The following is a 115,343-nucleotide window of genomic DNA, read 5'->3' as shown; positions in this document are numbered from 1 at the left end:
GTACCTGTGCACAGCGCTCGGCCCGTGTTCCGCCAGCGCCGCGTCGTGCACCGGCGTGCAGTAGCCCTTGTGCTCAGCGAAGCGGTACTGCGGGTACTCGGCGTCGAGCCCCACCATGATCCGGTCCCGGGTGACCTTCGCGAGCACCGACGCCGCCGCCACGCACGCCGCGACCTGGTCGCCCTTCGGCACGGCCAGTGCCGGGCGGCCGAACCCGCGCACCGCGAAGCCGTCGGTCAGGACGTACCCCGGCGGTACCTGCAGACCGGCGACGGCGCGGCGCATCCCCTCGATGTTGGCGACGTGCACCCCGCGCCGGTCGACCTCCGCGGACGGGATGACGACGACGGCGTGGTCCAGAGCCCGCCGCCGGATCAGCGCGTAGTACTCCTCACGCGCCGTCGCGGTGAGCAACTTGGAGTCGGTGAGCCCGTCGAGCGCCCGCGCGTCGCCGGGACGCAGGACGCATGCGGCGACGACGAGCGGGCCCGCGCAGGCCCCGCGGCCGGCCTCGTCGACCCCCGCGACGGGACCGAGCCCGTGTCGGTGCAGCGTCGACTGGAGCGTCCAGCTGCCTGCGGAGCGCCGCACGACCGCGCGAGCGGGGCGCAGCTCGGCGGGCAGCAGGATCCGCGGGCGGCGGTGGCGAACAGGCACGTGCGCTCCGGTCAGGGCAGGGCTGTGGTCAGGCCAGGACGGGGGTCAGGCCAGGACGGGGTCAGGGCAGGACGGGGTCAGGGCAGGACGGGGTCGCCGCGGTCCGCCCGGCGGCGGCGCCAGACGGCCAGCGGGAGCGTACCGAGCAGGCCCATGGCGAGCGGCGTACCGGCGCCGTTGAAGACGCCCATGCCGACGGCCTGCGTCTGGGGGTCGATCGCGTCGATCCAGCCGAAGCGGCCGAACGGCAGGACGATCAGCCGCGCCTGGCCGATGACGTTCTCCACCGGCACCGCCCCGTGCCCGTTGGCCCGGGAGTCCGACGAGTTGTTGCGGCTGTCGCCCATCATCCAGAGCTGGCCCTCGGGCACCGTGACCGGGTCGAACCGCTGCTCACGCGCCGGTCCGGCCTCGGGAAGGAAGTAGACATAGGGCTCGTCGAGGGGGTCGCCGTCGACGATGAGTCGGTCGCGGCTGTCGCAGCACTGCACGGTCTGCCCGCCCACCGCGATGACGCGCTTGACGAAGTCCTTCTCGTCCGGAGGCGCGAGCCCGATCAGCGACCCGAACTGCTGCAAGCCGTTGACCAGTGCGTTGTCCGACTGCGGCGCCGAGAACTCGGTGTTGATCCAGCCGTCGGGACCGCGGAAGACCACGACGTCGCCGGGGGCGGGATCGGTGAACCGGTAGGTGACCTTGTCGACGAGCACCCGGTCGTTGTTGCAGCCGGTGCAGCCGTGCAACGTGGTCTCCATCGACCCGGACGGGATCACGTAGACCTTCGCGAGGAACGTCTGGATCGTGAACGTGAGCACCAGCGCGACGACGATCAGCAGCGGCAGCTCACGCCAGAAGTTCTCCCGGCGCCGACGGCCGGGCCGGACCTTCTTGCCCCCGCGTGCGGCGGCCGCCTGGGCCTTGTACTCGGCGGCGGGGCGGGAGGTGGGCGACGCCCCGGCCCGGCGGCGGTGTCGGCCGGGGAACTCGGTGGCGGCGGCGGGCGGGGCTTCGGGCTGGTCGTCGGAGAGGGCCTCGTCGACGTCGGGGGCCTCGACGGCGGACGCGAGGTCGTCGTGCACCACGGTGGGCTCGTCGTCGGCGGGGGTGCGCTGCGGCCGGGTCGGCGGCCGGGTGCCGCGGACGGGCGGGGGCACGGCGCCGTAGCGACCGCCCCGCGGGCCCTCTGCGGGGCCGGACCCGTTGCGGCCGGCGGCCCCGTCGCCCGGGGCGGTGCGCCCCGAGCCGTTCGCCGGGCCCGGGCGGTCGCCGTTGACGGCACCGCCGCGACGGGCGCCGTCGGCCGGGGCGGCTCCGCGCGGTGAGCCGTTCACCGGCGGGTGTCCGACGACGGGCGCGACACGGTTCGCAGCCCTGTTCGCCGGCCCAGCCCCGTTCGCCGGGGCCGCCCCGCCGGCTCGGCGCGACCCGTTCGCCGGGGACGACCCGTTCGCGGGAGGAGCGCCGTTCACGCGACCGTTCGAGCGACGCGGCGGCGGGCCCACGACGGGCATCCGACGCACGGGCGGCGTGCCGTTGACGGGCCGCGGAAGGTCCTCGTCGTCGGCCGGGCCCTGCGTGGCCGGCTGCCCCCCGGGCGGCGTGCGCACCGCGTGCCGCGACCCGGGCGGACCGGCCGGCGAGAAGCGCTGCGGTCGGGCCCGCCGGTCGTCGGGGAGCTCGGGTAGGGCCACGACCACGAGGCTACGGCAACGGGTCCGGGTCGGTCAGGACGCGGACGTCGTCTCGCGCTTCTCCTTGATCTTCGCGGCCTTGCCGCGCAGGTCACGGAGGTAGTAGAGCTTCGCGCGGCGCACGTCGCCCCGGGTGAAGATCTCGATCTTGTCGAGGTTCGGGGAGTGCACCGGGAAGGTGCGCTCGACGCCGACCCCGAACGAGACCTTGCGGACCGTGAAGGTCTCGCGGGCGCCCGCGCCGTGGCGGCGGATGACGACACCCTGGAAGATCTGCACCCGGGAGCGCGTGCCCTCGATGACCTTCACGTGCACCTTGAGCGTGTCGCCCGGCCGGAAGGCGGGGATGTCGGAGCGCAGCATCTGTGCGTCCAGTGCGTCCAGGGTGTTCATCGCGAAGATCCGTCCTCGGTTCGAATAGCAGTCATGCGAAGCGCGCATCGGGGCGCGGGCAGGCGCCTGCGGGGCGCGGCAGCTCGGCTCCATAGTGCCAGACGCGTCCCGGCGGGCCGAATTCACCCGTCCAGACCGGCCAGGAACGCCCGGTCCGCGCGGTCGAGGGCGTCGGCGGGCAGGTCGGCGAGCAGGTCGGGCCGACGGGCCGCGGTGCGCTCCAGCGCCCGGTCGCGTCGCCACCGGGCGATCGCGGCGTGGTTGCCGCTGCGCAGGACGTCCGGTACGTCGAGCCCGCGCCAGGACACCGGCCGCGTGTATGCCGGACCCTCCAGCAGGCCGTCGGAGAAGGAGTCCTCCTGCGCCGAGACCGGGTTGCCGAGGACACCGGGCAGCAGCCGCACGACCGCCTCGACCATCACCATGACCGCCACCTCGCCCCCGACGAGCACGTAGTCGCCGATGCTCACCTCGTCGACGGGCATGCGGTCGGCGTAGGCGTCGACGACGCGCTGGTCGATCCCCTCGTAGCGCCCGCACGCGAACACCAGCCGCTCCTCCGACGCCCAGGCCTGCGCGGTCGCCTGGGTGAACGGCCGCCCGGCCGGGGTGGGCACGACCAGCCGGGCCGGGGAGTCCACGACCGCGTCGAGCGCCTCGCCCCACACCTGCGGACGCATGACCATGCCGGGCCCGCCGCCGTACGGCGAGTCGTCGACGGCCTGGTGGACGTCGTGGGTCCAGTCGCGCAGGTCGTGCACCCCGAGGTCGACCAGACCGGCCTCGATCGCCCGCCCGAGCAGCGCCTCCCGCAGGGGGGCCAGGTACCCGGGGAAGATGGTGACGACGTCGATCCGCACGCCCGGATGCTCCCAGGCCCCGGGTGTCAGCCCGCCCGCCGCCCCCGGAGCAGTTCCTCGACGATGACGCGGGCGGAGTCCAGGCGGGCGCCACGCGCGAGCAGGATCGCCTGCGCCGCGCCGTCGGAACGCAGGAGGCCGAGCAGCACGTGCTCGCAGCCGATGTAGTTGTGCCTGCTTCTCAGCGCCTCGCGCAGCGCGAGCTCCAGCGCCTTCTTCGCGTCGCGGTCGAACGGGATGTGCCCGGAGAACCAGCGCCTTCCCCTCGAGCGCGGTCGGTCGAGCGCCCCGGGCCCGAACGCGTCCTCGACCTGGCGGCGCACCTCGTCGAGGTCGATCCCCAGCGTCGAGAGCGCCTCCGCGTCGGCCGGGCCGAGCCCGCCGCGCAGCGCGTCGACGTCCGAGCGCACGTCCTGCGCGTCGACGGAGTGCGCCTCCAGCACGGTCAGCGCGAGGTTGCCGGGCACGCCGTACAGCGCTGCCAGCAGGTGCTCGGACCGGATGCTGTCGGCCCGCCGCTCGCGCGCCTCCTCCTGCGCCAGCACGACGACCTGCCGGGCCTTCTCGGTGAACCTCTCGAACATCGTCGAACCCCTCTCAGAACCCGAACCGGCGGTACTTCTTGTGGACGGCCTGGCGGCTCACCCGCAGGACCTCGGCGATCTGCTGCCAGGACCAGCCCTGGTCCCGCGCGTTGCCCACCTGCAGCTCCTCCAGCGACTCCAGCAGCCCCCGCAGGGAGGCCACCGCAGCCAGACCGACGGACGGGTCCCTACTGGAGGCCGCCGCCGCGACCTTCGTGGCATCACTCATGGCCGTCAACCTACGTTGACAGATTGCGCGATGTCAACCCACGTTGACACTGTCGTTCAGGCCGTGGGCGGCGTCCGGATCCGGCTGTCCGCCCCGAGCGCCGCGGACGGACCTCGCCACCCGCACCGGCACCGACACCCGGTACCTGACGGAGTGGCTGCGCGGGCAGGCCGCGAGCGGGTACCCCACCTACGACGCGGAGGCCGACACATTCTCGATGACGCCGGAGCAGGCGTTCGCGTTCTCCGACCCGAACGGTCCGGTGCACCTGCCCGGCGCGTTCGTCCTCGCGCTCGGGGCCCGGCGCGCGGAGCCCCGGATCGCCGAGGCGTTCCGCACCGGGGAGGGGGTGGGCTGGCACGAGCAGCACGAGGACGTGTTCACCGGCTGCGAGCTGTTCTTCCGGCCCGGCTACCTGATGAACCTGGTCCCGAGCTGGATCCCGGCGCTGGACGGCGTCGAGGACAAGCTGCGGGCCGGCGCCCGGGTCGCCGACATCGGCTGCGGGCTCGGGGCGTCGACGGCGCTGCTGGCTGCGGCGTACCCGAACTCGCGGTTCAGCGGCTCGGACTACCACGCCGGGTCCGTCGAGCCGGCGCGCAAGCGGGCGGCCGAGGCCGGGGTGGCGGCCCGGGTATCGTTCGAGGTCGCGTCGGCGCAGGACTTCACCGGCACCGGTGACGACCTCGCCGCCACCTTCGACTGCCTGCACGACATGGGCGACCCGCTGGGCGCCGCCCGCCACGTGCGCGGGGCGCTGGCCGACGACGGCACGTGGCTGATCGTCGAGCCCGTCGCCGCCGACGCCGTGGCCGACAACCTGAACCCGGTGGGCCGGGTGTACTACTCGGCGTCCACGCTGCTGTGCGTGCCGAACGCGAAGTCGCAGGCCGGGGGGTACGCCCTCGGTGCGCAGGCGGGCGAGTCGGCGATCCGCGACGTGGTGACCGAGGCCGGGTTCACGCGGTTCCGGCGGGCCGCGGAGTCGCCGTTCAACCTGGTCTACGAGGCCCGGCCGTGAGGCCCGCGCCTACTCGGCGTCGAGCAGGCCATCGGGCGGGGTGAGCAGCACGCGGCCGCCGTCGAGGTCGACGGTGGGCACGATGGCGTGCACGAACGGCACGAGCACGTCGGGGCCGCCGCCCGCGCGGGTGAGCACCAGCAGGTCACCCGCCGGGCCGTGCAGGACCTCGCGGACGGTGCCGACGACCGTGCCGTCCTCCAGCTCGGCCGCGAGGCCCTCGAGCTGGTGGTCGTGGAACTCCTCGGGGTCCTCGGGGGGCGTCAGCTCGGAGGTGCGCACGAGCAGGCGGGTGCCGCGCAGCGGTTCGGCTGCGGTGCGGTCGGGGGTCTCGACGAAGCGGACGAGCAGCTTCCCGGAGTGCCAACGGATGGACTCGACGGTCAGCGTGGCGTCCGGCGCCCCGGCCCGGCGCCCGAGCAGTGCGGCCCCGGGGGCGAAGCGCTCGTCGGGCGAATCGGTGCGGACCTCCACGCCGAGTTCGCCGCGGAGGCCGTGCGCCCGCACCACGACGCCGACGAGCAGCTCTCCTGCTCGTCCGCGGACGGGTGCGGGCACGATCGTGCTACCGACGACTCAGCGGTCGGTGTCGACGACGTCGACGCGGACGCCTCGACCGCCGATGCCACCGACGACGGTGCGCAGCGCGGTGGCCGTGCGGCCACCGCGGCCGATGACCTTGCCCAGGTCCTCCGGGTGGACCCGCACCTCGAGGGTGCGGCCGCGGCGGCTGGTGACGAGGTCGACCTGCACCTCGTCCGGGTGATCGACGATCCCCCGGACGAGGTGCTCGAGCGCGTCGGCCAGGACGGTCACGACTCGGTGGCGGGCTTCTCGGCGGGAGCCTCGGCAGCGGCCTCGTCGGCCTTGGGAGCCTCGGCGGCGGCGTCGTCGGCCTTCGGGCGGCGGTCGGCCTTCTTCTTGGCCGTGGTGGCCTCGGTGGTGGGCTCCTCGCTCGCGGCGGCGAGAGCGGCGTTGAAGCGCGCGAGCTTGTCGACCTTCTCCGGCTGCGGCTTGAGCGTGCCCTCGGCGCCCGGCAGGCCCTTGAACTTCTGCCAGTCGCCGGTGATCTTCAGCAGGTGCTCGACGGGCTCGGTGGGCTGTGCGCCCACGCCGAGCCAGTACTGCGCACGCTCGGAGTCGACCTCGATGAGGCTCGGGTCGTTCTTCGGGTGGTACTTGCCGATGGTCTCGATGGCCCGGCCGCTGCGGCGGTTGCGGGCATCGGCGACGACGATGCGGTAGTACGGCTGACGGATCTTGCCCAGACGCATCAGCTTGATCTTGACGGCCACGCTCTTGACTGCTCCCTGAATCGGTCTTACGGCGATGAGGCCGCGCTGCTCGCGTGGGGTTACGGGCTGCACGTCGCTCGAACGTTGTGTGGCCGCGGCTGGTAGAGGGCCGGCCGCGGGGCCGACACGCCATTGTGCCAGACGCTCTACAGGACGGGGAACGCACCGGTCAGCATGAGGTAGAGCCCGATGCCCGGGATCAGGTTGTTGATCTGGTGCGCGATCACCGGTGCGAGCAGCCCGTCGCTGTAGACCCTGGCCAGCCCGAGCGGTAGGGCAACCACGAGCAGCAGCAGCGCACGCGGCCACTCGAAGTGCGCGAGCGCGAAGATGACGGTGGTGACGCCGAACGCGAGCCAACGGTTCGCCCCCAGCCTCGTCAGGCCGCCCCAGAGCAGCCCGCGGTAGAGGATCTCCTCGCACAGCGGCGCGATCAGCACCACGATCGCGACGATGAGCAGCGCGACGCCCGGACCGGCCGTGACGCCGCCGAAGATGTCGCCGACGGCCGACGAGGCGTCCTCCCCCACCAGCGACACGTAGACCAGCGACGCCGGGATCGTCAGGAACAGCCCGCCGAGGCCGAACGCGAACCCGAGGCCGACGTCGCGGGCGGTGGGGCGCAGCTGCAGGTCGACGACCGGGCCGTTGCCGCGGATCCGGGTGACGAGCAGGCCGACGAGGGCCGCGGCCACGGTCGGGACCCCCAGTGCGGCGGCGAGCGCACCCGCTCCGACCGGGTCCTGCCCGACGAGCACCAGCCCCATCAGCGCCGACACGGCCAGGAACACGGCCTCCGCGACGAGGTAGGCGCCGAGGCCCCAGCGGTGCGTCGGCGGCGGCTCCGGGACGGGCACCACGGGCTCCATGGCCAGGGTGCCGGGGGCCAGGGTGCCGGGGGCCGGGGTGCCGGGGGCCACGTGACCCGGCCACGGCGCGAGCCCCGCGGGGAGGGTGCCGGGCGGGGGTGCGTGTGTCGGGGGTGCGTGTGTCGGGGCAGCGGGTGTCGGGGCAGCGGGTGTCGGGGCAGCGGGCATGCGAACAGCGGGCGTGGGGGCCGCGAGCGTCGCGACCGGGATGCGGTCGGTGGCCTCCGCGGAGCCGTGCCCCGGCAGGCGAGGGTCGAGGCCGGGCGGGATGCGCAGGGCCGGGTCGGTGACCTCGGCCGAGCCCTCCGGGGCGACCGAGGCGGCGAGGACCGGGGCCGGGACGGCCGGGGCGGCGAGGTCCAGGGCTGCGGGCGACGCCGGGAGGCGCTCGGGCGCCGAGGTGGGGATCCCCATCGGCGGCGTGGCCGTCTCCGACGGGACCGGCGCGTCGAACCAGGCGTTGGACGGCACCTCCGCCCCGGTGACGGCCGGGACACCGGTGCGGTCGCGCCGCCACAGCACCCACCCGCCGACGACGGCCGCGGCCACCGCCAGCACCGCGCCGACGATCATCCACGGGCTACGGCCCGTCCCGGCGCCCCAGCGGGGCCGCCCACCCCTGCTGACTCCGGCAGATCGCACGATCCTGACGTTACCGGGGCGGCTGTGGGGCCCGGGTACGCGGCGGTCAGGCCGCGACGACCCGGCCGCGCAGCATGATCAGGGCGGGGCTGTCGAGCGCGGCGAGGTCGGTGCGGGGGTCGGTGCGGTAGACGACCAGGTCGGCGGGCACGCCGGGGTGCGGGGCGGGGCGGCCGAGCCAGTGCCGCGCGTTCCAGCTGGCGGCGCCGAGCGGGTCGGTGTGCCCCGCCGCGGCGAGCGCGCGGACCTCGTCGGCGATGCGGCCGTGGGCGATGCCGCCGCCCGCGTCGGTGCCCGCGAACACCGGGACCCCCGCCTCGACCGCCCTCCGGACGACGTCGTGCGCCCCGGCGTGCAGCTGCCGCATGTGCGCGGCGTACGTCGGGTACTTCGTCGCCGAGTCGGCGATCCCCGGGAACGTCTCGACGTTGATCAGCGTGGGCACCAGCGCGGTGCCGCGGGCCGCCATCTCCGCGATGAGGTCGTCGGTGAGCCCGGTGCCGTGCTCGATGCAGTCGATGCCCGCGCCGATCAGCCCGGGCAGGGCGTCGGTGCCGAACACGTGCGCGGTGACGCGGGCGCCCGCGGCGTGGGCGGCGGCGATCGCGTCGCGCAGCACGTCGTCGGGCCACAGCGGTGCGAGGTCGCCCTCGCCGCGGTCGATCCAGTCGCCGACCAGCTTGACCCAGCCGTCGCCCGCCGCCGCCTGCTCCGCCACCAGCTCGGGCAGCAGGGCGGGGTCGTCGGCGTCGATCGCGAGGCCCGGGATGTAGCGCTTGGGCCGGGCCAGGTGCCGACCGGCGCGGATGATCTCCGGGAGGTCCTCGCGGGCCCGCAGCGCCGAGGTGTCGACGGGCGAGCCGCAGTCGCGCAGCAGCAGCGCACCGGCGTCGCGGTCGCGGCGGGCCTGGGCGTCGGCCTCCTCCAGGTCGACCGGGCCGTCCGGGCCGAGGCCGACGTGGCAGTGCGCGTCGACCAGGCCGGGGACGATCCACCCGCCGTCGACGAGCGTCTCGGCGCCCGCGATGGGCTCCTGGACCAGGATCCCGTCGCCGTCGACGAACAGCTCGACGGTCTCCTCGCCCGGCAGCAGGACCCCCCGCAGGCGGTACACCTACTTGCCCTTCGGGAAGCGCAGCTTGCTCGGGTCGAAGCCCGCGGGCAGCTGGTCGAGACCGGGGGGCAGCTGCTGGAGCGTGGGCGGCAGCCCGGACAGGTCGGGCATCCCGCCGCCGGCGCGCGAGGGCGTCGGGCGGCCCTTGCCCTTCTTGTTCTTGCGCTTGCTGGCCAGCTTCTTGGTGGCGCTGCGCTGCCCGCCGCCGAAGCCGAACTGCCCGGCCATCTGCTTCATCATCTTGCGGGCCTCGAAGAAGCGGTTGACGAGGTCGTTGACGTCGCCGACCGACACGCCGGACCCGTTCGCGATGCGCAGCCGCCGCGACCCGTTGATGATCTTCGGATCGGCCCGCTCCCCCGGCGTCATGCCGCGGATGATGGCCTGCAGCTTGTCGAGGTGGCGGTCGTCGACCTGCGCCAGCGCGTCCTTCATCTGCCCCGAGTTGGCGCCGGGGAGCATGCCCAGGATGTTGCCGATCGGCCCCATCTTGCGGATGGCCATCATCTGCTCGAGGAAGTCCTCCAGCGACAGCTCGCCGCTGGCGATCTTCGCCGCGGCCTTCTCCGACTGCTCCTGGTCGAAGGCGCCCTCGGCCTGCTCGATGAGGGTGAGCAGGTCGCCCATGCCGAGGATGCGGCTGGCCATCCGGTCGGGGTGGAAGACGTCGAAGTTCTCGAGCTTCTCGCCGTCGGAGGCGAACAGGATCGGCTGCCCGGTGACCTCGCGGACGCTCAGCGCCGCACCACCGCGGGCGTCGCCGTCGAGCTTGGTGAGCACCACACCGGTGAACCCGACGCCGTCGCGGAACGCCTCGGCCGTGGCCACCGCGTCCTGACCGATCATCGCATCGACGACGAACAGCACCTCGTCGGGCGCGGTGGCCGTGCGGATGTCGGCGGCCTGGCGCATCAGCTCCTCGTCGACGCCGAGGCGGCCCGCGGTGTCGACGATGACGACGTCGAACATCTTCTCGCGGGCGTGCGCGATGCCGCGGCGGGCGACGTCGACGGGATCGCCCACCCCGTTGCCGGGCTCGGGCGCGAACGTCGTGGCGCCCGCCCGCTCGCCGACGATCTGCAGCTGGTTGACGGCGTTGGGGCGCTGCAGGTCGCACGCCACCAGCAGCGGCGCGTGCCCCTGGCTCTTCAGCCAGAACGCGAGCTTGCCCGCCAGCGTCGTCTTGCCGGAGCCCTGCAGGCCGGCGAGCATGATCACGGTCGGCGGTTCCTTGGAGAACCGCAGCCGGCGGGTCTCGCCGCCGAGCACCCCGACGAGCTCCTCGTTGACGATCTTGACGACCTGCTGGGCCGGGTTCAGCGCACCCGAGACCTCGGCGCCCTTGGCCCGCTCCTTGGTGCGCGCGACGAACCCGCGTACCACGGGCAGCGCGACGTCGGCCTCCAGCAGCGCGATGCGGATCTCGCGCGCGGTGGCGTCGATGTCGGCCTCGGAGAGACGGCCCTTGCCACGGAGGTTCGCGAGGGTGCCGGAGAGGCGCTCGGAGAGGGTGTCGAACACCCGGACAAGACTACTTGTGCGGGCGCAGGGCCCGCAGGGCGCGGTTGCGAGTGCCGCCGAGCCTCGTACGAGGCTCGCGCCGACCGGGGGCCCGCCTCAGCGCGGTCGTGCCCGCCTCGGCGGTGCACCCGCATCGAGCACGACACGTCTCGGCGGGCACGTCCCGTGCACCAGCCGGAGGCCTCCCGCGGCCGCCGTGCGGTCGAGGATCCGGACCTTCGTCCACCCCCCGGCCGGGCCGTCGCGCAGGGCGGCCGTGGTGGACGCGGCCCGTGCCGCGTGCGCGGAGAAGGAGCCGTGCGACACCACCCGGCCACGGGTCCGCTGCCCGCGACGGGCGTCGGCGGCGTCGACGTGCAGCCACAGCAGGTGGGCCGCGCGCCCGGTCAGGGCCGCGAGACGGGCGAGCACCGCGCGGGAGGTCGGGTCGGTGGCCGGCAGGTGGACGACGACGACGGCCACCGCCGAGCAGGCCGCCCGCAGCACGGCGAGGCGGTGCAGCAGGTGCACCAGCCAGCGGTAGTACCGGTACCGGACGCCCGGGAGGAGCCGACGCATCGCGGCCCGCTGGGTATCGGAGTCGAGGACGGCGACCTGCGGGTCCCGCGGCAGTGACGCGAGGAGGGTGGACTTCCCGGCCCCGGGCATGCCCGCCACCAGCACCAGAGCCCGCCCCGGCAGTACGACCCGCACACCCGGTCCCCCGTTCACGAGGGCAGAACGCGCGGTACGGGCGGTTCGTTCCACCGATCCGCCGCGGGATCCGTGACCATCACCGGTGGGATCGACACCATCGGGCTCCGGCGCTCCGGGACCCCGATCCCGTCGATCTCCCGCGCGGAACCGCTGCGTCGGACGGTCAGATCGCGTCTCCCCCGCGCTCCCCGGTCCGGACGCGGACGATCTGCTCGACCCGGGTCGTCCACACCTTGCCGTCGCCGATCTTCCCGGTCCGGGCCGCGGCGACGACCGAGTCGACCACCTTGTCCGCCACCTCGTCGTCCACGACGACCTCGATCCGGACCTTCGGCACGAAGTCGACGTTGTACTCCGCCCCCCGGTACACCTCGGTGTGCCCCTTCTGCCGGCCGTGGCCCTGCACCTCGGACACGGTCATCCCGAGCACCCCGAGCCGCTCGAGCGCGGTCTTGACGTCGCCGAGCGCGAACGGCTTGACGATGGCGGTCACCAGGATCATGGGGTCGTCCCTTCGTTGAGGCGTGCGCCCTCGTGGAGTCGGGCGGTGGTGCTCAGCGGCATGAAGTCGTAGGCGGACTCGGCGTGCTCCGCCTCGTCGATGCCCTCGGCCTCGACCTCGGCGTCCACGCGGAACCCGATCGTCGCCCGGATCAGCCGGGCCAGCAGGTACGACACGGTGAACGCGAACGCCATCGCGGCGAGCACCGCCACCGCCTGCTTGCCGAGCTGGGCGAACCCGCCGCCGTAGAACAGACCGTCGGCACCTGCGTCGTTGACGGCGGAGGTGGCGACGAACCCGAGCATCAGCATGCCGACGATCCCACCGACGCCGTGGATGGCGACCACGTCGAGCGAGTCGTCGTAGCCGAGCCGGTACTTGAGCCGGATCGCGAGCTGGCAGACCACGCCGGCGAGCAGGCCGATCGCGAGCGCGCCGAAGGTGTCGACGTAGCCGCAGGCCGGGGTGATCCCGACGAGCCCGGCGATCGCCGCGGACGCCGCCCCGAGGCTGGTCGGGCGCCCGTCGAGGCGGTGCTCCAGCGCCAGCCAGGACAGCACCGCGGCCGCCGAGGCGGTCAGCGTCGTGACGAACGCGTTCCCGGCGACGGCGCCCGCGGCCAGCGCGGAACCGGCGTTGAAGCCGAACCAGCCGAACCACAGCAGGCCCGCGCCGAGCAGCACCGACGGGAGGTTGTGCGGGCGCATCGGCTGCTGCGGCCAGCCGCGGCGGCGCCCCAGCACGATCGCCAGAGCCAGCGCCGACGCCCCGGAGTTGATCTCGACCGCGGTGCCGCCCGCGAAGTCCAGCGCGCCCAGCGTGTTGGCCATCCAGCCGCCCGCATCGGCGACGTACCCGTCGAAGGCGAAGATCCAGTGCGCGAGCGGGACGTAGACGAACACGGTCCACAGCGCGATGAACAGCGCGAACGGCCAGAACCTCGCGCGGTCGGCGACGGCGCCCGACAGCAGCGCCGCGGTGATCACCGCGAACATCAGCTGGAACATCGCGAACACCTGCAGCGGGATGCCGGTGTCGCCGCCGACGACCGTGGTGACGTCGCGCAGGCCGGCGTGGTCGAGGTTGCCGATCAGCCCGGCGGTGGAGTCGCCGAAGGCGAGCGAGAACCCGCCGAGGACCCACACGAGCCCGACGACGCCCAGGCACACGACGCTCATCATCATCATGTTGAGCACGCTCTTCGCGCGGACCATGCCCCCGTAGAACAGCGCCAGGCCCGGCGTCATGAGCATGACCAGCGCCGCGCACCCCAGGACGTACGCCGTGTTACCGACCTGCACGCCCGACAACTCCGTCACGGCGGTGATCGTCAGCGCCGGGTGTTGCCGCCATGTTTCCGGCAGGTGTCGTCGGGGTTGCCGAGGTCGCGTTCACCCGACCGCCGCGATCACCGCCTGCTCGATGCGCCGACGGTCGGCGGTGCGGATCGCGCCGTCGCCGTTCGGACCGGCCAGCGAGAAGGAGTCGACGACCGACGACCCGAGAGTCGCGACGCGCGCCCAGCGCAGCTCGGCGTCGCAGCCTTCCAGCGCGGCGGCGACGCGGTGCAGCAGCCCGATGCGGTCGGTGCCGCGGAGCTCCAGCACGACCGCACCGGTGGCCTCGTCGTCGAACCACAGGACCCGGGGCGGGGCCGGGGGCTCCGAGGAGTTCGTCGGGGCGTAGTCGCGCTCCTTGCGGGCCAGTGCGTCGGCCAGGACCAGCGTGCCGTCGACGACCCGTCCGAGGTCGGTGCGCAGCAGCGCCGGGTCGGGCAGCCCGCCGAAGCGCGGCGAGACCGTGAACCGGAAGACCGCGACCTCGCCGGTGGTCGACAGCTCCGCGGCGTGCACCTCCAGCGAGTGCAGCGCGAGCACCCCCGCGGCGGCCGACAGCGACCCCCGCGCCGCGGGCACCGCCACCACGACGGTCGCCGGGGTGTCCTCGTCGGCGAACCGCACCTGCGGGCGTTGGTCGGCCAGGACGGCCGCGGCCATCTCCTGGTCGGAGTCGTCGGGCGGGGCCGGTAGCGGCTCGCCGGCCATCAGCGCGCGGCAGCGCCGGGCGAGGTCTCCGATCAGCGTCTTCTTCCACGGGCTCCACACGCCGGGGCCGGTGGCGAGCGAGTCGGCCTCGGCGAGCGCGGTGAGCAGGTCCAGGAGCAGCCCGCCGGTGCCGGGGGCGCCGTCGTCCACGGCGTCGACGAGCGTCTCGACGACCCGCGTCACGGTGGCCGGGTCGTCGAGGTCGCGGCGGGTGGCGGTGTGCGGGAGCAGCAGGTGGTGACGGACCATCGCCCCGAGCACGACGACGTCGGGCTCGGCGAACCCGAGCCGGCGACCGACCTGAACGGCCAGGGACTCCCCCACCACCGAGTGGTCGCCGCCGCGACCCTTGCCGATGTCGTGCAACAGCGTGCCGACCAGCAGCAGGTCGGGCCGGGCGACGCGCGTCGTCAGCCGGGCCACCTGCGCGCAGGCCTCCACGAGGTGCCGGTCGACGGTCCACACGTGCGCCCGGTCGCGCGGCGGCAGGTCGCGCACCGCGCCCCACTCGGGGAACAGCCGCCCCCACAGACCGGTGCGGTCGAGCGCCTCCACGACGTCGACGAGCGGACGGCCCGTGCCCAGCAGCGACAGGAGCTCGCCGAGCGCGTCCCGGGGCCAGGGTTCGCGCAGCTCGGGGGCGGTGTCGGCCAGTCGGTGCAGCGTGCCCGCCGCGACCGGCAGCCCGGTGCGGGCCGCGGTGGCGGCGACGCGCAGGACCAGTGCGGGGTCGCGCGACGCAGCGGCGTCGCGGGCCAGCGCGACCTCCCCCGCGTGCTCGACGACTCCGGAGTCGAGCGGGCGGCGCACCGGGTTGCGGCGCAGCGCCGCGAGACCGCGCTTGGGCAGCGCCCCCTTCGCCGAGCGCAGGCTGGTCTCCGCGGAGAACGCCACCGCCCGGGCGGCCCCGGACAGGGCGCGGGCCAGCTCGAAGCGGTCGCCCAGCTCCAGCACGGCGGCGACCTCGTCGGCGTCCTGGGCGCGCAGGACGTCGCGGGCGCGACCGGCGAGCCGGTGCAGCTCCGTGCGGACGTCGAGCAGCAGGCGCTGGGCCTCCAGCACGTCACCGCCGGGGCGGTCGACGAGCTGGGCCGCGGCGAGCGCGTCGATCAGCTGGACGTCGCGCAGGCCGCCGTGGCCGTTCTTCAGGTCGGGCTCCACGCGGTGCGCGACGTCGCCGATCTTGCGCCAGCGACCCTGGGCCCCCTCGACGATCTCGTCGAAGCGGCTGCGGACGCCCGCGCGCCACGCCTGCCGCACCGACGCCCGGACCGAGTCGGAGAGGGCGGTGTCGCCCGCGATGTGCCGGATCTCCAGCAGCCCGAACGCGGCGCGCAGATCGGTGGCCGCCACCTGGACGGCCTGGCCCGGGGTGCGCACGGAGTGGTCGAGCCCGATCCCCGCGTCCCACAGCGGGTACCAGAGCTGGTCGGCGATGCGGTCGATGTCCTTGCGGCCGTCGTGCAGGAGCACCAGGTCGAGGTCCGACCACGGCGCGAGCTCGCGACGGCCCAGCGCCCCGACCGCGACGAGCGACGCCCGGTCGCTGAGCCCGATCGCGGCGCAGCGCGAAGAGAGCCAGAAGTCGTGGAGGTCGACGAGCGCGGTACGCAGCGCCTCCGGGGACAGACGTCTCTTGGCGTCGCCGGTCTGCAGCAGGACGGCCTTGGCCCGCACCAGGTCCTGGGCGTCTCCGGCGGACGACACGGTGATGGCGTCGCTCACAGCGCGTCGGCGCCCCGTTCACCGGTGCGGACCCGCACCACGGTCTCGACGGGCGTCACCCAGACCTTGCCGTCCCCGATCTTGCCCGTGCGCGCGGCGGACAGCACGGTCTCGATCACCTTCTCCACCACCACGTCGTCGACGACGACCTCGACGCGCACCTTCGGCACGAAGTCCACGTGGTAGTCGGCACCGCGGTAGACCTCGGTGTGGCCGCGCTGCCGGCCGTAGCCGGACACCTCGCTGACGGTCATCCCGGTGACGTCGAGGGTCTCCAGACCGGAGCGGACGTCGTCCAGGGCGAACGGCTTCACGATCGCCGTCACGAGCATCATTGCGGTTCTCCGATCGGTGACGAACCGGACATTCTCCGGGAAAGGGACCGGGCCCGCCGTACCTGCAGGAGGTACGGCGGGCCCGGGATCGAGACGGTGGGACTAGATCGCGTCGGTGCCGCGCTCGCCGGTGCGCACCCGGATCACGCTCTCGACCGGGGTCACCCAGACCTTGCCGTCACCGATCTTGCCGGTGCGGGCCGCCTCGACGACGGCGTCCACGACCTTCTCCGCGAGGGCGTCGTCGGCGACGACCTCCACGCGGACCTTGGGCACGAAGTCGACGGAGTACTCCGCACCGCGGTAGACCTCGGTGTGGCCCTTCTGCCGGCCGTAGCCCTGGACCTCGCTGACGGTCATGCCCAGGACGCCGATCTGCTCGAGCGCCCCCTTCACGTCCTCCAGCACGAACGGCTTGACGATCGCCGTGACCAGCTTCATCTCAGACCTCCTGACCGGCGGTGGCCGGCTCGTGGTCGCGTGCCGACTGCGTCGACGCGCCCGCGGCGGGCCGCAGGTTGCCGCCGCCCCGCAGGGTGGAGAAGTCGTAACCCGACTCCGCGTGCTCGGTCTCGTCGATGCCGGTGGCCTCGTCCTCGTCGGAGACGCGCAGGCCGATCGTGAACTTCAGCGCGAAGGCGATGATCGCGGTGACGATGCCCGAGTAGGCCAGCACCGCGAAGGCACCGACGGCCTGGCGCCACAGCTGGTCGGCGCCGCCGCCGTAGAAGAGCCCGTCGACACCGGCCGGCGAGTCGGCGGTGGCGAAGAAGCCGATCAGCAGGGTGCCGGCGAGACCACCGACGAGGTGGACGCCGACGACGTCGAGCGAGTCGTCGAAGCCGAAGCGGAACTTCAGGCCGACCGCCAGTGCGCACAGGACGCTGGCGATGGCGCCGACCGCGATGGCGCCCAGCGGCGACACCGAGGAACAGGCCGGGGTGATCGCGACCAGACCCGCGACGACACCGGACGCGGCACCGAGGCTGGTCGGGTGACCGTCGCGGAAGCGCTCCACGAGCAGCCAGGCGATCATCGCGGCCGCGGTGGCGACGATGGTGTTGAGGAACGCGAAGCCGGCGATGGCATTCGAGCCGACGGCGGAACCGGCGTTGAAGCCGAACCAGCCGAACCACAGGAGCGCGGCACCGAGCATGACCAGTGTGAGGTTGTGCGGCCGCATGGGCTCGCGCGGCCAGCCGCGGCGCTTGCCGACGACGATGGCGAGCACCAGGGCGGCGATACCGGCGTTGATGTGGACCGCGGTACCACCGGCGAAGTCGATCGCGGCCAGGTCGTTGGCGATCCAGCCGCCCGCACCCGCGGTGACGTCGTCGAAGTTGAAGACCCAGTGCGCGACCGGGAAGTAGACGATCGAGACCCAGATGCCGGCGAAGACCAGCCAGGAGCCGAACTTCATGCGGTCGGCGACCGCACCGGAGATCAGAGCCACGGTGATGATCGCGAACGTGGCCTGGAAGCCGACGAACACCAGCGAGGGGATCGTGCCGACCAGCGGGACGGCCACCTCGGTGCCGGCCTCGGCGTCAGCGAGGTACGTGCCGGCCGTCAGGCCCTGCAGCCCGGCGAACTGCAGCGGGTCGGCGACGATGCCGGCGTCGCCGACGCTCGTGCCGAACGTCATCGAATAGCCGTACAGCACCCACAGGACACCGACCAGGCCCATCGAGGCGAAGCTCATCATCATCATGTTCAGCACGCTCTTGCTGCGCACCATGCCGCCGTAGAACAGCGCGAGTCCCGGTGTCATGAGCAACACCAGGGCCGTCGCTGTCAACATCCAGGCGGTATCGCCGGTATCGGGCACTCCAGGCACGTCGACTCCTTCCCGTCTGCGCCGCGCTCCGTCCGGTATGGACGGACTCCGCGGCTGGTGCGGGAACTATCGAATCGCCGTGTTTCCGGCGTCCTCCACCGGTGTTTCGGCCAAGTGAACGAGGCCCCCCGCGGAGTTACATCCGCATGACACGTCAGGTCAGAAGGGCATCGACGTACGCAGCGGGCTCGAACGGGGCGAGATCGTCGGCGCCCTCGCCGAGGCCGACGAGCTTCACCGGGACCCCCAGCTCGCGCTGCACGCGGAACACGATCCCGCCCTTGGCCGTACCGTCGAGCTTGGTCAGGACGATGCCCGTGACCTTGACGACGTCGCTGAACACGCGGGCCTGCGTGAGCCCGTTCTGACCGGTCGTCGCGTCGAGGACGAGCAGGACCTCGTCGACCTCGGCCTGGCGGGTGACGACCCGCTTGATCTTGTCCAGCTCGTCCATCAGACCGGTCTTGGTGTGCAGGCGGCCCGCGGTGTCGAGCAGCACGACGTCGGCGCTCTCGGCGGCGCCCTGCTTGACGGCGTCGAACGCGACGCTCGCCGGGTCGGCCCCCTCGGCCCCGCGCACGACCGTGGCCCCGGCGCGCTCGCCCCAGGTGACGAGCTGCTCGGCGGCGGCGGCGCGGAACGTGTCGGCCGCACCGAGCACCACCCGGTGCCCGCCCGCGACCAGCACCCGCGCCAGCTTGCCGGTGGTGGTGGTCTTGCCCGTGCCGTTGACGCCGACGACGAGCAGCACGGCGGGGCGGCCGTCGTGCGGCAGCGCCCGGACGGAGCGGTCGAGCTCGGGACGCAGGGCCTCGGTGAGGACGTCCTTGAGCAGCTGCCGTGCCTGCTCGGCTGTGCGGACGCCGCGGGCGGCGAGCTCGGTGCGCAGGGTGTCGACGAGCTCGGCGGTGGTCTCGGGCCCGAGGTCGGCCTGCAGGAGCGTCGCCTCGACGTCCTCCCACGACTCCTCGTCCAGCTCCCCCGCACCCAGCAGGCCGAGTAGACCCTGCCCGAACCCGGAGCGGGATCGGGCGAGGCGGCCGCGCAGGCGCTCCAGCCGGCCGCCGGGTGGGGCGATGTCGTCGATGGGGACGGGTGCGGTCGGGGACGAGCCGTTCGGGGACGGTGTGGTCGGCGCGGCGGTCGTGGGGGCCGGGGTCGTGGGGGCCGGGGCCGTCGGGGGCTCGGGGGCGGTCGGGGGCTCGGGGGCGGTCGGGGGCTCGGCCGGAGCCGGAGCCGACGGGACCGGGGACGGCTCGGCCGGAGCGGGGGTGGTCGGCGCGCTGGCGGGCGCGGACCGCGCCGGCTGAGTCGGCGGGGGTGTGGTCGGTTCCGGCGCGGTCGGTTCCGGCGCGGTCGGTTCCGGCGCGGTCGGTGCCGGCGCGGTCGGTGCCGGCGCGGTCGGTGCCGGCGCGGTCGGTTCCGGCGCGGTCGGTTCCGGCGCGGTCGGTTCCGGCGCGGTCGGTTCCGGCGCGGTCGGTGCGGGCGTGGTCGGCGGGGCAGGGTCGGCCGGCTCCGCCGTGGTCGGCGTGGCGGCGGCCGAGTCGGCTCGGGTCGCGGTGCCGGTACCGGAGTCGGTGCCCGTCTCACCGGCGGCGGCCGGTGCGTCGGTCGCGGTGCGGCCGTCGGCGGCCGGGGGCGCGGTGGTCGACCGTGGTGTGGCGTCCGGGAGGGTCGCGTCGCCGTGCAGCGGGCGCTTCGGCGGGGCATCGGTCGGCGGCGCGGTGGGCGGCTCGGGGGTCGCGGCCCCGGTGCCGGGGGCGAAGGAGAAGCCGCCACCGGCCTGGTAGGTGCCACCACGGCGCGGCGGGGCGGCCGTGTCGTCGCGCTGCTCCAGCTCCTCGGCCTGCCGCAGGCTGATCCGCCGACGGCTGCGGAGCACCAGCCCCGCGACGACGGCGACGAGCACGACGGCCACCACGACCGCGATGACGATCCACAAGGTCTCCGGGGTCACCGGACCACCCTGTCATGCTCCCGCATCCACCGTCCGCCGGCACCGGACCGGCTCGTGATCGCCGCGATCCGCACCCCGGGCCCGCGCGTGGGCCGCAGCGTGCGGCGAACACGGATCACCCGCCGCCGCTCCCGACCATGATCGCCACGCGCCGCACGTCGGAGCCCTCCGCAGGACCGTCGCGTGCGGTGGACCCCGGTCATCAGGGCGGACGTGCGGCACACCGGCCCCCGCCGAGTGGCAGCAAGGCCACCATGCCGCCAGGAGATGGCAGCAAGGTGGCCTTGCTGCCACTCAGGAAGCGGGGCGCAACCGCTGGCTGATCACCGTCGTGATGCCGTCCCCGCGCATCGCGACGCCGTAGAGCGCGTCGGCGACCTCCATCGTCGGCTTCTGGTGCGTGATGACGATGAGCTGACTGGTCGAGCGCAGCTCCTCCATCAGGCTGATCAGGCGGCGGAGGTTGACGTCGTCGAGGGCGGCCTCGATCTCGTCGAGGATGTAGAACGGCGAGGGGCGGGCGCGGAAGATCGCCACCAGCAGCGCCATCGCCGTCAGCGAGCGCTCGCCACCGGACAGCAGCGACAGCCGCTTGACCTTCTTGCCGGGCGGCCGGGCCTCGACCTCCACGCCGGTGGTCAGCATGTCCTCCGGGTCGGTGAGCACGAGCCGGCCCTCACCGCCGGGGAACAGCGTGTCGAACACGATGGCGAACTCGCGCGCGACGTCGTTGTAGGCCTCCGCGAACACCTCGAGGATCTTGTCGTCGACCTCGCGGACGACGGTGAGCAGGTCGCGTCGGGTGTTCTTCAGGTCCTCGAGCTGAGTCGACAGGAACCGGTAGCGCTCCTCCAGCGCCGCGAACTCCTCCAGCGCGAGGGGGTTGACGCGGCCGAGCAGCGCGAGGTCCTTCTCCGCCCGCGCGGCCCGGCGCTCCTGGGTGGAGCGGTCGTACGGCATCGACGGGGGCTCGGTGACGTCCTCGCCGCGCTCCTTCGCCGCCTCGTACTCCCCGACCTCCGCGAGCGACGGCGGCACGGGCGCGTCCGGGCCGTACTCGCGGGCGAGGTCCTCGACGCCGAGGCCGTGGTCGGCGAGCACCTTCTCCGTCAGCTGCTCGAGGCGCAGCCGCGACTGGGCCCGCGCCACCTCGTCGCGGTGCACGGCGTCGGTGAGCTTCTCCATCAGCCCGGTGAGCCGCTGCGCGGTGAGCCGGGCCTCCCCCAGCTCGCGCTCACGGGCGTCGCGGGCGGCGGCCGCGGCGTCGCGGTCCGCGGCGGCCGCGGCGAGCGACTGCGCGATCCGCGCGCACGCCGTCTCCCCCGCCTCGACGACGAGCGCGGCCACCGCGGCCCCGCGCTCGCGCGCCTCCCGGGCTGCCGCGGCGCGCTGGCGGGCCAGCCGCTCCGACGACGCCTGGCGCCGCAGCGACTCCGCCCGCCCCGAGATCGCCCGCGCCCGCTCCTCCGCGGTGCGCAGCGACAGGCGTGCCTCGACCTCGGAACTGCGGGCCGTCTCCAACGCGTCGGCGGCGGCGTCGCGGATCTCGGTGTCGGGCTCGTCGTCGACCGGCTCGTCCTCTGCGACGGCGAGCTGCCGCTCGGCGGCCTCCAGCGCCAGGAGGGCGTCGGAGCGGCGCGACTCGACGCCGTCGCGGCGCTCGCGCAGCCGCTGGGCCTCTGCCGCGGCCGAGCGCACGGCCTGCTCCATCCGCCCCAGCTGCGCCGACGCCGCCGACCGGCGCTGCTCGGCGGCGTTGCGGGCCTGCCGCGCGGTCTCGACGTCGGCCAGCCGGGCCGCCTCCTCCGCCCGGGCGCCCTCCAGGGCGGGCAGCAGCCGGGCGAGTTCCTCCTCGACGCGGTCGCGCGCCTGCACGGCCTCGTCGACGGCCGCCTGCACGTCGAGCGCGCTCGTCGCCGTGCCCGACCCCCCGGACGCCCGGGCGGCGCCGAGCACGTCGCCGTCGGCGGTGACGGCGGTGAGCGCGGGGTCGGCGGCGACGACGGCCGCGGCGGCGTCGAGCGAGTCGACGACGACGACGCCGTCGAGCAGCCGGTGCACGGCGGCCCCGACCGGCCCGTCGGACGACACGCCGTCGGTGACCCAGCGGACCCCGATGGCAGCAAGGCCACTTTCCTGCCGTCTGGTGGCGGCAAGGTGGCTGTGCTGCCGTTCCGGGGAGCCCACCACCAGTGACGCCCGCCCCTCACCACGCGTCCGCAGCAGGTGCAGCGCGCGCACCGCCGCCTCCGCATCGGCCACCGCCACCGCGTCGGCCAGCTCCCCGAGCACCGCCGCGACGGCCGTACGGGCCCACGGCTCCACGGAGATCAGCCCGGGCACCGCGCCCAGCACGCCGTCCTCGCCCAGCAGCGCCGCCGAGCCGTCCTTGCGCGCCAGCCCGACCGACAGCGCGTCGACCCGCGCCCGCCAGTGCGCGCGCTGCTTCTCCGCCTCGCGCTCGCGTCCCACCAGCTCGGCGACCCGGGCGCGCGTGCTCTCGTGCGCCTCCACCGCCGTGGCCTGGCGCTGCTCCAGCTCGGCGGGCACCTCACCGGAGTCGACGGCGTCGCCCGCCGCGTCGAGCTCGGCCTGCGCGGCGACGGTCCGGCCCTCGGCCTCGGCGAGAGCGTCGGAGAGCCGCTCGATCTCGTCGGCGGTGGCGGCCGCGGTGCTGCGCATGGCCTCGGCGCGCCCGGCCAGGGTGGCGAGGCCGGCGCGGCGGTCGGCCAGCGCCCGGACCGCGGCCTGGTGGGCGCGCTCCGCGGCCTGCAGGGTCCGCTCGTGCTCGGCGCGGGTCTCCAACAGCTCGGCGAGCAGGCCGCGCGCCTCGGTGACGGCCGCGATCAGCTCGTCCTCCTGCTCGGAGACGGCGTCGGCCTCGGCGTCGAGCTGGTCGGGGTCGCGCCCGGGAGCGCGTTCCTCGGCCGACGCGGCGAGGTGGCGGGCGCGCTCCTGCGCGAGCCGGACGGTGCCGGAGAGGCGCTCGGCCAGCGCGGAGAGCCGGTACCAGGTGTCCTGCGCGGCGGCGAGGCGCGGCGCGTCGGCGGCCAGTGCGGACTCCAGCCGCTCCTGCTCGACGCGCGCGACGGACAGCTGCTCCTCGACCTCGGCGCGCCGGGCCCTGGCCTGGGACTCGTCGGCCTCCTCGCGGGCCAGCGAGTCGCGCAACGTCACGAGGTCGTCGGCGGCGAGGCGCAGGCGGGAGTCGCGCAGGTCGGCCTGCACGCTCTGGGCCTTCCGGGCGATCTCCGCCTGGCGGCCCAGCGGCTTGAGCTGGCGGCGCAGCTCCGCGGTGAGGTCGGTGAGCCGGGTGAGGTTGGCCTGCATCGCGTCGAGCTTGCGGAGCGCCTTCTCCTTGCGCTTGCGGTGCTTGAGGACGCCCGCGGCCTCCTCGATGTAGGCGCGGCGGTCCTCGGGCCTGCTCTGCAGCACCGAGTCGAGCTGGCCCTGCCCGACGATCACGTGCATCTCGCGGCCGATGCCGGAGTCCGAGAGCAACTCCTGGATGTCGAGGAGCCGGCACGCCGAGCCGTTGATCTCGTACTCGCCCGCGCCGTCGCGGAACATCCGCCGCGTGATCGACACCTCGGAGTACTCGATCGGCAGCGCGCCGTCGGAGTTGTCGATCGTCAGCGTCACCTCGGCGCGCCCCAGGGGCGCCCGCCCGGACGTCCCGGCGAAGATGACGTCCTCCATCTTGCCGCCGCGCAGCGCCTTCGCGCCCTGCTCGCCGAGCACCCAGCTGATCGCGTCGACGACGTTGGACTTGCCCGAGCCGTTCGGGCCGACGACGCAGGTGATCCCGGGTTCCAGGCGCAGGGTCGTGGCCGAGGCGAAGGACTTGAAGCCCTTCAGCGTCAGGCTCTTGAGGTGCACGGCTCTCCTGCCTCGGACGGGTTCCGCAGCGTAGCGATCCGGGCACCGCCGCTAGCCGAGCGCCCCCGCGCGACGCCCGCCCACGACGACGCCGACCAGCAGCACCGTGGCGATCGCCGCGACCGAGAGCCCCAGCGCCCCGAAGTCGCCGACGGCGACCACCACCCCGGCGAGCACGCCCCCGCACGCCCCGGCGACGTTCATGGTGACGTCGGAGAGCCCCTGCACCCGGGCGCGGTCGGCGAGCGGCACCGCGTCGGTGAGCAGCGCCGACCCGGCGACGAGCGCCGCAGACCAGCCCAACCCGAGCGCGACGAGTCCCACGGACAGCAGCACGGGATCGGTGGACGCCGCGGGTGCGGCCACGAGCCCCGCCGCGACGAGCAGCACCGCGCCGCCGACGAGCACGGGCCGCCGTCCCCAGCGGTCGGCGAGCGCCCCGAACACCGGGCTGAGCACGTACATGCCGGCGACGTGCAGGCTGATCACCAGCCCGACGAGCGTCACCGACGCCCCGCCGTGGTCCATGTGCACCGGCGTCAGCGACATCAGGCCGACCATCAGCAGGTGCGAGACGGCGATCGACCCGATGGCGAGCAGCGCGGCGGGATGTTCCCGCGCCGCGCTCCACGCACTGCGCACGGGCGCCACGGGGGCGTCGACCGACGCCGCCCGCGCACGGGCCAGCAGCAGCGGGTCCGGCCGCAGCCCCACGGCGACGACGACCGCGGCCGCCGCGAACGCCACCGCGGAGAGGAGGAACGGGCCGCTCGCCGGGACCATCCCGAGGCCGGACGCGACGGCCTGCATCGGCCCCGCCAGGTTGGGCCCGGCGACGGCACCCACCGTCACCGCCCACACCACGACGGCCAGCGCGCGGGCCCGGGCACCGGGCTCGGCCAGGTCGGTGGCCGCGAACCGCGCCGCGAGCCCCGCGGCCGACGCCGCCCCGAAGGGCACCAGCGCGACGAGCAGCAGCGGCCAACTGCCCAGGGCCAGTGCGCCGACGGCCCCGGCCGCGCCGAGCGCCCCCGCCCCGTACCCGAGCACCAGCGCCGGCCGCCGCCCGGACCGCGCGGCCAGCCGCGAGACCGGCAGCGCCACCAGCGCCGTGCCGACGACGATCGCGGTGAGCGCGGCGCCGCCGACCACGTCGGAGCCCGAGAGGTCCGCGGCGGTCAGGCTCGCGAGTGCGATCCCCGTGGCCACGCCGATCCCGCCGAGGACCTGGGCCACCACCAGCACCCCGACGATCCGTCGCTGCAGGTAGGCGGTGCGTCGATCCGTCGTGGTCACCGGGGCATCGTGTCCCGTGCGGTGGCCGCGGCGCCAGGGCGTTCTCAGACCTCGACGAACCCGTCGAGGCCGCCCTTCGCGTCGCCCCACTGCTCGACGACCTCGTCGACGCGCCCCGGCGTCCGGTCCCCGCGCAGGAGCGCGAGCAGGCGTTCGCAGGATCGGCGGTCGCCCTCCGCGACGACGGCGACGCGCCCGTCGCGCAGGTTCCGGGCCTCGCCGACGAGGTGCAGCTCACGTGCCCGGCAGCGGGTCCACCAGCGGAAGCCGACGCCCTGGACGTGCCCGTGCACCCAGGCGTTGAGCCGAACGGAGGACTCGGCCCCGACACGCACCATGCTGCTAGGTTACCGCCCGTGATCAGCACTGGTCGGCGCGGTGCGCCGCTCCTGGCCGGGCTCTCGGCCGGCGCGGTCCTGATCGCCGCGGTCGTGCTCGTCGCCCCGGTGGGGGCCCTGCCGATCGACACCGCGCTCGGCGTCCCGCTGGCCGCCGCGCCTGCCACCACCGCTCCCCCGACGACGACCGCGCGCCGCACCACCGTCCCGCGCCCGGTCCTCGCCCCGCCGACGACCGCACCCACCACCACCCCCGCTCCGACGACCACCGTCGAGCCGACGCCCGAGCCCGAGCCCACGACGGCCGCGCCCCGGCGGGCCGCGGGCGGTCCGGCGGCGCAGGTCGTCGAGCTCACCAACGCCGAACGCGCCGACGCCGGCTGCGACCCACTCGTGACCGACCCCCGGCTCGCCGCCGCGGCGCAGGGCCACGCGGAGGACATGTCGGCAGGTGGCTACTTCGACCACGTCAGCCGGGACGGGCGCCGGTTCGACGACCGGATCGGTGCCCAGGGCTACCCGTCCCCGGGTGGGGAGAACATCGCGCGCGGGCAGGAGACCGCGGCCGAGGTCGTGCAGGGCTGGATGGACTCCCCCGGCCACCGCCGCAACATCGAGAACTGCGACTTCACCGCCATCGGCGTCGGTTTCGCCGACGACGGCAACTACTGGGTGCAGAACTTCGGGTTCTGACCGGACGTGATCGCCGCGAGGTGAGGGGCCGGGTCGCCCGGACCGCGACGACGCCCACCTCGCGACGATCACCGCCGCCGGTCACCGGGCGGCCGGCGGAGCCCCCGCACCGCCGGCCGCCCGCCGCGGACGTCACCCGGTGGGTGTCGCCTGGCTCGTGGGCGCAGCCGGGGCCGCACCGGTGGGGGTGGGCGCGGGCGTCGCGCCGGGTGTCACGGTGGGTGTCACGGTGGGTGTCACGGTGGGTGTCACGGTGGGTGTCGGCACAGCCACCACCAGCGGCCCCGGCGGGACCGCGACGCACCCGCCCGTGCGGGCGTCGTACCCGGAGGTGCCGCGCGGGTACGGCGCGGAGGGCCCCTGCTCCGCGATCGGGGCGCCGGAGTCGTCGTAGCAGTTCGCCGGGGTGTCGATCGGCCGTCCGTCCTGGTCGAACAGGTAGACCCCGGTCAGGGGCACCCCGTCGGCGTCGACCGGCCGGATGTCCTCGATCCGGCGGTCGTCCTGCCACAGGCCCGCGTTGTACGTGGTGATCGCCGACCGGGGCGCGCCGTACACGGCGAACGCGACCGGCAACGCCAGCGCGACCAGGGCCGCGAACGCGTTGAGCGGCACCACCAGCCACAGCAGCCGCCGGTCGACCCGGGTCCGGAACCCGAGCCACACCGAGACCGGCACGAGGAGCACCGCGAGGAGTAGCAGCGGCGCCCCGTCCCGCACGCCGAGGACGAACCCGACGACGACCGCCGCGGCCAGCACCGCCCGCAGCAGCCACCACGCGGGCTGCAGGCTCGCGACGAACGCGGTGAGCCGCCCGGCGGCGGAGTACGGGTCGGGCACCGACCGCGCCGCCCGCCGGACCGCGGGCAGCGCCGCCACCTGCGTCATCCGCGGCCCGCCCCGCCACACGACGGGCACCGCGACGGCCCCGAGGAACAGCCCGAACAGCACGAACCCGAGGCCGGACCCGACGTCGAAGGACGCCGTGAGCCCCCCGAACAGCACGAACCCGGTGGGCACGAGCAGTGCGACGAGCGCGAACCGGGCCGCACCCTCCCCGTCCGCGGGCGCGGTCTGCGGCGCGGAGGGGTAGCCGGCCGCGGCCCGCAGTTCGGCCGCGTAGGCCCGCGGGGTGCCCAGCCGGGCACCGAACGCGGCGCGGTCGGCGTCGGTCCCCAGCTCCGCGCCGACCTCGGACAGGTGCGCAGCCACGTCGTCGAGGATCTCCGAGACCTCGGTCGCGGGGAGGTCCGACAGCGCGTCGCGGAGCCCGTCCAGGTACTCCCGCTGCGCGGTGCCGTGCACGTCGGCGGTCATCCCCCCACCAGCCCTTCCATCGTCCCGGCGAACGTGCGCCAGGTCTTCGTCGACTCCGTCAGCCGGTCACGCCCGTTGGCGTTGAGGCTGTAGTACTTGCGGTGCGGGCCCTCCTCGCTGGGCACCACGTAGGACGTGAGCAGCCCGGCGTTGTAGAGCCGGCGCAGCGTGCCGTAGACCGAGGCGTCGCCGACGTCGTGCAGCCCGGCGGTGCGCAGGCCGCGCAGGACCTCGTAGCCGTAGCCGTCGGCCCGGTCGAGCACGGCGAGGACCGCGAGGTCGAGCACGCCCTTGAGCAGCTGGGTCGGATCCACACGACGCACAGTACTACGCATCGCGCAGTACTTCGACAGGCGCACCAGCCGGCGAGCCGCGAAGATCGCGCGCGGATATCCTGCGGTCCGGCCGCAGGGTGAGGAGCACGCGATGTCCGTCGTCGACAACGCCATCTACGTCGACGGCAGGCGCGCCGTGGTCCCGACGTCGCTCGACCACACCTTCGAGGAGCTGAAGTCCTGCCCGACCGACGGCCACAGCTTCTGCTGGATCGGCATGTTGCGGCCGAGCGACCAGGAGATCCAGGCCGTCGCCGACGAGTTCGGGCTGCACAGCCTCGCCGTCGAGGACACCGTCACCGCCCACCAGCGCCCGAAGCTGGAGCGCTACGGCGACCTGCTGTTCGTCGTGCTCCGCCCCGCCCGCTACGTCGACCCGGTCGAGGTCGTGGAGATCGGCGAGGTGCACCTGTTCGTCGGGCCCGACTTCGTGATCACCGTGCGGCACGCGGAGGAACCCGACCTCGGCGCCGTCCGCAAGCGCCTGGAGGCCGATCCCGAACTGCTCCACCACGGGCCGTACGCCGTGCTCTACGCGGTGCTGGACAAGGTCGTCGACGACTACGCCCCCGTGCTCGACGGCCTGCAGGACGACATCGACGAGATCGAGGTCCAGGTCTTCGGCGGCGATCCCGGCGTCTCCAAGCGCATCTACACCCTCACCCGCGAGGTGATCGAGTTCCAGCGCGCGGTGGAGCCGCTGGAGGCGCTGTTCACCGATCTGCGCGAGCGGCTCAAGGAGAAGGCGGGCGCGTCCGACCTGGAGCTGCGCCGGGCCCTGCGCGACGTCGCCGACCACGCCACCCGCGTCATGGAGCGCATCGAGGGCTTCCGCCAACTGCTCACCAACATCCTCACCGTGAACGCCGCGCTCGTCGGGCAGCGGCAGAACGAGGAGATGGCCCGGATGACGCAGGCGGGCTACGACCAGAACGAGCAGGTCAAGCGCATCTCCTCGTGGGCGGCCATCCTCTTCGCACCGACGCTGGTGGCCTCGATCTACGGCATGAACTTCGACGTCATGCCCGAGCTGCACTGGGCGCTGGGCTACCCGTTCGCGGTGCTGCTCATGGTGCTGCTCGGCACCGGGCTCTACCTGAGCTTCAAGCGCCGCGGCTGGCTCTGACCCGTCAGGACGGCGTCAGGACCGGGCCCGCGGGCGTCAGCACGGCGCAGGATCCCGGCCGGCCGCGGCGCGACGGGGCACAACGGACACATGACCCTCGCCGACCTGATCCCCGCCCTGCGCACCTCGCTGTCCGCGAAGCTCGAACCCGGTCTGTGGCCGGAGACGGCCCGCGCGCACTGCGACGGGAGCCTCGACGTCGGCGGGGTCGATCTCAGCGGTCTCGCGGCCCGGTTCGGGACGCCGGTCGTCGCCGTCGACACCACCGACGTGCGCTCCCGCGTCCGCACCTACCGCGACGCGCTGCCCGGGGTCGAGATCGCCTACGCGGGCAAGGCGTTCCTCTGCCGCGGGATGGCGCGCCTCGTCGACCAGGAGGGGCTCACGCTGGACGTCTGCTCCGGGGGCGAGGTGGCCGTCGCCGCCGCGGCGGGCTTCCCCGGGGAACGGATGGTGCTGCACGGCAACGTCAAGGCACCCGAGGACCTCAAGGCCGCGTTCGCCGCGGGCGTCGGCCGGGTGGTGATCGACTCCCTCGACGAGATCGCGCCGCTCGCCGCGTCGGCGCCGCGCCGGCAGCGGGTGCTGCTGCGGGTCGTCCCGGGCCTCGACGGCGACACCCACGCAGCGCTCACGACCGGCAACGAGGACCAGGGGGTCGGGCTGTCGATCACCACCGGGGCCGCCGCCGAGGCCGTGCGCCGCATCCTGGACCGCCCGGAGCTGGAGCTGGTCGGGGTGCACTGCCACATCGGGTCGCAGGTGCGGTCGGTGACCCGCTGTGCCTCGGCGGCGGCCCGGTCGATCGCGTTCCTCGGCGAGATCGCGCGCGAGCACGGCGTGCTACTCGGGCAGCTCGACCTCGGCGGCGGGCACGCCGTGGGCTGGACCGCCGCCGAGCCCGGCCTGTCCCCCGGCGCGCTCGCCCGCACGCTCCCCGCGGTGCTGGCGAACGAGAGCCGCCGCGCCGGCATCCCGGTCCCGCGACTGACGGTCGAGCCGGGACGCGCGATCGTCGCCCGGGCAGGCGTGACCGTCTACCGGGTGTGCGCGGTCAAGCGCGGGGTGACGCGCACGTTCGTCGCGGTCGACGGCGGGATGTCGGACAACCCCCGCCCCGCGCTGTACGGGGTGCGGTACCCGGTCCGGCTCGTCGGGCGCCCGGCTACGGCCGCTCCGGCCCCGGTCACGGTGGTGGGGCGGCACTGCGAGAGCTCCGACGTCCTCGCCGAGGACGTGCTGCTCCCCGGGGACGTCGCGGTGGGAGACCTGCTGGTCGTGCCGTGCAGCGGGGCCTACCACGTGTCGCTGTCGTCGAACTACAACCACGTCGGGCGGCCCCCGGTGGTGGCGGTGGCGGGCGGTGCGGCCCTGCCCCTGCTGCGCCGGGAGACCATGGACGACCAGCTGCGCCGGGACGTGGGCTGACCCGCCCCGCCCCGCCCCGCCCCGCCCCGCCCCGCCCCGCCCCGCCCTGTCGCAGTGGGGTGGCTTCACTCCAACCGGACTGCAGTGAAGCCACCCCACTGCAGGTCGGGAGGTCGCGCCGGGGCCACAGGGGACCGCGCGGGCGCGACGGGTGGGCTAGAGCGTGCGGGGGCGGGGTTGGCAGCGGGGGCAGCTGAAGCTGCTGCGGTTCATGAAGCTCTCGCGCCGGATCGGGGTGCCGCAGCGGCGGCAGGGGCGGTCGGCCTGGCCGTAGGCGTCGAGCGAGCGGTCGAAGTAACCCGACGCCCCGTTGACGTTGACGTACAGCGCGTCGAACGAGGTGCCGCCCGCCTCCAGCGCGGCGTCCATGACCTCCGTGGCCGCGGTCAGCACGGTGCGGCCCTGCGCCCGGGTCAGCTTGCCGGTCGGCCGTTCGCCGTGCAGCCGCGCCCGCCACAGCGCCTCGTCGGCGTAGATGTTGCCGATGCCGGAGACGACGGTCTGGTCGAGCAGCGCGCGCTTGAGGCCGGTGCGGCGACGGCGGATCCCGGCGACGGCGGCGTCGAGGTCGAACGCCGGATCCATCGGGTCGCGGGCGATGTGCGCGACCGGTTCGGGCAGCCGGTCCGGTCCGACGACGGGGTGCAGCGACAGCCCGCCGAACGTGCGCTGGTCGACGAACCGCAGCTCCGGGCCGTCGTCGGCGAACCGCAGGCGGACGCGCAGGTGCTTCTCGTCGGGCCGGCCGTGGTCGGCGACGAGCATCTGCCCGCTCATCCCGAGGTGGGCGAGCAGCGCCTCGTCGCCGTCCAGGTCGAGCCACAGGTACTTGCCGCGGCGGCGCGCCGCGGTGATCGTGCGGCCGGCGAGGCGCGCGGCGAAGTCCGGGCCGCCCGCGACGTGCCGGCGGACCGCCCGCGGATGGGCGACGTCGACGGCGGAGACGGTGCGGTCGAGCACGTGGTCGGCCAGCCCGCGCCGGACGACCTCGACCTCGGGGAGCTCGGGCACGCGCGCGTCAGGAGGCGGCGGAGCTGCCGGTGGCGGCCTCGGCCGTCAGTGTGCGCCAGGCCAGCTCGGCGGCCTTCTGCTCCGCTTCCTTCTTCGTGCGGCCGTCGCCGGAGCCGAGGTCGCGACCGGACACGACGGCCGTGGCGGTGAAGACCTTCAGGTGGTCGGGGCCGTCCTCGGTGATGCGGTACTCGGGCACGCCGAGGTCGGCGGCCGCGGTGAACTCCTGCAGGCTCGTCTTCCAGTCCAGCCCCGCGCCGAGCAGGGGCGCGCCGACGAGCAGCGAGTCGAACAGCCGGTGCACGACGTCGCGCGCCGCCTCCAGGCCGTGCTCCAGGTACACCGCGCCGATCAGGGCCTCGGTGGCGTCGGCGAGGATGCTCGACTTCGTGCGCCCGCCCGTCATCTCCTCGCCGCGACCGAGGTAGAGGTACGCGCCGAGCCCGTCGGGTCCCATCGTCTCCGCGACACCGGCGAGCGCATGCATGTTGACGACGCTCGCGCGCAGCTTCGCGAGCTGCCCCTCCGGCAGGTCGGGGTGCTCGAGGTAGAGCGACTCGGTGACCACGATGGACAGCACCGAGTCGCCCAGGAACTCCAGGCGCTCGTTCGTGGGCAGCCCGCCGTTCTCGTAGGCGTAGCTGCGGTGGGTCAGTGCGAGGACCAGCAACTCCTCGCCCAGCCCGATGCCCAGGGCATGGAGCAGGGGCCCACGGTCGTCCGTGGGCCCCTGTTGGCCGTGTCCTGGCACGAGGATCCGGGGATCAGGCCGGGCTGACGACCTGGCGGCCGTCGTACTGTCCGCACGTCGGGCACGCCATGTGCGGGGGCTTGACGGCGCGGCAGGCGCGGTTCGAGCAGGCGGCGAGCGTGGGGGCAGTGGCCTTCCACTGCGACCGACGCGAGCGCGTGTTCGACCGCGACATCCGGCGCTTCGGAACGGCCACGATGAATCTCCTAGCGATGCTCGGTTTCCGACTGGAGTACTTCAGTCGGCGGGTAGGCGCTCACGCAGAGCGGCCCAACGAGGGTCAAGTGTCTCATGCCCGTGGTCGGGCGCGAGCTCGGCCCACTTCTCGCCGCACTCGACGCACAGCCCGGCGCAGTCCGGACGGCACAACGGGGACAGCGGCAGGTCCAGTACCAGGGCATCCCGGACGATCTGTTCGACGTCGACCTGCTCGTCGGCGACGCGCGGCAGCTCGTCGGCGTCGGTGGTCTCGTCGGTGACGCTGTCGGGGTAGGCGAACAGCTCCGCCAGCTCGACGGTGATCTCGTCGGTCAGCGGGTCGAGGCAGCGCGCGCACTCCCCCTCCAGCGACGCGTGCGCGGAACCGGAGACGTAGATCCCCTCGGTGACCGACTCCAGCCGGATCTCGAGCTCGACGGGACTGCCCTCGGGCACGCCGATGGTCTCCAGACCGAGCCGCTCGGGTTCACCGGGGGCGGGGACGGTGCGGGTGTAGGGCTTCATGGCGCCCGGTCGGCGCCCGAGCTCCCGGGTGCCGAAGACCCAGGGGCTCACGGGGCCGCGGGACGCGGGACGGTGTGCGCTCACCGGACCCAGGGTAGGCCCCCGCGCGACCGGTTACCGCGCCCCGGCCCGGCGCCGACCACGGGCCGGCCGCGGATCCGGGCGCAGCGCATCCCGGAACGGCGGTCGTCGGCAACGGCAGCACAGCCACTTTCCCGCCGTCTCGTGGCGGCACAGTGGCTTTACTGCCGTCCGGGGCGGGCGACGGGCGGCGGGCCCTGGAGCTGTGGGCCCGGCGGCGGGTACGGCCCGTCCACGACCGACCGGTCGAACCGGTCGGCGATCAGGGCGGCGAGCCCGAGGAACGCGTCGCGGGTGCGGGGGCGCAGCCGGGCCAGCTCGACGCGGCCACCGGTGGCCAGGTGCGGGTCGTGCGGGATCTCGACGACCGCGCGGCAGCGGGCCGCGAAGTGCTCGCGGATGCGCCCGGCGTCGACCTCGTCGCTCGTGCGGTCGCAGGACAGCACCACCACGGCGTTGCGGGCGAGGTCGGGGTGGCCGTGGGCGAGCAGCCAGTCGAGGGTCTTGCTGGCCCGGCTGGCCCCGTCGACGGTGGGCGCGCCGACGATGATCACGCTGTCGGCCAGCGTCAGCGTGCCCTCCATCGCCGAGTGCACGAGCCCGGTGCCCGAGTCGGTGATGACGATGTTGAAGAACCGCGACAGCGCCGCGCTGATCTGCTCGTACTCCTCGCGGCTGAACGCGTCGCTCGACGCCGGGTCCTGCTCGGACGCCAGCACCTGCAACCGCCCGGCCAGGCTCGTGTAGCGGGTGATGTCGGCCCAGGAGTGGATCCGGTCGATGTCGCGCAGGAGTTCGCGGACCGTCACCGAGGACTCGCCGGTGAGCCGGTCGGCGAGCGTGCCCGCGTCGGGGTTGGCGTCGAGGACGACGACCCGGTCGCCGCGGTGCTCGGCCAGCGCCAGGCCCAGGCAGGTGACGACGGTCGTCTTGCCGACGCCGCCCTTGATCGAGGTGACGGCGATGCGGTGGGTGACCGACAGGGGGCGCCGCAGCCGGTGCACCAGCACCCGCCGGGTGCGCTCCGGCTCGCTCGGGCCGGGGTTCACCAGCCCGCCGCTGAACCGGTGCACGACCGCCCGCCAGCCCTCCTCCGGGACGTCGGCGCGGCGGCGCACGATCATGTCGTCGGTGAGCTCACCGGCGGTGTGCGTGCCGTCCCCGAACCGCGTCTCCCCGAAGCCCGTCTCCACTGCATCCCCCGCACTCGGCCCACCCGGTGTGTGCTGCAGGCGATGCCCGTAGCGCTCCCACCAGCCCGCGGGGTCCGGTTCGACCCGCCGCGCCATGGCACGCAGAGTAGCGTGACCAACCCGCTGAGTGGCCGGGTTCGGGGTCAGTCGATCAGGTCCATCCCGGTGCCGCTGCGGCCGTGGCCGGGGGCGGTCCGCCCGGGGCCGCCCTGGCCGCGCCAGAGCTGGCTGCGACCCTGCCCGACGGTGCGCAGCGCCTTGCCCAGGGTGTCCTCGAACTCGGCGAGCTTCGCGTCGACGTAGCCGTCGCACTCGCGACGCAGCCGCTCGGACTCCGCCTCCGCCGCGTCGACGACCCGCGCCCCCTCGGCGTGCGCGGTGCGCACGACCTCGGTCTGCGACACCAGCCGCGCCTGCTCGGCCAACCCGTCGGTGGCGTAGCGGTCGTAGGCGGCGCGCCCGGCCGCGTCGAGCCGCTCGGCCTCGGCGCGGGCCCGGTCGGTCAGCTCGGTGTACTGCCGGCGCCCCTCCACCACCGCGCGCTCGGCCTCGTGCCGGGCCTGCGCGAGGGTCTGCTCCGCCTCCGCGCGCGCCTCCTCGACCAGCCGCGTCGCCTCGGCGTGGGCGTCGGCGAGCATCTGCTCGGCGTCGGCCTGCGAGCCCGTTCGGGTCGCCTCCGCCTCGCGCTCGGCCTCGCCGACGATGTCGTCGCGGCGGTCGAGCACGTCCTGGGCGTCGTCGAGCTCGCCGGGGAGTGCCTCCCGGACGTCGTCGAGCAGCTCGAGGACGTCGCCGCGGGGGACCACGCAGTTCGAGGTCATCGGGACGCCCCGAGCCTCCTCGACGACGGTCACCAACGCGTCGAGTGATTCGAAGACCCGGTACACGCGGGCATCCTCCCACCGGCACACCGCCGGACGGCGTATTGGGCCCGGCCCCGCGTGTCAAGTTCCGATCGGGTGATCAGGCCCGTTCCGCGATGCGCTCCAGCAACCGCTGGTGTACGGCCGCGGGCAGCAGGTGGGCGACGTCACCCCCGAACGTGGCCACCTCCTTCACCAGGGAGCTCGCGATGAAGCTGAACTCGGGGCTGGTGGGCATGAACAGGGTGTCGACGCCGGAGAGGCGGTGGTTCATCTGCGCCATCTGCAACTCGTAGTCGAAGTCGGAGACCGCGCGGATGCCCTTGACGATCGCGCGGATGTCGTGGGTCACGCAGTAGTCGACGAGCAGGCCGTGGAAGGAGTCGACGCGCACGTTCGGCCACCGCTGGGCCTGCTCGGTGAGCATCTCGATCCGCTCCTCGAGCGTGAACATGCCCTTCTTGGACTTGTTCACCAGCACCGCGACGACGACCTCGTCGAACAGCGGGGCCGTGCGCCCGATGATGTCGAGATGTCCGTTCGTGACCGGATCGAACGAACCGGGGCAGACCGCGCGCCTCATGCGCGGGACCCTACCCGGCGGGCACGGCGGCGCCGCCCGGAGTAGAACTCGATCCGTGCCCGTACTCGATCACGTCGTGCCGACCCCCGACGGTGACTGCCCCGTGACCCTGCACCTGCCCGACGAGGGCCCCGGCCCGTGGCCGGCGGTGATCCTCTACCCCGACGCGGGCGGAGTCCGCGAGACGATGCGCGCGATGGCCGACCGCCTCGCCGCCACCGGTGACGGCTACGCCGTGCTGCTGCCCGACGTCTACCACCGCACCCCCGGCTGGGCCCCGTTCGACCTGGCCACCGTCTTCACCGAGGACGACGAACGCGGCCGGCTGATGGGCATGGTCAAGGGCGTCACCGCGGAGATGTACCGCAGCGACCTCGACGCGCTGCTGGACTTCCTCTCCGCCGCCACCGAGGTGTCCGGCGAGGCCGTCGGCACCACCGGGTACTGCATGGGCGGGCGGGCGTCGATGATCGTCGCCTCGCACCGGCCCGACCGGATCACCGCCACCGCCTCGTTCCACGGCGGCGGGATCGCCTCGGCCGAGGACCCGGACAGCCCGCACCTGCGCGCGGGCGACATCCGCTCCACCGTCTACGTCGCGGGCGCCACCGACGACGGCTCCTTCGACGACGCCGCGCGCGACCGGCTGGAGGAGGCGCTGACCGGGGCCGGCGTGACCCACACGATCGAGACCTACCCCGCCGCCCACGGCTTCGCGGTGCCCGACAACCCCACCTTCGACGAGGACGCGGCCGCCCGGCACTGGGCGGCGCTGGAGTCCCTCTACGCGGAGGCCCTCCCCCGCGCGTGACGGTCCTGCTGCTGTTCGTCGCCGGGGTCGGGGCCGGGCTGTCCGGGTCGATCGCAGGGCTGGCGTCGCTGTTCTCCTACCCCGCACTGCTCGCGGTCGGACTGCCCGCCACCACCGCGAACGTGACCAACACCGTGGCGCTGGCGTTCTCGACCGTCGGGCAGGTCGCGGGGTCGCGCCCGGAGCTGACCGGCCAGTGGCCGGTCCTGCGCCGCCTCGCCCCGATCACGCTGGTCGGTGGGGCCGCCGGCGCCGCACTGGTGCTGGTGACGCCGCCGGAGACGTTCGAGCGGATCGTGCCGTTCCTCGTGGGAGGGGCGGCGGTCGTGCTGCTGTTCCAGCCGCGGATCCGGGCGGCGGCCGAGCGCCGCGGGGCGCCGGAGGCCGGACCGGCCGTGCTCGTCGGCATGTTCCTGGTGGCCGTCTACGGCGGGTACTTCGGTGCTGCGGCGGGCGTGCTGATGCTCGCGCTGGTGCTGATCGGGCTGCCCGTGTCGCTGGCCCGCGGCAACGCGCTCAAGGCCGTGCTGCTGGGGATGGCCAACGCGATCGCCGCGGTCGGCTTCGTCGTGCTCGGCGTCGTCGCGTGGTGGGCGGTGCCGCCGCTGGCGGTCGGGGTCGCACTCGGGGGCTGGTGCGGCCCGAAGGTGGTGCGCAGGCTGCCCGCCGGGCCGCTGCGCGTCGGCATCGCGCTCGCGGGGCTCGGGCTCGCCGTCGGGCTGGCCGTGCAGGCCTACTGATACCCGCCCGTGAACAGCACCGTCTCGCCGTAGCGCCGCTGCCGCACCGCGACGAGCGGGTCGGGCCAGGCGAACGACCCGCCGTCGCGCCCGCGCCCGGCCCGGCGCTCCACCACGACGAGCGCGTCGTCGGCGAGCCACCCGTTCCCGGCCGCGGCGACGAGCCACCCGGCCACCTCGTCGTCGGGCACGTCGTAGGGCGGGTCGACGAGCACCACGTCGAACGCCCGCGGCGCGGGGGCGCCCAGCACCGTGCCCGCCGGGGCCGCCCGCACCTGCGCCCCCGGCAGCCCGAGCTCCGCGACGTTGCGCTGCAGCACCGCGGCCGCGCGCCGGTCGGACTCCACCAGCAGAGCGTGCGCCGCGCCCCGCGACAGGGCTTCCAGCCCGAGCGCCCCCGAGCCCGCGCACAGGTCGAGCACCGCGGCGCCGTCGAGACCGGGGTCGTGCCCCAGCGCGCTGAACAGGGCCTCACGGACGCGGTCGGAGGTGGGCCGGGTGCCCGACGGCGGCACGGTCAGGCGCCGCCCCCCGGCCGTCCCGGCGATGATGCGGGTCATGCGGCTCCGCCGCCCGTCATTCCAACTCCAGCAGGAGGTCGCCGCCCTCCACCTGCTGGACCTTGCCGATCGCCAGCCGGCCCACCGTGCCGCCCTGCTGCGCGGTGATCGAGGCCTCCATCTTCATCGCCTCGATCGTGGCGACGGTCTGCCCGTCGTCGACCTTGTCGCCCTCCGCCACCTGCAGCGTCACGACGCCGGCGAACGGGGCGGCGACGTGGCGGTCGTTGCCCCGGTCGGCCCGCTCCGCGGCCTTGACGTCGGTGGAGACGGAGTCGTCGCGCACCGCCGTCGGCCGCATCTGCCCGTTGAGGGTGGCGAGGACGGTGCGGTAGCCGCGCTCGTCGGCCTCGGAGATCGCCTCCAGCTCGATGAGCAGCGTGACACCCTGCTCGAGGGTGACGATGTGCTCCGTCTCGGGCTCCAGGCCGTAGAGGAAGTCCTTCGTCGACAGCACGGAGGTGTCCCCGTAGGCCTCCTGGTGAGCCTCGTACTCCTTCGTGGGGGCCGGGAACAGCAGCCGGTTGAGCGTGACCCGGCGCTCCTCGCGCAGCCCCCGGCGCTCCTCGATCGACAGCTCGACGGTCTCCTTCTCCGGCGAGCGGCCCTCCAGCGCGCGGGTGCGGAACGGCTCGGGCCAGCCGCCGGGCGGGTCGCCCAGCTCGCCGCGCAGGAACCCGATCACCGAGTCGGGGACGTCGAACTTGCCCGGCTCGGCCTCGAAGTCGGCCGCCTCCACCCCGGCGCCGACGAGGTGCAGCGCGAGGTCGCCCACCACCTTCGACGACGGCGTGACCTTCACCAGCCGCCCCAGCATCCGGTCGGCCGCCGCGTAGAGGTCCTCGATCAGCTCGAACCGGTCGCCCAGGCCGAGCGCGATCGCCTGCTGGCGCAGGTTCGACAGCTGCCCGCCGGGGATCTCGTGGTGGTACACCCGCCCCGTCGGCGACGCCAGGCCCGACTCGAACGGCGCGTACACCTTGCGCACGGCCTCCCAGTACGGCTCCAGGTCACCGACGGCCTGCAGGGACATGCCCGTGGCCCGCGAGGTGTGGTCGGTGGCGGCGACGAGAGCCGACAGCGACGGCTGCGACGTCGTGCCGGCCATCGACGCGACCGCCGCGTCGACCGCGTCGACCCCGGCGTCGATCGCCGCGACCAGCGTGGCGAGCTGGCCACCCGCGGTGTCGTGGGTGTGCAGGTGCACCGGCAGGTCGAAGCGCTCGCGCAGCGCGCCGACCAGCTTCTTCGCCGCGGGCGGGCGCAGCAGCCCGGCCATGTCCTTGATCGCGAGCACGTGCGCGCCCGCGTCGACGATCTGCTCGGCCAGGCGCAGGTAGTAGTCGAGGGTGTAGAGCTGCTCGCCCGGGTCGGACAGGTCACCGGTGTAGCAGAGCGCGACCTCCGCGACCGACGTCCCGGTCGCCCGCACCGCGTCGATCGCGGGACGCATCTGGTTGACGTCGTTGAGGGCGTCGAAGATCCGGAAGATGTCCATCCCGGACGCCGCGGCCTCCTCGACGAAGGCGTCGGTCACCTCGGTCGGGTACGGCGTGTAGCCGACGGTGTTGCGCCCGCGCAGCAGCATCTGCGTGCAGATGTTCGGGACCGCCTCCGACAGGGCCGCGAGCCGGTCCCACGGGTCCTCGTTGAGGAACCGCAGCGCCACGTCGTAGGTGGCGCCGCCCCAGCACTCCAGGCTGAGCAGCTCCGGGGCCGTGCGCGACACGTACGGGGCGACGGCGAGCAGGTCGCGGCTGCGGACCCGGGTGGCCAGCAGCGACTGGTGGGCGTCGCGGAACGTCGTGTCGGTGACGGCCACGGCGGTCTGCTCGCGCAGCCGCCGCGCGAACCCCTCCGGTCCCAGCTCGCGCAGCTGCTGCCGGGAGCCGGACGGGGCGGGGGTGGACAGGTCGCAGACCGGGAGCTTGTCGACCGGCTCGACGACCTCGGGCCGCTCCCCGTTCGGCCGGTTCACCGTGATCTCGGCCAGGTAGTTGAGGATCCGCGTGCCGCGGTCGGCGGGCCGCCGCGCGCTGAGCAGCTGCGGGCGCTCCTCGATGAAGCTGGTGGTGACCCGGCCCTCCTGGAAGTCCGGGTCGGCCAGCACCGCGGCGATGAACGGCAGGTTCGTCGACACGCCCCGGATGCGGAACTCCGCGATCGCCCGCCGGGCGCGGCGCACCGCGTTGGGGAAGTCGTGGCCGTTGCAGGTGAGCTTGACCAGCATCGAGTCGAAGTGCGCGCTGACCTCGGCGCCGGTGTGGGTCGTGCCGCCGTCGAGGCGCACGCCCGGCCCGCCCGGGGAGCGGTAGTTGCTGATCGTCCCGGTGTCGGGGCGGAAGCCGTTGGCCGGGTCCTCGGTGGTGACGCGGCACTGCAGCGCGGCACCGGTGCAGGTGATCTCGTCCTGGGTCAGGCGCAGCTCGGGCAGCGTCCTCCCGGACGCGATGCGCAGCTGGGCGATGACGAGGTCGCGGTCGGTGACCTGCTCGGTGACGGTGTGCTCGACCTGGATGCGCGGGTTCATCTCGATGAACACGTGCTCGCCGCGCTCGTCGAGCAGGAACTCGACCGTGCCCGCGTTGACGTAGCCGATGGCCTTCGCGAACTTCACCGCGTCGTCGCAGATCTTCGCCCGGATCTCCGGGTCGAGGTTCGGCGCGGGCGCGATCTCGATGACCTTCTGGTGGCGTCGCTGCACCGAGCAGTCGCGCTCGTAGAGGTGCGCGACGTTGCCCTCGGCGTCGGCCAGGATCTGCACCTCGATGTGGCGGGGGTTCACCACCGCCTGCTCCACGAACACGGTCGCGTCGCCGAAGGCCGACTCGGCCTCGCGCATCGCGGCCTCGATCGCCTCGCGCAGGTCACCCGCCTCCTGGACGCGCCGCATGCCGCGCCCGCCGCCGCCCGCGACGGCCTTGACGAAGATCGGGAAGCCGATCTCGTCGGCCGCGGCGACGAGCGCGTCGACGTCGGTGCCCGGCTCGGAGGACTCCAGCACGTTGACGCCGGCCTCGCGGGCCGCGGCGATGGCGCGCGACTTGTTGCCCGTCAGGTGCAGCACCGACGACGGCGGCCCGACGAAGGTGATCCCCGCGTCGGCGCACGCCTGCGCGAGGTCCGGGTTCTCCGACATGAACCCGTAGCCCGGGTAGATCGCGTCGGCCCCGGCCTTGCGCGCGGCCGCGATCACCTCGTCGACCGACAGGTAGGCGCGCACGGGGTGACCCGGCTCGCCGATCTGGTAGGACTCGTCGGCCTTCGCCCGGTGCAGGGAGTTGCGGTCCTCGTACGGGAAGACCGCGACGGTCGACACCCCGAGCTCGTACGCGGCCCGGAACGCCCGGATCGCGATCTCTCCCCGGTTGGCGACCAGCACCTTGCGGAACACGGCGGCCCCTCTCTCTCCTTGATCGGTCGGCGAACCGTACCCGGCGCACCCGATCGGACCCGTGCGAATCTCACGATGGTTCGGGTACCAAGGAGATGTGGGACACCGCCGGCACTCCACCCGACAGGACGCCAGCCGTCATCCCTCGGCCTTCGCCGAGGGCAGGCGGCTGCGCCGCGACGCCGAGCGCCGCCGCCACGACCGGCGCCTCACCCGTCGCCACAGTCCGCTCGCGCGCCGCGCGCTGCCGTGGCTGCTGCTCCTGCCGTTCCTGCTCACGGGGCTCCTGTCGGTCGTCACGCTCGTGCTGGCCACCACGTTCGCGATCGGGCTGACGCTCGCCGCCGCCGCCCCGCTCGTCCTCGCCGGTGGCATCGCGTTCCACGTGGTGCGCCGCAAGGTCCGGGCCCGCTCGGCCGGTACGGCGCCGCTGCCCGGCCGTCCCGCCTCCCGCCGCAGGCCCGACGTCGTGTGGGGCCACGCGCGCGACCGCTTCCACACCCTCGCCGCCGCCTACGCCGCCCACGAGTGCGACGCGATGTCCGTGCTGCGCCTGCCCGCCCTGTCCGACGTCACGGTCCCGAGCACCGGGCGCTTCGTCGACGCGTTCGCGCACGCCCAGGCCCTGGAGTCCGACGCGTACCCCGGTGACGACCACGCCGCGCAGTTCGTGAAGGCCGTCGACGCCGCGGAGCGGGCCTGGCGCGCCGCCCGCGAGGCCGCGGAGCGCATCCGCCTCTCCGGGTTGACGCCGGCCGAGCGCTCCACCGTGGAACGGGTGATCAAGCTGCTCACCACCGCGCGCGACTCCGACCACGAGCCCGAGCGGCTCAGCGCCTACTCCCGGGCCCGGTCCGAGCTCGCGAAGCTCGACGCCGCGGGCACCGTCCACCTCCCCCGAACCGCCCGTGTCGCCCTGGACGAAGCCTCACGGGGTGCACTCCCCGCCTGATCGATCGGGGTTGAAACGGTCCCGGACCGGACACCCCGTACCCGAGGCACTCCCTCACCGACCCCGGAGGACCCCCATGCCCCTCTCACCCCGCGAGCAGAAGGCGCTGGCCGCCATCGAGCAGGAGTTCGCCCAGCAGGACCCGGATCTCGCCGCCACCTTCCAGGGGGCCCGCGCGCGGTCCCGCACCGTGATGCCGTTCTGGCTGCCGCTGTCCTGGACCGCGGTCGCCGCGCTGGTGCCCGTGCTCGCGGTGCTCGTCGGCGTGCACGCGCTCGTCGCCGGCCTGCCCCCGCTGCTGACCGGCGTGCTCACCGTCGTCCTCGCCGGCGGCTGGGTCGTCTTCGCCGCCCGCACCGGGGCGTCGCGCACGGCGCCCGCCCCGAGCCCGACCGGCGGCTCCACCGACGTGCGGGTGTAGCCCTCAGACCTTGTCGAGGTACTCCGCGCGATCGTCGGTGACGACCTCGCCGACCAACGCGGCGAGTCCCGGGCTGTGCCCGAGCCCCGGGTCGTGGGACACGAGGTCGGCCGCGTAGACCTGCGCCTTCGCGATGACGTCCTCGTGCTTGAGCAGCGACAGCAGCCGGAGCCCGGAGCGGCGCCCGGACTGCAGCGCGCCCAGGACGTCGCCCTCGCGGCGCAGCTCCAGGTCGAGCCGGGCCAGCTCGAAGCCGTCGGTGGTGCCCTCGACGGCGGCGAGGCGCTCGCGGGCCGCGGTGGCCTCGGGCATCTCGGTGACCAGCAGGCACACCCCCGCCGCGGAGCCCCGGCCGACGCGGCCGCGGAGCTGGTGGAGCTGGGAGAGGCCGAACCGCTCGGCGTCGAGGATGACGATCGCGGTGGCGTTGGGCACGTCGACCCCCACCTCGATGACGGTGGTGGCGAGCAGCACGTCGAGCTCGCCGCGCTCGAAGGACCGCATCACGGCGTCCTTCTCGTCCGACGGCAGCTTGCCGTGCAGGATGCCCAGCCGGAGGCCGGCCAGCGCCCCCTCCTCCAGGCGCGGCGCGATGTCGAGCACGGCCAGCGGGGGGCGGCGGGCCTCGTCGGTGGCGTCGTCCGGCGGCGGCTCGGTGTCGTCCTCGGCCTTGGCGCTCTCCCCCACCCGCGGGAACACCACGTAGGCCTGATGGCCCTTCGCGACCTCCTCGCGCACCCGGCGCCACACACTCGCGAACCACTGCGGCTTCTCCGCCAGCGGCACGACCGACGTGGCGATCGGTGAGCGGCCTCGGGGCAGCTCGCGCAGCGAGGACACCGTGAGGTCGCCGTAGACCGTCATCGCGACGGTGCGCGGGATCGGCGTGGCCGTCATGACGAGCATGTGCGGCGCCTTCTCCCCGCGCCCGCGCAGTGCGTCGCGCTGCTCCACGCCGAACCGGTGCTGCTCGTCGACGACGACGAGCCCCAGGTCGGCGAACCCGACGCGGTCCTGGATCAGCGCGTGCGTGCCGACCATGATCCCGGCCTCGCCGGACTGCGCGTCGAGCAGCGCCTGCTTCTTCGCCTTCGCCCCGAGCGACCCCGTGAGCAGCGTGACGCGGGTGGCCTTCTCCGCCGCCCCCAGCTCGCCGCCCCGCGCGAGCGGGCCGAGCATCGCCCGCAGCGACCGCGCGTGCTGCGCGGCGAGCACCTCGGTGGGCGCGAGCATCGCCGCCTGCTGCCCGGAGTCGACGACCTGCAGCATCGCCCGCAGCGCGATGATCGTCTTGCCCGCGCCGACGTCGCCCTGCACGAGCCGGTTCATCGGGTGGGCGCGCCCGAGGTCCGCCGCGACCTGCGCCCCGACCTCCTGCTGCCCCGCGGTGAGCGTGAACGGCAGCGCGGCGTCGAACGCGTCGAGCAGCCCTCCGGGGACGGGCGGGCACTGCGGCGCCGGCCGCGCGGCCGTGGCCTGGCGGCGCAGCGCGAGCGCGAGCTGCACGCCCAGCGCCTCGTCCCAGACCAGGCGGTGGCGGGCGGCGTGGATGTCGGCCTCGACCTCCGGCACGTGGATCCGCCGCAGCGCGCGCCCCAGCTCCGTCAGCTTCTCCCGGTCGCGGATCTTCGGGGGCAGCGGATCGGTCGGGTCGTCGAGCAGCTCCAGCACCTGCCGCACGCACCGCGCGATCACCTGCGAACCGAGCTTGCCGGTGGCCGGGTACACCGAGAGGAACGGGCGGATCTCGTCGGTCTCGTCGAGCGGCTCGAACTGCGGGTGGGTGAGCTGCAGCTTCTGGTTGAACATCCCGACCTTGCCGGAGAACACCGCCCGCACGCCCGGGTACACGAGGTGCTTGACCTTGTGCGCGTTGAAGAACGTGCAGTCGAGCGAGCCGCCCGACTCGTCGCGCAGCACGACCTGCAGCATCGTGCCGCGGCGCGCCCGCATCTCCCGGGTGGTGGTCTTCTCCACCTGCGCGACGAGCGTGGCGTGCTCCCCCAGCTCCAGGCCGGTGATCGGGGTGAGCTTGCCGCGGTCGACGTAGCGGCGCGGGTAGTGCCGCACCAGCTCGCCGACGGTGCTGATCTCCAGCTGCGCGGCCAGCAGGTCGGCCGACTTGCGCCCGATCAGCGGCTCCAGCGCCGAGTCGAGATCGACGTTCACTCCACTCCCAACACGATCGGATGGTCGGTCTGCCCGCCCCGGTGGACCACGACGTCGATCTCGGGGTGGGTGCGCCGCAGGTCGGCGGCCAGTCCCTCGCCCAGCTCGTCGGCGGCGCCCTCCCCGAGCAGCGCCGTGACGATCTCGCCGCCCGCGGTCAGCATGCGGTGAGCCAACCACAGGGCACCGACAGCCAGGTCCGGCGCGATGAGCACGACCTCGCCGTCGGACAGGCCCAGCACCTCGCCGGGCTCGCAGCGCCCCACCCACGTCATCGCCTCGGTCTCGGCGACGACGAGCGACGCGGTGCGGGTGAGCGCGGCGGCCTCCGCCATCGCGACGACGTCGTCGGCCGCGCGCCGCTCCGGGTCGTGCACCGCGAGCGCGGAGAGCCCCTGCAGCACCGACGCCGTGGGCAGGACCTGCACCTCCTGGCCGTCGCGCCGGGCCGCCGCCGCGGCGCGCTCCGCGACCTCGTAGAGCTCGATGTCCGACGGCAGCAGGACGACGTGCCGCGCGCGGGTGGCGACCAGCGCCCGGTGCAGCGCCCCGTCGTCGACGGCGTCGGCGCGGGCCAGCACGTCGGCCCCCGCCGACCGGGCCAGGTCGGCCAGCTCCGCCCCCTCCGCGACGAGGACGACGGCGCGGCGGCGGTCGAACCGGTCGGGGGCCGGCGCGAGCTGGTCGGCGAAGCGCACCACGGTGATCCGGTACGGCCGCCCGGCGACGACGCCCGCCTCGATCGCCGCCCCGACGTCGGTGCAGTGCACGTGGACGTTCCAGGTGCCCGCCCCGTCGCCGACGACGGCCACCGAGTCGCCCAGCTCGTCGAGTTCCCCGCGGAGCACGGCGACGGCCTCGTCGGGGGCGTCGAGCAGGTACATGACCTCGTAGTCGAACGCCGAGCTGCCCGACTCCCGCGCGGCGACGAGCGCGTCGCGGCCGCGGGTGGGCCCCCGTTCCCCCGACGGCTCGGGCACCCCGGCCCCGGAGCGGCCGCTGGCCAGCGTCGCGAGGGCGTCCAGGACGAGGTAGAGGCCCATGCCCCCGGCGTCGACGACCCCGGCGCGGGCCAGCTCGGGCAGCTGTCCGGTGGTCTCGCGCAGGGCCTCGCGGGCGGCGTCGGCGGCGGCGACGGCCACCGCGTCGAGCCGGTCGGAGCCCACGGCCACCGACGCGACGGCCGCAGCGGACAGCACCGAGAGCACCGTGCCCTCGCGGGGCCGGGTGACCGCGGCGGTCGCGAGGCGGTGCGCACGGCCCAGCCCGTCGGCCAGCACCTTCCCGCCCGCCGACGGCCCGGCCTTCGCCGCGACGGCGTCGGACACCCCGCGCAGCACCTGCGAGAGGATCACCCCGGAGTTGCCGCGGGCCCCGATCAGCGCTCCCCGGGCCAGTGCGGCCGCCACCTGCGGCTCCCCGCGGCCGACGGCGTCGAGCGCGGCCCGCATGGTGAGCAGCAGGTTGGTGCCGGTGTCGCCGTCGGGCACCGGGAAGACGTTGATCCGGTCGATCTCCGCGCGGTGCCGCTCCAGCGACCCCACCGCGGCCTTCGCCCAGCCGGTGAGCAGGGCGGCGTCGAGGATCGGGGGCACGTCGGCGAGCGTAGTGACCGGGGGGTGTGCGCCGCCCGGGACGCCGCAGGTATCCTCGTGGTTCACGTCCGGGGCATCCCGGCGTATCCCCGATTCGAGGAGTTCGACGTGGCTGCCGTCTGCGACGTCTGTAGCAAGGGTCCGGGCTTCGGCATGTCCGTCTCGCACTCGCACCGCCGCACCAACCGCCGCTGGAACCCGAACATCCAGACCGTTCGGGCCCGTCTCACCACCGGCGGTAACCGTACCCGCCTCAACGTGTGCACCTCCTGCCTCAAGGCCGGCAAGGTCGCGCGCGCCTGAGCGCACACCGACGCACCGACGACGGCACCCCCGCCACGGCGGAGGTGCCGTTCGCCGTCTGCGGGGCGGATCAGGCCGGGACGACCGGCAGCCCGCGGAGCCGCACCATCAGCGGGGTCGGCTCGGTGGCCAGGTCGGCCGGGTCCACGGCGAGCCGGGTCCCGGGGAACCGGGCCAGCAGGTTGCCGATCGCGATCCGGGCCTCCATCCGGGCCAGGTTCGCACCCAGGCAGAAGTGCGCGCCGCGGCTGAACGCGATGTGCGGGTTCGGGGACCGGGTGATGTCGAACTCCTCGGGCCGGTCGAACACGGCCGGGTCCCGGTTGGCCGAGGCCAGCAGCGGCATCACCATGGCGCCCCGCGGGATCCGCACGCCGTGCCACTCGACCTCCTCCGCGGCGTAGGTCGGCTTCGTGCCGCCGACCGTGCCCGTCCAGCGGAGGATCTCCTCCACCGCCGTGTCGATCAGCTCCGGGCGCCGGACCAGCAGGGCGAGCTGGTCGGGATGGCGCAGCAGCGCGAGGACGCCGTTGCCGATCAGGTTGTAGGTCGTCTCGTAGCCGGCGCCGACGAGCAGGAAGACCAGCGCGACGATCTCGTCGTCGGTGAGGCGGTCACCGTCGTCGGAGGCGCGGACCAGGCCGCTCATGATGTCCTCGCCCGGCGTGGCGCGGCGGCGGGCGACCAGTTCGCGCACGAACCCGGTCAGGTCCTCCATCCGGCGGACCGCCTCGTCCATGCCGAGTGCGGACAGGCCGTCGACCAGCAGCCGCATCCCCTCGTGGAAGATGGCCCGCTCGTCGTGGCCCAGCCCGACCATCTCGCTGATCACGGTGACCGGGATCGGGATCGCGTAGTCCCGCTGCAGGTCGACCGGGCGGCCGGCGACGAACCCGTCGAGCAGGTCGCCGGTGACCGCGTGGACCCGCTCGGCGAGGCGCCCGACCGCCGCCGGGGTGAACGGCCTGCTCACCAGCCGGCGCAGCCGGTGGTGCTCCGGATCGTCCTTGAGGATCATCGAGTCGACGGCCAGCAGGCGCAGCGCCTCGGGCAGGGCGGGCGGGGTGCCGTCGGGGGCGACCCGGCGGAAGCGCGGGTCGGTCGTCAGTGCCACGCAGTCGGCGTAGCGGGCGAGGAAGTGGATCTGCTGCCCCGGGAGCACCGACATGCCACCGATCGCGACGGGTGCCTCGCGGCGCAGGCGGTCGTAGTGGCGGTGCGGGTCGGCGAGGAACTCGGGTCCGTCGATGACGAACGGTGTGTCGTGCACGGGCGTGCTCATGGGGACTCCTGGACAGGGGTGGGGACCGGGTCGGCGGGTGGGCCGGGCGGGTCCGGGACCTGCATCAGGTAGTCGTCGAGCATGCTGCGGTCGGTGAACAGCCCCTCGGTGTAGATCTCCAGGGCGGGCAGCGTCGCGCTGTCGGCGACGTGCCGCAGCAGCCCGGGCAGGTCGGTGCCACCGGCCCGCAGGCGGGCGTGCAGCAGCAGCGAGCCCAGGGCGGAGAGCGTGAGGTGGCGGGCGCGCGCCGCCGGGTCCCGGCTGGGCCGCACCGTGCCGGCCGCGACACCCGCGGCCAGGTAGCCCTCGGCGTCGGACACCATCTGCTCGACGAACGCGGCGGCCAGGTCCCCACCGGCCTGCAGCGCCTGCAGGACGTACGCGGCGAGCGGAGCGTGCTCCTCGACGGCCGCGAGCCGGGCGAGGGCCGCCGCCGGGCTGCCCGTGACGGCGTCGGTCTTGGCCTCGCGGATCCGGCGCAGCACGTGCTCGTCGCACGCGGCGCGTAGCCCGTCCTTCGATCCGAAGTGGTGGTTGAGCAGGCCGGGGCTGACCCCGGCCCGGGCGGCCACGGCGCGCACCGGCGCGTCGAACCCGGTGCTGCCGAACACCTCGACCGCGGCGTCGCGGATGCGCGCGCGGGCGGTGAGGTCTCCGGTGCCTGCCGCCGGTGCTGAACGCATGTTCAGCATGCTAAACGCGTGTTCAGTGCCGCGGCAAGGGCCGTTCCCCGCGGCCGGTCCGGGCGGCGGGCCGCCCGGCGCTACGGCAGCTTCCAGTCGACGGGGTCGCCGCCGATCTCCTCGAGCAGGTCGTTGACGCGGCTGAACGGCTTGGAGCCGAAGAACCCGCGGTCGGCCGACATCGGGGACGGGTGCGCCGACTCCACCAGCGGCACGTCGACGAGCAGCGGGGCGAGGTTGCGGGCGTCGCGGCCCCACAGGATCGCCACGAGCGGCTCCCCGTCGCGGTCGACGAGCGCACGGATCGCCTGCTCGGTGACCTGCTCCCAGCCCTTGTCACGGTGCGACCCCGGGTTGCCCGGCTCCACCGTGAGGACGCGGTTGAGCAGCAGCACGCCCTGCTCGGCCCACGGCGTCAGGTCGCCGGTGGTCGGCGTCGGGTGGCCGAGGTCGTCGCTGTACTCGCGGAAGATGTTGGCCAGCGAGCGCGGCACCGGCTTCGTCTCCGGCGCCACCGAGAACGACAGCCCGATCGCGTGCCCGGGCGTCGGGTACGGGTCCTGGCCGACGATCAGCACGCGCACGGCGTCGAAGGGCTGGGTGAAGGCGCGCAGGACGTTGGCCCCGGCCGGCAGGTAGCGCCGCCCGGCCCCCATCTCCGCGCGCAGGAACTCCCCCATGTCGGCGATCACCGGGGCGACCGGCTCCAATGCCTGCGCCCATCCGGCCTCGACGACCTCGTGCAGTGGTTTGGCCATCAGAGCCTCCGCAGCTCGGCGCGGAACCGCTTACCGCGCTGGATGTAGGACGTGACCGCGTAGGAGGTGGCGTCGACCGGCACCTCGAAGCCCTCGCGCACCCGCGCCGGGATCCCCAGCGCCATCGTCCGGGGCGGGACCACGGCCTTCGGCGACACCACGGCACCGGCGGCGACGATCGCGCCCTCGCCGACCGAGGACCCGTTGAGCACCACCGAGCCCGACGAGATGAGTGCGCGGTCGCCGATCGTGGCGCCCTCGATGTGCACGTTGTGCCCGACCGTCACCTCGTCGCCGATGATCGTCGGCCGCTCGAGCGTGGTGTGGATGATCGTGCCGTCCTGGATGCTCGTGCGCGCCCCGACCACGATGTGGCCGTCGTCGCCGCGGAGCACCGCCGTGGGCCACACCGAGGACTCCGCGCCGATCCTCACATCGCCGATCACGACGGCGTCCGGGTGGACGTAGGCGTCGGGATGGATGTCGGGTTCGACGTCACCGAGCGCGTAGAGAGGCACCGGACCACCTTATGACGGCGGGGGTTCCGGCCCCTCGCTCGGCATCCGCGGCGCCAGCTCGTCGACGACGAGCAGCCGCGGCTGCACCGAACCGCCGTTGTACGCCGACCGCCCGACGAGCTGCGCGATCACCGGCGCGGTGATCAGCTGGAACACCGCGACGAGCAGCAGCGTGACCGCGCTGTCGAGCGGGACCCGCAGGGCGGCCCCCGCCAGGATGAGGAACAGCCCGAGTGTCTGCGGCTTCGTGGCCGCCTGCAGCCGCGACAGCACGCTGGGCAGCCGGACGAGGCCGAGCGCCCCCAGCAGGCACTGGATCGCACCCGCCAGCAGCAGGGCGGCGGAGACGACGTCCCAGAACACGTCGGGGTTCACCGGTGCCACTCCCGTCGCTCGGCCAGCCGCGCGGCGGTGGCGGACCCCACGAAGGCGACCAGCGCGAACGCCACCAGCAGCGGGATGTTCGAGCCGTCGCGGTAGAACGCCACGTACACCGCGGTGGCCCCGATGATCAGGACGACGAACACGTCGAGGGCGGCGATCCGGTCGAGCGTGTCGGGCCCGCGGAACAGCCGCACGAGCGTGAGCAGGCCCGCCAGGACCAGGATCCCGAGCACGATCACGTAGACGAGGTCCATCAGCCCGTGCACGCCCTCTCCAGCTCCAGTGCCGCCGCGTGCTCCTCCGGTGTGCCGAAGGCCGCGAGGACCCGTCGCTGGATGCCCAGCGCGGAACGGCGGGCCGTCTCGACCCCCGCGGCGTCGCGCGGCCCGACGACGTAGATGTACCAGCGGCTCTGGCGCAGGTCGATCTGCAGGACCAGCGTGCCCGGCGAGAGCGTGTAGGCCCCGGCGACGAGCGCGACGACCCGGTCGGAGTCGCTGAGCAGCGGCAGCTCCAGCACCGCGCCGAGCGTCCGCGGCCCGTGGCGCAGCGTCTGCCGGCTCACCTCGCCCGAGGACACCACCAGGTCGCGCGCGAGGAACCCGACCAACCGCAGGAGCGCGAGCGGCCGCACCGGCAGCCGCTTCTCCACCGTCCCCGGCCGCCAGATCGCGGTGAGGACGTACCCGAGCAGCGCCCCGCCGACGATCGTCAGCAGCGTGAACGACCCCCACAGCAGCACCCACACCAGCGCCAGCCAGGCCACGCTCACCGCACGGTTCATCGCTCCGCTCCCAGCACGGCGAGCAGGTACGGCTCGCGGTCGAGCAGGTCGACCCCGGCGCGCCCGGTGACCGCGGTGAGCGGCCCCGCGAACGCCGCGATCGCCAGGCTCACCACGACCAGCCCGGCCGTCGCCGCGAACATCGGCGCGGGCGTGCGCGACGTGCCCACCAGCACCTCGTCGTCGGGGTCGTCGTCGGGCAGGGCGGCCTTCGGCTCGCCCCAGAACACGCGCACCCACACCCGCGCGAGCGCGTAGAGGGTGAGCAGGCTGGCCACGATCACCACCCCGGCGACGACGGTGGGCCACAGCCCGGCCGCCGCGCCGGCCTGCAGCAGCGCCAGCTTCGCGACGAACCCGGCCGTCGGCGGCACGCCGGCCAGCGTGAGCGCGGGGACGGCGTAGAGGGCCGCGAGCCACGGCGCGGTGCGCAGCAGCCCGCCCATCTCGTCGAGCAGGACGGTGCCGGTGCGCCGGGTGATCAGACCGCTGACCAGGAACAGCGTGGCCAGCACCGTGATGTGGTGCGCGGCGTAGAGCGCGGCGCCGGACACCGAGGCGGCGTCGAACACCGCGAGCCCGAACAGCATGAAACCGATGTGGCTCACCAGCAGGAACGACAGCAGCCGGTTCATGTCGTTCTGCGCGAGCGCCCCGAGGGCGCCGACGAGCATGGTGGCGGTGGCGATCACCAGCAGCAGCCCCCACGGCTCCTCGCGGGGGAACAGCAGCGTCTGGGTGCGCAGCATGGCGTAGAAGCCGACCTTGGTCAGCAGGCCCGCGAACAGCGCCGCCACGGGGCCGGGGGCGTTCGGGTAGCTGTCGGGCAGCCAGAAGTGCAGCGGCACCATCGCGGCCTTGATCCCGAACACCAGCAGCAGCATCAGGCCGAGCACGGTGGCCAGACCCGGCGGCAGGAGCTCGACGCGGCCCGCGAGGTCGGCGAGGTTGACCGTGCCGGTGGCCGCGTAGACCAGCGCGATCGCGGTGAGGAACAGCAGCGAGGACAGCAGGCTGACCGTCACGTACGTCATCCCGGCGCGGATCTTCTTCGCGCTCGTGCGCCGCGTGATGAGGACGTAGGACGCCGTCAGCATGATCTCGAACGCCACGAACAGCGAGAACAGGTCGCCGGTGAGGTACGCGAGCGACACCCCGGCCGAGAGCATCAGGTACATCGGGTGGAACGTGGTGCTGGCGGTGCCCCGGCCGTAGTCGGCGATGCGCTGGTCGATCGCGTAGACCAGCACCGCGAGCGTCACCAACGTCGAGACCAGCAGCAGCAGCGCCGAGAGCCGGTCGGCCACCAGCGCGATGCCGACGGGCGCGGCCCAGCCGCCGAGCGAGGCCACCACCGGCCCGGACCCGTCGCAGACCACCAGCAGCACACCCGCGATCGCCGACACCGCGACGAGCACGACGATGCCGACGACCCGCTGCAGCGTGGGCGAGCGGCTCCCGATGACGGTCAGCGCCGCACCGAGTATCGGCAGCAGCACGGGCAGGGCGAGCAACCACGCGTACGGGCTGGTGTTGACGGCGGGGTTCACCGGGCCACCGCCCGGGCGTCGTCGGACTCGTCGTCGTCGGCCCCGTCGTCGTCGGCCGGGCGGTCCCGGTCGGCGTGGTCGTGGTCCTCGTCCAGCGACGCGGACGGCATCGTCTGGGAGGCGATACGGCGGTCCTCGACGTCGTCCTGCACCTCGTCGTGCCCGACCAGGACGAACGACCGGTAGCCCAGCGCCAGCAGGAAGGTGGTGAGCGCGAAGGTGATCACGACCGCGGTGAGGGCGAGGGCCTGCGGCAGTGGGTCGGTGACGGCCCCCGCGTTGCCCGTGCCGAGCACCGGAGGGGCGCCGGGCGGGCCCGCGACGATCTGCAGCAGCAGGTTGGTGCCGTGTCCCAGCACGACGACGCCGAGCAGGACGCGCATGAGCGAGCGCTGCAGCAGCAGGTAGAAGCCCGCGGCGAACAGGGTGCCGACCGTGAGCGTCATGATCACGTTGATGGTGGTCATCAGGGGCGCTCCCCCGCGTCGCGCATGTCGCGGTCGATGCCGGCGCCGAGCGAGCGCAGCAGGTCGAGCACGACGCCGACGATCAGCACGTACACGCCGACGTCGAGGAACAGGCTGGTCTGGGTGGACACGGCGCCGATCAGCGGCAGCGTCGCCTCCAGCTTCGCGCTGGAGAGCACCTGCGCGCCCAGGGCCAGCGGCACGAGAGCGGTGAGGACCGAGATCGTGAGACCGGACCCGATCAGTACCGGCGGGCGCACCGACACCACCGCGCCGAGCCCGACGTCGCCGCCCGCGATGTAGCGCAGGACGAACGCCAGGCCCGCGACCAGCCCGCCGGAGAACCCGCCGCCGGGTGAGTAGTGCCCCACCAGCAGCAGGTAGAGGGAGAACACCAGCATCGTCGGGAACAGCGTGCGCGTGGCGACCTCGAGCAGCAGCGTGCGGTCGTGCCCGTCGCGGCACCGCCCGGACAGCAGCCAGCCCTCGACGGGGCGGTCCCACTCGTCGAACGGCACGGCGTCCGGCTGTTCCGGGGCGGTCATCCGAGCACGTCCTTCTCGTGTGGCGGGCTGCTCTGGCCGCTGGCGCGGCCCCGGTCGTAGCGGGTGGCGAGCACGAGGCTGGCCACGCCGGCCGCGGCGACGAACAGCACGCCGATCTCGCCGACGGTGTCGAGCGCCCGGAAGTCGACGATGATCGCGGCGACGATGTTCTCCGCCCCGGCGCCGTCGGGGGCGAGCGCCACGAAGTCGTCGCTGGCCGAGGCCGGGCCGACCCGGGCACCGGACAGCACCACCGCCACCCCGGCGACGACGATGCCGCCGACGGTGGCGAGCGCGGCCTTGAACAGCTGTGAGCGCCGCGGGGACGGCTGCTCGGTGAAGTGCGAGGGCAGGCGGCGCAGCACGAAGACGAACGCGACGAGCGACAGCGTCTCCACGAGGAACTGCGCGAGCGCGAGGTCGGGTGCCCCGTCGACGACGAACAACCCGCCGACCCCGTAGCCGATGACGCCGACCAGGAGCACCGCGGTGAACCGGCGACGGGCCCGCACCACCGCGACCGCCGCGACCACGACGGCGATCCCGAGCGGGACCTGCGCGATCTCGTGGTAGAAGACCTGGTCGCCGGGCCAGACGCCGGCCGCGATCGCGGCCGGGGCGAGGAAGAGCACCACCACGACCAGGATCGTGGCGAGGTACGCGGGCAGCGACCCCACCTGCAACCGGCCGGTCACGACGACGGCCACGCGCTCCAGGCCGGCCACCGTGTTCTCGTAGCCGTTCTGGGCGCTGAACGGGCTGCGGTGCGCGAGCTTCCTGACGCGCTTGCGCTGCAGGTGGAGGGCAAGACCGCCGCCGAGGGCGACCGCGGAGAACAGCAGCGGGAGACCGGGGCCGTGCCACAGCGCGAGGTGGTAGCCGGCCTCCTCGGCATCGGCGGGCACGTACTGGTCGGCGTACCCGGCCGCCAGCGCGTCGACGACGGGGGCGGCGAGCCCGAGCACGAGCCCGCCCACCACGCACAGCCAGACGGGCACGGTGAGCAGCGGCCCCGGCGCGTGCACCGGTGTGGGCTCCTTCCCTGCCTTCGCCGCGAACGCCCCCCACACGAAGCGCGCGCTGTAGGCCGCGGTGAGCACCGAGCCGACCAGCAGCCCGATCGCGATCGCCCAGCTCCGCGAACCGCCCTCCTCGATGAAGGCCTCGAACGCGGTCTCCTTGCCGATGAAGCCGAGCAGCGGCGGCAGGCCGGCCATCGACGCCGCGGCGAGCACACCGGCCAGGGCCAGCCCCGGCATCGACGTCCGCAGCCCGGAGAGCTTGCGCAGGTCACGGGTGCCGGTGGCGTGGTCGATCGCCCCGACGATCATGAACAGCGGGGCCTTGAACAGCCCGTGCGCGAGCAGCATGCCGATGCCCGCGAGCGCGGCGACCCGCCCGCCCGCGCCGAGCAGGACCATGAGGAACCCGAGCTGGCTGACGGTGCCGAAGGCGAGCACGCGCTTGAGGTCGGTCTCGGCGAGCGCCCGCCAGCCGCCGATCAGCATCGTCCCGATCCCGACGACGACGATCGGCACCCACCACACCGCGAGGTCGGCGAACCCGGGCGACAGGCGTGCGACCAGGTAGACCCCGGCCTTCACCATCGACGCCGCGTGCAGGTAGGCGCTGACGGGGGTGGGTGCGACCATCGCGGCGGGCAGCCACGGGTGGAACGGCAGTTGCGCGGACTTCGTGAACGCCCCGAGCAGGATCAGCAGCAGCGCCACCGGGACCATCCCGCCGCCCTGCAACTCTCCCGCCCGCCCCAACGCCAGGATCTCCGAGATCCGGTAGGTGCCCGCGGCCTCGCCGAGCAGCACGAACCCGAGCAGCATCGACAGCCCGCCCAGCACGGTGACCAGCAGTGCCTGCAGGGCCGCCCGCCGGCTCTCCCGCTTGTCGCCGCGCTGACCGACCAGCAGGTAGGACGTGATCGAGGTGAGCTCCCAGAACACGTACAGCGTGAGCAGGTCGTCGGCCAGGACCAGTCCGAGCATGACGCCCGCGAACGTGAGCACCAGCGCCGCGGATCGGGTGGCCTCCTCCGACGTGGGCCCGAAGTAGCCCGCGCTGTAGACCAGGATCAACGCGCCGAGCCCGGAGACCAGCACGATCATCGCCAGCGCGAGCGCGTCGAGGCGGAAGCTCAGCTCCAGCCCGAGCGTCGGGGCCCACGCGACGGACTCCGTGACACCGGCCCCGAGCGCGACACCGGTGTTCGCCAGCGCCCAGACCAGCGTGAGGGCGGGCAGCACCGCGGCGGTGACGAACGCGAGGCGGTGGCCGCGGGCGGAGACGAGCGGGAGCAGCAGCGCCACGACGAGGTGGGCGGCGACGAGCGCGAGCACGCCACTCCTCTCGGTCGGGGCCGGGGCAGGCGTCACCGCCGTCGGCGTGGGGACACCGGCGGCGGTCGGGGACGTTGTTGACCTCCACCCTACCGGCGGCGCAAGCCGGGCCCGGCCGCTCCGCGGCTGCTCACCCCGCCGTGAGGCGGCTCACGGTGCCCTACTGGAACGATTCAGATGATCCACGCGCTGTACCGGGCGTGACTGCTTCCTCCACCTTCCGCCAGCTCCTCCGCCGCCTCGACACCTGGACGCTCACGGTCTTCAACCCGCGCCTGCCCGCCGACTCCCGCCGCTGACCTCCGCGGGCGACCGCCCTGCTGCAGCCTCTCCCCGGGGTGCCCGCCGGGCACGCTCCCGCGCACCGTCGGGGCACCCGCGCACGTCCCGCGGTGCGCGAATGGCCGGCGGGTGCGCGGGACCGGTCAGTCGGTGATCGTCGGGCGCAGCCGCTGCCAGGTCACGAAGATCGCGGCGACGACGAGCATGCCGACACCCGTCCACAGGTTGATGTCGACGCCACCGGACTTCGCCAGCTCCTCGGGGCTGCCGCCGAACAGGCCGAGCAGCGTGAGGATCACGCCGTAGACGCCGAACAGCACGGCGATCACGGTGCGCAGATCGAACAGGCTGCTCGCCGCGCTGGGCGGGTTCTTCTCGGTCATCACGTCTCCCTCAGGGCACGAGCAGGTAGAGGCCGGCGGTCAGCACGAGCACGATGCCGCCGAGCAGCGCGGGCGAGCGGTACCAACCCGCGTCCTCGCCGGTGGTGGAGTGGCTGCGCTCCTCCTTCGAGGTGAGCGACCACACCAGCCCGACCAGCTCGGAGTCCGGCTTCGGCTGCGTGAACGACGTCACGATCACCGCCACGACGATCCCGACGACGAACGCCGCGCTCGCCCCGACGAAGCTGCCCGCCTGCGACGACAGCTCGAGCACCCCGGTGCGGACCAGCACGTCGACCGTGACCGCGGCGATCGTGCCGGACACCAGCCCCGTCCAGCCCGCCGGACCCGTCATCCGCTTCCAGAACAGCCCCAGGATGAAGATCGCGAACAGCGGAGCGTTGAAGAAGCTGAACAGGGCCTGGATGTAGTCCATGATGTTCTGGTAGCTGCCCGCCAGGAACGCGGTGCCGATCGCGAGCAGGCAGCCGACGATCGTGACGGTGCGCCCCACCCGCAGGTAGTACGCGTCCTCGCGGCCCGGCCGTAGCCAGTCCTGCCACAGGTCGTAGGTGAACACCGTGTTGAGCGAGCTGACGTTCGCCGCCATGCCCGCCATGAACGCGGCGAGCAGACCGGCGAGCGCCACGCCGAGCACGCCGTTGGGCAGGACCTCGCCCATCAGCAGTTGCAGGGTGTTGTTGTAGGTGACGCCCTCGGCGCCCGCCCCGGCCTTGAGGTCGGTGAGCTGCGGCACGAGCACCGCGGCGATGATGCCCGGCACCACGATGACGGCCGGGATCAGCGCCTTCGGGAACGCCGCGATGATCGGCGTCCGGCGCGCGGCCGACATCGACTTGGCCGAGAGGCAGCGCTGGACCTCGGCGAAGTTCGTCGTCCAGTAGCCGAAGCTCAGGACGAAGCCGAGCCCGAACACGATGCCGATCACCGACAGGAACGGGTTCTGGATCTCGGTGAGCTCGGTGCCCGGCCACGCGGAGAGCTGCTCGGCCCCGCCCGGCCCGGCGGTCACCTTCTCGACGAGCCCGTTCCAGCCGCCGACGCGCGCGAGCCCCGCGACCGTCAGCGGGATCAGCAGGGCGAGGATCACGAAGAACTGCAGCACCTCGTTGTAGATCGCGGCCGACAGGCCGCCGAGGAAGGTGTAGCTCAGGACGACGAACGCGGCCACCGGGATCGCGACGCCCAGCGACCACCCGAGCAGCGCCTCGAGCACCAACCCGAGCGCGAACAGGTTGACGCCCGCGATCAGTACCTGGGCCAGCGCGAACGTGATCGCGTTGACGCGCTGGGTGGTCTCGTTGAACCGCTTGCGCAGGAACTCCGGAACGCTGCGGGCCTTGCTGCCGTAGTAGAAGGGCATCATCACGATGCCGAGGAAGACCATCGCCGGTACGGCGCCGATCCAGTAGTAGTGCACCGTCGCCATGCCGTACTGGGCGCCGTTGGCGGTGAACCCGATCAGCTCGATCGCGCCGAGGTTCGCCGAGATGAACGCCAGGCCCGTGACCCAGGCCGGGAGCGAGCGTCCGGAGAGCAGGAAGTCGAGGCTGGAGTTGACCGAGCGCCGTGCGGCGACCCCGATCCCCAGGGCCAGGATGAAGTAGAAGACGACGAACACGTAGTCGATGAACGTGGTGTCCAGCCGCAGGTCGGCCTGCGCAGAGATCATTCGTGCCCCCGGGGCGTCGATGCCGTGCGCGGATCATGGCCCCCGGATCCGGAGTCCGCCAGGGGACTGAGCGCTTCGTCCCGATCATCCGGTTCGACCCCGACCGTGCCGCACCGGATCGGCTCGTGATCCCCGGACCGGTGGCGTGGCACCGCCCCCTGCTCGTGCCCGTCCCTGTTCAGGGTCTGCCCCCTGCGGCGGGGCCTCCAGCCGGGTTTCACCGACTCCTGTGCCGACGCAACGGGTGACCGGCTGATCCCGACCACCGACGACGCACGCGCCGAGGTCGCCACCGCCACCGGCGGGGAGAACGGCTGGGCCACCCCCCCCCGGCCGGCGCCGACGGCCCGGCCACCGCGCCGTTCCGGTCGGCCACCGACCACCCGCAGCGGACGGACCAGATCGCGACGCCCGCGGTGCAGCGGTACTCCGCGGACCAGATCGACCTGCCGACGCTGCGGGCGGAGCTGACCGCCGGATGGGCCGGCATCGGCGGCTGAGGCACGCACAGGGGTGGCGGCGCGACGGTGTGCGAGCGGCCCTCAGCGCATCGACGTCACGCGCAGGGGCTTCGCGAAGCAGCGGCTGTCGGGCTCGCAGCGGTAGATGCCGAAGTTCGGCATCGGCTCGTAGCCCTCCCGCGCGTAGAGGGCCAGGGCCTCGGGCTGCTTCGTGCCGGTCTCCAGGACCGTCCGGACGCGGCCCGCCGCCGCCGCGGTGCGCTCCAGCTCGGCCAGCACGGCGCGGGCGTAACCGCGGCCGCGGTGCTCCGCCGAGACGTACATGCGCTTGAGTTCCGCGTCGCCGTCGCGGAGTTCCGGGTCCTCGCCCGCGTCGCGAGCCCGCCACCCGCCACTCGCGACGGCCGATCCGTCGACGTAGCCGACGAGGAAGAACCCGCGCGGCGCCGCGAACTCCGACGGGTCGAGCGGCGTGGTGTCCTCGTCGCCGTAGCGCTCGCGGTAGAAGGCCTGGACCTCCGCGATCAGGCGCAGGGCGTCGGGATGGTCGAAGGGGACGGGGCGCAGCTCCAGCACACCGCCGACCCTACGACGACGCCGCCGGGGGTCGTGCGCGCGACTCAGCCCCCGGCCTTCGCCTTCTGCCGCCAGGTCGTGAGGGCCCGCTCGGTGTAGCCGTTGGGCTCCGCCCGTCCGGAGAACACGAGGTCGAGCGCGGCCTGGAACGAGGGGCTGCCGTCGAGGTCCTTCGCCATCGGCGCGTAGCCGGGCTCGCCGTCGTTCTGCTCGTCGACCAGCTCGGCCATCCGGGCGAACGTCTCGCGGACCTGCTCGGCCGTGACGAGGTCGTGGTGCAACCAGTTGGCGATGAGCTGGCTGGAGATCCGCAGGGTGGCGCGGTCCTCCATCAGCCCGACGCCCTCGAGGTCGGGCACGGTGGAGCAGCCGATGCCCAGGCCGACCCAGCGCACGACGTAGCCGAGGATCGACTGCGCGTTGGTCTCCAGCTCGTGGCGCTTCTCGTCCTCGGACAGCGTGCCGTCGAGGACCGGGACCTCCAGCAGCAGCGCACGGTCGGTCGTCCGGCCTGCGAGCTCCTCCTGGCGGGCGTGCACGTCGGTGCGCAGGTAGTGCAGCGCGTGCAGGGTCGCGGCGGTGGGCGAGGGCACCCACGCGCAGTTGGCGCCGGCCTGCGGCTGCGCGCCCTTCTGCTCCAGCATCGCGGCCATCGCGGCGGGCTTGGCCCACATGCCCTTGCCGACCTGCGCCTGGCGGGAGAACCCCGCGGCCAGCGCGACGTCGACGTTGCGGTCCTCGTAGCCGGTGAGCCACGCCGTCGACTTCATGTCGTCCTTGCGCACGACCGGCCCGGCCTCGAAGTCGGTGTGGATCTCGTCGCCGGTGCGGTCGAGGAAGCCGGTGTTGACGAAGATGACCCGGTCCTGCGCGGCCTCGATGCAGGCGGCGAGGTTGAGCGAGGTGCGCTTCTCCTCGTCCATGATCCCGATCTTGACGGTGCGCGGCTCCAGGCCCAGCGCCTCCTCGACGGCCGCGAACAGCTCGACGGTGAGCGCGACCTCCTCGGGCCCGTGCTGCTTGGGCTTGACGATGTAGACGCTGCCCGCGCGGGAGTTCGAGTACCGGCCGAGCCCGCGCAGGTCGTGCAGGGCTGCGGTGACGGAGACGAGCGCGTCGAGCACGCCCTCGGCGATCTCCTGATCGCCCGCGTGCACCGCGTTCGTCGTCATGTGGTGCCCGCAGTTGCGCACCAGCATGAGCGAGCGGCCGGGCAGCGTGAGCACGGAGCCGTCGGGGGCGGTGTAGGTGCGGTCGCCGTTGACGCGGCGCTCGACGGTCTTCCCGCCCTTCTCGAACGAGGTGACCAGCTCGCCGGTCATCAGCCCGAGCCAGGTGCGGTAGGCCTCGGTCTTGTCCTCGCCGTCGACGGTGGCGACGGAGTCCTCCAGGTCGACGATCGTGGTGACCGCCGACTCCAGCACGACGTCGGCGACGTTCGCGTGGTGCCGGCGGCCGACCTGGTGCTCGGGGTCGATCCGCAGCTCGGCGTGCAACCCGTTGCGGCGCAGCAGGACCACGCCGTCGGCGGACCCGGCGAACTGCGCGGGGTCGGCGAGCGCGGGCGTCAGCGTGCCGTCGGCCACCACGTACTCCGTGGCGTCGGCGTGGCTGCCGGACGCGAGCGGGAACAGCTCGTCGAGCAGCTCGTCGGCGGCCGCGATCACCTGGGCGCCGCGCTGCTCGTCGTATCCCTTCCCCAGCTCGCGGTCGAGTGGCAGGGCGTCGGTGCCGTAGAAGGCGTCGAACAGCGAGCCCCAGCGCGCGTTGGCGGCGTTGAGGGCGTAGCGCGGCACCGTGGACGGCACGACGAGCTGCGGGCCGGGCACCTCGGCGATCTCGGCGTCGACGCCGGAGACCCGCACGCGCGGCGCGCCCTCGGGCAGCAGGTAGCCGATCCCGGTGAGAAACTCCGCGTACGCGGCGGCGTCGCCCGCGCCGTGCTCGCGGTGCCAGTCGTCGACCTGCGCCTGGAGCTCGTCGCGCCGCGCGATCAGCGTCGCGATCCGGGGGGCGAAGCGCTCCTGGAGGTCGGCGAGGACGCTCCAGAAGCGGTCCGGCTCGATGTCGAGTCCGGGCAGGAGCTCCTCGGCGACGAACGTGCGCAGGGTCGGGTCGATCCGCAGGCTCATGGCGGCTTTTCTACCATACGGATCGAGTCTTCCGCATTGCGGAATCTGAGGCACGGGCCACGCACAGCCCGCGCGAGCGCCGAACCCGTCGTACGCTCGGATCTCCCCGACGGCGAGGAGCTCACCGATGGCGCTGGACGACCGCGTCCGCACCGCGTTCACGCGGGTGCTGGACCCGAAGGACGTGCTGTCCGACCCGGTCAAGTGCCGCGCGTACGAGTGCGACGGGCTGACCGGCTACCGGGTGCGCCCCGACCTCGTACTCCTCCCCCGCGACGCCGAGCAGGTGGCGGCGGCGGTGCGGGTCTGCCACGAGTTCGGGGTGCCGTTCGTCGCCCGCGGCGCCGGCACGGGACTCTCCGGCGGAGCCCTGCCCGTCGCGGACGGGGTGGTGATCAGCCTGGCGCGCCTGAAGAAGGTGCTGGCGGTCGACCCGGTCAACCGCCGCGCGGTCGTGCAGCCCGGCGTCACGAACCTGGAGATCACCGCGGCCGCCGCGCCGCACGGGCTCTACTACGCGCCCGACCCGTCGAGCCAGCAGGTCTGCACCATCGGCGGCAACGTCGCGGAGAACTCCGGCGGCGCCCACTGCCTCAAGTACGGCTTCACCACCAACCACGTCCTGTCGTGCGAGGTGGTCCTGCCCGACGGCTCCGTCGTCACGCTCGGCACCGACACCGCGGAGCAGGCGGGGCCCGACCTGCGCGGGGTGTTCCTCGGTTCCGAGGGCACGCTCGGCATCACCACGTCGGTCACGGTGCGGCTGCTGCGCACGCCCGAGTCCGTCCGCACGCTGCTCGCCGACTTCCCGTCGGTCGCGTCGGCGGGTGACGTCGTGTCCGACATCGTCTCGGCCGGGATCGTGCCCGCGGCCGTCGAGATGATGGACACCCTGGCGATCGAGGCGGCCGAGGAGGCCGTCCACGCGGGCTACACCGTCGGGGTGCCCGCCGCGCTCGTCGTGGAGCTGGACGGGCCCGTCGAGGAGTGCGACGCGCAGTTCGAGCTGGTCAAGGCGATCTGCGAGAAGCACGGCTGCACGCGGCTGCACATCGCCGGGTCGCCGGAGGAGCGCGCGAAGATCTGGAAGGGCCGCAAGGCCGCGTTCGCCGCGGTCGGCCGCATCTCCCCCGACTACTTCGTGCAGGACGGCGTCGTGCCCCGCACCCGGCTCGCCGAGGTCCTCGACCGGATCGCCGGCATGGGCACCGACGCGGGGCTGCGCGTCGCCAACGTCTTCCACGCCGGCGACGGCAACCTGCACCCGCTGGTCCTCTACAGCGCGGCCGCCGGGGAGACCGAGCGCGCCGAGCGCCTCTCCGGCGAGATCGCGGAGCTGTGCGTCGAGATGGGCGGGTCGCTCTCGGGCGAGCACGGGATCGGCACCGACAAGGCGTGCTCGATGCCGAAGATGTTCGGCGAGGAGGACCTCGCCACGATGCACCGCGTCCGCCACGCCTTCGACCCCGACGGGATCTGCAACCCGGGCAAGGTCCTTCCCACACCACGGTTGTGCGGCGAACGACCGGGTAAGTACAAGCCGCACCCGCTGGAAGAGACCGGAGCGATCGAGCGCCTGTGAAGACCACCACCACACTGCGGCCCGCCGACCTCGCCGAGGTCCGCGACGCCGTGCGCGACACCCCGGGCCGCCTGGCGGTCGCCGGAGCCGGGACGGCGGCAGGCTGGGCGGGCGACCTCGACACCGTCGACGCCGTGCTGGACCTCTCCGCGCTGTCCGGCGTGATCACCCACAACCCCGGCGACATGACGGTGTCGGCGCACGCCGGCACGCCGCTGCGCGCGCTGACCGACGAGCTGGCCGAGCACGGGCAGCACGTGTCGCTCGACGCCGCCCGGATCGCCGACGGCGCGACCCTCGGCGGGCTCGTCGCGACCGGGGATTCCGGCCCGTCGTCGCTGGTGTACGGCACGATGCGCGACCTCGTCATCGGGGTCACGGTCGTGCTCGCCGACGGCACGGTCGCCCGCAGCGGCGGGCACGTGATCAAGAACGTGGCCGGGTACGACCTGGCGAAGCTGCTGCACGGGTCCCACGGCACGCTCGGGGTGCTCACCGAGATCGTGCTGCGGCTGCACCCGGTGCCGCAGCGCGCGGCGACGCTCGTCGTCGACGCCCCGCTGGCGCGCGCGGCCGAGCTCGCCGCGCGCGTGCTGGAGGGGCCCTACGAACCGGTCGCCCTGGAGTGGATCAGCCACGGCAGCGGGCAGTTGCTCGTCCGGATCGAGGGCACCGACGAGGCACTCCCGGCCCGGGTGCAGCGGCTGCAGGAGGTGCTGGACGGGGGCGACGAGGCCGCGGACGATCCGTGGCTGCGCCACGCCGAGCTGACCCGCGGGTCCCCCGAGGCCGCCGTGCTGCGGATCGGCGCCCGGCCGTCGGTGCTCCCCGCGCTGGTCGCCGACGTGGCCGCGGACGCCGCCACCGTCGGGCTGGGCACCGGGGTCGCCACCGTGTCGCTGCCGCCGCACGCCGTCGCCGAGGCGCACGGCCGGGTGCACGCCGCGGGCGGCACGTCGCAGCTGCGCTACCGCCCGCCGGGGGCCGACGCCCCCGCGTGGGGCCCGCCACCGTCGGCGCTCGCGGTGCTGCGCGCCGTCAAGACCGAGCTCGACCCGGACGGCCGCTTCGGCCCGGGCCGCTTCTCCCCCTGGATGTGATCCCGCAGTGAGTACTCCCGCCGGCTCCGCCGACACGAACATCCCGCAGACCGGGCCCTCGGCCTTCGACGCGCACCGCCCGCCGGAGCGCGAGCTGCTCGACGACTGCGTGCACTGCGGCTTCTGCCTCCCGACCTGCCCCACCTATCAGTTGTGGGGCGAGGAGATGGACTCCCCGCGCGGGCGCATCTACCTCATGGACCTCGCCAGCAAGGGCGAGATCGAGCTGGAGGGCCCGTTCCAGGAGCACATGGACGCGTGCCTGGGCTGCATGGCGTGCGTGACGGCGTGCCCGTCGGGCGTGCAGTACGACAAGCTGCTGGAGTCGGTGCGTCCGCAGATCGAGCGCAACGTGCAGCGCGACCGCGGCGACCAGCTCTTCCGCGAGGCGATCTTCGCGCTGTTCCCGTACACGCGGCGGCTGCGCGCGGCCGCGCTGCCCGGGGCGCTCTACCAGAAGCTGCGCACGATCCCGGCGGTGCGGAAGCTCGCCGAGCGGCTGCCGGGGCGGCTCGCCGCGATGGAGTCGCTGCTGCCGCCGGTGTCGGTGCGCGAGGCGTTCGCGCGGCTGCCCGTGTTCACCCCGGCCGTCGGGGCGCGGCGCGGGCGGGTCGCCCTGCTGTCGGGCTGCGTGCAGGACGTGTTCTTCCACCGCGTCAACGAGGCCACCGTCCGTGTGCTCGCCGCGGAGGGCTACGACGTGCTGGTACCCCGCGACCAGGGGTGTTGCGGCGCGCTGGAGCTGCACGCCGGGCGCGAGGAGACTGCCCTCGGGCGGGCGCGGCGCACGATCGCGCGGTTCGAGACCCTCGACGTCGACACGGTCGTCACCAACGTCGCCGGCTGCGGGTCGTCGATGAAGGAGTACGGGCACCTGATGTCCGACGACGCCGAGTGGTCGCAGCGCGCGCAGGCGTTCAGCGCGCGCGTCCGCGACGTGCACGAGGTGCTCGCCGAGCTGGAGCCCGTCGCGGCGCGGCACCCGTTCCGCGGCCGGGTGGCCTACCACGACGCCTGCCACCTCGGGCACGCGCAGAAGGTGCGGGCGCAGCCGCGCGCGGTGCTGCGGACGATCCCGCAGGTCGAGCTCGTCGACCTGCCCGAGGCCGAGCTGTGCTGCGGATCCGCGGGGATCTACAACATGGTCGCGCCGGAGGCGGCGGGCGAGCTGGGGGCGCGCAAGGCCGAGAACGTGCGGTCGGTGCGGCCGGACGTCATCGTCACCGCCAACCCGGGCTGCCTGCTGCAGATCGGCAAGCACATGGCCTCCGACGGCGTCCCGATCCTGCACCCGGTGCAACTGCTGGACGCGAGCATCCGCGGGGTGCCGGTCCCCCGCACCTGAGCGCGATCGGCCGAGACACCGGACTCGAACGGCGAACTCGCCGAGGCGGTCCGCTCGGTGAGTTGTCCGTCCCCGTCAGGACTCCGCGACGACCGCCTGGCCGTCGACGTCGGAGGCGTCGGGGGCAGGGGCGAACGGGGGCGGGGAGGTGCCGTCGAAGTAGCCCCGGCCGAGCTCGTCGCACGACGCCCCGGGCTCGGGGTGCGTGTAGCGGTTCTGGCGCAGCGCGGCGATGAACTGGTCGATCCGCGGGTCGTCGGCGTCGTCGAGGGCGAGCTGGTGGCCCCAGGACTGCAGGGAGATCGGTGAGCCGAGGTCCGGGTACGGCGAGAGCACCATGTACGGCTGCCCGTCGACGCGGGCGGTGAGTGCGTCGAGGGCGGCGCCGTCGACCTCGTCCGGGTCGTAGGCGATCCAGACGGCCCCGTGCTCGAGCGAGTGCACGAGGTTCTCGCTGCGCAGCGGCTCCGGGTAGACGACGCCGTTGCACGCGGCCCACGCCTGGTCGTGCGTGCCGCCGATCGGCGGGGTGAACGAGTAGGCGACGCGAGTGTCGGGACCCACGTGCTGCGCGCCGGAGAACACCTTCCCCTCGACGCCCTCGATCTGCACCGACGGGTCCTTGTTCTCGGCGGTGGGCGCGAACGTCGCCAGGTCGACGGGCGCGGCCGCCTGGCCCGGGAGCACCCCGCAGCCCGCGAGCAGCAGGGCGGACAGGGCCAGCAGCGGAGCGTGAGTGGTGCGGAGCACGCAGCGACGCTACGACATCCGGTCGAGCGCCCCGGACCCGGCCGGAACTGTCGGGGTCGTTCCCTGACGTGGTCGCCATGGCCATCGACTGGACGCACGAGCTCGTGGAGCAGCTGGAGTGGCACTGGCAGGGCCAGCTCCGGCCGCGCCTGGAGGGGCTCACCGACGACGAGTACCTCCACGAGCCCGTACCCGGTGCCTGGAGCGTGCGCCCGCGCGGCACGTCGAGCGCCCCCGTCCAGGCGGGCAGCGGGGCGTTCACGATCGACTTCGCGTTCCCGCCGCCCGAGCCCGCCCCGGTCACGACCATCGCCTGGCGGCTCGGACACGTGATCGTCGGGGTGTCCGGGGCGCGGGTCGGCAGCCACTTCGACGGCCCGGCGTACGACTACCACGGCCACGACCACGCCGGCTCCGCCGAGGAGGCGCTGCGGCAGCTCGACGCGACCCACGACGCGTGGATCGCGGGCGTGCGCGGGCTCGACGCCGACGCGCTCGCACGCCCCGTGGGGCGGCGGAGGGCCCGTTCGCGGAGCTGCCGATGGCCACGCTCGTGCTGCACATCCACCGCGAGGCCATCCACCACGGCGCCGAGATCGCCCTGCTGCGTGATCTGTATGCCGCCAGTACGACATCCGGGGTAATCGGGCCCTGACGACGAGCGGAGACGCGCCCGGGCGGGCAAGGTCTCCCCATGAGCGTGGCACGTGACGTGGAACACGGTGGAGCCCGGCGCAGCGGTGGTGCGGCCGTGGCCGAGACCCTCGACGCGAACGGCGTCGACACCGTCTTCGGCACCCCCGGCCATCCGCTCGTCCGACATCTCGCCGCGGCCGGACTGTCCGTGGTCACCCTGCCCGACGACGACGTGGCCGAGCGGGCCGCCGCCGCGTACGCCCGGGTCAGCGGCCGGCCCGGCGTGGTCGCCGCGGCCGACGGCCCGGCGGGCACCGGATCGCAGGCGCTGCTGTTCATCACCGCGCACGGCGGCGGCACCGTCCGCACCGCCGACGCCGCCGTCGAGACCGTCGCGGGGGCGCTCGCCGCGATGCTCCGCGGCCGGCCGCGGGCCGTGCAGGTCGACGTGCCCCGGGACGTGCTCGACCAGGAGTGGAGTGGCAGCCCCCGCGCCGCCGCCCTGCCGTCGCCGCTCGTTCCCCACCCCGACGGGATCCGGCGGGCCGCGGACCTGCTGGAGGCCGCGGAGCGCCCGCTCGTGATCGCCGGCGGTGGGGCCGTCGACGCGTCCGACGAGATCACCGCCCTGATCCAGGCGCTCGGCGCCCCCGTGGCCACCACAGCGGGCGGCAAGGGCGTGGTCGACGACGGGCACCCGCTCTCCGCAGGCGCGTCCGGTCGCCTGCCCGCGGTGGCGGCGGCCGCTGCCGAGAGCGACGTCGTCCTCGTCGTCGGCAGCGGGTTCGCCTGCCCCGACGGCGTGGCCGCGATCCGCATCGACGTCGACGTCGACCGGATGCCCCGCAACGGCTCCGGCGTCGGACTGCTCGGCGACGCCACCGCCACCGTCGCGGCCCTGCGCGGCGCGCTGCCGCCGTGGCGGACGGCGATCGGCGTGGTCCGGGCCGCGGCGCTGCGGGCGGCCTGCCGCGAGCAGGCCCGTGCCGACGGGCGCGCCTTCGAACTGGTCAACGATGTGCTGCGCGACGCCCTGCCGCCCCACGGGGTACTGGTCGGCGGGAGCACCCCGGTCACCCGGCTCGGCTCGGTGCACTTCTTCCCGATCCCCGCACCCCGGCTGTTCTGCCCCGGCGGGGTGCCCGCGGCGATCGGCGCCTGCGTCGCCCGGCCGGCCCGCCCGGTGGCCGTGCTGCTCGGCACCGGCGCGTTCGCGGAGGCGGCCGAGGAGCTCGCCGCAGCGGTGGAGCTGGGCCTCCCCATCCCCGTCGTGGTGATGCGTGACGGCAGCGGCGACGGGCCGACCGGTGGCCGGTCCCCGCTGGACGTGGGCGCACTCGAGGTCCGCGCGAACGAGCCCGACGACCTCGTCGATCTGGTCGCCGACGCGTTCGAGGCCGACCGCCCCACGGTCATCCGCCTGGGATGAGTGCCGCCACGTCCTGCTGAACCGCACCCGACGGCGCACACTCCGCGTTCATGTGGGCCGTGGCAGCGTCGTCCGAGCCGGTGGTACTCCTCGCGCAGATCTCCTCGGCGCAGTACCAGCAGGACCCCGAGGCGGTGGGCGGGCTCGGGCTGTCCGCGCTCGTCTCGGTCCTCCCGCTCGCGGTCGTGCTCGTCCTGCTGGGCGCGCTGCGGGTGCGGGCGCACTGGGCGGCGCTGGCCGGGCTGACCACCGCGCTGGTCGTCGCGATCGCCGGGTTCGGGATGCCGTTCGGGATGTCGCTGTCGGCCGCGGCCCACGGCGCCGTGTTCGGTCTGTTCCCGATCCTGTGGATCGTGATCAACGCCCTGTGGGTGTTCAACATGACCGTCGCGACCGGCCACTTCGACGTCCTGCGCCGCAGCTTCGGCACGCTCTCGATCGACACCCGGACCCAGGCGATCCTCGTCGCGTTCTGCTTCGGCGGGCTGCTGGAGGCCCTCGCCGGGTTCGGGGCGCCGGTCGCGATCACCTCGGTGATGCTGGTGGCGCTGGGCTTCGCCCCCATCAAGGCCGCCGTCGTGGCGCTGGTGGCCAACACCGCGCCCGTCGCGTTCGGCGCGATGGGCGTCCCGGTCATCACGCTCGCGCAGGTCACCGGCCTGCCGCTGGACGTCGTCTCGTCCACCGTGGGCCGCCAGACCCCGTTGCTCGCGCTCTTCGTCCCCCTGGTCCTGGTGTTCATCGTCGACGGGCGGCGCGGGCTCCGCGAGGCATGGGTGCCCGCGCTGGGCTGCGGCATCGTGTTCGCGCTCGGCCAGTTCCTGACGTCGAACTTCTTCTCCGTCGAGCTCACCGACATCGTCGCGTCGCTGGCCGGGGCCGTCACCGTCTTCGCGCTCGCCCGCCTGCAGCCGAACGCGGTGTGGGCGGCGCGGAAGCCGGCCCTCAGCACCACCGGCGGCCCGTCGTCCGGCGGAACCCCGGACGGCTCGGACCCCGACGAGACGCCCGACTCCCCTGCCGAGATCCGCAAGGCCTACGCCCCCTACGCGATCATCATCGTGGTCTTCGCCCTGGCGCAACTGCCCGGGATCAAGGAGCTGCTGGCCTCGGTGAAGATCGCGTTCGCCTGGCCCGGACTCGACGTCCTGACCCCCGCCGGGGTCCGCGACAAGGTCAACGACTTCTCCTTCTCCGTGCTGTCCACCGCGGGCACGCTGATGGTGCTCGCTGCGGTGATCGTCGCCGTCGTCCTCGGGGTGGGCGTGCGGCGCACGATCACGACCTGGACGAAGACCGTCGGCGAGCTCACATGGGCCATCCTCACCGTCGCCTCGGTACTCGCGCTCGCCTACGTCATGAACGCCTCGGGCCAGACCACCTCGATCGGCCTGTTCGTCGCCGGTGCCGGTGCCGCCCTCGCGTTCCTGTCCCCCGTGCTCGGCTGGTTCGCCGTCGCCGTCACCGGGTCCGACACCTCCGCCAACGCCCTCTTCGGCTCACTGCAGGTGACCGCGGCCCAGGGCGCCGGCCTCCCGCCGGAGCTCCTGGCCAGCGCCAACTCCTCCGGTGGCGTCCTGGGCAAGATGCTCAGCCCCCAGAACCTCACCATCGCCGCAGCCGCGGTGAAGCTCGACGGCCAGGAGGGCACGCTGCTCCGCAAGGTCATCGGCTGGAGTCTGGGGATGCTCCTGATCCTGTCGACGATCATCGCCCTGCAGGCGACGCCGGTGCTGAGCTGGATGCTGCCGTGAGCCGGGGACACGGGTACCCGGTCGAGCGGGCGGGGGTCCGTGATGGCCGTCGCCGACCGCCCCTTCCCGTCGGCGGGCGCCGCCCGCAGGCACGACGGTCGAGCGGAACTCCGTTGCTGTTCCCGGCGCTCCGAACAGCAACGCGGGTCCGTTCACGCGTTCGGCGAGGTGGCTGATCGCCCGGCGGGTATCCGGTTCGGGTGATCAGCGGTGGGTCGCGGGGCTCGGTGCGGTAGGTGTACCCGGTCGGAGTGATCCACTCCGTCGACCGGTCCGGGTGCAGGGTGACCTGCCGGCCGGGTTGTTCCTTCAGGTCGGGGCGGGCGGTGCACAGACCCCGACAACGGGTCGGCCACCAGGCGTCGCCACGGCATCGGTGACGACGTCGCGGGCGTGACCGGGGTGGTCGTGACCGCGTCGGGGTCGCGGATGACCGACTTCCCGGTCAACGCGGCCGCGACCAGATCCTCCGACGCCGGTCCCGGGTGCGTTCGTCATCCGAGCCCGTTCCGCGGGCGAGGCGGGTGAGCCACTCGAACGACGACGCCGCATCCGGCGCCGACATCCGCACCCGGACGGTCGCCATCTCGTCGTCAGCGGCGAACACGTCCACCCGCCGCTCCGTGCGCGCAGCCCGGGGCCGCTCAGCGGCCCCGTCGGGATCGACCGCGATGATCGCCCCGTCGCAACGCCGCGGACGACTGCGCCCGCGTCCGGCCGGGCGCCGCAGGCAGCACCCGCTCCTGCACCGCGACAGCCATCTCACCGGGCAGGACCGCGAGCCGGTCCACGATCAACCGCACCCGGGAGGCGTCCAGCCGACCGGCCTGCAGCAGGTCCCGGGTCCGCCGGAACAGCCGTCGAGCCGGACGGGCTGCGCCGACCGCGCCTCCCCGGGGCCGGGCGACGAGGTCAGCGCCGGCGCCACCTCGGACCCGGCCCGTTCCCGAGCCGGAACCGCCGCGCTGACCGGCCGGACGGCCCCGTCCCCACCCCGCCCGCGAGAACTCCGCCAGAACCGCGAACTGCCGGGCCGCGACCAGACCTGGCAATCGCCCGAGAGACTGCGCGACAGCAGACGCGACCACGGAACCCGACGGCACGCTGCCCCGGTCCGCGGACCCCGCCAGGCGTCGAGGACCGGAAGCGCCGCGGCAGCACCGTGGTGCAGGACGATCCTCACCGGGAGAAATGTTCCCACCCGGCCGGCCCACCCTCGTAGGGCCGACCATCCACCAGAACAGCGGCAGCCCCCGACCGCACCTCCCCGACCACCGACCACCCCTCGGGAACGGGGCCGGGGAAGGCGGCGACGAGAGCGTGGTCCTCCCCACCGGTGAGGATCCAGTGCAGGGGATCGACACCGAGGGCCTGCCCCACGTCAGCCAACCGCCCGGCCACCGAGAACGCAGCAGACCGCACATCGACCACGACCCCGGACGCCACGGCCACGTGCCCCAGATCGGCCAGCAACCCGTCCGACACGTCGATCATCGCCGTCGCCCCCGCCCGCGCCGCCTGCGGACCGGCCGCGTAGGGCGGCTCCGGCACCCGGTGCGCCCCGACGACCGCCACCGGCGACCGGAACCCCCGCCCGAGCACCGCGAGACCCGCCGCCGACCACCCCAACCGCCCGGCCACCGCGACCACGTCACCCGGCCGGGCGCCGCCCCGCGTGACGGGGTCGAGCCCGCCGAGCGACCCGAGAGCGGTCACGGACAGCACCAGCTGGGAGGACGCGGCGACGTCCCCGCCCACCACCCCGGCCCCGGCCGTCGCGGCCTCGGCCCACAGCCCGTCGGTCAGGGCCTGCAGCATCTCGACGTCGGTGTCGGCCGGGCACGCCAGCCCGACCAGCAGGGCGGTGGGCACCGCCCCCATCGCCGCGACGTCCGCCAGGTTGGCCGCGGCGGCCTTGCGCCCCACCTGTTCGGGGGTCGACCAGTCGAGTCGGAAGTGCACGCCCTCGACGAGCACGTCGGTGCACGCGACGACCCGTCCGTCCGGTGCCGCCACGACCGCCGCGTCGTCCCCGGGCCCCAGGAGCGTGGATGCGGGCTGCGTGCGCCCCGTCGTCACGCTCGCGATCAGGCCGAACTCACCGAGTGAGGCAAGGGTGATCTTCTTCTCCGCGGGGGTCGACGATGTGGGCAACGGGGTCTCCTCCGGTACGTTCGGCGTCCGACCTTCCTCCCCACGGACGGTCCCGGACGTAGTCAGAGCTCAGTGGAAGGGGCACGACGTGGTGCAGGCGTACATCTTGGTCCAGACCGAGGTCGGGAAGGCCGCGGCCGTGGCCTCCTCGATCGCCGGGATCACCGGGGTGATCTCGGCGGAGGACGTGACCGGTCCCTACGACGTCATCGTGCGCGCGGAGGCCGACGATGTCGACCTTCTCGGACAGCTCGTCGTCGCACAGGTGCAGGGCGTCAACGGGATCACCCGGACGCTCACGTGCCCGGTGGTCCACCTGGCCGGCTGAGTACACCGGTGCCCGCCTCCACCCGCCCGCCGCTGCCGGTCCTGATCGCGATCGCGCTGCCGGTGCTGCTGGCCGTGGTGGTGGCGGGCATCGGGATCACCGCCCGGTTCGCCGGCCCGGACACGCCCCCGCCGGACACCACGCCGCTGGCCACTCCCCCCGTCGACGCGCCCGACGCCGCCGGCCCGGAGTGCACCTCGCTGCTCGCGAACCTCGACGGCGACCTGCCGTCGGGCGACGCCACGCTCCCCGTCCGCGCGCTCGCCGACCCCGCCCCCGACGGAGTCCGCGCCTGGGCCGCCGCACCGCGCCCGGTCGTGCTGCGCTGCGGCCTGCCCCGCCCCCGGGAGCTGACGCCGACCTCGGCCCTGCTCGAGATCGACGGCGTGCAGTGGCTCCAGCTCGACGACGGCGTCCCGGAACCGGTCGTCGCCACCTACGTGGCCGTCGACCGGCCCGTGTACGTCGTGCTGACCACCCCGGTCGACGCGGGCAGCGGCCCGTTGCAGGCCGTGTCCGACGTTGTGCGGGACACACTCTCGGCCACCCCGGTCGCGGTCCGGTAGCGGCGTTCTACGCTCGTCCCATGGTGACGATGTCCCGGGCCACCGAGGACTACCTGAAGGCGATCTACACCCTCGCCCATCACGGTGGTCCCGTCACCACGAGCACGCTCGCCCACGAACTGGGGGTCTCCTCCCCCTCGGTGTCGGCGATGCTCAAGCGGCTGGAGGACGGCGCGCTGCTCGACCGGCCCGACCACCGCAGCGTCGCCCTCACCGCTGCGGGCGAGCGGGCCGCGCTGCGGGTGGTGCGCCGCCACCGCCTGCTGGAGACATTCCTCGCCCAGGTCCTCGACGTGCCGTGGGACGAGGTGCACGCCGAGGCCGAGCTGCTCGAGCACGCCCTGTCCGAGCGGCTGGAGGGCCGGATCGACGCCGCACTCGGCCACCCGACGCACGACCCGCACGGCGACCCGATCCCGCCCCGCGACGGCCCGCACGTCGAGGTCCGCGGCACGCCGCTGGAGTCGGTGCCCGCGGGGTCGCGGTTCCGCGTGGAGCGGGTGTCGGACCGCGACAGTGCCGCCCTGCGCTACCTGGGCGGCCTCGGCATCGTGCCCGGCGCGGAGCTGACGGTCGAGGAGCAGGCCCCGTTCGGTGGGCCGCACTGGGTCCGCGTCGGTGACGACCGGCACGCGCTGGGGGCGGCGTTGGCGCAACTCGTGCACGGTCACGTCGTCTCGTCGTGAGACACCTCTTGCCGGGGTGATTAGACAAGCCTAACGTCCCGCTTCATGGTGACGACCACCCGCGACGGGGACAGTGCTGCCACGGCCTCGCCGTCGGTTCAGGAGATGCGGCGCAGGCGCGGTCTGCGCGGGCGGCTGGCGTTCTTCGGGCCCGCGTTCGTCGCCGCCATCGCCTACGTCGACCCGGGCAACTTCGCCACCAACTTCTCGGCGGGTGCGCAGTTCGGCTACCTGCTGCTGTGGGTGATCGTCGGCGCCAACCTGCTCGCGATGCTGATCCAGACGCTCTCGGCGAAGCTGGGCATGGCCACCGGGCGCAACCTCGCGGAGCTGTGCCGCGACCACTTCCCGCGGCCGGTCGCGCGCGGGATGTGGGTGCAGGCGGAGCTGGTGGCGATCGCCACCGATCTCGCGGAGGTCATCGGCGGCGCGATCGCCCTGAACCTGCTGTTCGGGATCCCGCTGTTCACCGGCGGCGTGATCACCGGGATCGTCGCGTTCGCACTGCTCGCGCTGCAGAACCGCGGGTTCCGGCCGTTCGAGCTCGCGATCACCGGGCTGTTCGGCGTCATCCTGCTCGGGTTCCTCAGCACCCTGGTGCGCGTCCCGATCGACGGTCCCGACCTCGCCGCCGGCCTCGTGCCGATGTTCGACGGCACCGACAGCCTCCTGCTCGCCACGGGCATCCTCGGTGCCACGGTCATGCCCCACGTCATCTACCTGCACTCGGCGTTGACGCAGAACCGCGTCACCGCCGTCACCGCCGACGACCGCCGGTACCTGCTGCGGCGCCAGCAGGCCGACGTGCTGCTGGGCATGGGGCTGGCCGGCGTCGTCAACGCGGCGATGCTGATCATCGCCGCGGCCCTGTTCTTCGGATCGGACGTCCCGAACACCGACACCCTGGAAGGTGTCCACGTCGGCCTCGCCCGGGTGCTCGACCAGCCGGCGGCGTTCGCGTTCGCCCTCGCCCTGCTCGCGTCGGGCTTCGCGTCGTCGGGGGTCGGGACCTACGCGGGCCAGGTCGTCATGCAGGGTTTCATCCGGCGGAGCATCCCGCTGCTGCTGCGCCGGCTGCTGACGCTCGCGCCGGCGCTGGTGGTGCTCGGGATCGGCGTCGACCCGACGCGGGCACTCGTGCTCTCACAGGTGGTTCTCTCGTTCGGCATCCCGTTCGCGCTGGTGCCGCTGGTGCTGCTCACCCGCCGGTCCGACGTCATGAGGGAGCTCGTGAACCGGCGCGTCACCACGGCGATCGCCGGGCTGGCGGCTCTGGTGATCATCGGCCTGAACGGGTTCCTGATCTGGCAGACCGTGACCGGGGCCTAACGCAGCCCGGTTCCCCGCGCGAGTGCCGTCTCGACCAGCGTGGAGAGCAGGGCCGGGTAGTCCAGACCGGTCACGGCCCAGACCCGGGGGAACATCGAGATCGGGGTGAAGCCGGGCATCGTGTTGACCTCGTTGACGGTGAGCTCGCCGTCGGCCCCGACGAAGAAGTCGACGCGGGCGAGACCCTGACCGTCGAGCGCACGGAACGCGGCGATCGCCATCTCGCGAACCCGGTCGGCGACGTCGTCGTCGAGCTTGGCGGGGATGTCGAACTCGCAGACGTCGTCGAGGTACTTGGCGTCGAAGTCGTACCACTCGGCCGTCGTTCCGTCTGCGCGAGTACCGACGATCCGGATCTCGGCCGCGACGCTCGCGCGGACCGAGCCGTCGGGGAACTCCAGCACCCCGACCTCCACCTCGCGCCCGACGACCGCGGCCTCCACCAGCACCTTCGGGTCGTGCTCGCGGGCGGTGGCGATCGCGGCGTCGAGGTCGGCCCAGTCGGAGACGCGGGTGATCCCGACCGACGAGCCCGCCCGGGCCGGCTTGACGAAAGCCGGCAGGCCGACGCGCTCACGCTGCTCCGCCGTCAGCGTCGCCGTACCCGGCCGGAGCACGACGACGGTGCCGATCGGCAGGCCGTCGGCGGCGAGGAGCTTCTTGGTGAACTCCTTGTCCATGCCCGCCGCACTCGCCAGCACCCCGGCGCCGACGTAGGGCAGGCCCGCCATCTCCAGCAGGCCCTGGATCGTGCCGTCCTCGCCGTAGGGGCCGTGCAGGACGGGGAAGACGACGTCGACGCCGGAGAAGACCTCGCCCGCGCGGTCGGGGTCGAGGACGACGAGGCCGCCGCGGGTGGGGTCACCGGGCAGCGCGAGCGCGGTCCGGGACCCGTCGACCGACGGCAGCGCGCGGCCGTCGATGGCCAGCTCGCGGACGTCGTCGGTACCGAGGACCCAGGCCCCGTCCGGGGTGATGCCGACGGGCACGATCTCGAAGCGCTCGGGGTCGAGGTGGCCGAGCACGCTGCCTGCGGACACGCACGAGATCGCGTGTTCGCTGCTGCGCCCGCCGAACACCACCGCCACACGGATCCTGTTCCCGGTCATGGCGCCCGAGGGTAGGCGGGACGTGCGGTGACGCCGGGATCGGGGCGGCAGGGATCGGACGGCGGGGATCGGCGCCGAACCGCGACTCGCGGGCGGGGATCTCGCGACTCGCGGGGGGTTGGGGTCAGGGGGCGAAGCGCTGCTCCAGGTCGCGCACCTCGGGCAGGCCGATGAGGTCCGTGAAGCCCTCGAAGGTGGGCAGGTCGGGGAGGGTGGCCGCGGGGGTGCCGTCGCGGTGCAGCGTCTGCAGGAACGCCTGGATGCCCGCCGTCGCCGCGAGCAGCGTGCCGATCGGGTAGAGCACGAGCGAGAAGCCCAGCTCGTGGATGCGGTCCAGCGAGATCGGCGGGGTGCGTCCGCCCTCGGCCCAGTTGAACACCAGCGGGGCGACGCCCTTGAGCTCGTCCGCGACCCGCTCGATCTCGCCGTCGCTCACCGGGGCCTCGACGAACAGCACGTCGGCGCCCGCGTCGGCGTACGCGCGTGCCCGGGTGATCGCCGCGTCCAGCCCCTCGACGGCGGCGGAGTCGGTGCGGGCGATGAGCAGGAAGTCGGGATCGTGCCGGGCGGCGACGGCGGCGCGGATCTTGCCCGCCATCTCCTCGACGCCGATCACGGCCTTGCCGCTCATGTGCCCGCACTTCTTCGGCAGCACCTGGTCCTCCAGGTGGATGCCGGCGACCCCGGCCTGCTCGTAGAGCTGGACGGTGCGCACGACGTTGATCGCGTTGCCGTAACCGGTGTCGGCGTCGGCGATCACCGGCACATCGACGGCGGCGACGATCCGCCGCGCGTTGTCGACCATCTCCGTCCCGCCGAGCAGCCCGACGTCCGGCCGACCCACGAGCGATGCCGTGGTGCCGAATCCCGTCATGTAGACGACGTCGAACCCGGCCTGCTCGACGAGCCGCGCCGACAGCGCGTCGTAGGCGCCGGGGGCCACGAGCGTGCCGGGCGCGGCGAGCAGCTCACGGAGCCGGGCCCGGGGCGCGCTCGGTCGCGACAACAGATCTCCCACGTGCTTCCTTCCGCTGAATGTATGCAAAGTAACCCCGAAGCCTGGACGAGGGAATCTCCACGCCCTAGTTTGCACACAATCTCACGACAGGAGGTCGGGTGACCCGGGCATCGGAACGCGCCACCGGCGCCGTGCGGGAGCTGATCCTGCGCGGCGACTTCGCGGCCGGTGCGCGCCTGGGCGAGGTCGAGCTCGCCGAGCGCCTGGGCGTCAGCCGCACCCCGGTCCGCGAGGCGCTGGCCCGCCTCGCCTCGGAGGGGCTCGTCGAGATCGTCCCCAACCGGGGTGCGCGGGTCAGCAGCTGGACCGTCGCCGAGCTGGAGGAGGTGTTCGACCTGCGCGCCGCGCTCGAGCCCCGCCTCACCGCACTCGCCGTCCCGAACGCCGGCCCGGCCGACGTCGACGCGCTCGACGACCTCGCGCAGCGCATGCTGGGCGCCGAGCTGGACGATCTCGTCCCCCTCAACCGCGCGTTCCACGGCCTGCTCGCCGAGCTGGCCGCCCATCCGGCGATGGCGGGAGCGCTGGCCGGGGCGATCCACGCCCCGATCGTGCTCCGCAACTTCCACGCCTACGACGACGCGTCGCTGCGTCGGAGCCTGGCCCACCACGTCGAGATCGTGGCCGCGGTGCGCGCGGGCGATCCCGTCTGGGCGCAGGCCGTCATGACCGCACACATCCACAACGCCCGGGCCGTGATGGTCCGGGTCGCCCGGGAGGACAGCGCATGAGCGAGCGTCGTCGGTCGACGTCCGCCCGGTCGGCGCGGGCGGCGGCTCGATCGCGCACCTCCCCGAGCTGACGAGGGCCCTGCGTGTCGGGCCGCAGTCGGCGGGCGCCGACCCGGGCCCGGCCGCGTACGGGAAGGGCGGCACCGGGCCGACCGCCACCGACGCGAACATCGTCCTCGGCTACCTGCCCGCGTCGCTGGCCGGCGGCGAGATCACCCTCGACGTCGACGCGGCCCGCACCGCGGTGGCGGGCGTGGCCGACGCGATGGGGCCCAGGTCGCCGGACGCCCTCAACCACGGCTTCCGCCCGCATGTCGTCCGCGACGCCTGCGCCGACCGCACCACCGAGCTGCACGTCCGTCGAGCTGCGCGGCATCGTCCTCAGCACGCGGGGCGGGGTGCGCCGGCTGTTGTAGCGTCGATCCATGACCGATCTCGCCGACGTCCGCCGCATCGTCGCCCAGGACAGCGGGCTGGCGAGCGTCAGCGTGGTGCGCGCCGACGGCACCCCACACACCTCGCTCGTCAACGCCGGGGTGCTCGACCACCCGGTCACCGGCGAACCCGTCGTCGGCTACGTGACCTACGGCCCGGTCAAGCTCCGCACCCTGCGCGCCCGCCCCGCCACCTCGATCCTGTGGCGCGCGGGCTGGCGCTGGGCGGCCGTCGACGGCGACAGCGAGCTCCGCGGCCCCGGCGACGTCGACGCCGAGGAGCTGCGCCTGCTGCTGCGCGCGGTGTTCACCGCGTGTGGCGGCACCCACGACGACTGGGACGCCTACGACCGCGCGATGCTCGACGAGGGCCGGGTCGCGGTCCTGATCGCGCCGCGGAAGGTCTACGGCAACGCCTGAGGACGTGCCCCCGCCACGTCGGGGTCGCACGCTGCCGGTGCGCTGGTCCACTCCCTGCTCGCCGACGCCCTGTCGCTGCTCGGCAGCTCCGTCGCGTTCGTCGTGCCGCCCTGGCTGATCCCCGTCCGCACCGGCGCCCCCGCGACGGCCGGACCGGGCGCCGCGGCGTCCGGGCTGCCGATGCTCGTCGCCGCCGTCGCGGCGGGCGGCTCGTCGAGCAGATGGGCAGGCGCCGCACCCCGGTCGGCGCCGACGTGCCGGGGATGACGGCCCGCGAGGCGCTCGCACCCGACCTCACCGCGGCCGCGCCGCGTTGCGCATGCCCTGGTTGAGCACGAACGCGATGAGCAGGCACAGCAGCACCGCGAACAGGTTGACGACGTGGCTGCCCGGCGCACCGGCCTCGGACTCGGTGCCCGGCGTCTTCTTCGGCCCACCGCCCGGCCCGGGTTCGACGTCGTCGATGGGTTCGCGCCGCAGGAGCGGACTCGTCATGGTCAGCTTCTCGTGAGCAGGGACCGGGCGAAGAACGCCAGGTTGGCAGGGCGCTCGGCCAGGCGCCGGACGAAGTAGCCGTACCACTCGGTGCCGTACGGCAGGTAGACGCGGACGGACTCCCCCGCTGCCGCCAGGTCGCGCTGCTCGTGCGGTCGCACGCCGTGCAGCATCTGGATCTCGTACGGGCGGCCGCGGCCGAGGTGCCGCGCGATGTCGATCAGGACGGGGTCGTGCGTGGCGACCATCGGCAGCCCGTCGCCCGCCATGAGGATCTTCAGGCAGCGGACGTAGGACAGGTCCACGTCGTGGCGCTCCCGGAACGCGACCGAGGCCGGCTCGTCGTAGGCGCCCTTGCACAGCCGCACCCGTGAGCCCGCCAGGTCGCGGCAGTCGGCCTCGGTGCGGCGCAGCCCGGCCTGCAGCACGGCCCCGACCCACGGGTGGTCGACGCGCAGGTCGCGCACGATCCCCAACGTCGAGTCGGTCGTGGTGTGGTCCTCCATGTCGACGGTCACGGTCGTCCCGACGGCGTGCGCGGCCTCGCAGATCCGACGCGCGTGGTCGAGCGCGACCTTCTCCCCGTCGGTGCCGGCCAGGGCCTGCCCGAGGGCGGAGAGCTTGACCGAGACCTCGACGCGCGGGCCGAGCCCGTCGAGGCCTCGCAGCAGGGCGCGATAGGCGTCCGCGTTCGCCTCCGCCCGGGAGCGGTCGGTCACGTCCTCGCCGAGGTGGTCGATCGTGACGAGCCGGTCGGTGGTGATCTCCCGGGCCACGGCCAGCACCTGGTCGGTGGTGGTCCCGACCACGAACCTGTCGACGACGGGGCGCAGCAGCGGGGTGTTCTCGGCGAACGTGCGGAGCCGGCCCGACCGGGACGCAGCCAGCATCAACGACCTCAACATGGGCCGGAACGTTAGGACGGTCACTCCGCGATCGGTTAGTCCGAACGAACAACGAAGAACCGGTCCGTCAGTAGCATCCGCCCATGGAGACCATCCTCGCCCAGGTACTGGCCGCGATCGGCGAGCCCCTTGTCGACGTGCGGGTGGCCCCGGCGGGTCTGGACGCACCCGTCACCGGCGTCGCCATCCTCGACCCCGACGACGACCCGGCCGACCACCCCGGCCGCCTCGTCCTGCTGATCGGCGCCCGCGGCCGGGACGCCGTACGGCCGCTGCGGGCGGCGGCCCGGCGCGGGGCCGTAGCGGTGGCCGTGAAACCCGGCCCCGGGTCCGACGACGAGCTGGTCGCGGCGGCGGCCGACGCGGGTGTCGCGCTGCTGGGCGTGCGCGCCGACGCCCGCTGGGACCAGCTCGAGGCCCTCGTCCACGGGATCCTCGACGACGGCCTCCCACCCGACGACGGCGACGCGGGCGACCTCTACTCCCTCGCCCAGACCGTCGGGCTGCTCACCGGCGGGCTGGTCAGCATCGAGGACACCGCGAGCCGCGTCCTCGCCTACTCCCGCTCCGACGCGACCGCCCCCGACGAGCTGCGGCGGCTGTCGATCCTGGGCTGGCAGGGCCCGGCCGACTACCTCGCCACGCTGCGCGGCTGGGGCGTGTTCGACCGGTTGCGCGCCGGCGAGGACGTCGTCCACGTCGACGAGCACGCCGAGCTCGGCATCCGGCGCCGCCTCGCCGTCGGCATCCACGCGGGGCAGCGCCAGCTCGGCACGATCTGGGTGCAGGAGGGGGTGACGCCGTTCGCGGAGCGCGCGGAGAGCGTGCTGGTCGGGGCCGCGCGGGTCGCGGCAGGGCACCTGATCCGGCGGCGGTCGCAGCAGTCGCCGGGTGCCCGCTGGAGCCGCGACGTCGTCGCCGGGCTGCTCGACGGTCGCGTCGGCGCGGAGCTGGTGGCCGCCACGTTCGGCCTCGACGCGGGCGACCCCGCGGTGGTCGTGGCGTTCGGCGCGACGTCGGAGCTGGGGGTGGCGGAGCTGACCGAGGTGGTGTCGGTGCACGCCGCGACGTTCCGGCGGGGCGCGCTCACCGCCCCGGTCGGCGCGCGGGTCTACGCGGTGCTGCCCGCCGTCGGCACCGAGAAGGGGCTGGCGGCGATGTGCGCGGAGGTCGTCGCCATCGCCGGTCGGCGGGCCGGTGCGCGGGTGCGGGCCGGGATCGGGTCGGGCGTCGCCGGGCTGGCCGGGGTGCCCGCCTCCCGCGTCGACGCCGACCGGGTGCTCGACGCCATGCCCTCCGACGCCGACGTCGCCGCGATCGGCGACCTGCGCGCGGAGATCCTGCTCGACGAGACCCTCGCCCGGCTCGTCGACCTGCACGATCCCGCCGCTGCCGCCCTCATCGCCCACGACGGCGAGCACGGCAGCGACCTCGCGGCGTCCGTGCTGTCCTACCTCGACGCGCTCGGCGACGTGCGCACGGCGGCGGCCCGGCTCACCGTGCACCCCAACACGCTGCGCTACCGGTTGCGCCGCGCGTCGCAGGTGGCGGGCCTGCGCCTCGATGACCCCAGCGCCCGCCTCGTCCACCATCTGTACCTGCTGCGCGCCACCCGCTCCGTCACCGCCGGGCCGCCGCGAGCCGCCGCCACACCCACGCCGACGGCTCGCGGCGCCCGGTGAGGACGTAGCCGGCGACCACCGCGTCGCCGAGGGTCCGGTCCAACGACCTGCGCGCCGACGGGTGCCCGACCAGCAGCAGCTCGTCGCCCGCCCGCAGCTCGACGTCGTCGCCGGGGCCCACGTCCGCGTCGTCGCCGCGCAGCACCAGCAGCACGACCGCGCACACCCGCTCGTCGCGGTCGCCGGGGTCGCGCAGCAGGTCGCCGAGGGCGATCCCCGTCGCGAGCCGCCCCTGCAGCGCAGGGGCCTGCTCGTCGTCGAGGCGGACCTTCCAGACGGCCTGCAGGCGCGGCCCGCACAGCGCGGTGAGCCGGTCGACGAGGTCGGCGGCCCACGCGTCGTCGCGCTCGGGGACCGTGCCGAGGAAGCGCCACAGCAGGGGCGTGCTGAGCTGGGCGTACGCCTCGTGCGCGACGACCTCGGTCGGCACCAGCAGCGCGTCGACGGCCACGGCGCGGAACAGCGGCGCACCGGTGGCACGGTTCTGCCGGGCGGCGACGAACAGGTCCGGGTTGGCGCGCCGCGCGGCGGCCACCAGCGAGAGGTTCGCGGCGTCGTTGTCGGTGGCGGCGACGAACCCGACCGCGTGCTCGAGGTCGGCCCCGGCGAGAACGCGCGGGTCGGACCCGTCACCGACGATCACGGGCCGGTCGTCCTCGTCGGGCTCCGGCTCGATCACCGTCACCTCCAGGCCCTCGGCGGCGAGGTCGTCGGTGAGTGCGCAGCCGAACCGGCCGAACCCGCAGACCACCCAGCGACCGTCGCGCGGCGGCTTCCGGCGGGGCGGGATTTCGGCTCCCGGGCCGCTCTCCAGCCACGTCATCAGCTGGTAGGTCGCCGGGGCCCGCAGCGCGATCCGCAGGTGGCGCCCGAACGCGGCGAACGGGTTGACGACGGTCGGCGTCCCGAACGCCCGCATCCGGTCGGCGATCAGCGGCGACGCGGTGCGCGCGACCACGGGCAGGTCGGGGCGCAGCAGCGCCGCGGCCATCGTGACGGTCAGGTTCGCCTCGTCGTCGTTGGTGAGCGCGAGGACCCCCGCGCACCACGGGTGCTCCAGCCCGGCCACCGTGAGGCGCCCCGCGTCGCGCGCGTCGCCCGCGAGGCCGGGCACGTCGGCGCGGTAGGGCGCGAGGTCGAGGGCCTCGATGCGCTCCTGGTCGAGGTCGAGCACCACGAACCGCCGCCCGAGCCGGTCGAACGCGCGCCCGAGGAGCTCCCCGGTGACCCCGTACCCCGCGATCAGCAGGAACGGCTCGCGCAGCCGCGCGACCTTGCGGGAGAAGTGCGCCGTGCGGACGGCCTGGCGGAAGGTCCGGTCGCGCAGCAGGGCGAGCAGCGACCCGATCGCGTACGCCCAGCCGACAACCGTCAGGAAGATCGTCGCGGTGACCCAGAGCCGCTGCGCGTAGGTGAACGGGTACGGCAGCTCCCCGAACCCGATCGTCGACGCGGTGTAGCTCATGAAGTAGAAGGCGTCGAGGAAGCCCATGCGGTGCGGGTTGCCCAGCTCGTCCCGGCCGGGCACCAGCGTCAGCCCGAGGACGCCGATCGCGAAGATCACGATCAGGGTGATCAGCGGGACCCGCATCCGCCGCATGACCAGGAAGAACGTGGCCGACGGGAGCGGCTCGCCCATCACGGCCGGCTGAACGACACGGTCTCGGCCACCAGCAGCACGACCGACACCGCGTTGGCCAGCAGCGCGCCGGCTGCCAGCGACACGACGGCCGCCGTGCCCGCCTCGTCCAGCCCACCCGGCGAGGCGTTGGCGACGAAGCCCCACACGGTCGCCGCGGCGACGAGCTGCAGGTCCGCGACCAGGCTGGTGGCCAGGTGCACCGCGCCCATCTGGGTGCGGTCGCCGAACTTGAGCACGGTCGCGACGAGGCTGATCACGAGCGCCGCGAACAGCTCGTAGACGTTGTGCTGCGCCGGATCCGACAGGTCCCCCAGCACGAAGCCGAAGTTCAGGGTGGCGGCCAGCAGCACGAAGAAGCCGAAGACCACCTTCTCCAGGTTCACGCGCGTCCCCCGTCGTCGGCCGCCCGGACCGTAGCCCCACAGCGGCGCCCCCGCCGGGTCACGCGACCTCGGCGGCCCGCCTGCCGCGGTCCAGCCGTCGCATGATCGGGGTGGCCGCGACCCCGTGGATCGTCACCGAGAGCACCACGACGAAGCCCACGGCGGCCCAGATCTGCTCGGCCCCGGCGAACGGCGCCTGCGACGTCGCATAGGCCAGGTAGTAGAACGAGCCGATCCCGCGGATCCCGAACACCGCGATCGCGGTGCGCTCCTGCGGCGACCCGGTCGCGCCGCCCAGGGCCAGCCACGCCGTCGCGGGCCGCACGACGAGCACGAGCGCGAGGCCGACGGCGACCATGGGCCAGGTCAGCGGGCCGAGCAGGCCGCGCACGACGGCGCCGCCGAACAGCACGAGCAGCAGCACCGTCAGCAGGCGCTCGATCTGCTCGACGAAGTCGTGGAGCACCTGGTGGTACTCGTGGTCGCGCTCGCTGGCGCGGATGGAGCGGGCGCACACGAACACGGCGAGGAACCCGTACCCGCCCGCGACCTCGGTGAGGCCGTAGGCCAGGAACGTCGCGGCGAGCGCGATGAACCCCTCCGCGTGCGACGCCAGCTTCAGCTGCTCGGAGCGGGCGCGGAAGAACAGCAGCCCCAGCCCGCGGCCGACGACCACTCCCCCGACGACGCCGACCGCGATCTTGACGAGCACGTCGCTGACGACCCACTCCCCGACCCAGCCGAACGGGTCGGCCGCTGCCGTCGCGATCGCGATCGCCGCGTAGACGAACGGGAACGCCAGCGCGTCGTTCAGCCCGGCCTCGGAGGTGAGGGCGAAGCGCACCTCGTCCTCGCCCTGCTCCTCGCCACCCGGCTCCCCCACCTGCACGTCGGAGGCCAGCACGGGGTCGGTGGGGGCGAGCGCCGACCCGAACAGCAGGGCGGCGGCCGGCGCGAGACCCAGCGCCCACCAGCCCAGCACCGCGGTGGCGACGATCATCAGGGGCATCCCGATGCCGAGCAGCCGCCACGTCGAGGACCACGAGCGCCACCCGATCGGCCGGTCCAGCTTCAGCCCGGCGCCCATCAACGCGATGATCACCACGACCTCGGTGAGGTGCTCGGCGATCTCGGGGTGGGCCAGCGGGTCGGGCGCGGGCAGCGCGGGCACGACGGCGAAGACCGCCATCCCCAGACCGAGGAACACGATCGGCATCGACAGCGGTCGGCCGGCGAGCAGCCGGGGCAGCAGGCCGGCCGCGAGCGCGCCGATCCCGACGAGCGCGAAGGTCAGGTCGATCAGGTCCATGGGGTCCGTTCACAGGTGGGCGACCCGCCCGGATGCCCGCTGCCACCGGCTCGAAACCCGTCCACCCCCGCGAGTCGCGAGATTCCCGCCCGCGAGTCGCGAGAACTCCGCCCGCGAGTCGCTGGTCCTCGGCCCGCGAGTCGCCGTTCCTCCGCCCCGAGTCGCGCACCCCCATCGACGCCGCTGCGTCCGACACCGCTGCGTCGATCGGATGAGAGCTCACGCTGGATGCTGTGCGATCGGACAAGCCGTCGATCGCGCGGTCCTCCTACCGTTCCCCCATGGACGCCCTCACCCGCACCCCGGCGCCGCGCAACGAGCCGGTCCGCGACTACGCCCCCGGCTCCCCGGAGCGGGCCTCGCTCCAGGCCGCCCTCGCCGAGCTGGGCGGGCGGCACCTCGAGCTGACCGTCACGATCGACGGGGAGCAGCACGTCGCGGGCGGCGCCCCGTTCGACGTCGTCGCCCCGCACGCCCACGCGCACGTCCTGGGCACCGGCGCGAACGCGACCCGCGAGGACGCGAAGTGCGCGGTCGAGGCGGCCCTGCGCGCGGCCCCGGCGTGGCGCGACCTCCCCTTCGACGAGCGCGCCGCCGTCCTGCTCCGCGCCGCCGACCTGCTCACCGGCCCGTGGCGGGACCGGATCAACGCGGCCACGATGCTCGGGCAGTCCAAGACCTGTTTCCAGGCCGAGATCGACTCCGCGTGCGAGCTGGCCGACTTCTGGCGGTTCAACGTCTCCTTCGCCCGCGAGATCCACCAGATCCAGCCGCAGAGCAGCCCCGGCGTGTGGAACCGCATGGACTACCGCCCGCTCGAGGGCTTCGTCTACGCGATCACGCCGTTCAACTTCACCGCGATCGCCGGCAACCTCCCCACCGCGCCCGCGCTCATGGGCAACACGGTGATCTGGAAGCCCTCCCCCACCCAGTCCCTCGCCGCGCACCTGACGATGCGTCTGCTGGAGGAGGCCGGGATGCCGCCCGGCGTGATCAACCTGCTCACCGGCGACGGCCGCGACGTCTCCGAGGTCGTCCTCGCCGACCCCCACCTCGCCGGCATCCACTTCACCGGCAGCTCGGCCACCTTCCGGCACCTGTGGGGTCAGGTCGGGGCCAACATCGCCGGCTACCAGGGCTACCCACGGCTCGTCGGCGAGACCGGTGGCAAGGACTTCGTGCTCGCCCACCCGAGCGCCGACGTCGACGTGCTCCGGACGGCACTGGTCCGCGGCGCGTTCGAGTACCAGGGCCAGAAGTGCTCGGCGGCGAGCCGCGCGTTCGTGCCGCGGAGCGTCTGGGCCCGGCTGCGCGACGACCTCGCCTCCGAGGTCGACGCGCTCGCGATGGGCGACGTCGCCGAGTTCTCGAACTTCATGGGCGCCGTGATCGACCGGCGCGCGTACGACAAGGTGACGGCGGCCCAGGCGATGGCCCGCACCGAGCTCGACGTCCTCGCGGGCGGCACCGCCGACGACGGCGTCGGCTACTTCGTCCGCCCCACCGTCGTCGTCGGCGGGGACCCGACCCACGAGGTGTTCCGCACCGAGTACTTCGGCCCGCTGCTCGCGGTCCACGTCTACGACGACGGCGACTTCGAGACCGTCCTGAAGCAGGTCGACGCGGGCTCCCCCTACGGCCTGACCGGCGCGGTGATCGCCCGCGACCGGGCGGCCGTCGCACGGGCGAGCGAGTCGCTGCGGTTCGCCGCGGGCAACTTCTACGTCAACGACAAGCCCACCGGCGCCGTCGTCGGCCAGCAGCCCTTCGGGGGCGGGCGGGCCAGCGGCACCAACGACAAGGCGGGCTCGATCTACAACCTGCTGCGCTGGACGAGCCCGCGGACGATCAAGGAGACCTCCGTGGCCGCGACGACGAGCGGCTACCCCCACCAGGGCTGACCCTTGTGTCGGATTCGTCCCCACCGTGGGCCGGATCACCTCCCACCAGCGCTTTCCCCATCCCCGACCGGGTGCTTAGCTATAGCAATCAATCACCCGTCCGTGGGAGCTGCCGTGCCCTACAAGTGGATCGCCCTGTCGAACACGACGCTGGGCCTGTTGATGGCGACGATCAACTCCTCGATCGTCCTCATCGCGCTGCCCGACATCTTCCGCGGCATCGGGATCGACCCGCTCGCCCCCGGCAACACCAGCTACCTGCTGTGGATGATCATGGGGTTCCTCGTGGTCACCGCGGTGCTGGTCGTCGGCTTCGGCCGCCTCGGCGACATGTACGGCCGCGTCCGGATGTACAACCTCGGCTTCGTGATCTTCACGGTCGCGTCGGTCCTGTTGGCCGTGACCTGGCAGTCCGGCGACGCCGCCGCGCTGTGGCTGATCGGCTGGCGCGTGGTGCAGGGCGTCGGCGGCGCCTTCATCATGGCCAACTCCAGCGCGATCCTCACCGACGCGTTCCCCGTCGAGCAGCGCGGTCTCGCGCTCGGCATCAACGGTGTCGCGGCCATCGCGGGTTCCTTCCTCGGGCTCGTGGTCGGCGGACTGCTCGGGCCCGTCAACTGGCACCTCGTGTTCCTGGTCTCGGTCCCGTTCGGCGTGTTCGGCACGATCTGGGGCTACCTCAAGCTCCGCGACACCGGCGAGCGGACGCCCGCGCGCATGGACTGGTGGGGCAACCTGACGTTCGCCGTCGGCCTGATCGCCCTGCTCGTCGGCATCACCTACGGCATCCAGCCCTACGGCGAGGACGTCATGGGCTGGGCGAGCCCGTTCGTCCTGACCTGCATCATCGGCGGGATCGCCGTGCTCGCGGCGTTCGTGGTGATCGAGCGCCGCGTGGCCTCCCCGCTGTTCGCGATCGACCTGTTCGCCAACCGCGCGTTCACCCTCGGCAACACCGCGAACCTGCTGGCCTCGCTCGGCCGGGGCGGGCTGCAGTTCGTCCTCATCATCTGGCTGCAGGGGATCTGGCTGCCACGCCACGGCTACTCCTTCGAGCAGACTCCGCTGTGGGCCGGGATCTACATGCTCCCGCTGACGGTCGGGTTCCTCGTGGCCGCGCCGATCTCCGGCGTGCTGTCGGACCGGTACGGCGCGCGCTGGTTCGCCACCGGCGGCATGGTGCTCTCCGCGGCCAGCTTCGCACTGCTCGACGTGCTGCCGATCGACTTCGGCTATCCCACGTTCGCCGCGATCCTGCTGCTCAACGGCATCGGGATGGGCCTGTTCACCTCACCCAACCGGGCCGACGTGATGAACAGCCTCCCGGCCCGGTCCCGCGGTGCGGGTGCGGGCATGACGGCGACGTTCCAGAACTCCGCGATGGTGCTGTCCATCGGCTTCTTCTTCAGTCTGATGATCATCGGTCTGTCCCAGGACCTGCCCGCGGTCATGGCGCAGGGGCTCACCGAGCACGGCGTGCCCGCCGCCGACGCCGCCCGGATCGCCGAGCTCCCGCCGGTCGGCGTGCTGTTCGCGGCGTTCCTCGGCTACAACCCCGTCCAGCAGCTGCTCGGCGGCGTCCTGCCGACGCTGCCGCCCGACCAGGCGGCCTACCTCACCGGCCGCAGCTTCTTCCCCGAACTCATCTCCGGGCCGTTCTCCGCCGGACTGACGGCGGCGTTCGCGTTCGCCGTGGTCGCGTGCCTGGTGGCTGCGGTGGCGTCGTGGTTCGCCGGGAACGGGCGGGGGTCCGAGACGGTCGGGGCCGAGCTGGCGTCGGCGTCGGGCGAGCTGGTGGGGGCGGTCAGTGCGCGGGCCGCGACCGGCAGCGCGGAGTCGAGGGCCGAGCGCGACGGACCCGCGTAACCCAGCACGATCCCGAACGTCCGGGGCTCGCCGACGTGGTGACGGGCCAGGCCGTCGAGATGGACGCCGTGCCGGGCGGCCTCCTCGACCGCCCGGCGCTCGGCCGCGGCGTCGGGCAGCAGGGCGACGACGTGGGCCCCTGCCTCGTCGCCCACGACCGTGACGCCCTCCAGCGCGGCGATGACGGCGGCGCGCCTACCCGAGAGCTCACGGCGCAGCCGACGCAGGTGCCGGGCGAGGTCGCCGTGCGCAGCCAGCGCGACGAACACCCGCTGGCCCGCCCGCGCCGGGCGACTCCCGGTCGCGTCGCGCTGCTCCAGGACAGCGGCGACGACGGCCGGTGGCGCCACCAGCCAGCCGACGCCCAGGGTCGGGGTGAGGAGCTTGCTCGCGGTGCCGAGGTGCGCGACGACGTCCGGACCGAGGGCGGCGAGGAGCGGGAGCGGGGCGACGTCGTAGCGCAGCTCGCCGTCGTAGTCGTCCTCGACGACGAGGAACCCCTCCGCCCGCGCCCGCTCCACCAGCGCGACGCGGCGCTGCGCCGAGAGCCGTACGCCGAGCGGGTACTGGTGCGCGGGCGTGCAGTAAACCGCGGCCACCCCTCCCGGGACGGCGTCGACGACGAGCCCGTCCGCGTCGACCGGCACCGGCACGACGAGCAGCCCCGCAGCCCGCAGCGCCGACACCGCCCGCCGGTACCCCGGCTCCTCCACCGCCACCCGCGCCCCGGCCGGGATCGTGCGCGCGAGCTCGGCCACGGCCGCGGAGCTGCCGGAGGTGACGAGCACGGTGTCCGGGTCGGCGGGCAGGCCGCGGTGGCGCAGGAGGTGCCCGACGACCGCGGCCCGGAACGCCGGCAGCCCGACGGGGTCCGGGGCGGCGTCGGCCGGACCGTCCGCCGCGGCCCGCCAGGCCCGCCGCCACGCGGCGGGGTCGAGCGCCTCGACGCACGGGGACCCTGCGGAGAGGTCGACCGGCTCCGATGGCAGCAAGGCCACCTTGCTGCCACGAGACGGCGGCAAGGTGGCCCTGCTGCCATCCACCGACGGCGTGTGCAGCACGTACGTCCCGCTCCCCCGCCGGGCCCCCACCCAGCCCTCCGCGAGCAGCTGGTCGTACGCCGCCGCCGTGACGGTCCGGCTGACGCCCAGCGTCGCGGCCAGCGCGCGGGTCGAGGGCAGCCGGTCACCGGGTCGCAGCGACCCGTCGGCGGTGGCGGCCCGCAGGGCGTCGGCGAGCTGCACCGACAGCGGATGCTCCGCAGTGCGGTCGAGCACGATCGGCGTCATCAGTGGCCTTCCCGACTACTGCAGAAGTGGCTCTCCCAGGGTGCCACCCGGGCGTCGAGGATGGCCGCATGACGCCGCTCTCCCCCACCTCCCGCAGCACGATCCGGCGCGGCGCGGCGCGGGCGCGCACCGACCGCGCGGAGCTCTACGCCGTGCTCGACGCCGGGACGATCTGCCACCTCGGTGTGGTGCTGGGCGGGGCGCCGGTCGTCCTGCCGACCGGGTACGGCCGCATCGGCGACGTGCTCTACCTGCACGGATCCACCGGCGCGGGCACTCTGCGCGCCGCGGCCGACGGGGCACCGATCTGCGTCACCGTCACTCATGTCGACGGCATCGTGCACGCCCGCGCGGTCTTCCACTTCTCGATGAACTACCGCAGCGCGGTCGCGCACGGCGTCCCCCGGCTGGTCACCGACGCCGACGAGCGCCTCGCCGGGCTCCGCGCGATCACCGAGAACATCGCGCCCGGCGCCTGGGACCACGCGCGCGGGCCCAACCGCAAGGAACTCGCCGCCACCCAGGTCGTCGCGCTCGACCTCGCCGAGGCCAGCGTCAAGGTGCGCACCGGCCCGCCCGTCGACGACGACGAGGACGTCGAGGCGGGTCTCGCGTGGGCCGGGGTGGTGCCCCTGCACACCGTGATCGGCACACCCGAGCCGTGCTCGCTGCTGCCGTCGGCGATCGGGGTCCCGGACCACGTGACGGTCGCGGCGCTGGTCGGAAGGGGCGGGCCGCCACCCACCCGGGTGACGTAACCTCGGTCCGCGTGAGCACGCCCTACCCCGCCGCGGAGCGCCTGGACCTCGTCGAGACCCTGCACGGCCACCACGTGGCCGATCCCTACCGCTGGCTGGAGGACGCCGACGACCCCCGCACGCAGGCATGGGCGACCGCGCAGGACGCCCTGACCGGGGAGCACCTCGACGCGCTGCCCGGTCGCGCGCCGCTGGCCGACCGGCTGCGGGAGCTGCTGGCGGCGGGGTCGGTCTCGGTGCCCCTGTGGCGCGCCGGTCGCGCGTTCTCCGTCCGGCGCGAGCCCGGCCAGGAGCACGCCGTCGTGCTGGTCCGCGAGCCGGACGGCGGTGAGCGCGTGCTGCTCGACCCGATGACGATCGACCCCACCGGCCGCACCACGATCGACGGCTGGGTGCCCGACCTCGAGGGCCGCCGCCTCGCCTACCAGCTCTCCGAGGGCGGCGACGAGTACTCGGTGCTGCACGTCCTCGACGTCGCCACCGGCGACGACGTGGAACCCGCGATCGACCGCTGCCGCTACTCGGCCGTCTCCTGGCTGCCCGGTGGCGAGGAGTTCGTGTTCGTGCGGATGGTCGACGCCGACGAGGTGCCCGCGGGCGAGCAGGCCTTCCACCGCCGCATCTGGCGGCACCGCATCGGCACCCCCACCAGCGACGACGTGCTGATCGACGCCCCCGGCCTCTACGACGGCCACAACTACTACGGCGCGCGGGTCTCCCGCGACGGCACCTGGTTGGTCGTCACCGCCAACGTGGGAACCGCGCGCCGCGACAGCCTGTGGGTCGGACGCGTCGACGGCGAGCTCGTCCGCGTGCTCACCCAGGACGACGACGTGCAGTGCGCCGCCTGGGTCGACCGCGACGACCTCCTCTACCTGCACACCACCGACGGCGCCCCGCGCTGGCGCCTCGCCGTGACCGATCCTGCGACGCCGCAGCGCGAGCACTGGCGCCCGCTCGTCGCCGAGGACCCGGGCTCGGTGCTCGACGCCGTGCGCCGCCTGGAGGGCCCCGACGGGCCGCGGCTGGCGCTGCTGCGCGCCCGGCACGCCGTCTCCGAGATCGCGCTGCACCACGTCGACGGCACCCCGGACGGCACCGTCGACCTGCCGGGCACCGGCTCCGTCATCGGCCTGACCGTCGCCGACCTCGACACGCCGTCGCAGCACGGCCGGCTCTGGATCGGCTGGACCGACCTCGTCACCCCGCCGCAGGTGCACCGCTTCGAGAACGGCACGACGGTCCTGGAGCGCACCGCCCCCGGCTCGGTCACCGTGCCCGACGTCCGCAGCGAGCAGCGCGAGTTCACCTCCGCCGACGGCACGACCGTGCGGATGTTCGTGATCGCCCCCGCCGGCTCGACGGGCCCGCGACCGACCCTCGTCACCGGCTACGGCGGCTTCGGCATCAGCCGCGAACCCTCCTACACCGCGTCCGCGCTGGCCTGGGTCGCCGCGGGCGGCGCCTACGCGCTGGTGTCGCTGCGCGGCGGCGGCGAGGAGGGCGAGGACTGGCACCGCGCCGGCAACCGGGGCAACAAGCAGAACGTGTTCGACGACCTGCACGCCGCCGTGCAGGCGCTGGTCGACGCGGGCGACACCACCCCGGCGCAGCTCTCGATCATGGGCGGGTCCAACGGCGGCCTGCTCGTCGGCGCGGCCCTCGTCCAGCGCCCGGACCTCTACGCCGCGGTCGTCTGCTCGGCCCCGCTGCTCGACATGGTGCGCTACGAGGAGTTCTCGCTCGGCCGCACGTGGAACGAGGAGTACGGGACGGCCGCCGACCCCACCGAGATCGGCTGGCTCCTGTCGTACTCGCCGTACCACCACGTCACCGACGGCGTCGACTACCCGGCGACGCTGTTCACCGTCTTCGACTCCGACTCGCGCGTGGACCCGCTGCATGCCCGCAAGATGTGCGCGGCGCTGCAGCACGCGAGTGCGGGACAGGCCCCGATCCTGCTCCGCCGCGAGACCGACGTGGGCCACGGAGCCCGCTCGATCTCGCGCACCGTCGGGCTGGCCGCCGACCAGCTCGCCTTCCTGGCCGCTCACACCGGACTGGAGATCCAGCCATGAACGACCTGCTCCCCGCACAGCCCGCGTGCGCCTCCGAGGCCGGAACCTGGTGCGCGCGGTTCTACCAGTGGACCAACAACGACTTCCTCGCCCGCTCGGCCGACACGATCGTCGGGACCGGCCTCAAGATCCTGCTGATCCTGGTGCTCGCGTTCCTCGCGCGGTTCCTGCTGCACCGCCTGGTCAACCGCGTCGTCGACGGCGCGGCCAACGCCCGCATGCCCCGCCGCTCCCCCGCCGCCGCGGCCGCGACGGCCCCCGTCCGGCGCGCCCAGCGGGCCCGCACCATCGGCTCGGTGCTGCGCTCGACCATCTCCGTGATCGTGCTGACGATCGCCGCGATCATGGTGCTGTCCGAGTTCGGCGTGAACCTCGGGCCCATCCTCGCCTCGGCAGGCATCGTCGGCGTCGCGGTCGGGTTCGGCGCACAGAACCTCGTCCGCGACTTCCTGTCCGGCATGTTCATGCTGCTCGAGGACCAGTACGGCGTCGGCGACATCGTCGACCTCGGGGAGGCCAGCGGCACCGTCGAGGCCGTCGGCCTGCGGATCACGACGCTGCGCGACGTCAACGGCACCGTCTGGTACGTCCGCAACGGCGAGATCCTGCGCGTGGGCAACAAGAGCCAGGGCTTCGCCGTCGCCGTCGTCGACATCCCGGTCGCGCACAGCGCCGACATCGCCGAGGCCACCGCGCTGATCGGCACCGTCGCCTCCGAGCGCGTGACGCTCCACGACGTGGCCGAGCACGTCCTGGAGCCCGTCGAGGTGCTGGGCGTGGAGCGCGTCAGCCCGGAGGGGGTGACGCTCCGGCTCACCGTCAAGGTCGCCCCCGGCAAGCAGTGGCTCGTGCAGCGCGCCCTGAACGCCGTGCTCACCGACGCCTTCGACGACGCCCACGTCCCGCGCCCCGGCCTGCTCCCGGCTCTCCCGCCGGCCGGCCCACCCCTGACCAAGTAGCCCCGCGAGTCGCTGTTTCCCCGCCCGCGAGTCGCGGGATTCCCGCCCGCGAGTCGCCCGTTTCCCGCCCCCGAGTGCCCCGGAGGATGATGGAGCCGTGACCGATCCACAGAACTTCTACGCCGAGGTGGGCGGCGCGCCCGTCTTCGACAAGCTCGTCTCCCGCTTCTACGAGGAGGTCGCCGCCGACGACGTCCTGCTCCCGCTCTACCCCGAGAAGGACCTCGGCCCGGCCGAGGTCCGGCTGCGGATGTTCCTGGAGCAGTACTGGGGCGGCCCGCGCACCTACTCCGACCAGCGCGGACACCCGCGACTGCGGATGCGGCACAACCCGTACAAGATCGGCCCGATCGAGCGCGACGCGTGGCTGCGCTGCATGCGCATCGCCGTCGACGAGGCCGGTTTCGACGACGCCCACCGCGAGCAGATCTGGCAGTACATGACCTATGCGGCCGCGAGCATGCAGAACTCGGACTTCTAGGTCACTCGTCGGGGTCGGCCAGCTCCACGGTCGGCCCGTAGTGCCCGCGCCACGCCGCGAGCGTGCCGGACGTGCCGTCGGTGAACGCGAGCCGGCGCAGCGTCACGGCGATCGCGGCGCGGCTGGCCGGGTCGCCGGGCAGGTCCATCGTCTCCGGGCCCCGCATCGCCCGGACCGCGTCGACGACGTCGGCCGCCACCACGCCGAGCACCGGGTCGCCGTGCTCGGCGAGCAGCGCGCGGAACGCGGCGTCACGCTCCGGGTCGAACGGCACGGGCTGCCCGTCGGGCTCGGCGGCGGGGTGCGCCGGGTGCAGCCGCAGCACCGACGTCCAGCCGTCGGGCACCGGGAGGTGCGCCGCAGGCCCCGGATCCTGCCGGACGTGCGCGGGCCGCAGGCGCAGCCCCGTGCCGCCGCCGGGCGCGGTGATCTCCATCCGTCCCGCCGCCGTGACCACGACGACGTCCGGTGCCGCACCGGTGAGCTGCGCCAGCAACCCGCCGCTGACGGCGTCGCGGCCGACCGCGGCCCGCAGCACCTCGACGGCCTCGGGATCGGCGGTGCGCACCAGGACGTCGGCGGCGACCGCACCGAGACCGAGGTCGAACAGGGTCCCGGACAGGTCGGGCGGGCGCAGGGCCTCCGAATCGGGCCCGAGCTCGGTGACGACCCGTCGCCCCGCGCAGCGCGCGTCCTCGTCGGGCACACAGAACGCGACGGCGTGCAGCCAGCGCATCGGGTCACGCGACGACGGCGTCTCGTAGGCGACGGCTATCGCGTCGTCGGGCAGCACGACCCGCAACCCGCCGCGGGCGGTCACCACGCTGTTGGGCCCGCGCTGCGCACGCTCACCGGGTGTGCGGGTCAGCCGGGCCAGCGCGCCCGGTGCACCGGCCGACCACGAGGACGTCTCCAACGCCAGGTGCTCCTCGACCAGGACCCGGACGGGGCCGAGCGCGGGGTCCGTCGTCCGATCCATCGGCAGAGCGTGTCACACGGCGGCGTCGAGTACGACCTCTCCGTCGGGCCCGGTGACCTGGACGAGCGAGGCGTCCGCGCGCAGGACCGACGAGTTGAGGTTGCAGCGCATCTCCGACTCGCCCGTGCCGAGGAACTCCCCGGCCCCGACGACCCGGCCCGCGTCGTCGGTGACCGTGACGGCGTACGCGGCTCCGTCGTCGAACCCGGTGGCGGTGAGCGTGAACTCCATGCCCCAGGTGTGCGGCACCACGGCGGCCTCCGCACGGATCGCGGGGTCGAGCGACCGCACCGCGACCTGCTCGAACTCGACGTCACCGACCGAGCCGCCCGCGAGGTACCCGATGCCCCCGGCGAGCAGCACGCCCGCCGCGGCCGCCGCCGCGAGCAGCACCCGCCGTGGCCGGCGCGGCTGCGGGGCGGGCACGGCGGGCGCGGCCGCGCGCACCTCCGCGATGAGGGAGTCCGGCAGGGGCGGCGGCTGCGGGCCGGGACCCAGGTCGTCGACGCCGAGCCGGTCGCGGGCACCGCCGAGCAGGCCCGCCACCGGCGCGATCTCGTCGAGGTCGGCGCGGCAGGCCGCGCAGGACCCCAGGTGGTCGTGCACCGCGCGCCACCGGTCCCCGGACAGCTGCCCCAGCGCGTAGGCGCCGAGCTGCTCCCGGATCGTCCGATGCGTCCCGCCCGTCACAGCTCCACCCCCATCTCGTCGAGTACCAGTCGCAGGGCCTTGAGCCCGTAGAACACGCGGCTGCGGACCGTACCCACGGGCACGCCCAGCTCCGCGGACACCTCGCCGTACGGCCGGCCCCGCAGGTAGGTCTCCACCAGCGCGACGCGGTGCTCGTCGGACAGGCGCCGCAGCGCCTCCTCCACCGTCCAGGCCGTCATCGTGGCCTCGTCGAAGCCGCCGTCGCCGCCCGCGAGGGCGATGAGCCGCTCGGCGCCGACCGGCTGCACCGGACGCACCGATCGTCGCCGGGTGTGGTCGATGACGAGGTTGCGCGCGATCGCGAACAACCACGCCCGCACCGAGCCGCGCGCGGCGTCGAACGTGCCCGCCGAGCGCCACGCGCGCAGGAACACCTCCTGGACGACGTCCTCCGCCGCCCCGGTGTCGCGCAGCTGGCGCAGGACGAAGCGGAACAGCTCCCCGGCGTGCTCCCGGTGCGCAGCCCGCAGACCGGCCTCGTCATGCAGGAGGCCACCCCCGATCGCTACCGCTGGTGTGTCCATCGTGGCGTACTACGCGCCGTGACCGGCAATCCGTTCATCCGGGCCGGAAGTTTGACAAGATTCCCCCGTGCAGTGGTGGCGCGAGGCGGTGGTCTACCAGGTCTACGTGCGCAGCTTCACCGACTCCGACGGTGACGGCGTGGGCGACCTGGACGGTATCCGGTCCCGTCTCGGCTACCTGGAGCTACTGGGTGTCGACGCGCTGTGGCTGACCCCGTTCTACCCGTCGCCGATGGCCGACCACGGCTACGACGTCGCCGACCCGCGCGACGTCGATCCGGTGTTCGGCGACCTCGCCGTGTTCGACGCGCTGGTCTCCGACGCCCACGACCACGGACTGAGGATCGTCGTCGACCTGGTGCCCAACCACACCTCCACCGAGCACGAGTGGTTCCGCGCAGCCCGCGGGTCGGCGCCCGGCAGCCCCGAGCGCGAGCGCTACCACTTCCGGCCCGGTCGCGGTGACCATCCGCCCAACGACTGGCACAGCGTGTTCGGCGGCCCGGCGTGGACCCGGATCCCCGGGGACCCGGAGTGGTACCTGCACCTGTTCTCCCCCGACCAGCCCGACCTGAACTGGACCAACCCCGAGGTCTGGGCCGACCTGGAGAAGACGGTCCGGTTCTGGCTCGACCGCGGCGTCGACGGCTTCCGCATCGACGTCGCACACGGCATGAGCAAGCCCGACGGCCTCCCCGACGCCGGTGACGGCCCGGCCGATCCGCGCTTCGACCACGAGGGCGTGCACGACGTCCACCGCATGGTCCGCGCGGTGGTCGACCACTTCCCGGAGTGCCTGCTCGTCGGGCAGGTCTGCGTCCGCGACGACGCCGCGTTCGCCCGCTACGTGCGGGCCGACGAGCTGCACGTCGGGCTGACCTACCGCCTGCTGGAGTGCGCCTTCGACGCCGACGCCGTCCGCGACGCGATCGAGGACTCCTTCGACGCCGTCGCCGGCACCCCGTCACCGCCGTCGTGGACGCTGGCCAACCACGACACGGCCCGCCCGGTCTCCCGCTACGGCGGCGTCGCCCGCGCCCGCGCGATGGCGATGGTGACGCTGGCGCTGCCCGGCACGGTCGTCCTCTACAACGGCGAGGAGCTGGGCCTGCCCGACGTCGAGCTGCCCGACGACGCCCTGCAGGACCCGCGCTGGCGACAGTCCGGGCGCACCGACCGCGGCCGCGACGGCTGCCGCGTCCCGCTGCCGTGGGAGGGCACCGCCCCCGGGTTCGGCTTCACCACCGGCCAGCCGTGGCTGCCGATCCCCGAGGAGTGGGCCGACCGGCTGGTCGCCGACCAGTTGGAGGACACCGCGTCGACGCTGTCGGTGTACCGCCGCGCACTCGAGCTGCGCCGCAGCCACCCGGGGTTCACCGGCCGGGACCTGGAGTGGTTCGGCGCCCCGGAGAACTGCCTGGCGTTCCGGCGCGCCGGGTCCACGCTGGTGTGCGCGCTGAACACCGGCGACACCCCGGTCCCCCTGCCCCCGGGCGACGTCCTGCTCTCCAGCAGCCCGCTCGCCGGGGGCCTGCTCCCGCCCGACACGGCGGTCTGGTTGGCCTGACGGCTCCGTAGGCGGAGATCGTGGCTCAGGCCAGCAGCAGCGGCAGCGCGGTGAGCCTGCGGCGCACGACGGCGCCGTAGCGGGCGTCGAGGCGCAGCCAGGAGCCGGTGGCCGACACCTTCACCGCGTCGCCCGCGTCGCCCGCGACGAACCCCATCCCGGACAGCGCGAACAGGCACCGCATCGGCACCTTCACCGCGGGCCCGTCGCCCGCGCTGACGGTGAGCACCGTCTGGTCCAGCAGCGACGCGGGCGGGCCCATCGGGCCCGCGTTCTCGCGCGCCACCGTCAGCCCTCGTTCGGTGAGCTTCTCGATCTCCTCCGCGGGCACCGCATCGACCGGCTCCCACCCGTCGACGGGCGGCAGCTCGCCCTGCCACAGCCCGCCGGATCCCGGGTCGACGACCCCGGCCCGCTCCACCGACAGCGCCGTGAGCAGCGACGACGCCGGCAGCGTGACGTCGGTGGGGTCGAGCGAGCCGTGCACGGACCGGGTGGCGAGCACGTCGAACGGCGTCGACGCCCATGCGGTGACCACCCCGTTCGCCGCCCGCAGCCGGACGGTCGCGACGGTGTCGAGGCGCACGACCCGGCCGATGAACGCGCCGAGGTCGCCCCGCTCGTCCGCATCGGGGATCTCCAGCGCGGTCATGCCCACTCCCCCAGCCACGTCTTCTCCTCCGTGCTCAGCCGCCGCGGGCGCTGCGCGGCGAGGTCGAACGTGGCCATCCGCGTGTGCGCGGTGATCGCCACCGGCGCGTCCTCGCCCGGCCCGTCGTGCAGGGCGTAGCGGATGACGAAGGTCGCGGCACGCACCTCCTCGACGGTCATCGCGACGCGTAGGGCGTGCGAGCGGTACGCCACCTGCCTCGTGTACTCGACCCCCAGCCCGACGACGAGCAGCCCCGACGAGAACGTCCCGACCCCGTCGGCGGCGGCGCGGTCGAAGAACAGCGCGATCCGCGCCTCCTCCAGCAGCGTCACCGCGCGCGCGTGGTTGAGGTGCCGGTAGGAGTCCTGGTCGGTCCAGCGCAGGGGCACCTGCGCGACGTAGGCGGTCACGTCAGCACCCTCTCACCCGCGGTCAGCGGGCCAGGCCCCGGAGCTGCCGGGAGACCACCGAGAGGGTCGCCAGGTCGAGCTGCCCGGCCGTGCCGACCTCGTAGAGCGCCGCGCGGGCACGCACCAACCGGCTCGCGTTGGCCTGCTCCCACTGGGCGATGGCGTCCTCGACCGGGGTGCCGGGTGCGGCCTCCCGCAGTGCGTCGAGGGTGACCGAACGCAGCGAGCCGTAGAGGTCGTCGCGCAGGGCGAGACGGGCCAGCGCGTGCCAGCGGTCGCCACGCTCCAGTGCGCTCACCGACGTCAGTGCGAGGTCGATGCCCAGGTGCTCGGACATCGCGTAGTACAGCTCCGCCACCTCGCGGGGCTCCCGCGGCTCGCGGTCGCGCTCGGAGAGCTCCACCAGCTCGACGACGTCGAGCAGCCCGTAGCCGTACATCAGCGCACCCGAGCGCAGCGAGCACTCCGCACCGACGCCCGCCGCGCCGAGTTGCCGCGCCCGCTCCTGCACCGCCTCGAGCTCGCGTCCCCGCAGCAACCCGGGCAGCTGCGCGCGCAGCCCCCGGACCGTGGCCGCGAACCGCGCCGCCTCGGCCCCCACGGCGAGCGGCTGCGGCCGGTTGGTGAGGAACCAGCGCGATCCCCGGTCGAGCAGCCGCCGCGACTCCAGCACGATCTGGTCGGCCACCGCGGTCGGGATGCCGGGGTCGCGCAGCTCGGTCCACAGCGCGGGGAGGTCGAACACCGCCGTGGTGACGGCGTAGGCGCGCACCGCGTCCGTCGCCGACGCCCCCGTCTCCTCGCCCAGCCGGAACACGTACGTCATCCCCGCGCCGTCGACCATCTCGTTGACCAGCTGCGTCGTCACGATCTCGCGCCGCAGCGGGTGCCCGGCGATCGCGGCGGGGAACCGCTCCCGGATCGCGTGCGGGAAGTACTCCGGCACCCGCGACGCGAACGCGCTCACGTCCGGGAGGTCGGTGGCGAGCACCTGCGCGGTGAGGTCGAGCTTCGTGTGCGCGAGCAACGTCGAGAGCTCCGGGCTGCTCAGGCCCTGCCCCGCCGCCTCGAGTGCGGCGAAGCCCGCCGCGTCGGGGAGCACCTCCAGCGTCCGGACGAGCCCATAGCGCTCCACGAGGTCGGCGGTGAGCCTGCCGTGTACGCCGGTCATGTCGGCCGCGTGCGCCCGGGCGATGCCGAGCACCGCGTTCTGGTCGCGGTTGTCGGCGAGCACCAGCTCGGACACCTCGTCGGTCATCTCGACGAGGACCGCGTTGCGGGCGCCCTTCTCCAGCTCCCCCGCCGCGACGAGCCGGTCGAGCAGGATCTTGATGTTGACCTCGTGGTCGGAGCAGTCGACGCCCGCCGAGTTGTCGATCGCGTCGGTGTTGATCTTCCCCCCGGCGCGCGCGAACTCGATGCGACCCTTCTGGGTCAGCCCGAGGTTGCCGCCCTCGCCGACGACCTTGACCCGCAGTTCCGCGCCGTCGGCGCGGACGGCGTCGTTGGCCTTGTCGCCCGCGGCGTCGTGCGTCTCGTCGACGGCCTTCACATAGGTCCCGATGCCGCCGTTCCACAGGAGATCGACGGGTGCGCGGAGGATGGCGGCGATCAGCTCGGGCGGGCTCAGCCGCGTGACGTCGTCCGCGAGCCCGAGTGCGGCCCGGATCTCCGCCCCCACCGGCACCGACTTCTCGGTGCGCGCCCACACGCCGCCGCCCGCGCTGATCAACGACCGGTCGTAGTCGTCCCACGACGAGCGCGGCAGCGCGAACATCCGCTCGCGCTCGACGAAGGTCGTCGCCGCGTCGGGGGTCGGGTCGACGAACACGTGGCGGTGGTCGAACGCCGCGACCAGCCGGATGTGGCGGGAGAGCAGCATCCCGTTGCCGAAGACGTCACCGGACATGTCGCCGACGCCGACGACCGTGAACGGCTGCGTCTGGGTGTCGACGCCGAGCTCGCGGAAGTGCCGCTTGACGCTCTCCCACGCCCCCTTCGCCGTGATCCCCATGGCCTTGTGGTCGTAACCGACGGAACCGCCGGAGGCGAACGCGTCGCCGAGCCAGAAGCCGTACGACGCCGCGACCTCGTTGGCGGTGTCGGAGAACCGCGCGGTGCCCTTGTCGGCGGCCACGACCAGGTAGGAGTCGTCGCCGTCGTGGCGCACGACGTCCGGCGGGGGCACCGTCGCCCCGTCCACGAGATTGTCGGTGACGTCGAGCAGCCCCGAGATGAACATGCGGTAGCAGGCCTCGACCTCGGCAGGCTCCGGCCGCGCCGCGCGGACGAAGAACCCGCCCTTGGCCCCGACCGGCACGATCACCGCGTTCTTCACGGCCTGCGCCTTGACCAGCCCGAGGATCTCCGTGCGGAAGTCCTGCGGCCGGTCCGACCAGCGCAGACCCCCGCGCGCGACGGCCCCGAACCGCAGGTGTACGCCCTCGACCCGAGGCGAGTACACCCAGATCTCGAACTTCGGACGCGGTGCCGGCATGTCCGGCACGGCCGACGGGTCGATCTTGAACGAGAAGAACCCGCGGTGGCGGAACCAGTTGGTGCGCAGCGTCGCGGTGATCATCGCCAGGTAACCGCGCAGGATCCGGTCGGCGTCGAGGCCGGTGACGGCGTCGATCAGGGCGCGGGCCCCGGCGAGCGCGGCGGACTCGGCCCGCGCGCGGTCGGGCACGGCCGGGTCGAACCGGGCCCGGAACACACCGACGAGCGCCGCGGCCACAGCGGGCTGCATCAACAGCGTGTCGGCCATGTACTGCGGGCTGTAGGGGCTCCCGATCTGGCGCGCGTAGCGGGCGTAGGCGCGCAGCACCGCCACCTCGCGCCACGGCAGCCCGGCCCGGAGCACGAGCGCGGAGAACCGGTCGGTCTCGGCGTCGCCGCGCCAGGCCGCGCTGAACGCCTCGCTGAACCCGGACTCCACCTCCGCCTCGGACCGCCCGGCCAGCGCGGCGCGGGTGGCCTCGTCGACGCGCACGCCGAACTCGTAGAGGAAGCACCGCAGCCCGTCGGGCCGGACGAACTCCGACGGGCGCTCGTCGAGGACCTCCACGCCGAGCTGCTGCAGCAGCGGCAGGACGGCCGTCAGCGTCGCGGGGGCGCCGGCGAGGTAGAGCCCGAACCGCCGCGTCCCGCCGGGCTGCGAGTCGTGCAGGCGCACCGAGAAGTCGCCGGGGCCGCTCAGCGCGGCGATCCGACGCAGGTCGGCCACCGCATGCTGCGGGTCGACCGCGGCCTTGTACGTCTCCGGCACGCCGGTCAGCAGCGCCCCGACCTCGGCGCCCTCGGGGGTGGACTGCAGCCGGTCGTCCCAGGTGCGGACGGCCCCGGTCAGCTCGTCCTGCAGCGTCGACACGTCGACGTCGTCGAAACCGGCCGCGTCGGGCGGGGTGTGCACGGTGAACTGGACGAGCGCGAGTGCCGACTCCGACACCCGGGCGGTGTGGTCGACGCCCGTGCCGCCGAGCCTGCGCTGCAGGACGTCGGCCATCGCGAGGCGCGAGGAGGTCGTGTAGCGGTCGCGCGGCAGGTAGACCAGGCACGACACGAAGCGGCGGTACGGGTCGGGGCGCAGGAACAGCCGCACCGCGCGCCGCCCGGCGACGGCGAGCACGCCGACGGCGGTGTCGTGGAGCCGCTCGACGCCCGCGCTGAACAGCTCCTCGCGGGGCAGCTCGGAGATGACCTCGAGCATCTGCTGCCCCGAGTAGGACTCCAACGGGAACCCGGCCCGGTGGACCGCGTCGCGCACGCGGCGGGCGATCACCGGGATGTCGAGGACGCTCTCGTAGAGCGCCGGCACCGTCAGCAGGCCCAGGAAGCGGTGCTCACCGGTGAGCCGGCCCTCGCCGTCGACGGTGGCCACCGCCAGGTGGTACGGGTGCTCGGGACGCAGCGGGCCGACCTCGCTCGCGCGCGTGATGACCAGCAGGTCGGGCCGCCCCGGGGGGGTGTCGACGTGCGGGGCGAACGCGCGGGCCGCGGCGTCGCGGCGGAGCACCCCGAGGCCGGAAGCGGGTTCGGCGACCAGTTCGCCGTCGGGCGTGGCGCGGTAGTGGCGGTACCCGAGGAACGTGACGTGGCCGTCGGCGAGCCAGCGCAGCAGGTCCGCCACGTCGCGGGGCTGGGCCGTGGCGTCGGCCGGGGCCCGCGACGGCAGGCCGTCGGCGATCCGCAGCGCCGTCGCGATCATCGGTTCGGCGTCGTCGACGATCTCGCGGACCTCGCGCAGGACCTCGGACAGCCGTGCGGCCAGGTCGTCGGACGAGAGGTCCAGCGGCTCCAGGTCGAGGTGGATCCAGGACTCGACGGTGCCGTCCGCGGGAGGCGCGGCCGGGTCGGCGTCGGTGAGCACGTCGTCGAGGCCCCCGTCGGCGTCGCGGCGGACCACGACGATCGGGTGGATCACCCGCGTGACCTCGCCACCCGCCCGGGCGACCGCCGCGAGCAACGACTGCACCAGGAACGGCATGTCGTCGGTGACGACCTCGACCACCGGTCCGGCCGCCGGCCCACCGTCGGGCTGCGCGGCCCGGACCCGGATCAGCGGCTCCCCCGCCGCCCGCCGCCCGGCCAGCTCGACGTGCGAGCGCGCCGCGTCGAGCAGCATCGGGAGGTGGTCGCCGGAGAGTCGCTCCAGGTCAGGGGCGTGCCGTGCGTAGAGCGAACGCAGGGCCGTCAGTTCGGGGCCGGGCTTCGTCGCCCGCTCGCCGGTGGTCACATGCCGCTCCGGGGTTGGATGATCGGGGACGGGGCCACCCTATGCCCACACGTCCGGGCAGGGCTCCCCGGTCGGGTGACGCCGCGATCACCCCCCGAGACCGGCTCAGATGCCCCGGTACGCGGCGAGCGCTCCGGCGAGCAGGTCGGCCAGACCCAGCCCGTCGGTCGAGGACGGGCCCGCCGAGGCGGGTGTCGTGCGCTGTTCGCCGGGCCCGTGCGCCCTCGGGGGTCCCGCTGCCGGATCCGGCTCGGACGTGGTCGGGGCCCGAAGGGTCGGCTCCGGATCGGTCGGCCCGCCCGTCGTCGGACCGGGCGTCGCGTCGGCCCCGAGTGGGTCCGGCGTGGGACCGTCGCCGCGTCGGTGCCGCCGTCCGCCGGAACCCGGCCGCACGACCACCCCGTCGGGCAGGTACGGCCGACGCCCACCCGAGTCGTCGTGGCGGCCAGGGGCGCCCGGACCGACGGCCGGCCCCGGCGGGTGGGAACCCGGGACGTCGGCGCCGTCGGGCCGGGACGGCCCTCGGGTGTCGGGACCGTCGACGGACCGGCCGGGCTCGGCGTGCGACAGGCCCCGCGCGGCGGGGGCGTCGGGACCGTCCACGGCTCGACCGGGCCCGGTGTGCAACGGGCCCTGCATCGCGGTGACCTCGATGCCGGTCACAGATCGACCGGCATCGACGGGCCCCGCGACCGGGGCGGCCGGGACGTCGAGACCGTCGGCGGGCCGACCACCGTCAGCGGCCTCCGATCGCCGCGCCGCCTGCCCGGACGGGATCGACGCGGGGTCCGCGTCCGGCCGGGACCGGCCGCCGTCGAGGCGCTGCAGGACCTGCGCACCCACCACCCCGTGCTCGTCGTGCACGGCGGCGCGCAGCAGCGCACCCTGCACCGCGGCGTCGACGGCCAATCCGTCGACGAGGGCCGGGACCACCCGTCGCATCCACTCCGCGGCTGCGGCGCGATCGCCGTCGGCCAGGACCACCGACACCGCGTCCGGTGTGCTGCGGTCGAGCCGCCCCGACGTCGGGAGCCGCTGTGCCAGCCGCCGCGCGACGCGCCGCATGGTCGGGGCCGACTCATCGGCGGGCAGGCGCACGCCGCCCCGGGCCAGGTCGATCACGACCACGCACCGCGGCGACGCCGGTTCCCCGCCGGGACGGTCGTGCTCCACCCGGTCGACGACCTGCTCGTCGGCGCTCTCCTGGCTGGTGTTCTCCCGGCCGGTGTCCTGTCCGTCGGGGCGCCGCCCCCAGATCCGGTCCAGGTCGGCGAGCGCCGACGCCAGCCAGGCCTCCGGATCGGCCAGCGCCGACGCGACCGCGGTCCGTCCGGAGTGCCCGTTCACCGGCCCGTCCGACTCGACCGGTGCTTCGTCGGCCTGGGCGGCGTCCGCACGGTGCGGCGCCGGACCGGGGTCGGCACGGTGCGCGGGCGCCGGCACGGCATCCACGGCCCACGCCCCGGCCGACCAGACGCCGGTCGACCACGGATCCGGCCGGTCCTGTGCGGCGGATCCGGCCGGGCCGCCGGAGCGACGGGTCGCTCGGTCCACGCGGGAGTGGCCCCCCGCACCCGTGCCGCCGGACGCCGTGCCGCCGGACCCCGTCTCGCCGGACGCCGTCTCGCCGGACGCCGTCTCGCCCGACGCCGTCTCGCCCGACCCGTTGCCGTTCGCACCCCGGCCGTTCGCACCCCGGCCGTGCACGCCCCGGCCGGTTCCCCGGTCGTCGGAAGCTCGATCGTCGGAAGCCCGGTCGCCAGCAGACCGGTCGCCAGCAGGCCGGACACCCGCGGAGTCGTCGCCCGCAGACCGGTCGTGCGCAGACCGGTCGTGCGCAGACCGGTCGTGCGCAGACCGGTCGTGCGTGGCCCGGCCGTTCGTCTTCAACCCCGAGCCGTCGTCCCGCCCGTCCGGGTCGCCGTGGCCGTTCGTCCAGGCCACCGCGCCCCATGCCGTCCCGTTCGCGGGGGCTTCGCTCCCGCCCTCCGCGCGTCGCCTGCGCCGACCCCGACCGGCACCGTCGGGCGCGGTGTCCGGCGGGCGGTGCTCCGCCATCGACGCCGCCTGCACCGCGCGCAGCTTGGCGGTGCGGTCGGCCGACCCGGCGGGCCCGGTCTCGCGTGCGGGGTGCGGCTCGACGACGGGCCTCTCCCTGTCGGGGGTGCGCCGTCCGCCCTCGCCGCCGATGATCCGACGGATCTCCCTGAGCCGCCGGTCCGGCGCCTCCTCGACCACGGAGGCCGACGGCGGCGCTGCGCCGGGGCCCGCGACGAGACCCGGCAGCGACACGAGCGCGGTGCGGAATCGGGCGGCCCGGACCCGGTGGCGGCGGTCGGCGACGACCGCGAGCCGCACGGACTCCCGCGCCGCATCCGACCGGCCGGCGAACTCGTGGACCTCTCCCAGCGCGGTCCGGCAGATGTGCTCGAGCTCCGGGGTGTCACTCGCGGCCGCCTCGTGCGCGGCCCGCTCCAGCTCCCGCACGAGGTCGCCCGCAGCCCCTCCCGCCTCCGCCGCGGCCACCCGCGTGAGGGTGAGGCGGAGCAGGGCCAGCTGCCGCGTCGGGCGGGTGTGCTCGACGAGCCGCTCACGCAGCGGCCTGCTGCCCTCGCTCGCCTGGTCGGAGCGGCCCGCCTCGATCAGCGAAGAGATCCACTCGGCCGCGAGTGCTGCGGCCAGGTGGGGCGACGGGCTGAGGGCCCGCGGGGACGGCCGGGCGCGATCGAGCCGGCTGAGGCCGTCGGCCGCACGGGCCACGGCCTCGACGGGTCGGCCGTTCCTGCGGTCCGCGGCGGCCGTCAGCAGGAGCGCGGCGGCCGAGCCCACCTGCGCCGCCGGGCCACCGACGGACGTCCACGCCGCCAGCGAGTCGGTCGGGTCGAGCGGCCCGTCGCCGCCGCAACGCAGGCGCGCGATGGCGGCGTCCGCCAGGACCTCCGGATCCGCGTCGTCCCCGGGCACGCTGCCGAGCAGCGCCGTCGCGGTGCCCGTCTCCCCCGCGTCGTGGCCCAGCACGGCCAGCTCGAGCCGGAGCCGCACGGCGGCCGGGGCCATGAGTGCGTCCGAGCCCCACCTCGACAACGCCTCCAGGACCTCCGAGGCGATCTCGCGGCCGTCGCCGACGGCCGCCGCAGCGTGCACCCGCCATCCGGCGGCCGTCAGCCAGGAGTCCCGGTCGGAGGCCCCGTCGGCCGACTCCATCAGGTGCCCGGCCAACGCCCCCGCGAGATCGGGCCGGGTCCACCGGAGCGCGGTGGTCGCGGCGAACACCTGCTGTGCGGACACCGACCGGGGGACCGCCGATCCATGGGCACTCGCCGACTCCACGTGACCTCCTGAAGTGCCGGGGCACCCCCGGATGAGCCAGCCGACTCCACCAGCCGGGGTAGCGCCCGCGCTCAGTCGCGCGTGAGCTTACGGTGGGTCACCCGATGCGGGCGCGCGGCCTCCGCCCCGAGCCGCTGCAACTTGTTGGCCTCGTAGGCCTCGAAGTTGCCCTCGAACCAGAACCACGACGCCGGGTTCTCGTCCGTGCCCTCCCACGAGAGGATGTGGGTGCAGACCCGGTCGAGGAACCACCGGTCGTGGGAGATCACGACCGCGCACCCGGGGAACTGCTCCAGCGCGTTCTCCAGCGAACCCAACGTCTCGACGTCGAGGTCGTTGGTGGGTTCGTCGAGGAGGATGAGGTTCCCGCCCTCCTTGAGGGTGAGCGCGAGGTTGAGCCGGTTGCGCTCGCCGCCGGACAGGACGCCGGCCGGCTTCTGCTGGTCGGGACCCTTGAACCCGAACGCCGCGACGTAGGCGCGGGACGGCATCTCCGTCTGGCCCACCTGGATGTGGTCGAGCCCGTCGGAGACGACCTCCCAGACGTTCTTCTGCGGATCGATGCCGCCGCGGTTCTGGTCGACGTAGGACAGCTTGACCGTGTCGCCGACCTTCACGGAGCCCGAGTCGGCGTGCTCCAGACCCACGATGGTCTTGAACAGGGTCGTCTTCCCGACGCCGTTGGGCCCGATGACCCCGACGATGCCGTTGCGGGGCAGCGAGAAGGACAGGTCCTTGATGAGGAGCCGGCCGTCGAAGCCCTTGTCGAGGTGGTCTACCTCGACGACGGTGTTGCCCAGGCGCGGGCCCGGGGGGATCTGGATCTCCTCGAAGTCGAGCTTGCGGTGCTTGTCGGCCTCCGCAGCCATCTCCTCGTAGCGCTGCAGGCGGGCCCGGCTCTTGGCCTGCCTAGCCTTCGCCCCGGAGCGGACCCACGCGAGCTCGTCGGTGAGCCGCTTCGCGAGCTTCGCGTCCTTGCGACCCTGGACCGAGACACGCTCGGCCTTCTTCTCCAGGTACGTCGAGTAGTTGCCCTGGTATCCGATCGCCCGCCCGCGGTCCAACTCCATGATCCACTCGGCGACGTTGTCGAGGAAGTACCGGTCGTGGGTCACGGCGAGCACGGCACCCGCGTAGCTGGCGAGATGCTGCTCGAGCCACAGGACGCTCTCCGCGTCGAGGTGGTTGGTGGGCTCGTCGAGGAGGAGCAGATCGGGCTTGGCCAGGAGGAGCTTGCACAGCGCCACCCGGCGCCTCTCGCCCCCGGAGAGGATGTCGACCGGAGAGTCCGGCGGCGGGCACCGCAGAGCGTCCATGGCCTGGTCGAGGAGCGAGTCGAGCTCCCACGCGTCGTTGTCGGTGAGGATGTCGCCGATACGGCCCATCTCCTCCATCAGCTCGTCGGAGTAGTCGCCGTCCTCCATCTTCTTGGCGATCTCCGTGTACCGGTCGAGCTGCTGCTTGATCTCCCCCAGGCCCTCCTCGACGTTGCCGAGAACGGTCTTCTCCTCGTTGAGGGGCGGCTCCTGCTGCAGGATGCCGACCGTCGCCCCGGGGGCGAGCAGGGCTTCACCGTTGTTCGCGTGCTCCAGCCCGGCCATGATCTTCAGCACGGTGGACTTGCCGGCTCCGTTCGGGCCGACGACGCCGATCTTGGCGCCCGGAAGGAAGTTCAGCGACACGTCATCGAGGATGACCTTGTCTCCGTGGGCCTTCCGGACCTTCTGCATGCTGTAGATGAACTCCGCCACGCCCACGATGGTAGTTCGCAGCGGTTCAGTGGCCTGCGGCCGGTACGGCGCCGGACAGCTCGCGCACACCGTCGTCCTCCGCAGCCCCGCCCTGGTCCGACCAGGGATCGTCCGACCCGGGATGCTGCACCTCCACGGCCGTCCGCTCCCCTGCCTCGACCGCGGGCGCCCCCTCGGCACGACGCGTGCGTGTGACGTGAGCGGTGCACCAGGTCAGATCGGGCCCGACGGCGTCGGCTTCCATCTCGGTGACGGTGGTACGACGCCCATCCGCGGTGTCGTAGCTCCGCGTCAGCAGCCGGCCCCGGACCATCACCGGATCACCACTGCGCAGCGACCGGCACACGTTCTCGGCCAACCGACGCCAGCAGGTGACGGAGACGAAGAACGAGTCCTTGTCGAGCCACTCGTTGGTCTCCCGGTTGAACCGCCGCTCATTGCAGGCGATGCGGAAGGTCGTGACGGGAACACCGTCCGGCGTGTGCCGGATCTGCACGGGCGTGATCACGTTGCCGACCGCGATCAGGGTGTTCTGGTTCATCATCTCTCCTCGTCCGGTGGTCCTTGCGACGAGTCCGAGCCTGCCGCCGCCGGCGGGCACCACGCCAGACCCACCCGATTTCTGTGGATGGCGAGGAGACGATGTGGACAACTACCCGTCAGATGTAGCGCGACCCGGCAGATCGTCGGACGTGAATGAGAGACTGGAAGCTTTGAGACACAAAAAAGTGGGCCCCCGCCTGACGGCGGGGGCCCACAAATGAGGTTTGATGTCGGCGGCGACCTACTCTCCCACACCCTAACGAGTGCAGTACCATCGGCGCTGGAGGGCTTAGCTTCCGGGTTCGGGATGGGACCGGGCGTTCCCCCTCCGCCATAACCACCGACAACACTATGAAACGTGTTGCGACGACTTCAGCGTATGCAATTAGTGGATGCGAGACAACACGAGCCTGTTCCGCAACCCGACCACACAACATGGTTGTGTGTTCAGGGTCGCACAGTGGATGCAAACAACTCGTCATGAACAAGCCCTCGGCCTATTAGTACCAGTCAACTCCACCCTTTACAGGGCTTCCATCTCTGGCCTATCAACCCAGTGGTCTGCTGGGGGCCTTAACCACGCAAGGTGGTGGGAGACCTCATCTTGGAACGAGCTTCCCGCTTAGATGCCTTCAGCGGTTATCCCTTCCGAACATAGCCAACCAGCCGTGCCCCTGGCGGGACAACTGGCACACCAGAGGTCCGTCCGTCCCGGTCCTCTCGTACTAGGGACAGCCTTCCTCAAGTCTCCTGCGCGCGCGGCGGATAGGGACCGAACTGTCTCACGACGTTCTAAACCCAGCTCGCGTACCGCTTTAATGGGCGAACAGCCCAACCCTTGGGACCTACTCCAGCCCCAGGATGCGACGAGCCGACATCGAGGTGCCAAACCATGCCGTCGATATGGACTCTTGGGCAAGATCAGCCTGTTATCCCCGGGGTACCTTTTATCCGTTGAGCGACACCCCTTCCACCAGGTGGTGCCGGATCACTAGTCCCGACTTTCGTCCCTGCTCGACCTGTCGGTCTCACAGTCAAGCTCCCTTGTGCACTTACACTCAACACCTGATTGCCAACCAGGCTGAGGGAACCTTTGGGCGCCTCCGTTACATTTTGGGAGGCAACCGCCCCAGTTAAACTACCCACCAGGCACTGTCCCTGAACCAGATCATGGCCCGAGGTTGAGACACCCAATTCGACCAGAGTGGTATTTCAACAATGACTCCACAACCACTGGCGTGGCCGCTTCACAGTCTCCCACCTATCCTACACAAGCCGAACCGAGCACCAATACCAAGCTGTAGTAAAGGTCCCGGGGTCTTTCCGTCCTGCCGCGCGTAACGAGCATCTTTACTCGTAGTGCAATTTCGCCGAGTCTGTGGTCGAGACAGCGCCCAAGTCGTTACGCCATTCGTGCAGGTCGGAACTTACCCGACAAGGAATTTCGCTACCTTAGGATGGTTATAGTTACCACCGCCGTTTACTGGCGCTTAAATTCTCCGCTTCGCCCCGAAGGACTAACAGGTCCTCTTAACGTTCCAGCACCGGGCAGGCGTCAGTCCGTATACATCGTCTTGCGACTTCGCACGGACCTGTGTTTTTAGTAAACAGTCGCTTGGGCCTGGTCTCTGCGACCGCCCACCGCTAGCCCGCAAGGAGCTTCACAGCAAGCGGTCCTCCTTCTCCCGAAGTTACGGAGGTATTTTGCCGAGTTCCTTAACCACAGTTCACTCGATCGCCTTAGTATTCTCTACCTGACCACCTGTGTCGGTTTGGGGTACGGGCCGCAACAGCACTCGCTAGAGGCTTTTCTCGGCAGCATGGGATCACTCTACTTCGCCTCAATCGGCTACGCGTCACGTCTCACCCTTATATGACAACCGGATTTACCTGGATGTCGGGCTACACGCTTGCACCAGTACTACCATTAACTGGCGGAGCTACCCTCCTGCGTCACCCCATCGCTTGCCTACTACCGGATCGGTTCCCACGCTCCCCCGACAAACCAACCCGAAGGTCAGTAAACGGGTTCGGATGGTTAGCATCACCGGCCTCAGCACGGACGCACTATCACGGGCACGGGAATATCAACCCGTTGTCCATCGACTACGCCTGTCGGCCTCGCCTTAGGTCCCGGCTCACCCTGGGCGGATTAACCTGGCCCAGGAACCCTTGGTCATTCGGCGGCAGAGGTTCTCACTCTGCATTCGCTACTCATGCCTGCATTCTCACTCGCACACCCTCCACGACTGGGTCACCCCGCCGCTTCACTGGATGCACGACGCTCCCCTACCCAACACCACGACTACACACCCACAGCAAGCTGCAGGAGCGGATCTCATGTGGTATTGCCACGGCTTCGGCGGTGCGCTTGAGCCCCGCTACATTGTCGGCGCAGGACCACTTGACCAGTGAGCTATTACGCACTCTTTAAAGGGTGGCTGCTTCTAAGCCAACCTCCTGGTTGTCTGGGCGATCCCACATCCTTTCCCACTTAGCGCACGCTTAGGGGCCTTAGCCGGTGATCTGGGCTGTTTCCCTCTCGACTATGAAGCTTATCCCCCACAGTCTCACTGCCGCGCTAGAAATACCGGCATTCGGAGTTTGGTTGAGTTCAGTAAGATTTTGGTCCCCCTAGCCCATCCAGTGCTCTACCTCCGGCATCCACCACGCGACGCTGCACCTAAATGCATTTCGGGGAGAACCAGCTATCACGGAGTTTGATTGGCCTTTCACCCCTACCCACAGCTCATCCCCCCCGTTTTCAACCGAGGTGGGTTCGGTCCTCCACGACGTCTTACCGTCGCTTCAACCTGGCCATGGGTAGATCACTCCGCTTCGGGTCTACACCCCGCGACTCAATCGCCCTATTCAGACTCGCTTTCGCTACGGCTACCCCACACGGGTTAACCTCGCCACGAAGCATAACTCGCAGGCTCATTCTTCAAAAGGCACGCCATCACCCAAAGGCTCTGACGGCTTGTAGGCACACGGTTTCAGGTACTATTTCACTCCCCTCCCGGGGTACTTTTCATCTTTCCCTCACGGTACTAGTCCGCTATCGGTCATCAGGGAGTATTTAGGCTTACCGGGTGGTCCCGGCAGATTCACAGCAAATTCCACGAGCTCGCTGCTACTCGGGAGCAACATCCACAACGCATGCCATGTTTTCGCGTACGGGGCTCTCACCCACTACGGCAACCCTTTCCAGAGGTTTTCCGCTAACACAACACCACGAAGTCAGGCAGACGGCAGTCCACCTACGACGAAATCCCACAACACCCACATCGCAACGCCTGCCGGCTTGACACGACATAGGTTTAGCCTCTTCCGCTTTCGCTCGCCACTACTCACGGAATCACGGTTGTTTTCTCTTCCTGTGGGTACTGAGATGTTTCACTTCCCCACGTTCCCTCCAACACCCTATGTATTCAGATGTTGGTAACACCCCATGACGGGTGCTGGGTTTCCCCATTCGGACATCCTCGGATCACAGCTCGGTTGACAGCTCCCCGAGGCCTATCGCGGCCTCCCACGTCCTTCATCGGCTCCTGATGCCTAGACATCCACCATGTGCCCTTAAACACTTGTTCACAACAAGATGCTCGCATCCACTATGCAACACTCAACACACAACCACACCCCGACCCGCAACGACCACCACCACACCCACCCAACCAGCACGAAGCCGGCACCAGGGATGCGTTAGACGGTCCAGGCCAGGAGCAGCCAGAGACAAACACCCAACCAACAGGTGTCCTCTCAGGACCCAACAGCGTGCCGAACCCGCCAACCCTCCGAAGAGAACCAACGCACCTTGAAGATCTACTTGGTCATTATGTTCCACCCAGCCACAACCCCCAGTCGACGACCCGAAGACCATCCGTCGAGAGCGTGGTTATCGTGAAAGGAGAACCAACCACCTTCAGAGTGGCCGGTCAGCCTCACCACACGGTGAGAACTCCTTAGAAAGGAGGTGATCCAGCCGCACCTTCCGGTACGGCTACCTTGTTACGACTTCGTCCCAATCGCCAGTCCCACCTTCGACAACTCCCTCCCTTACGGGTTAGGCCGTCGGCTTCGGGTGTTACCAACTTTCGTGACGTGACGGGCGGTGTGTACAAGGCCCGGGAACGTATTCACCGCAGCGTTGCTGATCTGCGATTACTAGCGACTCCAACTTCATGGGGTCGAGTTGCAGACCCCAATCCGAACTGAGACCAGCTTTAAGGGATTCGCTCCACCTCGCGGTCTCGCAGCCCTCTGTACTGGCCATTGTAGCATGTGTGAAGCCCTGGACATAAGGGGCATGATGACTTGACGTCATCCCCACCTTCCTCCGAGTTGACCCCGGCAGTCTCCCATGAGTCCCCGGCATAACCCGCTGGCAACATGGAACGAGGGTTGCGCTCGTTGCGGGACTTAACCCAACATCTCACGACACGAGCTGACGACAGCCATGCACCACCTGCACACCAGCCACAAGGGAACGCCTATCTCTAGACGCGTCTAGTGCATGTCAAACCCAGGTAAGGTTCTTCGCGTTGCATCGAATTAATCCACATGCTCCGCCGCTTGTGCGGGCCCCCGTCAATTCCTTTGAGTTTTAGCCTTGCGGCCGTACTCCCCAGGCGGGGCGCTTAATGCGTTAGCTGCGGCACAGAGACCGTGGAATGGCCCCCACACCTAGCGCCCACCGTTTACGGCGTGGACTACCAGGGTATCTAATCCTGTTCGCTCCCCACGCTTTCGCTCCTCAGCGTCAGTATCGGCCCAGAGACCCGCCTTCGCCACCGGTGTTCCTCCTGATATCTGCGCATTTCACCGCTACACCAGGAATTCCAGTCTCCCCTGCCGAACTCAAGTCATGCCCGTATCGACCGCAAGCTCAGGGTTAAGCCCCAAGTTTTCACGACCGACGCGACAGACCGCCTACGAGCTCTTTACGCCCAATAATTCCGGACAACGCTCGCACCCTACGTATTACCGCGGCTGCTGGCACGTAGTTGGCCGGTGCTTCTTCTACCCCTACCGTCAACCCGAAGGCCTTCGTCAAGGTCGAAAGAGGTTTACAACCCGAAGGCCGTCATCCCCCACGCGGCGTCGCTGCGTCAGGCTTTCGCCCATTGCGCAATATTCCCCACTGCTGCCTCCCGTAGGAGTCTGGGCCGTGTCTCAGTCCCAGTGTGGCCGGTCGCCCTCTCAGGCCGGCTACCCGTCGTCGCCTTGGTAGGCCATCACCCCACCAACAAGCTGATAGGCCGCGGGCCCATCCCCAGCCGAAAAAACTTTCCACCAACCACCATGCGACAGTTGGTCATATCCGGTATTAGACCCAGTTTCCCGGGCTTATCCCAGAGCTGAGGGCAGGTCACCCACGTGTTACTCACCCGTTCGCCGCTCGTGTACCCCCGAAAGGGCCTTACCGCTCGACTTGCATGTGTTAAGCACGCCGCCAGCGTTCGTCCTGAGCCAGGATCAAACTCTCCAACAAAAAAAGAGGTTGAAAACCCAACCAAAGTACCTGCGACGGGGTCGCAGGAAAAACAAACTGGCATAAAACCAATTCAAGATCGTGTCATCCGAAGACGACACAGTTCGACACACTGTTGAGTTCTCAAAAGACACCCGCACACCA

The 115,343-nt window shown here is 73.3% G+C and carries 97 protein-coding genes, 3 rRNA genes and 3 pseudogenes (1 of these 103 running past the window's edge); 30 read left to right on the top strand and 73 right to left on the bottom strand.

Going from position 1 to position 115,343, the window contains the following annotated elements:
- From I4I81_RS00520 to I4I81_RS00490, 6 genes are all read right to left on the bottom strand, one after another.
- Nucleotides 1-657, bottom strand: the 5' portion of a protein-coding gene (locus I4I81_RS00520) for a ribonuclease HII (RefSeq protein ID WP_226363666.1). It extends 84 nt beyond the left edge of the window; the window shows 657 of its 741 coding nt (coding positions 1-657); the start codon lies at nt 655-657; the stop codon falls past the left edge of the window.
- 77 nt (nt 658-734) lie between these two features.
- Nucleotides 735-1,988 carry a signal peptidase I gene (lepB, locus tag I4I81_RS31505; RefSeq protein ID WP_372478329.1) on the bottom strand — a complete coding sequence of 418 codons (1,254 nt, stop codon included), beginning with the start codon at nt 1,986-1,988 and terminating at the stop codon, nt 735-737.
- Between the two features lie 393 nt (nt 1,989-2,381).
- The gene (gene rplS / locus I4I81_RS00510; RefSeq protein ID WP_218605440.1) at nt 2,382-2,741 is read right to left on the bottom strand and encodes a 50S ribosomal protein L19; all 360 of its coding nucleotides are present in this window, start codon (nt 2,739-2,741) and stop codon (nt 2,382-2,384) included.
- A gap of 122 nt (nt 2,742-2,863) precedes the next feature.
- A complete protein-coding gene (gene trmD / locus I4I81_RS00505; protein ID WP_218605439.1) occupies nt 2,864-3,601 on the bottom strand; it encodes a tRNA (guanosine(37)-N1)-methyltransferase TrmD in 738 nt (245 codons plus the stop codon).
- 26 nt (nt 3,602-3,627) lie between these two features.
- Nucleotides 3,628-4,185: a Clp protease N-terminal domain-containing protein gene (locus I4I81_RS31500; RefSeq protein WP_218605438.1), complete on the bottom strand. Its 558-nt coding sequence runs from the start codon at nt 4,183-4,185 to the stop codon at nt 3,628-3,630.
- 13 nt (nt 4,186-4,198) lie between these two features.
- Nucleotides 4,199-4,414 carry a helix-turn-helix domain-containing protein gene (locus I4I81_RS00490; protein WP_218605437.1) on the bottom strand — a complete coding sequence of 72 codons (216 nt, stop codon included), beginning with the start codon at nt 4,412-4,414 and terminating at the stop codon, nt 4,199-4,201.
- 43 nt (nt 4,415-4,457) lie between these two features.
- Here I4I81_RS00490 and I4I81_RS00485 point away from each other — a divergent pair, with 43 nt between their 5' ends.
- A complete protein-coding gene (locus I4I81_RS00485; protein ID WP_225924444.1) occupies nt 4,458-5,435 on the top strand; it encodes a class I SAM-dependent methyltransferase in 978 nt (325 codons plus the stop codon).
- A 9-nt stretch (nt 5,436-5,444) separates the two neighbouring features.
- On the opposite strand, the gene rimM is transcribed toward I4I81_RS00485, so the two are convergent.
- From rimM to I4I81_RS00400, 17 genes are all read right to left on the bottom strand, one after another.
- Entirely contained in the window at nt 5,445-5,993 is a 549-nt protein-coding gene (gene rimM / locus I4I81_RS00480; RefSeq protein ID WP_218605436.1) for a ribosome maturation factor RimM, read from the bottom strand.
- A gap of 18 nt (nt 5,994-6,011) precedes the next feature.
- Nucleotides 6,012-6,251, bottom strand: coding sequence for an RNA-binding protein (locus I4I81_RS00475; protein ID WP_141279615.1), 240 nt, complete (start codon nt 6,249-6,251; stop codon nt 6,012-6,014).
- Nucleotides 6,248-6,730 (bottom strand): 30S ribosomal protein S16, encoded by a 483-nt coding sequence (gene rpsP, locus I4I81_RS00470; protein ID WP_218605435.1) that lies wholly within the window; start codon nt 6,728-6,730, stop codon nt 6,248-6,250. Before rpsP ends, I4I81_RS00475 begins: the two co-directional genes overlap by 4 nt.
- Nucleotides 6,731-6,876: 146 nt before the next feature.
- Complete coding sequence (locus tag I4I81_RS00465; protein ID WP_218615709.1) at nt 6,877-8,241, bottom strand: CPBP family intramembrane glutamic endopeptidase; 1,365 nt, start codon at nt 8,239-8,241, stop codon at nt 6,877-6,879.
- A gap of 46 nt (nt 8,242-8,287) precedes the next feature.
- A complete protein-coding gene (locus I4I81_RS00460) occupies nt 8,288-9,355 on the bottom strand; it encodes an amidohydrolase family protein (protein WP_218615708.1) in 1,068 nt (355 codons plus the stop codon).
- Nucleotides 9,356-10,876, bottom strand: coding sequence for a signal recognition particle protein (gene ffh / locus I4I81_RS00455; protein ID WP_218604024.1), 1,521 nt, complete (start codon nt 10,874-10,876; stop codon nt 9,356-9,358). It abuts the gene before it with no gap.
- Nucleotides 10,877-10,972: 96 nt separating this feature from the next.
- Nucleotides 10,973-11,569 carry an AAA family ATPase gene (locus tag I4I81_RS00450; protein WP_218604023.1) on the bottom strand — a complete coding sequence of 199 codons (597 nt, stop codon included), beginning with the start codon at nt 11,567-11,569 and terminating at the stop codon, nt 10,973-10,975.
- A gap of 166 nt (nt 11,570-11,735) precedes the next feature.
- Nucleotides 11,736-12,074, bottom strand: coding sequence for a P-II family nitrogen regulator (locus tag I4I81_RS00445; RefSeq protein ID WP_218604022.1), 339 nt, complete (start codon nt 12,072-12,074; stop codon nt 11,736-11,738).
- Nucleotides 12,071-13,393, bottom strand: coding sequence for an ammonium transporter (locus I4I81_RS00440; protein WP_226363665.1), 1,323 nt, complete (start codon nt 13,391-13,393; stop codon nt 12,071-12,073). Before I4I81_RS00440 ends, I4I81_RS00445 begins: the two co-directional genes overlap by 4 nt.
- Before the next feature lie 72 nt (nt 13,394-13,465).
- Complete coding sequence (locus I4I81_RS00435; protein ID WP_226363664.1) at nt 13,466-15,844, bottom strand: [protein-PII] uridylyltransferase; 2,379 nt, start codon at nt 15,842-15,844, stop codon at nt 13,466-13,468.
- Nucleotides 15,841-16,179 carry a P-II family nitrogen regulator gene (locus tag I4I81_RS00430; RefSeq protein ID WP_218604021.1) on the bottom strand — a complete coding sequence of 113 codons (339 nt, stop codon included), beginning with the start codon at nt 16,177-16,179 and terminating at the stop codon, nt 15,841-15,843. Before I4I81_RS00430 ends, I4I81_RS00435 begins: the two co-directional genes overlap by 4 nt.
- Nucleotides 16,180-16,281: 102 nt before the next feature.
- Nucleotides 16,282-16,620 carry a P-II family nitrogen regulator gene (locus I4I81_RS00425; protein ID WP_185719205.1) on the bottom strand — a complete coding sequence of 113 codons (339 nt, stop codon included), beginning with the start codon at nt 16,618-16,620 and terminating at the stop codon, nt 16,282-16,284.
- Nucleotide 16,621: 1 nt separating this feature from the next.
- Nucleotides 16,622-17,980 (bottom strand): ammonium transporter, encoded by a 1,359-nt coding sequence (locus I4I81_RS00420; RefSeq protein WP_218604020.1) that lies wholly within the window; start codon nt 17,978-17,980, stop codon nt 16,622-16,624.
- Between the two features lie 190 nt (nt 17,981-18,170).
- Nucleotides 18,171-19,973 (bottom strand): signal recognition particle-docking protein FtsY, encoded by a 1,803-nt coding sequence (gene ftsY / locus I4I81_RS00415; protein WP_226363663.1) that lies wholly within the window; start codon nt 19,971-19,973, stop codon nt 18,171-18,173.
- A 294-nt stretch (nt 19,974-20,267) separates the two neighbouring features.
- Nucleotides 20,268-23,852, bottom strand: coding sequence for a chromosome segregation protein SMC (gene smc, locus I4I81_RS00410; protein WP_218605443.1), 3,585 nt, complete (start codon nt 23,850-23,852; stop codon nt 20,268-20,270).
- Nucleotides 23,853-23,903: 51 nt separating this feature from the next.
- Nucleotides 23,904-25,148 carry an MFS transporter gene (locus I4I81_RS00405; protein ID WP_226363662.1) on the bottom strand — a complete coding sequence of 415 codons (1,245 nt, stop codon included), beginning with the start codon at nt 25,146-25,148 and terminating at the stop codon, nt 23,904-23,906.
- A gap of 44 nt (nt 25,149-25,192) precedes the next feature.
- A complete protein-coding gene (locus I4I81_RS00400; RefSeq protein ID WP_218605442.1) occupies nt 25,193-25,486 on the bottom strand; it encodes an acylphosphatase in 294 nt (97 codons plus the stop codon).
- Between the two features lie 18 nt (nt 25,487-25,504).
- Between I4I81_RS00400 and I4I81_RS00395 the strand changes: the two genes are divergently transcribed.
- Complete coding sequence (locus I4I81_RS00395) at nt 25,505-26,179, top strand: CAP domain-containing protein (RefSeq protein ID WP_226363661.1); 675 nt, start codon at nt 25,505-25,507, stop codon at nt 26,177-26,179.
- A 132-nt stretch (nt 26,180-26,311) separates the two neighbouring features.
- Here I4I81_RS00395 and I4I81_RS00390 read toward each other — a convergent pair whose 3' ends face one another.
- Nucleotides 26,312-27,496 carry an HAAS signaling domain-containing protein gene (locus I4I81_RS00390; protein WP_218615706.1) on the bottom strand — a complete coding sequence of 395 codons (1,185 nt, stop codon included), beginning with the start codon at nt 27,494-27,496 and terminating at the stop codon, nt 26,312-26,314.
- Complete coding sequence (locus I4I81_RS00385; RefSeq protein ID WP_218605921.1) at nt 27,493-27,810, bottom strand: PadR family transcriptional regulator; 318 nt, start codon at nt 27,808-27,810, stop codon at nt 27,493-27,495. The genes I4I81_RS00390 and I4I81_RS00385 overlap by 4 nt, the downstream gene beginning before the upstream one ends.
- Nucleotides 27,811-27,922: 112 nt before the next feature.
- Here I4I81_RS00385 and I4I81_RS00380 point away from each other — a divergent pair, with 112 nt between their 5' ends.
- Together I4I81_RS00380 and lysA are read left to right on the top strand one after the other, a co-directional pair.
- Nucleotides 27,923-28,957 carry a magnesium and cobalt transport protein CorA gene (locus I4I81_RS00380; RefSeq protein ID WP_218605922.1) on the top strand — a complete coding sequence of 345 codons (1,035 nt, stop codon included), beginning with the start codon at nt 27,923-27,925 and terminating at the stop codon, nt 28,955-28,957.
- A 90-nt stretch (nt 28,958-29,047) separates the two neighbouring features.
- Nucleotides 29,048-30,385 carry a diaminopimelate decarboxylase gene (gene lysA / locus I4I81_RS00375; protein WP_218615705.1) on the top strand — a complete coding sequence of 446 codons (1,338 nt, stop codon included), beginning with the start codon at nt 29,048-29,050 and terminating at the stop codon, nt 30,383-30,385.
- A 156-nt stretch (nt 30,386-30,541) separates the two neighbouring features.
- Here lysA and mutM read toward each other — a convergent pair whose 3' ends face one another.
- From mutM to coaD, 7 genes are all read right to left on the bottom strand, one after another.
- A complete protein-coding gene (gene mutM, locus I4I81_RS00370) occupies nt 30,542-31,396 on the bottom strand; it encodes a bifunctional DNA-formamidopyrimidine glycosylase/DNA-(apurinic or apyrimidinic site) lyase (RefSeq protein ID WP_218615704.1) in 855 nt (284 codons plus the stop codon).
- A 7-nt stretch (nt 31,397-31,403) separates the two neighbouring features.
- Nucleotides 31,404-32,147 carry a ribonuclease III gene (rnc, locus tag I4I81_RS00365; RefSeq protein ID WP_218602780.1) on the bottom strand — a complete coding sequence of 248 codons (744 nt, stop codon included), beginning with the start codon at nt 32,145-32,147 and terminating at the stop codon, nt 31,404-31,406.
- A gap of 13 nt (nt 32,148-32,160) precedes the next feature.
- Nucleotides 32,161-32,343, bottom strand: coding sequence for a 50S ribosomal protein L32 (gene rpmF / locus I4I81_RS00360; protein ID WP_218602781.1), 183 nt, complete (start codon nt 32,341-32,343; stop codon nt 32,161-32,163).
- A 41-nt stretch (nt 32,344-32,384) separates the two neighbouring features.
- Nucleotides 32,385-32,954: a YceD family protein gene (locus tag I4I81_RS00355; protein ID WP_372453571.1), complete on the bottom strand. Its 570-nt coding sequence runs from the start codon at nt 32,952-32,954 to the stop codon at nt 32,385-32,387.
- A 158-nt stretch (nt 32,955-33,112) separates the two neighbouring features.
- Entirely contained in the window at nt 33,113-34,240 is a 1,128-nt protein-coding gene (locus tag I4I81_RS00350; protein ID WP_218602782.1) for a MinD/ParA family ATP-binding protein, read from the bottom strand.
- Nucleotides 34,241-34,287: 47 nt separating this feature from the next.
- Entirely contained in the window at nt 34,288-35,031 is a 744-nt protein-coding gene (locus tag I4I81_RS00345) for a DivIVA domain-containing protein (protein WP_218602783.1), read from the bottom strand.
- A 76-nt stretch (nt 35,032-35,107) separates the two neighbouring features.
- On the bottom strand, nt 35,108-35,590 hold the full coding sequence (gene coaD, locus I4I81_RS00340; RefSeq protein WP_218602784.1) for a pantetheine-phosphate adenylyltransferase: 483 nt from the start codon (nt 35,588-35,590) through the stop codon (nt 35,108-35,110).
- A 55-nt stretch (nt 35,591-35,645) separates the two neighbouring features.
- On the opposite strand from coaD, the gene I4I81_RS00335 reads away from it, so the two are divergent.
- Both I4I81_RS00335 and I4I81_RS00330 read left to right on the top strand, forming a co-directional pair.
- Nucleotides 35,646-36,401, top strand: a complete 756-nt coding sequence (locus I4I81_RS00335) for a dienelactone hydrolase family protein (protein ID WP_226363660.1) — start codon at nt 35,646-35,648, stop codon at nt 36,399-36,401.
- The gene (locus tag I4I81_RS00330) at nt 36,398-37,141 is read left to right on the top strand and encodes a sulfite exporter TauE/SafE family protein (RefSeq protein WP_218602786.1); all 744 of its coding nucleotides are present in this window, start codon (nt 36,398-36,400) and stop codon (nt 37,139-37,141) included. Before I4I81_RS00335 ends, I4I81_RS00330 begins: the two co-directional genes overlap by 4 nt.
- Here the strand turns inward: I4I81_RS00330 and rsmD are convergent.
- A complete protein-coding gene (gene rsmD, locus I4I81_RS00325; RefSeq protein ID WP_218602787.1) occupies nt 37,135-37,701 on the bottom strand; it encodes a 16S rRNA (guanine(966)-N(2))-methyltransferase RsmD in 567 nt (188 codons plus the stop codon). The two genes, I4I81_RS00330 and rsmD, sit on opposite strands and share 7 nt — an antisense overlap.
- Before the next feature lie 16 nt (nt 37,702-37,717).
- Nucleotides 37,718-41,095: a pyruvate carboxylase gene (locus I4I81_RS00320; protein WP_218602788.1), complete on the bottom strand. Its 3,378-nt coding sequence runs from the start codon at nt 41,093-41,095 to the stop codon at nt 37,718-37,720.
- Between the two features lie 97 nt (nt 41,096-41,192).
- On the opposite strand from I4I81_RS00320, the gene I4I81_RS00315 reads away from it, so the two are divergent.
- Nucleotides 41,193-42,047 (top strand): hypothetical protein, encoded by an 855-nt coding sequence (locus I4I81_RS00315; RefSeq protein ID WP_218602789.1) that lies wholly within the window; start codon nt 41,193-41,195, stop codon nt 42,045-42,047.
- 76 nt (nt 42,048-42,123) lie between these two features.
- The gene (locus I4I81_RS00310) at nt 42,124-42,468 is read left to right on the top strand and encodes a DUF3040 domain-containing protein (protein WP_218615703.1); all 345 of its coding nucleotides are present in this window, start codon (nt 42,124-42,126) and stop codon (nt 42,466-42,468) included.
- Nucleotides 42,469-42,471: 3 nt separating this feature from the next.
- Here the strand turns inward: I4I81_RS00310 and recG are convergent, their stop codons facing one another.
- Together recG and I4I81_RS00300 are read right to left on the bottom strand one after the other, a co-directional pair.
- On the bottom strand, nt 42,472-44,637 hold the full coding sequence (gene recG / locus I4I81_RS00305; protein ID WP_218602791.1) for an ATP-dependent DNA helicase RecG: 2,166 nt from the start codon (nt 44,635-44,637) through the stop codon (nt 42,472-42,474).
- Complete coding sequence (locus tag I4I81_RS00300; RefSeq protein ID WP_218602792.1) at nt 44,634-46,232, bottom strand: DAK2 domain-containing protein; 1,599 nt, start codon at nt 46,230-46,232, stop codon at nt 44,634-44,636. The genes recG and I4I81_RS00300 overlap by 4 nt, the downstream gene beginning before the upstream one ends.
- A gap of 108 nt (nt 46,233-46,340) precedes the next feature.
- Here I4I81_RS00300 and rpmB point away from each other — a divergent pair, with 108 nt between their 5' ends.
- On the top strand, nt 46,341-46,535 hold the full coding sequence (gene rpmB / locus I4I81_RS00295) for a 50S ribosomal protein L28 (RefSeq protein ID WP_185722917.1): 195 nt from the start codon (nt 46,341-46,343) through the stop codon (nt 46,533-46,535).
- Nucleotides 46,536-46,605: 70 nt separating this feature from the next.
- On the opposite strand, the gene I4I81_RS00290 is transcribed toward rpmB, so the two are convergent.
- The 15 genes from I4I81_RS00290 to I4I81_RS00220 all read right to left on the bottom strand — a co-directional run bounded on the left by I4I81_RS00290 (nt 46,606) and on the right by I4I81_RS00220 (nt 61,384).
- Nucleotides 46,606-47,817: a cytochrome P450 family protein gene (locus I4I81_RS00290; RefSeq protein ID WP_218615702.1), complete on the bottom strand. Its 1,212-nt coding sequence runs from the start codon at nt 47,815-47,817 to the stop codon at nt 46,606-46,608.
- The gene (locus I4I81_RS00285) at nt 47,814-48,500 is read right to left on the bottom strand and encodes a TetR/AcrR family transcriptional regulator (protein WP_218615701.1); all 687 of its coding nucleotides are present in this window, start codon (nt 48,498-48,500) and stop codon (nt 47,814-47,816) included. Before I4I81_RS00285 ends, I4I81_RS00290 begins: the two co-directional genes overlap by 4 nt.
- Before the next feature lie 80 nt (nt 48,501-48,580).
- The gene (locus I4I81_RS00280) at nt 48,581-49,261 is read right to left on the bottom strand and encodes a uracil-DNA glycosylase (RefSeq protein ID WP_218605048.1); all 681 of its coding nucleotides are present in this window, start codon (nt 49,259-49,261) and stop codon (nt 48,581-48,583) included.
- Entirely contained in the window at nt 49,258-49,776 is a 519-nt protein-coding gene (locus tag I4I81_RS00275; protein WP_218605043.1) for a gamma carbonic anhydrase family protein, read from the bottom strand. Before I4I81_RS00275 ends, I4I81_RS00280 begins: the two co-directional genes overlap by 4 nt.
- A gap of 9 nt (nt 49,777-49,785) precedes the next feature.
- Nucleotides 49,786-50,151, bottom strand: a complete 366-nt coding sequence (mnhG, locus tag I4I81_RS00270; protein WP_226363659.1) for a monovalent cation/H(+) antiporter subunit G — start codon at nt 50,149-50,151, stop codon at nt 49,786-49,788.
- Nucleotides 50,148-50,426, bottom strand: coding sequence for an MrpF/PhaF family protein (locus I4I81_RS00265; protein WP_308187719.1), 279 nt, complete (start codon nt 50,424-50,426; stop codon nt 50,148-50,150). The genes mnhG and I4I81_RS00265 overlap by 4 nt, the downstream gene beginning before the upstream one ends.
- A complete protein-coding gene (locus I4I81_RS00260; RefSeq protein WP_218605042.1) occupies nt 50,414-50,944 on the bottom strand; it encodes a Na+/H+ antiporter subunit E in 531 nt (176 codons plus the stop codon). The genes I4I81_RS00265 and I4I81_RS00260 overlap by 13 nt, the downstream gene beginning before the upstream one ends.
- Complete coding sequence (locus tag I4I81_RS00255) at nt 50,941-52,494, bottom strand: Na+/H+ antiporter subunit D (RefSeq protein ID WP_226363658.1); 1,554 nt, start codon at nt 52,492-52,494, stop codon at nt 50,941-50,943. Before I4I81_RS00255 ends, I4I81_RS00260 begins: the two co-directional genes overlap by 4 nt.
- Entirely contained in the window at nt 52,491-52,961 is a 471-nt protein-coding gene (locus tag I4I81_RS00250) for a Na(+)/H(+) antiporter subunit C (protein WP_218605041.1), read from the bottom strand. The genes I4I81_RS00255 and I4I81_RS00250 overlap by 4 nt, the downstream gene beginning before the upstream one ends.
- Nucleotides 52,961-53,506, bottom strand: coding sequence for an MnhB domain-containing protein (locus tag I4I81_RS00245; protein ID WP_218605040.1), 546 nt, complete (start codon nt 53,504-53,506; stop codon nt 52,961-52,963). Before I4I81_RS00245 ends, I4I81_RS00250 begins: the two co-directional genes overlap by 1 nt.
- Complete coding sequence (mbhE, locus tag I4I81_RS00240; RefSeq protein WP_218615700.1) at nt 53,503-55,857, bottom strand: hydrogen gas-evolving membrane-bound hydrogenase subunit E; 2,355 nt, start codon at nt 55,855-55,857, stop codon at nt 53,503-53,505. The genes I4I81_RS00245 and mbhE overlap by 4 nt, the downstream gene beginning before the upstream one ends.
- Before the next feature lie 425 nt (nt 55,858-56,282).
- Entirely contained in the window at nt 56,283-56,522 is a 240-nt protein-coding gene (locus tag I4I81_RS00235; RefSeq protein WP_218604179.1) for a hypothetical protein, read from the bottom strand.
- Nucleotides 56,523-56,532: 10 nt separating this feature from the next.
- Entirely contained in the window at nt 56,533-58,215 is a 1,683-nt protein-coding gene (locus I4I81_RS00230; protein WP_218604178.1) for a sodium:solute symporter family protein, read from the bottom strand.
- Between the two features lie 542 nt (nt 58,216-58,757).
- Entirely contained in the window at nt 58,758-59,249 is a 492-nt protein-coding gene (locus I4I81_RS00225; protein ID WP_218604180.1) for a GNAT family N-acetyltransferase, read from the bottom strand.
- Between the two features lie 47 nt (nt 59,250-59,296).
- The gene (locus I4I81_RS00220) at nt 59,297-61,384 is read right to left on the bottom strand and encodes a malate synthase G (RefSeq protein WP_218604177.1); all 2,088 of its coding nucleotides are present in this window, start codon (nt 61,382-61,384) and stop codon (nt 59,297-59,299) included.
- Nucleotides 61,385-61,511: 127 nt separating this feature from the next.
- Between I4I81_RS00220 and I4I81_RS00215 the strand changes: the two genes are divergently transcribed.
- From I4I81_RS00215 to I4I81_RS00205, 3 genes are read left to right on the top strand one after another with little or no spacing between them, the layout of a single operon-like run.
- Complete coding sequence (locus I4I81_RS00215) at nt 61,512-62,966, top strand: FAD-linked oxidase C-terminal domain-containing protein (RefSeq protein ID WP_218604176.1); 1,455 nt, start codon at nt 61,512-61,514, stop codon at nt 62,964-62,966.
- Nucleotides 62,963-64,066 (top strand): FAD-binding oxidoreductase, encoded by a 1,104-nt coding sequence (locus I4I81_RS00210; RefSeq protein ID WP_218604175.1) that lies wholly within the window; start codon nt 62,963-62,965, stop codon nt 64,064-64,066. Before I4I81_RS00215 ends, I4I81_RS00210 begins: the two co-directional genes overlap by 4 nt.
- Before the next feature lie 7 nt (nt 64,067-64,073).
- Complete coding sequence (locus I4I81_RS00205; RefSeq protein ID WP_218604174.1) at nt 64,074-65,411, top strand: (Fe-S)-binding protein; 1,338 nt, start codon at nt 64,074-64,076, stop codon at nt 65,409-65,411.
- A gap of 75 nt (nt 65,412-65,486) precedes the next feature.
- Here I4I81_RS00205 and I4I81_RS00200 read toward each other — a convergent pair whose 3' ends face one another.
- Nucleotides 65,487-66,161 carry a thioredoxin-like domain-containing protein gene (locus I4I81_RS00200; protein WP_218615699.1) on the bottom strand — a complete coding sequence of 225 codons (675 nt, stop codon included), beginning with the start codon at nt 66,159-66,161 and terminating at the stop codon, nt 65,487-65,489.
- Nucleotides 66,162-66,238: 77 nt separating this feature from the next.
- On the opposite strand from I4I81_RS00200, the pseudogene I4I81_RS00195 reads away from it, so the two are divergent.
- The 3 genes and pseudogenes from I4I81_RS00195 (at nt 66,239) to I4I81_RS00185 (ending at nt 69,980) form a co-directional block, all read left to right on the top strand.
- A pseudogene (locus tag I4I81_RS00195) lies at nt 66,239-66,816 on the top strand (DinB family protein).
- 39 nt (nt 66,817-66,855) lie between these two features.
- Nucleotides 66,856-68,226 (top strand): thiamine pyrophosphate-binding protein, encoded by a 1,371-nt coding sequence (locus I4I81_RS00190; protein WP_218605511.1) that lies wholly within the window; start codon nt 66,856-66,858, stop codon nt 68,224-68,226.
- 50 nt (nt 68,227-68,276) lie between these two features.
- Nucleotides 68,277-69,980, top strand: a complete 1,704-nt coding sequence (locus I4I81_RS00185; protein ID WP_218605512.1) for an L-lactate permease — start codon at nt 68,277-68,279, stop codon at nt 69,978-69,980.
- Nucleotides 69,981-71,159: 1,179 nt separating this feature from the next.
- Here I4I81_RS00185 and I4I81_RS00180 read toward each other — a convergent pair.
- Nucleotides 71,160-72,134: a thiamine-phosphate kinase gene (locus I4I81_RS00180; RefSeq protein ID WP_225924443.1), complete on the bottom strand. Its 975-nt coding sequence runs from the start codon at nt 72,132-72,134 to the stop codon at nt 71,160-71,162.
- An 88-nt stretch (nt 72,135-72,222) separates the two neighbouring features.
- On the opposite strand from I4I81_RS00180, the gene I4I81_RS00175 reads away from it, so the two are divergent.
- Genes I4I81_RS00175 through I4I81_RS00160 form a run of 4 tightly spaced genes read left to right on the top strand, consistent with a single transcriptional unit; the run spans nt 72,223 to nt 75,043 of the window.
- The gene (locus tag I4I81_RS00175; protein WP_141279762.1) at nt 72,223-72,462 is read left to right on the top strand and encodes an Lrp/AsnC ligand binding domain-containing protein; all 240 of its coding nucleotides are present in this window, start codon (nt 72,223-72,225) and stop codon (nt 72,460-72,462) included.
- Between the two features lie 8 nt (nt 72,463-72,470).
- Nucleotides 72,471-73,028, top strand: coding sequence for a DUF3515 domain-containing protein (locus tag I4I81_RS00170; RefSeq protein ID WP_226363657.1), 558 nt, complete (start codon nt 72,471-72,473; stop codon nt 73,026-73,028).
- A 20-nt stretch (nt 73,029-73,048) separates the two neighbouring features.
- Nucleotides 73,049-73,714: a metal-dependent transcriptional regulator gene (locus I4I81_RS00165; RefSeq protein ID WP_218606011.1), complete on the top strand. Its 666-nt coding sequence runs from the start codon at nt 73,049-73,051 to the stop codon at nt 73,712-73,714.
- Nucleotides 73,715-73,759: 45 nt separating this feature from the next.
- Nucleotides 73,760-75,043 (top strand): Nramp family divalent metal transporter, encoded by a 1,284-nt coding sequence (locus I4I81_RS00160; protein WP_218606012.1) that lies wholly within the window; start codon nt 73,760-73,762, stop codon nt 75,041-75,043.
- On the opposite strand, the gene I4I81_RS00155 is transcribed toward I4I81_RS00160, so the two are convergent.
- Entirely contained in the window at nt 75,040-76,152 is a 1,113-nt protein-coding gene (locus tag I4I81_RS00155; protein WP_218606013.1) for a D-alanine--D-alanine ligase family protein, read from the bottom strand. The two genes, I4I81_RS00160 and I4I81_RS00155, sit on opposite strands and share 4 nt — an antisense overlap.
- Nucleotides 76,153-76,276: 124 nt before the next feature.
- Entirely contained in the window at nt 76,277-77,170 is an 894-nt protein-coding gene (locus I4I81_RS00150) for an isocitrate lyase/PEP mutase family protein (RefSeq protein ID WP_218615698.1), read from the bottom strand.
- Nucleotides 77,171-77,268: 98 nt separating this feature from the next.
- On the opposite strand from I4I81_RS00150, the gene I4I81_RS00145 reads away from it, so the two are divergent.
- The 3 genes and pseudogenes from I4I81_RS00145 (at nt 77,269) to I4I81_RS00135 (ending at nt 78,755) form a co-directional block, all read left to right on the top strand.
- Nucleotides 77,269-77,901 (top strand): GntR family transcriptional regulator, encoded by a 633-nt coding sequence (locus tag I4I81_RS00145; protein WP_218603382.1) that lies wholly within the window; start codon nt 77,269-77,271, stop codon nt 77,899-77,901.
- Between the two features lie 16 nt (nt 77,902-77,917).
- Nucleotides 77,918-78,160, top strand: a pseudogene (locus I4I81_RS00140) (hydantoinase/oxoprolinase family protein); the annotation flags it as partial.
- Nucleotides 78,161-78,326: 166 nt separating this feature from the next.
- Nucleotides 78,327-78,755 (top strand): pyridoxamine 5'-phosphate oxidase family protein, encoded by a 429-nt coding sequence (locus I4I81_RS00135; RefSeq protein WP_218603383.1) that lies wholly within the window; start codon nt 78,327-78,329, stop codon nt 78,753-78,755.
- A gap of 294 nt (nt 78,756-79,049) precedes the next feature.
- Here the strand turns inward: I4I81_RS00135 and I4I81_RS00130 are convergent, their stop codons facing one another.
- Together I4I81_RS00130 and I4I81_RS00125 are read right to left on the bottom strand one after the other, a co-directional pair.
- Entirely contained in the window at nt 79,050-79,250 is a 201-nt protein-coding gene (locus tag I4I81_RS00130) for a hypothetical protein (RefSeq protein ID WP_218603391.1), read from the bottom strand.
- 2 nt (nt 79,251-79,252) lie between these two features.
- On the bottom strand, nt 79,253-80,155 hold the full coding sequence (locus I4I81_RS00125) for a proline dehydrogenase family protein (protein ID WP_218603384.1): 903 nt from the start codon (nt 80,153-80,155) through the stop codon (nt 79,253-79,255).
- An 83-nt stretch (nt 80,156-80,238) separates the two neighbouring features.
- Here I4I81_RS00125 and I4I81_RS00120 point away from each other — a divergent pair, with 83 nt between their 5' ends.
- Entirely contained in the window at nt 80,239-81,837 is a 1,599-nt protein-coding gene (locus I4I81_RS00120; protein ID WP_218603385.1) for a PucR family transcriptional regulator, read from the top strand.
- On the opposite strand, the gene I4I81_RS00115 is transcribed toward I4I81_RS00120, so the two are convergent.
- From I4I81_RS00115 to I4I81_RS00105, 3 genes are read right to left on the bottom strand one after another with little or no spacing between them, the layout of a single operon-like run.
- Nucleotides 81,776-83,476, bottom strand: a complete 1,701-nt coding sequence (locus I4I81_RS00115; RefSeq protein WP_218603386.1) for a potassium channel family protein — start codon at nt 83,474-83,476, stop codon at nt 81,776-81,778. The two genes, I4I81_RS00120 and I4I81_RS00115, sit on opposite strands and share 62 nt — an antisense overlap.
- Nucleotides 83,476-83,862 carry a DUF6394 family protein gene (locus tag I4I81_RS00110; RefSeq protein WP_218603387.1) on the bottom strand — a complete coding sequence of 129 codons (387 nt, stop codon included), beginning with the start codon at nt 83,860-83,862 and terminating at the stop codon, nt 83,476-83,478. The genes I4I81_RS00115 and I4I81_RS00110 overlap by 1 nt, the downstream gene beginning before the upstream one ends.
- A 58-nt stretch (nt 83,863-83,920) precedes the next feature.
- A complete protein-coding gene (locus tag I4I81_RS00105; protein WP_218603388.1) occupies nt 83,921-85,171 on the bottom strand; it encodes a cation:proton antiporter in 1,251 nt (416 codons plus the stop codon).
- Nucleotides 85,172-85,452: 281 nt separating this feature from the next.
- On the opposite strand from I4I81_RS00105, the gene pruA reads away from it, so the two are divergent.
- Both pruA and I4I81_RS00095 read left to right on the top strand, forming a co-directional pair.
- A complete protein-coding gene (gene pruA, locus I4I81_RS00100) occupies nt 85,453-87,072 on the top strand; it encodes an L-glutamate gamma-semialdehyde dehydrogenase (RefSeq protein WP_218603389.1) in 1,620 nt (539 codons plus the stop codon).
- Between the two features lie 162 nt (nt 87,073-87,234).
- Nucleotides 87,235-88,938 carry an MFS transporter gene (locus tag I4I81_RS00095; RefSeq protein WP_218603390.1) on the top strand — a complete coding sequence of 568 codons (1,704 nt, stop codon included), beginning with the start codon at nt 87,235-87,237 and terminating at the stop codon, nt 88,936-88,938.
- Here the strand turns inward: I4I81_RS00095 and pdxR are convergent.
- A pseudogene (pdxR, locus tag I4I81_RS00090) lies at nt 88,899-90,227 on the bottom strand (MocR-like pyridoxine biosynthesis transcription factor PdxR); the annotation flags it as partial. The gene I4I81_RS00095 and the pseudogene pdxR sit on opposite strands and share 40 nt — an antisense overlap.
- 68 nt (nt 90,228-90,295) lie before the next feature.
- Here pdxR and I4I81_RS00085 point away from each other — a divergent pair.
- The 4 genes from I4I81_RS00085 (at nt 90,296) to I4I81_RS00070 (ending at nt 94,503) form a co-directional block, all read left to right on the top strand.
- Entirely contained in the window at nt 90,296-90,985 is a 690-nt protein-coding gene (locus tag I4I81_RS00085; protein WP_218606108.1) for a pyridoxamine 5'-phosphate oxidase family protein, read from the top strand.
- Nucleotides 90,986-90,996: 11 nt separating this feature from the next.
- A complete protein-coding gene (locus tag I4I81_RS00080; protein ID WP_218606109.1) occupies nt 90,997-93,063 on the top strand; it encodes a prolyl oligopeptidase family serine peptidase in 2,067 nt (688 codons plus the stop codon).
- Entirely contained in the window at nt 93,060-94,022 is a 963-nt protein-coding gene (locus tag I4I81_RS00075) for a mechanosensitive ion channel family protein (protein ID WP_218615697.1), read from the top strand. The genes I4I81_RS00080 and I4I81_RS00075 overlap by 4 nt, the downstream gene beginning before the upstream one ends.
- 97 nt (nt 94,023-94,119) lie before the next feature.
- Nucleotides 94,120-94,503 (top strand): globin, encoded by a 384-nt coding sequence (locus tag I4I81_RS00070; protein WP_218615696.1) that lies wholly within the window; start codon nt 94,120-94,122, stop codon nt 94,501-94,503.
- Between the two features lies 1 nt (nt 94,504).
- Here I4I81_RS00070 and I4I81_RS00065 read toward each other — a convergent pair whose 3' ends face one another.
- From I4I81_RS00065 to I4I81_RS00055, 3 genes are read right to left on the bottom strand one after another with little or no spacing between them, the layout of a single operon-like run.
- Nucleotides 94,505-95,482 (bottom strand): DUF6925 family protein, encoded by a 978-nt coding sequence (locus tag I4I81_RS00065; protein WP_218602957.1) that lies wholly within the window; start codon nt 95,480-95,482, stop codon nt 94,505-94,507.
- A gap of 12 nt (nt 95,483-95,494) precedes the next feature.
- Nucleotides 95,495-96,172 carry an anti-sigma factor family protein gene (locus I4I81_RS00060; protein ID WP_218602956.1) on the bottom strand — a complete coding sequence of 226 codons (678 nt, stop codon included), beginning with the start codon at nt 96,170-96,172 and terminating at the stop codon, nt 95,495-95,497.
- The gene (locus tag I4I81_RS00055) at nt 96,169-96,717 is read right to left on the bottom strand and encodes a sigma-70 family RNA polymerase sigma factor (RefSeq protein WP_225924441.1); all 549 of its coding nucleotides are present in this window, start codon (nt 96,715-96,717) and stop codon (nt 96,169-96,171) included. Before I4I81_RS00055 ends, I4I81_RS00060 begins: the two co-directional genes overlap by 4 nt.
- Nucleotides 96,718-96,784: 67 nt before the next feature.
- Between I4I81_RS00055 and I4I81_RS00050 the strand changes: the two genes are divergently transcribed.
- Nucleotides 96,785-98,284: an alpha-amylase family glycosyl hydrolase gene (locus tag I4I81_RS00050; RefSeq protein WP_218602955.1), complete on the top strand. Its 1,500-nt coding sequence runs from the start codon at nt 96,785-96,787 to the stop codon at nt 98,282-98,284.
- A gap of 25 nt (nt 98,285-98,309) precedes the next feature.
- On the opposite strand, the gene I4I81_RS00045 is transcribed toward I4I81_RS00050, so the two are convergent.
- The 9 genes from I4I81_RS00045 to I4I81_RS00005 all read right to left on the bottom strand — a co-directional run bounded on the left by I4I81_RS00045 (nt 98,310) and on the right by I4I81_RS00005 (nt 115,199).
- Nucleotides 98,310-98,936 (bottom strand): DUF8185 domain-containing protein, encoded by a 627-nt coding sequence (locus I4I81_RS00045; protein WP_218602960.1) that lies wholly within the window; start codon nt 98,934-98,936, stop codon nt 98,310-98,312.
- Nucleotides 98,933-99,346 (bottom strand): acyl-CoA thioesterase, encoded by a 414-nt coding sequence (locus I4I81_RS00040; protein ID WP_218602954.1) that lies wholly within the window; start codon nt 99,344-99,346, stop codon nt 98,933-98,935. Before I4I81_RS00040 ends, I4I81_RS00045 begins: the two co-directional genes overlap by 4 nt.
- A 22-nt stretch (nt 99,347-99,368) precedes the next feature.
- The gene (locus tag I4I81_RS00035) at nt 99,369-104,081 is read right to left on the bottom strand and encodes an NAD-glutamate dehydrogenase (RefSeq protein ID WP_226363656.1); all 4,713 of its coding nucleotides are present in this window, start codon (nt 104,079-104,081) and stop codon (nt 99,369-99,371) included.
- A gap of 105 nt (nt 104,082-104,186) precedes the next feature.
- Nucleotides 104,187-107,369, bottom strand: coding sequence for a hypothetical protein (locus I4I81_RS00030; protein WP_218602953.1), 3,183 nt, complete (start codon nt 107,367-107,369; stop codon nt 104,187-104,189).
- A 113-nt stretch (nt 107,370-107,482) separates the two neighbouring features.
- Nucleotides 107,483-109,162, bottom strand: a complete 1,680-nt coding sequence (gene ettA, locus I4I81_RS00025) for an energy-dependent translational throttle protein EttA (protein ID WP_218602952.1) — start codon at nt 109,160-109,162, stop codon at nt 107,483-107,485.
- Nucleotides 109,163-109,187: 25 nt separating this feature from the next.
- Complete coding sequence (ssb, locus tag I4I81_RS00020) at nt 109,188-109,703, bottom strand: single-stranded DNA-binding protein (protein WP_218602951.1); 516 nt, start codon at nt 109,701-109,703, stop codon at nt 109,188-109,190.
- Nucleotides 109,704-109,933: 230 nt separating this feature from the next.
- Nucleotides 109,934-110,050: ribosomal RNA gene (gene rrf, locus I4I81_RS00015) — 5S ribosomal RNA — on the bottom strand.
- A 135-nt stretch (nt 110,051-110,185) separates the two neighbouring features.
- Nucleotides 110,186-113,298: ribosomal RNA gene (locus I4I81_RS00010) — 23S ribosomal RNA — on the bottom strand.
- Nucleotides 113,299-113,674: 376 nt separating this feature from the next.
- Nucleotides 113,675-115,199: ribosomal RNA gene (locus I4I81_RS00005) — 16S ribosomal RNA — on the bottom strand.
- Together the 16S, 23S and 5S rRNA genes form the textbook arrangement of a ribosomal RNA operon.
- Nucleotides 115,200-115,343 lie beyond the last annotated feature (144 nt).

The sequence above is a fragment of the Pseudonocardia abyssalis genome (assembly GCF_019263705.2).
Taxonomy (GTDB): Bacteria; Actinomycetota; Actinomycetes; order Mycobacteriales; family Pseudonocardiaceae; genus Pseudonocardia; species Pseudonocardia abyssalis.
The sequence above is the reverse complement of the archived record's forward strand: the minus strand, read 5'-3'. Positions and strand labels throughout refer to the sequence as shown.

Excerpts from the sequence above, each read along its gene's own strand:
- I4I81_RS00185 (WP_218605512.1), top strand. The coding sequence starts at position 68,277 with ATGTGGGCCGTGGCAGCGTCGTCCGAGCCGGTGGTACTCCTCGCGCAG.
- I4I81_RS00260 (WP_218605042.1), bottom strand. The coding sequence starts at position 50,944 with ATGAACCGTGCGGTGAGCGTGGCCTGGCTGGCGCTGGTGTGGGTGCTG.
- I4I81_RS00380 (WP_218605922.1), top strand. The coding sequence starts at position 27,923 with ATGTCCGTCGTCGACAACGCCATCTACGTCGACGGCAGGCGCGCCGTG.
- coaD (WP_218602784.1), bottom strand. The coding sequence starts at position 35,590 with ATGAGGCGCGCGGTCTGCCCCGGTTCGTTCGATCCGGTCACGAACGGA.
- I4I81_RS00105 (WP_218603388.1), bottom strand. The coding sequence starts at position 85,171 with ATGGACCTGATCGACCTGACCTTCGCGCTCGTCGGGATCGGCGCGCTC.
- I4I81_RS00285 (WP_218615701.1), bottom strand. The coding sequence starts at position 48,500 with ATGCGTTCAGCACCGGCGGCAGGCACCGGAGACCTCACCGCCCGCGCG.
- I4I81_RS00245 (WP_218605040.1), bottom strand. The coding sequence starts at position 53,506 with ATGACCGCCCCGGAACAGCCGGACGCCGTGCCGTTCGACGAGTGGGAC.
- I4I81_RS00190 (WP_218605511.1), top strand. The coding sequence starts at position 66,856 with ATGAGCGTGGCACGTGACGTGGAACACGGTGGAGCCCGGCGCAGCGGT.
- I4I81_RS00125 (WP_218603384.1), bottom strand. The coding sequence starts at position 80,155 with ATGTTGAGGTCGTTGATGCTGGCTGCGTCCCGGTCGGGCCGGCTCCGC.
- pruA (WP_218603389.1), top strand. The coding sequence starts at position 85,453 with ATGGACGCCCTCACCCGCACCCCGGCGCCGCGCAACGAGCCGGTCCGC.
- I4I81_RS00120 (WP_218603385.1), top strand. The coding sequence starts at position 80,239 with ATGGAGACCATCCTCGCCCAGGTACTGGCCGCGATCGGCGAGCCCCTT.
- I4I81_RS00490 (WP_218605437.1), bottom strand. The coding sequence starts at position 4,414 with ATGAGTGATGCCACGAAGGTCGCGGCGGCGGCCTCCAGTAGGGACCCG.
- I4I81_RS00445 (WP_218604022.1), bottom strand. The coding sequence starts at position 12,074 with ATGATCCTGGTGACCGCCATCGTCAAGCCGTTCGCGCTCGGCGACGTC.
- I4I81_RS00115 (WP_218603386.1), bottom strand. The coding sequence starts at position 83,476 with ATGGGCGAGCCGCTCCCGTCGGCCACGTTCTTCCTGGTCATGCGGCGG.
- I4I81_RS00310 (WP_218615703.1), top strand. The coding sequence starts at position 42,124 with ATGCCCCTCTCACCCCGCGAGCAGAAGGCGCTGGCCGCCATCGAGCAG.
- I4I81_RS00390 (WP_218615706.1), bottom strand. The coding sequence starts at position 27,496 with ATGACCGCCGACGTGCACGGCACCGCGCAGCGGGAGTACCTGGACGGG.
- I4I81_RS00215 (WP_218604176.1), top strand. The coding sequence starts at position 61,512 with ATGGCGCTGGACGACCGCGTCCGCACCGCGTTCACGCGGGTGCTGGAC.
- I4I81_RS00250 (WP_218605041.1), bottom strand. The coding sequence starts at position 52,961 with ATGACCACCATCAACGTGATCATGACGCTCACGGTCGGCACCCTGTTC.
- I4I81_RS00220 (WP_218604177.1), bottom strand. The coding sequence starts at position 61,384 with ATGAGCCTGCGGATCGACCCGACCCTGCGCACGTTCGTCGCCGAGGAG.
- I4I81_RS00065 (WP_218602957.1), bottom strand. The coding sequence starts at position 95,482 with ATGGATCGGACGACGGACCCCGCGCTCGGCCCCGTCCGGGTCCTGGTC.
- I4I81_RS00400 (WP_218605442.1), bottom strand. The coding sequence starts at position 25,486 with ATGGTGCGTGTCGGGGCCGAGTCCTCCGTTCGGCTCAACGCCTGGGTG.
- I4I81_RS00055 (WP_225924441.1), bottom strand. The coding sequence starts at position 96,717 with ATGGACACACCAGCGGTAGCGATCGGGGGTGGCCTCCTGCATGACGAG.
- I4I81_RS00425 (WP_185719205.1), bottom strand. The coding sequence starts at position 16,620 with ATGAAGCTGGTCACGGCGATCGTCAAGCCGTTCGTGCTGGAGGACGTG.
- I4I81_RS00160 (WP_218606012.1), top strand. The coding sequence starts at position 73,760 with ATGGTGACGACCACCCGCGACGGGGACAGTGCTGCCACGGCCTCGCCG.
- I4I81_RS00155 (WP_218606013.1), bottom strand. The coding sequence starts at position 76,152 with ATGACCGGGAACAGGATCCGTGTGGCGGTGGTGTTCGGCGGGCGCAGC.
- I4I81_RS00350 (WP_218602782.1), bottom strand. The coding sequence starts at position 34,240 with ATGGCGCGGCGGGTCGAACCGGACCCCGCGGGCTGGTGGGAGCGCTAC.
- lysA (WP_218615705.1), top strand. The coding sequence starts at position 29,048 with ATGACCCTCGCCGACCTGATCCCCGCCCTGCGCACCTCGCTGTCCGCG.
- I4I81_RS00430 (WP_218604021.1), bottom strand. The coding sequence starts at position 16,179 with ATGATGCTCGTGACGGCGATCGTGAAGCCGTTCGCCCTGGACGACGTC.
- rplS (WP_218605440.1), bottom strand. The coding sequence starts at position 2,741 with ATGAACACCCTGGACGCACTGGACGCACAGATGCTGCGCTCCGACATC.
- ssb (WP_218602951.1), bottom strand. The coding sequence starts at position 109,703 with ATGAACCAGAACACCCTGATCGCGGTCGGCAACGTGATCACGCCCGTG.
- I4I81_RS31500 (WP_218605438.1), bottom strand. The coding sequence starts at position 4,185 with ATGTTCGAGAGGTTCACCGAGAAGGCCCGGCAGGTCGTCGTGCTGGCG.
- I4I81_RS00135 (WP_218603383.1), top strand. The coding sequence starts at position 78,327 with ATGACCGATCTCGCCGACGTCCGCCGCATCGTCGCCCAGGACAGCGGG.
- I4I81_RS00045 (WP_218602960.1), bottom strand. The coding sequence starts at position 98,936 with ATGACCGCGCTGGAGATCCCCGATGCGGACGAGCGGGGCGACCTCGGC.
- I4I81_RS00075 (WP_218615697.1), top strand. The coding sequence starts at position 93,060 with ATGAACGACCTGCTCCCCGCACAGCCCGCGTGCGCCTCCGAGGCCGGA.
- I4I81_RS00085 (WP_218606108.1), top strand. The coding sequence starts at position 90,296 with ATGACGCCGCTCTCCCCCACCTCCCGCAGCACGATCCGGCGCGGCGCG.
- I4I81_RS00130 (WP_218603391.1), bottom strand. The coding sequence starts at position 79,250 with ATGACGAGTCCGCTCCTGCGGCGCGAACCCATCGACGACGTCGAACCC.
- I4I81_RS00095 (WP_218603390.1), top strand. The coding sequence starts at position 87,235 with ATGGCGACGATCAACTCCTCGATCGTCCTCATCGCGCTGCCCGACATC.
- I4I81_RS00235 (WP_218604179.1), bottom strand. The coding sequence starts at position 56,522 with ATGACCGAGAAGAACCCGCCCAGCGCGGCGAGCAGCCTGTTCGATCTG.
- I4I81_RS00165 (WP_218606011.1), top strand. The coding sequence starts at position 73,049 with ATGGTGACGATGTCCCGGGCCACCGAGGACTACCTGAAGGCGATCTAC.
- rsmD (WP_218602787.1), bottom strand. The coding sequence starts at position 37,701 with ATGACCCGCATCATCGCCGGGACGGCCGGGGGGCGGCGCCTGACCGTG.
- I4I81_RS00230 (WP_218604178.1), bottom strand. The coding sequence starts at position 58,215 with ATGATCTCTGCGCAGGCCGACCTGCGGCTGGACACCACGTTCATCGAC.
- I4I81_RS00290 (WP_218615702.1), bottom strand. The coding sequence starts at position 47,817 with ATGAGCACGCCCGTGCACGACACACCGTTCGTCATCGACGGACCCGAG.
- I4I81_RS00420 (WP_218604020.1), bottom strand. The coding sequence starts at position 17,980 with ATGTTGACAGCGACGGCCCTGGTGTTGCTCATGACACCGGGACTCGCG.